Genomic DNA, 115,343 nt, shown 5'->3' with positions numbered 1-115,343 from the left:
ATCGCGGACGGAGGCCTGGCTGATGTTGCCGGACTCGCCGATGGCGCCCACGGCGGTGTCCACGTCCTTGATGCGCAGGGCGGGATTGAGGCATTTCCGGATCGTTGTGAACAACTCACTTTTGATGGTGTGATCCATCGGCAGCGCGTTGACCCAGGCGGGCAGATAAACGCCGAACTCATACAGCGGGAACTCATAGAGGACCGATTTGATGATGCCGGTGATATCATCCTTGTCCAGCGTCATGCAGTTCTTGACCAGGCAGGTGACCCCGTACTTCTCGGAGAGCTCCTGCCGCAGCCGGACGGCCCGTTCGGACGTGGGATTGGCGGAATTGACGATAACGAGAAACGGCTTGCCGATCTCCTTGAGCTCCTTGATGACGCGCGCTTCCGGCTCGATGTAGTTCTGGCGCTCGATGTCGGTGATGGAGCCGTCGGTGGTGATGACAAGGCCGATGGTGGAGTGCTCGGAGATGACCTTGCGCGTGCCGACCTCGGCGGCCTCGGTCAGGGGGATATCGTAATCAAACCACGGGGTCGTCACCATGCGCTCGGCGTCGCCCTCGAACTGGCCGATGGCGCCCGGAACCATGTAACCGACACAATCAATCAAACGCACGGAGACCGTCGCGCTGCCGTCCATCGTGATGTCCACAGCGTCTTCCGGTACAAATTTCGGCTCCGCCGTCATGATCGTGCGCCCGGAGCCGCTCTGGGGCAGCTCGTCGCGGGCGCGCTCCCGCATATACACATTGTCGATGTTCGGGATGACAAGCGTTTCCATGAAGCGTTTGATAAAGGTGGATTTTCCTGTCCTGACGGGCCCGACTACACCTAAATATATATCCCCGTCGGTGCGGAGAGCGATATCCTCATAAATGTTGTGATCGTTCACTCTTACTCCTCCTTAATAGGATTGTGTCTTCCGTAAATATGTATGAGGAGAAAGGGGGAAATATACTGCTTGTTTTATAAAATCCCATCGCGATAAAAAAATCCCGGGCGGCCGCCCGGGCGCGTGTTTTCAGGGCTGTTTGACGGCGGCGGCGATATCGTCAAAGCTCAGTTGGGGGTCGTAGACGGCAAAGCGGCCGCGGCCCTGCGCTTTTGCCCGGTACAGCGCGATATCGGCTTTTTTGTAAAGCTCGTCAAACGTCAGGCCGTCGTAGGGGAAGCCGGCGATGCCGAAGCTCGCCGAAACGGAAACGCCCCAGCTGCGCTCGTCACAGATCATGTGGCACAGATCGCTGACGCGCGTCTCCAGCGGTTTTCCGAGATTCATGCTTTTCAGGCAAATGACGAATTCGTCACCGCCGAGGCGGCCGCAGAGATCGTCTGTGCGCAGCGCGTACTTGAGCTTGCCGGCGATGCTCAGAAGCAGCGCGTCGCCGGCGCTGTGTCCCAGCGTGTCGTTGATGGTTTTGAAATTGTCGATATCGAGCATGATGAGGGCGTGCTGCGTCTCGGACTCGCTCTGCTGAAGAATCTCCGTGAATTTCTCGATAAAGGTGGCTCTGTTCAAAAGCCCTGTCAGCGAATCGAGCGTTGACCGCTCCTGGAGGCTCAGCTCGGCCTTTTTCCGCTCGTCGATGTCCTCAAGGAGGAAATAGCCCTTCACATCGGGAGAGTACGGGTCGGGGATCAGCTGGACGCTGATGGACGTCCACTTGGGCATGCCGTCCGCGAGGCGCCGGAATTCCGTCTTGTCGGTATGGTGGCCGGAGGCGTAGTTTTCAAGCAGGCGGTCCCGGGACATGAAGGTGAGAAAGATGTTTGCGTCCTCCTTATAGATATGCCGCCGGGCGATAAAGGATGTGACGTCGCGCAGCTTTCGGGAAATAACCCGGGGGAGCGGCGGGAACATGCCGCCCTCCTCGTGCTCGAACCTGTCGTCCGTCAAGTTGTACTCATAATAATTCGTGGCGCTTTTCGGGATGGCGTTGTAGGTCTGCTGCCAGCGCTGGAAGGCCAGCTCCTTCTGTCGCTGCAGCGTGACGTCATAAAAAGAAATGATGGCCTGGGCGGGCTTGCCGCCGTCGTCAAAGATCGAGGTGAAATCGAAGTGATACCATCTGTACTCCTCGGCGCCGCGGTCATAGGCGCTGACGACGACGCTGCCCTCGCGTTCGCCGCGATAAATAGTGTCGAAAAACCCTCTGAATGCGTCCGCGCTGTCCTGCGCGATCGCACCGGAGGAGATGATGCTTTCCGGCACGTTTTCCAGGACGGGCGGGACGTCAAAGACCGGGGGGAGGCTTGTCTGGTGATAGGAGATTCTGGTGCGGATGTCCAGGCGGAGGATGTGCTTGTTGCTGTGGAGCGTCGCGATGCGGTATTCCTCTTCGCTGATGCGCAGCTTTTCCTCCATCCGTTTTCTGTCGGTGATGTCGATCATGACGACAGTGACCGAGCCCGCCAGACTCCGGTCCCTGCTGTACCGGGAAAGCGTCCAGATGACCTCGCCGTCCTTCCGGACGTGGCGCACCTCTGTTTCGTACCAGTTGATGCTCAGCGTGAAGTTTTGACGGATGTTTTCCTTCAGCGCCGCCAGGTCTTCGGGCACGACAGTAAAGTCCGCCGTCGTAAAGCCGCCCAGGCGCGCCTCTTCCTCGGTGTATCCGAACATGCCGTAATAAAACTCGTTGGCAAAAATGATCCGGCCCGTCTCAAAATTCTCAATGCGGCAAATGCCGCTCGGAATCGACATCGTTAAAGGATAGACGTCCGCCGGGCGTCGTTTCGGGGCTTGTCCTCTGAAAACAATAACAAAGGCGGCGATCGTCACGGCCAGTACGGCAAGCAGGGAGAGCAGAATCGCGGCATGGATGCCCTGACCGGGCAGCCGCTCGGTTTGCTCGTAAGTATGCGCCGCGTAAAAAATCGCGGAAAGGGAGACTATGATCATCGCGAGGAAAAAGACAGGAAGACTTTTTCTGAACACGCTGACATACCTCCCCCTTCCGGTGAATACCATTTATTCTAAACAATGGTGAGAATTTTGTCAAATATTACAGTTTTTTCTTATTATTTTTCAGGTGCCCGTCGAGGAACGCGAAGGTCCGCCCGACGCTTTCTGGGTCTGCGTATCCCGGGTCGGCATGGGTATAGGTCTCGCTGATATCCAGCACCGCGTTCCCTTCGCCGGCGGTCCTGACGATTTTTTCATAGAGCTCCGTCGCCTGCTGATAGGGGATGCAGGGGTCGTACCGCCCATGCTGGATGAGCACAGGCGGGATGCCGGGGTGGACATTGTCCAGCGGGTTGACGAAGCACGCCAGATTGGGAACCGATTTCAGCGGAACGCCCAACAGCTCGTCCACAGATTCAGGCGACGTGTCGTCCGGCGCGCGCATGCGCGTATAGCCCGAGGCATCGTACTGTGCCGCCTGCCGGAGAAAATCGGTCGGCCCGTACTGATCGACGACGGCGCGGACGGTACATGTTTTAGACAGCGGCGCGCCCTCAAAAGCGGCCTGTCCCTGTGTAAAGGCGGCCATCATGGCCAGATGCGCTCCGGCAGAGGCCCCGGTCAGGGCGACGTGGTCCGGGTCGATGAGATATGACGCGGCGTTTTCAGCCACCCATCGGAGCGCCGCTTTGACGTCGAACAGGTTGTCCGGATAGCGGATATGCGGGACAAGCCTGTAGCCGAGACCGACGACGGCATAGCCCCGCTGAACGCCGCTCATGAACGGCAGAATCTGCGCGTCCTTTTTATTGCCGGCGGTCCAGCCGCCGCCGTGCAGGAAAAAGACGGCGGGGAAGGGCCCGTCGCCCTCGTCGGGGAGGTAGATATCGAGCGACTGCTTGTGGTCCTCGCCGTAGGGGCAGTCCAAAAATTTACGCCGGAGGGCCGAGGTGTCATTTTTCAGGGCGGCAAAGCGTCCAAACATTTTTTCGATCTCCTGAGGAGACATCAATTTGACTTCAGCCATCGCCACACATCAGTCCAGAAGCGCCGAGAGCTTGGCGATGGTGCCGGAAATTTCGATCTTCTGAGGGCAGTGCTCCTCGCAGGACCGGCAGGCCACGCAGTCCTTTGCCTTGGCGCCGTTGTTTGTAAAGATTTCGTAGACGTGGTCCACGTTAGCCGTCGTCTTATAGACGAGATAATCGCTGTACAGGTTCATCATCATCGGGATGTTGATCTTTGAGGGGCAGCCCTCCACGCAGTAACGGCAGCCGGTGCAGGGGATCCTCGGAGAGCTCCGGAGGAGCTCCGCGGCGTCGCCGACGGCTTGGACCTCGGCGTCGCTGAAGGGCTTCAGGTGTTGCACCGTGCGCAGGTTGTCCTGCATTTGCTCCAGGCGCCCCATGCCGCTTAAAACGGCGATGAGGCCGTCCAGGTTCATGGCAAACCGCAGCGCCCAGGAGGCGACGGAAGTGTCGGGATGGACGGCTTTGAGCACGGGGGCGATGGCCGAGGTCTCACTGGCCAGCATGCCGCCCTTGATAGGCTCCATAATGGTCACCGGCTTGTTGTGGCTTCTGGCGATCTCGTACAGGCGGCGGGACTGGACGTCCTTGCTGTCCCAGTCGAGATAGTTGATCTGGAGCTGAACGAACTCGGCGTCCGGGTGCTTTGCCAGTATCTCCTCCAGGTCCTCGGGCTTGCCGTGGAAGGAGAAGCCGTAGTGACGGACCCGCCCCTCCGCCTTCAGCCTTTGGACGAGCTCCCAGGCACCCAGGCTCTCCGCTTTTTCGTTGAGCTTTGCGTCCAGGCCGTGCAGCAGGTAGAAATCAATGTAATCGGTGCCCAGGCGCTCCAGCGACGTGTTGAAGAATCTGATAAGGTCTTCCGGCGCCGCGGCCATGCGGACCGGGAGCTTTGTGGCGATGGTATATGTGCCGCGGGGATGGCGCTCCACGAGCGTTTTGCGCATTGCTTCCTCCGAGCCCTGATAGACCCAGGCGGTATCGAAATACGTCATTCCGGCGCTGAGGAACGCGTCCACCATCCGGTTGATCGTTTCGAGATCGAATTCCTCGCCCTTTTTCGGCAGGCGCATATAGCCAAAGCCAAGCTTGCCGACGGGCTCTCCAAGATATTTGTCAGCCATTGTCGTAATCTCCTTCGTAGTTTTTATTGACAGCATTATATCTTTTCCGGGGACGATTTAAAAGTACCTTTTTGTTAAATTATGACACGCCGGTTTTCATGTCCATCATCGACCGGAGCCACTTGATATCGCTGCGTCCGACGCAGCGAAATACGGCGAGCAGCAGGAGGTAAATGAGGAGGGAGAGAATGATATGGACCGTCAGCGTGAGCCCGCCTGCCGCCAGAGGCAGGCCGACGACGCGGAGGAGGAGCACCGCGATATTGACGGCGCCGACGGCGCATACCGCCGCTTTGAGGATGTTCTTCACAGGCAGCCGGAATTTTGCCACGGCGCGGAGCCGGCGGATGCTGAGGGTGAAGTTAAAGATGTCGGTGAAGTAGATCATGATGATATAGCCGATGACCGCGAATTTCGGCAGCATGTAGTAGACGAGTATGACGCTGATAAAGGAATCCAGGATGTTATAGAACATGGAGTACATCTGCTGTCCAAGCCCGCGCAGCATGCCGTCCGTGACGCTGTCCATGAAAATCACCGGCATCAGAAGGGCGAGAAGGCGGATATAATGCCCGACGGCGTCGCTTTTATATACGGATATGCCGAGCACGTCGGAAAACCAGAACATGACGGCGGTGACGCCGAAGGAAAACAGGATGCACATATATAGAATCCTGCCGACGATATCCCTGATTTCCCGCGTCCGCCCGTTGACCTGCGCCTCGGTCAGCTCCGGGACGATCAGCTCGGCCAAAGAGTAAAAGAAGGCGGACGGGAAGGTGATGATGGGGAAGACCATGCCCTGGATCATCCCGTAATCGGCCAGCGCCTTTTCGTTGGAAGCGCCGGACTTTTTAAACCCGCGCGGCACAAGGAGGTTCTCCAGGGTCGACAACGCTGTCCTGGCGTAGGCCGAGAGCGCCAGCGGCAGGGCGATATTTAAAAGCCGCTTTGTGATGTCGGTTGTTTTCTGATGGTGGGATACATAGCGCCGCCTGTCGTGGAGATAGAGGACAAACAGCAGCAGGAAGGAGGCCATTTCCCCCGCCACGCCGCCGGCGACGATGATGGCACAGGCTGTTTCTACCGTGTAGTTGGTCGCCAGCGACAGCGCCGCCACGACGACGCCGATACGGACGAGCTGCTCGATGACCTGGACGGCGGCCGATTTGATAACGCGGGTGACGGCGGTGAAATAGCCCGACAGGACGGCGGACATCGAAAAGGCCGGGAGACTCAGCGCCAGAAGCTTCAGGGACAGCACCGTCCGCGCGTCCCTGATCCAGGTCAGGCCGATTAGGTTCGCGCCGAAGTACAGAAGAAACGCCGCCGCCATCCCAAAGCAGAAGGCGTATATCAGACAGCGCCGGACGGCGGCTTTGACGCCGTCGTTGTTTGACCGGCCGAGCTCCTCGGAAACGAGGCGCGTCGTGGCAAAGCGGGAGCCGGAGATCGAGAAGGTGGCGGCCAGCATACTGACGGACATGATGAGCTGAAACAGCCCGATGCCTGCGGCGCCGATCTTATTGGACAGATAGACCTGAAACGCCATGCCCACCGAGCGCATGACGAGCGCCGTACCCGTCAGGAGTATTGTATTCATCAGCATCTTTTTGCCGCGCTTCATGGGCCATCCTCCCGCTAGTGGAAAACAATTAGTACACTATATGCGGGCAGGACACGGCGTCATGTCCTAAAATACCGGGACATTTCGCCGGCGCCGGCGCGGCCGGAAGGGAGATACGTAATAAAAAGAAAGACCGAAATCAAGGGCGATCCGGTCTTTCAAATATTAGCAGAGTAAGGCACGGCGGGGGCTGAATATACGGCTATTTTAACCCAACCGCGTCAAGCGCCCGGCTTAAATCCCCAATCAGGTCCCGTGCGTCCTCAATGCCGACGCTGAGGCGGAAAAAGCCGCCGTGAAACTCCTCCGGATACAGATACTGGCGCTCGTCCTTTTCGCCGAGGAATACAATCAGGCTCTCGTCGTGACCCAGGGAGACGGCGGAGGTGATGATCCGTAAGGCGGCCACAAAACGGTTGTGCGTCTCGTGGTCGGCGTTCAGGCCAAACGCCAACACGCCACCGAAGCCGTTGATCATCTGCCGCTTGGCGGTCTCGTGACCCCGGTGGCTTTCCAGGCCGGGATAGGCGACAAAACGCACGCCCTTTTGGTCTTCGAGAAAACGGGCCACAGCTAGCGCGTTGTTGTTGTGCTCCCGCATCCGGAGCGGCAGCGTCACGGCGCCGCGCATGATCAGCCAGGCGTTGAACGGGCTGATGGCGCCGCCGAGGTTGACCATGGCGTCGGCGCGGATACGGTCAATCAGCGCCTTGGGGCCGATGACCGCGCCGCCCATCGCGTCGCCGTGCCCATTGATGTACTTCGTCAGGCTTTCCACGACAAGGTCCGCGCCCAGCTCCAAAGGCCGCTGGCTGTAAGGCGAGGCGAAAGTGTTGTCCACGGACAGCAGTATGCCGCGGTCGTGGGCCAGCTGCGCGATGGCGGCAATATCACTGATCTGCGTTGTGGGGTTCCCCGGCGTTTCGATGTGGATCAGCTTTGTGTTGGGACGGATGGCGGCACGGACGGCCTCCAGGTCCGATGTGTCGACGATCGTCGTCCCGACGCCGTATTTTCCCGGCAGCAGCTCGTTGAGCAGGCGATAGACAGCGATATACGTGATGTTTGAAAATACGGCGTGGTCCCCGGATGTCAGCAGGGTGAAGAAAAGCCCCGACAGCGCCGCTACGCCGCTGGCCAGAACGACGCAGTCGTCCCCGCCTTCCAGAGAGCGCAGCTTTTCCTGCAGGTAGTTTTGGTTGGCGCCGCCGTTGCGCGTATACAGCGGCTTTTCTCCGGCGCTGCTCCAGTTCATGTCCGTGGGGTCATACGGCAGCTCGTAGCTGTTGGCCATGACGATGGGACGCCGGATCGCGCCCGTCTCCCGGTCAACGTCGTTGCCGGTATGCACTGCCTTGGTCTGAAAACCGAGGGCGTCCTCATATGTACGTTTGCCCAAATAGATCGTCTCCCTGTCAAATAATATATCATAGTATACATATATGGATTGATGATGTAATTGTCTCATCCTTTATGAGGTTTGTCAAATAAAATTCAAAAAACGCCGACAGTACAGAGCTTTTTGATATTTATTTTTATGACAGGAAGGTATATTATTTTACAAAACAGGTAAGGAGGCGCTTATATGAATAAACAAACACTTTGGATCGTCCGGACGGCGATTTTCCTCGCGTTGCTGGTTGTGATCCAAATAGCGACCGCGCCGCTCGGCATTACCCTGATTACCGGCTCGCTGGTCAACCTGATTCTGATTATGACGGTCATGACGTGCGGGCTTTCGTCGGGGCTTGTCGTGGCCGTCATTTCCCCATTTCTGGCAAAGCTCGTCGGGATAGGCCCGCTGTGGGTCCTGATCCCGTTTATCGCTCTGGGGAACTGTGGACTGGTGCTGATCTGGCAGCTTGTGGCCAAGCGGGCTTTTAAGGAAAAGTTCATCGGCACTGTGGTTGCGCTCGTCGCCGGTGCCGCCGGCAAGTTCCTGATTTTATATCTCGTTATCGTCCGGCTGCTGATCCCCCTGTTTTTAAATCTGCCGGCAAAACAGGCCGCGACAGTATCGGCGACCTTTTCTCTGCCGCAGCTCGCCACCGCCCTGATCGGCGGTGCTGTCGCCGTGGCGGCTCTGCCTGCCGTAAAAAAAGCCAGGGCCTCCAGAGCAAGCTGAAGGAAGTCTCAAAGCGCACAAAGACGCCGCAAAAAATCTGCGGCGTCTTTGTTGAAGGACTCTATGGAAAGGGCTGCCTTTCTCAGTTGAAGCCTACGGGGCTTTAACTGACAAGCGTGACGGCCTTGACGGCGGCGGCGCCGGCGTCGGGCGTATAGGCGTCGGCGCCGATCTCGTCGGCAAACGCCTGGGTGATGGGCGCGCCGCCGACCATGATCTTCACCTGCTCCTTGCAGCCGGCGTCGATTATCGTCTGGACGGTGTTCTTGAGGGAATCCATCGTCGTCGTCAGAAGGGCGGACGCGCCGACGAGCTTGCAGTCGGGATTGGCCTTGACAGCCTGAACGAATTTGTCGGCCGGAACGTCGACGCCCAGGTCGATCACCTCAAAGCCGGCGCTTTCGATCATCAGCGCCACCAGGTTTTTGCCGATGTCATGCAGGTCGCCCGCCACGGTGCCGATGATGTACTTGCCGCGCTTGCCGACGCTGTCTCCGGCCAGGTGGGGCTTCAGGACCTCGACACCCTTTTTCATCGTCTTGGCCGCGACGAGCATCTCTGGAACAAAAATCTCATTGGCCTGAAATTTGGCGCCCACGACGCTCATTGCGCCGATCATGCCCTCATTCAGAATGGCGTTGGGGTCGTCACCGGCGTCCAGCGCCTCCTGTACGAGACCTTCGATCAGCTTGACCTTGCCGAGCTCCACCGCGTTGGCGACTTCCTTGATTTTTGACATGTCAACATGACCTCCTAATGTTAAATATGTAAGCCGCGCCTGCGAAAAACGGCGCGTTACAGCTTACAGCTTCCGGTGTCTTACCCATCGCTTCAAAATATGCTGTCCTTATAGTATCTTACTACAATGCGCGTATATAAAAAATACGAAAAGTTGTAAAAATTTACTAATACAAAACTATCTAAATGTGATAATACGGCTGAGATGCTGTCCCTTACGTATGCACATAAAAAAACGTGGACTCGCTTGTGATAAGCGAGTCCGCATTTTTTTAAGACGCATGACGGCCGGCGGACTGCGATGCCGGTTACTCCAGGCTGTCCAGGGCCTCCTGGCCGAGTGACGTCAAAGCGATGCTGCCGCATTCGAGCACAGACTGCCCGGGCGGCGGCCCATCCCGATGGTTGCCGTCCTGACCGGCGGCTTTGAAGTCTTTGAACAGGGGCGATTCTCCGTAAATTGAATAATCGAAATTGCTCAGCGGCTTATCGTAATCCAGCGTAATCAGGCGTTTGCTCTCCAGGGCGCGCAGAACAAGGCTCGTCGTCTGCACGGCGTCCATGGAATCGCCCGCGGAATTTATATAAACCGGCGCCAGCGCCACTGCGTCGGGCCCTTCCGGCGCAGCGCTTTTCCGGATAAACCGCGCCAGAGGAAGAAAGGGGATTTGCGCCAGGAGCAGCAGAAAGTCCCTTTCGGGCTCGGAAATGACGATCTCTCTGCTGCATCCGCCGCAGCAGCCGCTCCGGCCGCAGGCCTGGCGGCTTTGGGCACCGCAGCCGGCACAGCCGCCGCAGCTTCTTTTATCCGTAGGGGTCATGTTGCATATCCTCCGCAGCATATATGCTTCCCAGCGGTGACGAAACACACGCTGAAAAGTGAAAAGACCGAAGCTGTTCTTCGGTCTTCCTTTGCTATTGTTTTTTCGTATTTCAAACCGAGTGCTTTTAGTATACCACAACAGACGCGTCCTGACTACAGGGCGCGGAAACGGCCGCGGCGAAATGGTTCAGATGAAATACTCAATCGTTCTGGCGGGGGTTTTCTGCGTTTCAAGATTGAACAGAATGATGGCCTCCCGGACGTCCTTCGGACCCAGGTTATACATGCTGTTGCCCTCACCGCTCAGAATCTCATACGATACGCTGCGGTTTTTTGAAAACGGTTCGTCGGTGATCAGGGCGACGCCGTTCGTATTGAACGGCTTTTTGCGGTAATAGGGGTCGAACATGAAGACGTTTTCATTGTCCGCGCCGGTCAGCAAAACGTAATGCCAGCCCACGTGGCGCAGCCGGACGACAACGGCGCCGCCCTGCTGCAGGCAGGCGACGATTTTGCTGGTTTGACTGACGGACACATCCGCCCCGGTCAGGAACTCACAGTGAAGCGGAAATTTTTTCACCTTGGCGAACTGATTGAGCCAGTTGCACAAAAACATCATCGCCATCTGCGAGGTGCCGTTTTTCCCGAATTCTCCCTTGACATTATACGCGTCCAGGCTGTAGAGCATGATATGCTTCATAATATCGGGCGGGATATCTTCGCGCCGGAACAGGAAGCTCATGGCGTTCATCAGCGTTGTCGGGCCGCAGTCAAATTCCGTCGTCTGATAGTTCAGGGGGTTTTTCATGCCGTTCACTCATTTTTGATGGATTTCCTATCATCATAATATGAATTAACGAGCTTGTAAACCGCATCTTCGATAAACCCGCCGAATTCCATGGCGGAAATCCCCGACTGGGCCAGCAGCGCCGCCGCGACGGGGCCGATTCTGCTGACGAGAACGGCGTCGCAGTCCGCCATGAGCCGTATCGTATGCTGCAATTTCTGGTCGTCGTGCGCCCCCTGGCTGCACGGGGGCTCGCTCTCCCGCTTTTCGACGAAGCGGATGCCGGCGCCGTCAACGTCGAAGATCAGAAATTGTCGGGCGGCGCCGAAGTGGCGGTTGACGACCTTGCCGTCACTGCTGGCCGCGGCGATCCTGAGTGGCATTATCCATCCCTCCCGTATTTTCAGGTATTCGGCAGGGGTGAATTACAGGCCCGGCAGGGGACTGTAATTCGTCCTGACGAAATATTTAGCCAGCGCGCGCAGCGCCGCGCCAACATCGCCGGGCGCCTCGAAAACGGCGATCCTGTTGAGCTCGAGGCTTCTTCTGGCGCCCGGGCCGATCTGCACGACGAGAATCGCGCAGCAGTCGCGCAGGGCGGTGATCTTTTCAAGCATCGCGTCCTCCGTGTGTCCAAGTCCTTCGCCCGAGGGATGGACGGACCGCTTTTCAAGAAGTGAATAAGCCCCGTCCGGGCCGATATCGTAGATATAGAAATCCTCGGCTCGGCCGAAGTGTTCGTCAACGACGGTGCCGTCCGTGCTTGCCGTGGCGACACGCCAGTTTTTTCCCATAAGGACACCCCGCGTTTCATTAAAGATTTGTTGAATTGCCCAATGCGCCGCCCTCCGGCGGCGCATTGGGTATTTTTATTTGGCTTGGGGAGCCTGAAGCGCTGTACTTAGTTATAGAGCAGACCGTCCGGCTTGAAGAAGCTGTTCTTCTGCAGGGCGGTGACGTCGAGGTCGTCGGGCAGCAAGCCAACCGACTGCATCTGTGTTCCCAGAAGGGCGAACATATCGTAAGCCTGCTGGTATGAGGGCATGTAATTAAAGGTCTTGAGGACCTCGGCGTTCACCGCGGGATCGCCGGCAACGTACTTTTTGTCGACCTGAAGCTGTGCGACCTCGTCCTTGTTGTCCTGCGCCCAGGCGGCGGCTTCCTGCACCGCTCTTGTGTACTTGGCGGCGAGGGTGGGGTGGTCGGTGATGATATTGTCGCGGACGTAGGCGGAGCAGCAGTACTGGTCTTTATAGGGCTCCTGCATCGCGGAGTCGAAAATGATATTGAGGTTATCCTGATTGGCCGCGATCGTGGCCGTCGGATCGTTGAGCGCGATGCCATCGACGGCGCCCTTTGCGAGGGCTGCCGGGAGGTCGGCCTGTGAGTAGATGGCAAAGTTGACCTGGTTGCCCTTCACCGTCACGTCGACGCCGTTATCGGCCAGGACGCGCTTGGCGAAAATGTAGGGACTGGCCGTATAGCTCGTGACACCGATCGTCTTGCCGATGAAATCCTTGGGGGTTGTGATGCCGGAGCCCGCTTTGACGAGGACCTTGTCGCAGCCGGTATGGAGGCCGGTCGTAATCTTGACAGGCAGGCCGTTGGAGAGCGGCTGGATGAGGCTGGCGAGAAGGCCGAAGCTCGCGTCGATCTGATCGGCCGTAACAGCGTCGAACGTGGTTCCGGGCGCCAGCTTGACAAGCTCGTATTTTAATCCTTCTTTGTCAAAGAAGCCCTTTTCAGCCGCGATATGGATCGCCGCTTCGCAGAGGCTGCCGCCCCAGCCGATGCGCAGCACGTAATCGTCCTCCGGCGCGCTGGAGGGCGACGCGGCCGCCGGGGTGCCTGACGAGGATGCCGACGCGTCGGCGGACGCGGACGGCGAGGAACCGGGGGAAGAGGTTCCCGTCGAAGAAGAACAAGCGGAGATAATTCCGGCGAGTAATGTCAGTGCGAAGAGGATTGACAGAACCTTTTTTAACTTGTTCATATAATAACTCCTTTTCCTTATAAAATGGATGTGCTTACAGGTAGTATTGGATATCCTCGCGCTTGCCCGCAAAGTCGAGGATCTGAAGGATTTTGGCGCGAAGCCGCAGGAATTCGGGCAGATCCCGCTCCCGCGGGCGGCCGATCTCCACCTCAAGGATATTCTCGATCCTGGCCGGCCGGGGCGACATGACGAAAATCCTGTCGCTTAAATAGATGGCTTCGTCCACGTCGTGGGTGACCATGACCGTCGTCGTTCCGCGCTCCTGCCAGATTTTGATGAGCTCATCCTGCATGTTCATGCGGGTAAAGGCGTCCAGCGCGCCGAATGGTTCGTCCAGCAGCAGCACCTTTGGGTGGTTGACGAGGGCCCTGGCCAGCGCCGCGCGCTGGGCCATACCGCCCGAGAGCTGGTGCGGGTAGGCCTTCTCAAAGCCCTGAAGTCCCACGAGCCGGATAAAATCCAGAACGTCCTTTTTCTTTTCGTGATAGATGCTGCGGACCTTCAGGCCGAAGGCGACGTTGTCGTAGATGGTCAGCCAGGGGAAGAGGGTAGGGTCCTGGAAGACGAGGCCGCGCTCGTAGCTGGCGTCCGTGATTTTGACGCCGTCCAGGGTAAACGCGCCTTCGTCCGGCGTAGTGAGTCCCGCCAGCAGCCGCAGAAACGTCGATTTGCCGCAGCCGGAGGGGCCGATCAGAGAGATGAATTCTCCGGGCTTTATCTCCGCGTTCACATTGCTTAAGGCCACCACTGTCTGCCCATCCGGCTGGACAAACTCCTTCCGGAGGTTTTCGGCCCGGATATAGCCGGTCTCGGATTTTACCATTTGATGACCCCCTTCTGCCAGACGAGCACCTTGTCGCGCACCCGGAACAGGAGCGTGATGAGGAGCGAGAAGGTCACCGCGATGACGATGAGACCCGCGTAGACGTTGGCGTACGAGAGCATATCCTTCTGCCAGTTGATGTACCAGCCGACGCCGAACTTGACGCCCATCATTTCCGCCGTCATCAGCGTGATGAACGACGCGCCCGTGCCGTTGAACAGGCCGATGAAGATCATGGGCATCGAGGCCGGCAGCGCTACCTTGAAGATTTTGTGGAGCGCTTTGGCGCCCAATGTGCTGGAGACCTCGAAATAGGAGTTCTGCACGTTCGAGATGCCGGAGCTTGTCAGGACCGTCGTCGGGAACCAGACGGCCAGCGCGATCAGAAAGGTGCTCGCGGTGAAAGTCGTCGGGAACGTCACCAGCGCGATGGGGACCCAGGCCGTCGCGGGGATCGGCCCGATGATCTTGATAAGCGGGTTCACCCAATAGCTCCACTTCCGGCTCCAGCCGACGAGGATGCCGGTGGTGAGGCCCGCCAGGGCGCCGATGAAAAAGCCAGTGAAGAGGAGCCTGAGCGAATAGCCGAGGCATTTCAGGATGAACGCGCCGTCGTCCACGTACACCTTGAGAATCTTGTCGGGATTCGGGAAGTAGATCGGCTGCAGCAGCATCAGCTTGATCGTCGCGATATTCAGGATATTGAGCAGCAGGATAAACGCGGCGATGAACCAGCTCTTGAACGCCACCCGCTTTCGAAGATTTTCAAAAAACAGGGACAGCACGGCGAAAACCAGCGTGATGCCGATGATGGCGATAAGGGCGATCGTGAAATACGGCAACGGCTTCTGCACATACTTCGGGCTGTTCGGCACGAGGACGTTGATGAGGAGCGCCAAAAGCGCGCTTAGAGCCGGCAGGAGCGTCCTGACGTCGAAAACGGGTTTCTTTTTATGTTCGGGGTTTAACTCTGATTGTACGGCGATTTTTTCCACGGTAATACCTCCGCGCCGTTAAACTGCGTCTTGCTGTTTGATGTATGTAAAGGGGTCCTTGGCATACCAATCCGACCTGTAGGGGAGCTTTAAATTCTGCGCCAGCTTTTTGTTGAACTGGCCGTTTCTTGCCGTCTTGTTCAGGCGGCGCGCGACCTCAAAGACGCCGGAATATCCCAGATAGTTGTAGCTCGGCCCGAAGAGGGGCAGAATGGGAATCCCGTGCTTTGCCGAAATGTTGTTGCCGCCCGTGTGCGCGATAAAAATGTCGGGCTTTATCCGCTCGAGCAGGTTTGACTGCTCAAAGGGCTGATTTGTCGCCACGTCGACCAGGACGTCGTCGATATTCTCCAGAGCGTCAAACATCGGCTCTATAAACTGATCGAAATGGTGCGCCTTGAAGCCGACGACCGTGAGCCCGAGATCCTGTAAAATCTCCGCTGTGGCGATGATGCGCACTTCTCCGCCCGCCAGGAATACGCGCTTGCCGCGGAGGGCTTTGCGGTACGGCGCGAGGCTTGCGTCAAGCTGCTTGTTTTCAAGCGCGATGAGCTGCTGCGCCTCTTTTTCAAGACCGAAATGGGAGGCGATGCGCAAAAGCCAGCGGTCTGTGTTCTTGCGGCCGATGGGGATGGTATCGACGATAAACGGGATGTTGTACGTCTCTTTCAGATGCTCGACAAAATAGTCGTCGTGCGTGCCGCAGATGCTGACATTGAGCGAGGTCTCCAGCGCGTACTCAAAGTCCTCGGGCTCGGCGTAGCAGGGGATGAAGGTGACATTTAAGCCGATGGCGTTTAAAAGCCGCTGCAGCTCCAGCTCATCGGCCCGGCTCATGGAGCCGACGTTCAGAATATTGACGTTGCGGCTGATCCTGTACTGCTCCGTCAGCTTGTCGAGGTCCGTCTCAGCCAGCTGTGTCCGCCGGTCGGGCGTTTTCACGTACCTTTTCAGAATCCCGTGATAGACGGCGTCATAGGCCGTGGCCATGACCTTTGTCTTGAAGCCCTCGCAGTGGATCGGCACGATGTTGGCCGCCGTCTGGTTTTGCAGGTCAGAGAGGATGCTGTCAATATCGTCGCCGATGAGAGAGGGCACGCAGCCGTTGGCGACGATGATCGTTTCCGGGCGGAACTCCCGGTCCGCGTACAGGACGGCTTCACGAAGCTTCCGCTCGCCGCCGCTGATGACGTCGGCCTCGTCGAGATTGGTGTTGAGCCAGATGACGCCTTCCGCCTTCGGGTCGCGCAGCTGCTTAAAGCTCTTGTTGACGCCCACGTTGCCGATACTGCAGGAGCCGCAGCCGATCGGCGCGTGCATGATGATGACGGCGTTTCTCAGGGTGTTCAGGATCGCAAGGCTGAGGGTGAACTGGCAGCCGTGGGTCTGGGAGAACCGGCGCCCGGCCAGATTCAGGCAGCCGCCCGCCCCGAAGCAGCCGCTTTTCAGGCAGTCCTTGACGTCGGCGCAGGTCCCGCCGTAGGCGATGTTTGTTTTAAGCCGGTCTTCCCGGGCGGGCGCTGATTTTGCGTTCAGATAATTCATTGTGTTCCTCCTATCTGCCGGCGACCAGGAGCCCCAGGAGATCCTCGGTCAGGGTTAACGCGCCGCTGAAGCCCGCATAGGCGTGATTGAGAACGACCCGGTTCGTCACCGGATACGACGCCACCAAAAGCGGGAACCCAAATTCCGTGGCCAGGTCGCGCTCGAATACGCTGCCGACGACGACGGCGGGGGAGAAGGCGTCATAGTATTTTTCGTTATGATTTCTGGGCCAGGCCTGGGACAGGTACTTCCGGACGCTGGACGCGTCCGTGTCGAACCGGACCTCCGGCTGAAGACCCGATTCAAGGTTTTCAAACCGCCGCAGCAGGAGCTCCTTCTGTGCGTCGTTCACAAAATCCGTGATGACCACCAGCTCGGGCAGCCAGCCCAGCTCGTCGGAGAGAAACCGGGTGACGGCGGGGGCGTAATTGGCATCCGCAACCACCACGGCGTAGCGCTGCAGGTCGATATCGTTATAGATATCCGATACGCGTTCCAGATAGCTGTAGTAGACCGCTTTTTCCTCGCGGATTACTTTTTCCGTCACGGCGGCGTCAATGGAAAGGGCCTTGGCGATCTCTTTCAGGAACGCCTCCGTCGCGTCCGCGCCGACAGGGAAGCCCGTGGTGATAAACGGGATGCCGTGGACCTCCTCATAGACCTGCGCGGCGTCCAGCCCATAGGTGTCGGAGACGACGATGTTGAGCGCCGCCGCGCCGGAATCCTTGATGTTCCCGAGCCCCTCGCCCTCACCGAAAAGGGTGTTGACTTTGAGGCCCAGCTTCTCAAGCAGGCGCTTGATTTCCTTGAGGTTGCCCTCCCAGAAGACATCCTGGATTGGAACGATCCCGAGGATATTTACCGTGCGCGGCTCTTTCTGCTCCTGCTTCGCGACGTACTTTTTGATCAGCGCGCTCAGAACGAGCTCATAGCCGGTAAAGGAATTGCCGCGGAAGCTCGGGGTATGTACGGCGATCACCGGCCGATCCGTCCCGGCAAACTCGGTTACGATAGCGTCCAGGTCGTCGCCGATCATTTCGACCATGCAGCCGGTCAGGACGAAATAGACGTCCCCGTCCATAACCTCCAGCGTCGTCGTGATCTGCTCGCGCAGGCGGTCCTCACCGCCGAAGACGATGTCGCGCTCGACGACATTGCTGCTGGGCAGGCTGTTCCCCCCGCAGTATCCGCCGCCGGAATATCCGCCGCCGGGATTGTTCGCGTTGTACAGGTTCTGCCCGCAGCCGGCCGAGGCGTGTATGATCGGAATGGCCCGCGGTATCGCGCGCAGCGTGGCGAGCGCGCCGCCGAGCGCACAGGTATACCGGGGCCGGTCAACAAATTTACTCATAGGTCATCCTCCAATTATGAACTCTGCCATATCATCGCTCAAGGCTGTCGAACAGAGGCGTCGACAAGTACCGCTCTCCTGTGTCGGGAAGCAGGACAACGACGTTTTTTCCCCTGAATTCGGGGCGCTTGGCGATCTGGGTGGCGGCGAAAAGGGCCGCGCCGGACGAGATGCCCACAAGCAGTCCTTCCGTAAAGGCGGCCGCCTGCGCCGCCTCGTACGCTTCCTTGTCCCGAACACGGTAAATTTCATCGATCGTACCGGCGTTGAAGACACTGGGGACGAAGCCGGCGCCGATGCCCTGTATGCCGTGGGCGCCCGGAGCGCCGCCCGATAGGACGGGGGAGGTGTGCGGCTCGACGGCGATGATCTGCGTCTCCGGATTGTGGGCCTTCAGCACTTCGCCGACGCCGGTGACAGTGCCGCCGGTGCCGACGCCGGCCACAAACGCCGCGACGCTGCCGTCGGTATCCTCGAGGATCTCTTTCGCCGTCGTCCGGCGGTGGACCTCCGGGTTGACGGGATTGCCGAACTGGTCGGGGATATACGAATTTTCAATCTGGGCGGAGAGCTCCTCCGCCTTGCGGATCGCACCCGGCATGCGCAGAGCTCCCGGCGTCAGCACCAGCTCGGCCCCAAGGGCAGCCAGCAGCCGCCGCCGCTCGACGCTCATCGTTTCAGGCATCGTGAGGATGATCTTGTATCCTCTGGCCGCAGCGACAAAGGCGAGCCCGATGCCCGTATTGCCGCTTGTCGGCTCGATGATGGTGGTGTCCTTATTGATGAGGCCTTTCCGCTCCGCGTCCTCGATCATCGCCAGGGCGATCCTGTCCTTGACGCTGCCGGCGGGATTGAAGTACTCGAGCTTTGCGATCAAGCTGCCCGACAGGCTTTGATCCTCGGAGTATCTGTTCAGCCGCAAAAGCGGCGTTCTGCCGACAAGCTCTGTTAAACTGTCTGCGATCCTAGCCATGTATCAAACACTCCTTCTCAGATGGCCGCGCCCTGCGACGTGACCTTGCCCTGCTCAACAGCCAGGAGGTAATCTCCCCATTTTGCCGCCCACTCCCGGAGCTCGGTAACTTCCATCGGCGTGGGGGCTTTTGATTCGGTATGGTCGGCGATCTTACCCGCCAGCGCGCGGTAGACGCCGGCCTGGATGGAGTTCGGCGCGGCCTCGATCGTCGTTTTGCCCTGCAGCTCGCTCTGGGTCACGGTGACGGAACGGGGGATATATTCCACGACTTTTGTGTGGGTCTTTTCCACAAAATCGTCGATGATGTCCTTGGAATACGGTGTGCCCATCGAATTGGCGATGACGCCGCCCAGGAGCGCGCCGCCGGAATTGGAATACTTGCTGATGCCCTTGAACAGGTTGTTGGAAGCGTAGACGGACATGAAGTCGGAGGACGATACGGTAAACACGTGCTCGGCAATGCCTTCGCGGATGGGTACGGCAAAGCCGCCGCACACGACGTCGCCGAGAACGTCGTAGATGACGACGTCCAGGTCCAGCTCCTCAAAAATTTTCTGCTGCTTGAAGAGCTCGACCGCCGTGATGATGCCGCGCCCCGCGCAGCCAACGCCGGGCGCCGGGCCGCCGGCCTCCACACAGTAGATGCCGTTAAAGCCTTCAAAAATAACGTCGTGAGCCCGGACCGCGGACTTCTCCCGGAGCGTGTCGAGCACCGTGGGGATGTACTTGCCGTCCCGGAGCGTGTTCGTCGAGTCGCTTTTCGGGTCGCAGCCGAACTGCATGACCTTGAGTCCCAGCTCCGAGAGCGCGGCGCTCAGATTTGATGTTGTTGTGGATTTGCCGATGCCGCCTTTGCCATAGATGGCGATCTGCTTGATTTTCTTAGCCAAATTGCATTCTCCTTTAACGTGATTTTACTGCTGTTTAACTGCAAAGGGCCTTGGCCGACCCGATGCGCATGATAACAAATTTCATTATTAAACCTCCGTCATTTATCCGTGGGAGAAGGTTTGTTCCTGGCCGCCGAATTCATAAAGCAGGTGAGAGAGGTCTCCCTTTCCCGGGATGCCCACGGCGTCCGCCCGGCAGTGCTGGCAGTGGCGGAAAACAGGCAGATATTCTTCGGCGACGGCCCTGGCTTCGCTGAGCTCCTGACAGCCGGGCTCCTCGAAATCCGCCATCTCGTGCTGGGGGATGAGGGGGATGATGTTGATGATGGAGGCGCCAAGCTGTGAGACCGTCTCGGCGATGTCGGCGATGTGGTCGTCGTTGACGCCGGGGATCAGCACGATGTTGATTTTGACGACGGCGCCCAGCGCGGCCATTTTTCTGATGCCCCGCTTCTGCGCGTCGATCAGGAGCTGCGCGGCCTCGACGCCCTCGTAAACGCGGTCGCCGAGAAATATAAAGGAACAGATCTGCGCCTGTATGTACGGGTCCACGGCGTTGACCGTGACGGTGATCGTTTTAACGCCGGCCTCCCAAAGCTCGTCTGCGTACCGCTCCAGAAGCAGTCCGTTTGTGCTCAGGCAGTTGATGAGCTCCGGGTGCCGCTCCTTGATGAGGCGGAATGTCTCCAGGGCATAGGGGGTCGCCAGCGTGTCGCCGGGACCGGCGATGCCAGCAACGGTAATGTCGGGGCAGAGTTCCAGCGCCTTTTCCAGAATCTCCAATGCCTTTTCCGGCGTCAGTATCTGATTTGTAACGCCCGGCCGCTGTTCCGTCTTGTTGAGGCTCCTTTTACAGAACTTGCACTGTATATTGCATGTCGGACTGACCGGCAGATGGACGCGGCCTTTGTTCATGTTGGATTTTCCGGAAAAGCACGGATGCTGACCGGAAATTTTTTCGAGCTGTTTTATCCGAAGTTCTTCAGCCATAACGTCGCCTTCCTACTGAAATTATATAACATATATGTTTAATATGTTATATTGGTACTATTATACGCTTTAGACAAGAGTACTGTCAATCACAAAGTCATATAATTCATATAGTTTTACTATGGCAACAGTTTTCTGCTTTTTTGGGGTATGTAAGTTGGTCAGAAAAAACAATACAAACTTTTCGGTATTTTAAAAAATCGGATTTGCTTCTTAATGCCATAAGGCCCACAGCCGGATTTGCCACTGTACAGTCGCTTTAATCATTGCTATAATGTCGACGGCGTGCTTTTTGACATGCTTTGATTCAATGAATAAACGACGATTGAGATGAGCCGATGATATACCTTGATTATGCCGCCGACACGCCCGCCGCCCGGGAGGTGCTCGATGTTTTCAGCGATACCGCCCTGCGCTATGCGGCGAACCCGAATTCTCTCCATACCCCGGGCAGACAGGCCGGCGCGCGCCTTGCGGAATGCACCGAGCAGATAAAAACACTGCTGAACCTCAAAAACAGCGACGTGATCTATACCTCCGGCGCGACTGAAGCCAACAACCTGGCCCTGAAGGGCGTGGCGGAGAAGTACCGGAACTCCGGAAAGCATATCATCGCCACCTACCTGGAACATTCGTCGGTCAACGGGGCGCTGGCCGCGCTGCAGAACAGCGGCTTTGAAATCGATTATGTGGATTCCGGCAGCGACGGCCTCGTGGACCTTGAGCAACTGAAAGCTCTGCTGCGGAAGGATACGATCCTTGTCTCCGCCTGCTATGTGGACAGCGAAATGGGCGTTACCCAAAAAATACACGACATCGCGGCAATCCTGTCGGGCTATCCGGGCTGCCGGTTCCATGTGGACGCCACCCAGGCGGTGGGGAAGGTCCCACTCTCTTTGGATGGGGCCGACCTGTTCACGTTTTCGCCCCACAAGTTCTATGGCCTGAACGGCAGCGGGATATTAATTAAAAAGGAAGAGCTCCTCCTGGAGCCGCAGATACACGGCGGGCTCAGCGCAACGCCGTATCGCAGCGGCACGCCGGCGCTTGCCCTGGCGGCCGCGTGCGCCAAGGCGCTGGAACTGGCGCTGGCAGAGCTTGCGCCAAGATGTGAGCACGTGAGCGGCCTGAACAAAAAGCTCCGGGCCGCGCTGACCAAATACCCAAAGGTCAAAATCAACAGCACGGCATATTCCGTCCCGCACATCCTGAGCGTCAGCATGCCGGGTGTAAAGACGGAGGATTTCCGGGACGAGCTTGACGCGTACGGTGTTTGCGTTTCGACGCGGTCGGCCTGCTGCGCGCCCAATTCGGTCTCAAGGCCGGTGTACGCTGTCACCAAGGACAGAAAACGTGCCGTATCCACGCTGCGCGTCAGCTTGAGTCACCTGACGACAGAACAGGACGTTGACGAATTTCTGGCCTGTTTTGAAAAATGCTACGATAAATTCGCCGGTTAATGGGGCAGCTATGGAAAAGTATGAGGAAATAGAAAAAAGCATCACGAAGAAGTACCGCAAGGAGATATGGAAGCGGTTCACCTCGGCGGTCGTTGAGTACCAGATGATCAACGAAGGCGATAAAATCGCCGCCTGCATCTCCGGCGGCAAGGACTCCATGCTCATGGCCAAATGCCTGCAGGAGCTCCAAAAGCACAAGGTCAAGCAGTTTGATCTGGAGTTTCTCGTCATGGACCCGGGCTATAACAAAATAAACAGGCAGACCATCATCGACAATGCCGCGCTATTGAACATTCCCGTCACGATCTTCGAGACGAACATCTTCGACGTGGTGGCCAAGACGGACCGGTCGCCCTGCTATCTCTGCGCCAAAATGCGGCGCGGATACCTCTACAGCAAGGCGCGGGAGCTGGGCTGCAACAAAATCGCGCTGGGCCACCATTTCGACGACGTGATCGAGACCATCCTGATGAGCATGCTGTACGGCGCGGAGGTCAAGACGATGATGCCGAAGCTGCACAGCACGAATTTCGAGGGGATGGAGCTCATCCGGCCCATGTACATGGTGCGCGAGGCGGATATCCTCGCCTGGAAACGGTATAACAGCCTCAATTTTATCCAATGCGCCTGCCGCTTTACGGAAAACTGCGTGCTGGGCGACAACGGCGGCACGTCGAAGCGCCAGGAGATGAAAGACCTCATCAAGAAATTCCGGCAGATCAACCCGACCATCGACATCAGCATTTTCAACAGTGTCCGGAACGTCAACCTGAAAACGATCATCGGCTATCACGACGGGGACGAATATCACAGCTTTCTCGACAGGTATGACAGGCCGGCGGCGCCGGAGGATTAATGGCAGGAGTCACGGCGCCGCCCCCGCCCGGACAGAAGTCTCATAATAAACTAACGAAAAGCCCGCGCGGACTGACATCAGCCGCGCGGGCGTGTTTTTTTGCGGAAGGCGGCGCCGGGATGCGATTAAAACACGCGGAGGGGCCCGTCTACATACAATCTTCACATGACGCTGATAGCATGAAGAAAATATGTGAAGGAGCGCATGTCATGAGCAAAATGAACAAACGACCCGTGAAAAAGAAAACAGGCCAACAGAAGGGCATCTATATCTTCGCCGGCGCCCTGATCGTTGTGGCTGTCGTCATCGCAATCATTAAGGGGACGTCGGGCTCGGGCGGAAGCAGCAGTGCCGCGGCGGCGCAGAACGGCGGGGACATCAAAATCGCCAAGAGCGAGATTACGGAAACGGCCACCTTTATTCCATATAAATCGGGAAATACGCTCATGGAGCTCGTGGCGGTAAAAGCGCCCGACGGTACGATCAGGACGGCGTTCAACACCTGCCAGGTCTGCTATAATTCCGGCAGAGGCTATTATATACAGCAGGGCGACGAGCTGGTGTGCCAGAACTGCGGCAACCGCTTCAAAATCAGCCAGGTGGAAAAAGAGAAAAACGGATGCAACCCGGTGCCGATCCTGGACGACGGCAAAACCGACGACGGTCAGACGATCACGGTTTCCGAAAATTATATGACGCAGAATGTCGCCCTGTTCGCGCGCTGGAAGAAGTGACCCGAACCCGCAAAACCAAATGTGACGAATTTGTAAACTCAGCAATTCCTGGGATTTCTTCATCAAATCTTCAAATCAGGCATATAAAATCGGAGTATCGGGCGCTTAAACCGAGACCAACCGCGAAGGAGATGCATTATGGCGCAGCAGTGGATTTATGAAGAGCTGAAAGTGGGCGGCATGTCCTGCACGAGCTGTGAGATGAAAATCGAGAACAGCCTGAAAAAGAAGGCCGGTATCCGGGACGCCAAGGCCAGTTATGCCAGGGAGACAGTCAAGATTTATTATGACCCCGAGGTCATTTCCCTGGATGAGATAAAACAGGCTATCGAGAAGCTGGATTACACGGTGGAAGAGAGCCTGAAAAACATGGTTTTCTCCGGCAGCGCGGAGCAAAGCAAAGGCAATCGGCAGCAGTGGATTGACGAAGAGCTGAAGGTCGACGGCATGTCCTGCACCAGCTGCGAGATGAAAATTGAAAACAGCCTGACAAAGAAGGCCGGCATCCGGAACGTCAAAGCGATCTACGCCAAAGACACGGTGCGGTTTTCTTATGATCCGGCGGTCATTTCCCTTGACGAAATAAAGGCCGCCATCGAAAGACTGGACTACAAGGTCAGGAGAAGCGTCAAAAACAGCCTTGCCGTTGGAAAAACGCAGAAAAAGAACGACAAGCTGTCCGCGACGCAGCTTTTGGCTGTCGGCGTTATCATCTTTGCCGTCTATTTGATCATTAAAAATACGGTCGGCTTCAATTTCCTGCCGCAGATTTCGCAGAACATGGGCTACGGCCTCCTGTTCGTCGTTGGACTGATCACGTCGCTGCACTGCGTGGCCATGTGCGGCGGCATCAACCTCACGCAGTGCGTGTCCTATCAGCTCCCGGAAAACGCGTCCAAGGCGGCGAAGATGAAGCCCAGCCTCATGTACAACACGGGCCGCGTCATTTCCTACACGGTCATTGGCGGCATCGTGGGCGGGCTCGGCTCGGTGATCAGCTTTTCGGGGACAGCCAAGGGCATCGTCGCTATTCTCGCCGGGGTGTTCATGCTGATCATGGGCCTCAATATGCTCAACATCTTCCCCTGGCTGCGCAAATTTGTGCCGCACATGCCGAAGCGCTTTGCCAATAAATTTCGCGGCAGCGGGAAATACGGTCCGTTCGTTGTGGGCCTGTTCAACGGCCTGATGCCCTGCGGCCCGCTCCAGGCAATGCAGATTTACGCTTTGGGCACGGGCAGCGTTCTGGCAGGCGCCGCGTCGATGCTTTTCTTCAGCCTGGGCACTGTCCCTCTGATGTTCGGTTTCGGAGCGGTCAGCTCGCTGTTAAGCAGCAAATTCACCCATAAGATGATGAAGGTCAGCGCCATGCTGGTCATGGTCCTCGGCGTCATCATGCTCACCCGGGGCTTTGCCCTGTCGGGCTTCAGCCTGCCGAGCATCGGTACGACGGCGGCTGCAACCACCAGCAAGGCGACGGTCAACGGCTCGGAGCAGGACGTCACGACGACGCTCCAGCCCGGCAGCTACACGCCGATCACTGTCCAGAAGGGCATCCCCGTGAAATGGACCATTCAGGCGGACAGCAATTCGCTGAACGGCTGCAACGAAACGATTCAGATCCCGCAGTATAACATCACGCAGAAGCTGCGGCCCGGCGACAACGTCATCACCTTCACGCCCGACCAGGAAGGAACGATCACATATACCTGCTGGATGGGCATGATCCGGAGCACCATCACGGTGGTCAGCGACCTGTCCGCGGCGACGGTAGCAACGGTCAGCGCCGACGATTCGTCCTCCGGCTCTGCCGCCGCCATTGCCGGCGGGTGCTGCGCCACCCCTCCGCCCGGCTTTGAAAACGGAAGGATTCCAACCGACAATATCGCCGTGGCGACGATTAACGGCGACGAGCAGGACGTGACGATCGACGTGGGCGCTCAGGGCTATTCTCCGGCTGTCGTCGTGCTCCAGAAAGGGATACCGGCCAGAATCAAATTTACCACCAGCCAGCTGAACGCCTGCAACGGCACGGTCTATTTCCCGGAATACGGCGGCGGGCTGGATTTGACAACCGACAAGGAGACGCCGCTTCTGCCGGTTTCGGACGACTTCTCGTTCGAGTGTGGCATGGGCATGCTGCACGGCTACGTAAAGGTCGTCGACGATATCAAAAATGTCGACATGGACGCGGTCAAGCAGGCTGTCCAGAACTACACGCCGTCTGCCGGCGGCGGTGCCGGCTGCTGCAAACCACAGACATAACGACAAAGGACCAGGGAGGAAATTATGGCTCGTAAAGAAACAGTCAGGATATCGGGCATGTCCTGCGCGGCGTGCGCGGCCCGGATTGAAAAGGGTATCGGCGCGCTGCCCGGCATCGGCGCGGCGAACGTCAACTTCGCCATGGAGCGCGCGACCTTTGAAATTGACGATCAGGTGGCAAGCCTTTTGAAGGTTGAGGAGACGATCAAAAAGCTGGGTTACGGCGTTATTAAGGACGAGGACGCCGGAGAGAGCAAGGTCGTGCTGAGTCTCACGGGCATGTCCTGTGCCGCCTGCGCGGCAAAAATCGAAAAGAGGCTGAGTAAGCTGGGCGGCGTCAGCAAGGCCTCCGTCAACCTTGCCACCGAAAAGGCGACGGTAGAGTACGACCAGGCGGAAATCAAGGTTTCCGAGATGATAAAGGCTGTGGAAGCGCTGGGGTACGGGGCGGAAAAGCTGGAGGACGTCGTCGAGGACAGGGAAAAGGCGGCCAGGGAAAAGGAAATCAAAAAGCTCCGTCTCACGCTGATCGCCTCGATCATCCTGAGCGCCCCGCTGGTGCTGGCGATGCTTCTGTCGCTTGTGGGCGTGGACGTTCCGTTCCTGCACAACGCATATTTCCAGCTCATTATCGCCACGCCGATCCAGTTTATCATCGGCTTCCGGTTCTACAAGCACGCGTTTCTGGCGCTCCGTGCCAGAAGCTCCAATATGGACGTGCTGATCTCCATGGGCACGTCAGCGGCCTACTTCTTCAGCCTGTACAACGTGTTCTTTGAGCCGGCAAAGATGGGCGGCATGAAGGATTTGTACTTCGAGGCGGCCGCCGTGATCATCACGCTCATACTGCTGGGCAAATATCTCGAGGCCGTGGCCAAGGGCAAGACCTCCGAGGCCATCAAAAAGCTGATGGGCCTCCAGGCGAAAACGGCCCGCGTCATCCGCGGCGGCGTTGAGCAGGACGTGCCGATCGAAGAGGTCGCGGCGGGCGATGTCGTCGTCGTGCGGCCCGGCGAAAAGGTGCCGGTGGACGGAAAGATCATCGAGGGCAACTCGTCCATCGACGAATCCATGCTGACCGGAGAAAGCCTGCCGGTGGAGAAGAAGCCCGGCGACCTCTGCATTGGGGCGACCATCAACAAATTCGGCACGTTTAAGTTTGAGGCCACGAAGATCGGCAAGGATACCGTTTTGTCCCAGATCGTCAAAATGGTGGAGGACGCCCAGGGCTCAAAGGCGCCCATCCAGAAAATCGCCGATAAGGTGGCGGGCATTTTCGTCCCCGTCGTGGTGGGTATTGCGGTTTTGACCTTCCTTTTATGGTTCTTCATCACCGGTGACGTGACGAAAGCGATCATCAGCGCCGTGGCGGTGCTCGTCATTGCGTGTCCGTGCGCTTTGGGTCTCGCCACGCCGACGGCCATCATGGTCGGCACGGGCAAGGGTGCCGAAAGCGGCATTTTGATCAAAGGCGGCGAGCACCTGGAAACGGCGTATAAGCTCAACGCCGTCGTCCTGGATAAGACCGGCACCATCACAAAAGGGCAGCCGGAGGTCACGGACATCATCCCCTTCGGGGCGCTGGAGCCGGCTGAAATTCTCAGGCTTGCGTCCATTACGGAAAAGAATTCGGAGCATCCGTTGGGCTGCGCTATTTACGAGCACGGGAAAAAGGAGCTCGCCGCTGTGCCGGACCCCGATCGATTCGAGGCGATCCCCGGCAGAGGCGTCAAGGCCGTCACAGGAGGCAGGACAATCCTGATGGGCACCCGAAAGCTGATGCTGGAGCGAAGCATCGAAACGGGCGGAATAAACGCCACGCTGGAGTCGCTGGAGGATAACGGCAAAACGGCGATGATTATGGCCGTCGACGATAAAATAGAAGCGATTGTCGCCGTTGCCGACACGCTGAAGGAGAATTCCAAGGAAGCCATCGCCGATCTGCAGAAAATGGGCGTCGAGGTCTATATGATCACCGGCGACAATAAACGGACGGCCAACGCTATCGCCAGGCAGGTCGGCATCACCAACATCCTGGCGGAGGTCCTGCCGGAGAACAAGGCGGAAGAGGTGGAAAAGCTCAAAAAGGCCGGCAAGGTGGTGGCCATGGTCGGCGACGGCATCAACGACGCCCCGGCGCTGGCGACGGCCCACATCGGAATGGCCATCGGCACCGGTACGGACGTCGCCATCGAGGCGGCCGATATCACCCTGATGCGCGGCGACCTGCGGACGATCCCTGCCGCCATCCGGCTGTCCCGAAAGACGATGCGCAAGATCAAGCAAAACCTGTTCTGGGCCTTTTTCTACAACACGATCGGCATTCCCTTTGCCGCACTGGGCTTTTTGAATCCGATGATCGCCGGCGGCGCCATGGCGTTCTCGTCCGTCTCCGTCGTTTCAAACTCCCTGAGCCTGAAAAGCTATGATCCGACCGGCACCCGGACAGTGTCGCTCAATCCGGAGTGGATTCTGGAGCAGCCGAAAAACGGGAAAAAGGCGTCCGCCACGACGGAGAGCGGCAGGCTTGCCGAGCTCGAAAAGGCAAACGCCGAGCTGACGCGGCAGTTGAGCGAACTGACGCGCGGCGCCGCCGAGCTGACCCGCGCAAAGCTTGAGATCGCGGAAGTCATGATCAAAACCCACAGGGCGTCCGAAAGGCTCCTGGAGGAGACGACGCGGGAGGCCGAGGAAGAGAAGCTGCGGCTTCTTCTGCAGATCCGCGAGGAGGAGGCAAAGCTCGAGAGCCTCAAAAACAGTGCGGCCAGTCTGCAATCAGAGTTAAATGATAATGATAACGGAGGTATCCATATGTCAAAAGAAACGAAAGTCCTGAATGTCAACGGCATGTCGTGCAGCCACTGCGAAAAGACGGTTATCAAGCACGTGGGCGCGCTGGACGGCGTGAGCAGTGTTCTTGTCGATCTGGAGGGAAAGCAGGTCACCATCGAGTTTGAGCCCGAAAAAGTATCCCTGGAGCATATTAAGGAAACAATCGAGGAGCAGGGCTACAACGTCGCGTGAAATTCGGACACCCGCGCTCATAAACTGAAAGGCCGTCTCATCATGCGACAAGCGGGTCCGCGCGCATTTGAGGCGGCCTTCCCGCAAACGATATTCGGTGGCTCCAAATCTTCATAATATCTTCAAGACTTTTTTATATGATTGGGCCATCCGAGAAAACAACAGGAGGAAGATTACATGACCCATTATATGGAGCTCTTGGCGACAAACCAGCCCTGGCAGCTGCTCCTTTTTATGGCGATCCCTGTCATCTGTGCCGAAACGCTCGCCATCTCCGAACTGATCATTCTGTTCACGAGGAATCTGGCGGGCAGGGCGAAACGCGTCAGCAAAATTACGGGTATTTTCGCCGGCGTATATTTTACGGCTGTTTTCATTTATCTGCTGATTACCGCCGTCATACCGCTGACGGCCACGGGCGGCTGGAGAGGCCCGTTTGACGTGATCGCCGTCGGCTTCTACCTGATTGGCGTTATCCCGTTTGCAGGGATGTTCCTGCTGGATACCGGCATCCTCGGAAGGAAGAAGGACCAGGTCGAGAAGCTGAAGCTCCATGCAATCCTCGTTGGCATCTTTCTCGTTGTCGCGCATGTCGCCATGATTTTCGGCATGCTGGACCCGGCACTGCTCACCGGCGGCGGGATGAGCGGCGTCATGATCGGCGCATAAATTTTTAATTCCCATAATTCCTATAAAAGGAGCTGAAACCGATGAATTGCTGCAACAACGATAACGATCATAACAATAGCAATACCGATAGCGGACACAAACACCGCGGTCATATGGGGCACCTGTGGATGATGCTTTTATGCTGCGGCGCGCCCATGATCCTGCTGGCGGTTATATCGCTGCTGGGATCGAGCATTCCGGGCCTGAGGACGACGCTCGGCGCCGTTATTCCGTATCTCTGCCCGATCATGATGATCGCAATGATACCGATGATGTTCAAAAAAGATAAAGGAGACGATCAGGGCGCGGACGGACGCCGTCTGGAAGCTCCGGCGGATCAGAAGCAGGATTCCGGATATCCCAAATAAAAGCGGAATGACACTGAAACAGCGGGCCACGTTTTGCGGCCCGCTGTTGTTTGCTTTCCCACAGGTCCGATACGCGGAACGCCGTGGTCACAGAAACAGCCCGGTTCAACGTATTGAACGGGCTGTTTCCAAAAAGGGGAGGGATATGAAATAGGATGGATAAAAATCTATTTAAAAAGCAAAAGGCTTTTGCTGTCGCGTCTGTTCTATGAACTTAAGATAAACCATCGATATGGAAAATCTGTGAAGACAATGAAAATAATTTATGAACAAGCGTCCGCGCCGGCCCGGCGCCGCGTTTCATTCCCAATCTGGGATTTGCCTGTAGAAAATAACTATAATTTCCATAATGTTGACAGTAAAAAATGTCGATGATATGTTGTCACTGTAGAAAATCCCGTATTTACAGTGATGGAAGAGGTAAATGAGTGAAAGACCAGCCACAAACAGAGATGATGGATTCGTATATACTGGCGGATACGGAGAGGGTACTGGATGCCGATGACGCGTTTTTTGCCATGACGGGCTATACAAAAAATGAGGTCCTCGGCCTGCGCGTCGAGGATGCTTTTGTCAAATTGCTGAAGCTTCATCCGTCTGACTACACTAGGCTGCGGACCGAAAACGCCGTATCGGGCTATCTGTTCACAAAGGACTGCGTGGCGAAATATGCCTCGCTGACGATAAAGCCGCTGGCGAACCGCCGGATGGCGATCGAGTTCCGCCATGCGCCCTATGTCCTGCAGAATAATGAATTTGCGTTTATCGAACAGTTTTTCGCGGACGACCATATCAGCGCGGCGATTTACAGCGTTCCCGGCTACCGGCTGCTCAAGGCCAATAAAAGCTACCTGAAATATTTTGACGCTTCCCGCCGGGGATTCAGGCGCTATGCCGGCCGGGCCGCAGGGGAGCTGGGCGTATACGGCGGTCAGGCGGAGGCGCTGCTGGATCAGGTCCGTTCGGCAAGAAAAGTGCTGAATTTTGAGGAAAAGGAGATTTCTACGGTATATGGCCGTGCCTTTTTGAACTACACCATCATACCCGTCATTATCGACGGGACGCTGAAGTATATTTTTGAAACCTCAAAGGACGTTACGGACAGCGTCCTCCTCAGGAAAAGCAGGGAAGCGCAGGAAGGAGAGATCAGAAAGCAGAAGGAAAAGCTCGAAGCGATCCTGGATAACATGTCCGACCAGCTCATTGTTGTCAGCCGGGATGGCTTTTATGAGCTGTTCAACAAGGCGGCCAGAGAGAAGTTCGACCCGATCTACGGCCCGACGGAAAAGCTGTGGGACGCTAAAACCGACGTCAGATATTACGATATGAATAATAACAGGATATTTCGCGGCGATTTGCCCATCAGCAGGGTCCTTGAGGGAGAAAGGTTTTCAAGATTCCGTTTTAAAATAAGGCATCGGGAGACCACCGTACTGGAGGTCAACGCGGCGCCCATCCGCGACGACGAGGGCGAGGTTGTCAGCGGCGTTCTCTGCTGCCGGGATATCACGGAGCACATGGAACTGGAGCAGGAGCTCAGAGAGAGCGAGCTCCACCTGAGGATGGCGGCGCAGGCCGCCGCCCTAGGGACGTTTACGTACGACCTGATCACAAAGGAGGGCCGGTGGTCGCCCACCTTCAAGCGTATCTTCGGCATCGATAAGATTGACGGCAGCAAGATCGATTTCGAGTTCCTGCTGACCCTGACGCATCCCGACGACAGGCAAAAGCTCCTCCCGGCGATGAAAAAAGCCGGCGACCCCAGACACGGCCTGATTGATCTGGAAAGCCGGATTATTCTCCCGGACAAATCGGTACGATGGATTCGCCTGAAGGGCCAGACGTATTTTTCGGAGGAATCGATGCCGCGCCTGGCCGCGGGCGTGATTATCGACATGACGGACGAGGTGGAGGCCGCTGAGAACCTGCGGAAAATCACGCAGGAGCTGCAGAATATCATTGACAATACGGACGACCTGATATTCTCGGTCGACTCGGCGTATAAAATCGTCCTGTTCAATAAGGCCGCCGAGAACTATTTCCTGGCCAATTACGGAGAGGGCTTCTGGCGCGGCAAGAGACTTTGCGACATTTCGCATGCTGAGCTCCGGCAACGTCTGTCGGAAATGTGCGTCAGAGCCATGGAGCATGGTAAATATCAAATTGATCTCCGCGCTCTGAGCTGCGATCACGTCATCTGCTTCACACTGAATCCGGTATATCTCCATGGCGAGGCCGTTGAGGTGTCCGTCTACGGGAAGGATATTACCGAGCGCAACCGCACCGAACACGAGATAGTCCGCAAAAATACGACGCTGGAGCTGCTCGTCCAGGAGCGGACGCGGGAACTGCAAAATTCAATGAAGGACCTGCAGGACATCTCCATGGCCGTCTCCCACGAAATGAAAACGCCGCTGCGGGAGATCGAGTATTACGCCAAACAGATACTGGAGCACCGCGATGTTGAGCTGAACAGTCAAAAGATGATCCGCTTATGCCATGATAAACTGAATATGATCGATAAGCTGTTCCGGTATTCTGTCACAACGGGGGCCAATGTCAATAAGGAAACCTTCAATATCAAAAAGATGATCCAGGCGGTGCACGAGGAACTGAGGTCGAATATGCACCTGAAACGCGCGGTACTGGATTTTGAAACGGGGCTGCCCCCGGTCAGCGCCGACAAAGCGCTGATGCGGCAGGTCCTGAGCAACATCATTTCAAACGCGCTGAAATTTTCGTCGAAAAGAGAAGCGCCGCAGCTGTCCGTCGGCTGCAGGGAAGAAAACGGCGAATATGTTTTTTATTTCAGGGATAACGGCGCCGGCTTCTGCGGGGAATATGCCGATAAGCTGTTTTCCGTTTTTGAGCGCCTGCACACGGAAGAGGAGTTCGAGGGCAGCGGGATCGGGCTGGCCATCGTGAAAAATATCATCAAACGCCATGGAGGCAGAACATGGATAAAGGGCGAAGAGGACATCGGCGCGACAATGTACTTTACGCTGCCGGTGCCGGACAGGGGCTGAGATATGCTGAGCGCGATGATCGTGGATGATACCGAATTTACCCGGAACGAGCTCAGGGATCTGGATATCTGGGGGGAAAAGTCGGGCTTTTCGATATCGGCGGAGGCCTGCAACGGCCGGGACGCGCTGCGGGCTCTGCAAAAGCAGCCCGTCGATCTCGTGATCACCGATATCAGGATGCCCGTGGTCGACGGGATCAGCCTGACCAAAACGCTTCTGGATGAGAAGCTGTGCAAGTGCGTTATTTTGATGAGCCAATTCAGCGATTTTGAATATGCGCGCAAGGGTATACAATCCGGTGCCTTTGAGTATCTGCTCAAACCGATTGAACGGGATGCTTTGCTGGCGACGCTCCAAAAAGCGTCGGCGTATATCAGCGAGAGAAATAATGAGCTGCAGAAGATAAACTACGTCGATCAGGTCCTGAAGACCCAGGATCATTATCCGTATGAGCAGTTTAAAATCCTCGTTAAGAGCATCAAAGAGGACGGCGATTCCGCCGCCGTTGCCGCCGATATCTTCGAAGTTATCTGGCTGAAAACGGATTCCGACCTGATGAAATCCATCTATTATCTGAACAGGGTGCTTCAGGACGTGGCCAAAGCCGTCTGCGCCGAATTCCCGTGGGCCAAAAAGCTTGCAAGGCCGACCGCTGCGGGGAGTATAAACTTTTCATCCATCCGCGGCAGCGGCGATTTAAAAGCCGCCTTCATCGGCCATATCCGGGCAATAAAGGCGTTCATATTGAAATATGAATTGAGAGGCGGCGACAACGGCATTATTAAAACCGTCTGCAGATATGTCCTCGAAAATATCGACGCGCCCATGTCTTTGGGGTTCCTGTCGAGGAAGCTCTTTGTCTCCAGCTCCTATTTGAGTTTTCTTTTTAAAAAGAAAACCGGCATCAATCTCATCGAGTATATAACAACCGTAAAGCTGGAAAGGTCAAAGGTTTTGCTGGAGGAGGGCGTTTTGAAAAATTACGAAATCGCCGACATGGCAGGCTTCAGCATGGAGTACTATAGCAAGCTCTTTAAAAAGACTTATGCGGTATCTCCAAACCAGTATCGAAAAATCGCCGCCGGAAAAATTTGAATTTATCGGGAAACGAAAGTACGCCGCGAAGTCAGGGACAACCAAAGCGCAATACCAATAGGCCCCCATGAATTTTACCTCAATTGCATATTAAAGCGATGGTTTTGTGCTCTTATTATCTATAGAAATGGCTGGAAAATATGAACGCACAAAAAAATACATCTGAAAACTCAGATGTATTTTTTCGTACTAAATCATGGCCGACCGGTAGGTTCGGCGGTTACTCCACGGTGACGGATTTGGCGAGATTGCGGGGCTTGTCGATGCTGCAGCCGCGCATGAGCGCCACGTAATAGGCGAACAGCTGCATGGGGACGACGGCCAGGGAGGGGAGCAGCACCTCGTGAATATCCGGGATGGTGATGATATTGTCGGAGGTGTGGGTGACGTGGTTAAGGCCGCTCTCGGTCGTGAGGGTCAGAATTTCGGCCCCGCGGGACTTGACCTCGACGATGTTGCTGACAGTCTTGTCGACGAGCTTGATGTAAGAGGCCATGGCGATGACGAGCGTGCCCTCCTCAATAAGGGAGATCGTGCCGTGCTTGAGCTCGCCGGCGGCGTAAGCGTCGGAGTGGATGTAGGAGATCTCCTTGAGCTTTAAGGATGCCTCCAGCGTGAGGGCATAGTCGATGTTGCGGCCAATGAAGAAGATGTTTTCCTTATTGAAATAGATCGAGGCGAGATACTGGATGTGCTCCTTGAGCTTCAAAGCTTCCTCCAGTGCAGACGGCAGCGCCTGAAGGCCGTCTACCAGCGACGCGTACGCCGCGCTGGTGATCGTGCCGCGGGACTCGGCCAGAACCAGCGCGATCAGGTAGGTGACGGCCAGCTGCGTCGAATAGGCTTTCGTCGTCGCCACGGCGATCTCCGGCCCGGCCCAGGTATAAAGGCAGTAATCCGACTCGCTGGCGATGACGCTGCCGACGACGTTGACGATGGACAGCACGCGCGCGCCTAATTTTTTCGCCTCGCGCATGGCGGCGATCGTATCGGCCGTGGTGCCGGACTGGCTGATGCAGATGACGAGCGTCGACGCGTCCACCAACGGGGATGCGTACCGGAACTCCGAGGCCAGCACCGCTTCCACCGGGATGCGCACGAGCTTTTCCATATTATATTTGGCCACGACGCCCACATGATACGCCGAGCCGCAGCCGACGATGTAGATCCTGCTGAGGCCCTTGATGTAATCGGGTTCGAGCTCAATGTCGTCCAGAATGATCCTGCCGTCCTTGATGCGCGGCGACAGCGTTTTGCGGACGGCCTCGGGCTGCTCCATGATCTCCTTGAACATAAAGTGCTCGTAGCCGCCTTTTTCGGCCGCAGAGATATCCCAATCCACGCGGGACGGCTCTTTTTTGACCACTTCCAGGTCGCAGCTGTAGATTTTGATATCCTTGGGCGAGATGACGGCGATCTCGTCGTCGGCCAGGTAATAGATGTCCCGGGTGTATTTGAGCACGGCGGCCACGTCGGACGCCAGAAAATTCTCGTCCTGGCCGATGCCGAGGATCAGGGGGCTTTCCTTGCGCGTGGCCAGCAGCAGGTCGGGGAAGTCCTCGCAGATGATGCCGAGAGCGTAGGAGCCCTCCATACGCAGCGCCGCCTCCGATACGGCCTTGACGATATCGCCTTTATAGAAGTATTGGATGAGGTTGACAGCCACCTCGGTATCCGTCTCCGATTTGAACTCGATGCCCTTGGAGATGAGCATCTCGCGGAGCTTCTGGTAGTTTTCGATGATGCCGTTATGGACGAGGGCGATTTTGCCGTTGCAGCTGACATGGGGATGCGCGTTTTCGTCCGAGGGCTTGCCGTGGGTGGCCCAGCGGGTATGGCCGATGCCTGTGGTGCCAGGCGTCAGGCGGCCGCCGTCGATCTTTTTGCTCAGGTCGTCGACAAAGCCCTTCGCCTTGGTGAGACGAAGCTCTCCGTCAGCGCTGACGACGATGCCGGCGGAATCGTAGCCTCTGTATTCAAGTCTTTTAAGCCCCTCAAGCATGATCGGGGCCGCTTCCTGCTTTCCCGTGTATCCGACGATACCGCACATATGCAGAAAACCTCCTTTATGTCGGTAGGGCGCTCTGCTCAGAGCACCTCGATAATGCGTTTGACAGCGTCCTTTGTCGCCTCAGCGTCACCAAAGGCCGTCACCCGGATGTAGCCCTCCCCGGCCGGACCGAAGCCGGCGCCGGGCGTCGTGACGACGCAGGCCTTTTTCAGCAGCAGGTCGAAGAAGCCCCAGGAGGGGATGCCGCCCGGCGTTTTCGCCCAGATGTAAGGCGCATTGACGCCGCCATAGGCGGTGATGCCGGCCTTTGAAAAACCGTCCAGGATGACCTTGGCGTTGTTCAGGTAATAGGCGATGGTCGCCTTTGTCTGCTTTTGGCCCTCGGGGGAGTAGACGGCCTCCGCCGCCCGCTGGATCACATAGGGCGCGCCGTTATATTTTGTATTCTGGCGGCGTATCCAGAGGGACTTGAGCTGGACGCCGCCCCGGACAAGGGCACTCGGGATGACCGTATAGGCGCAGCGCGTCCCCGTAAAGCCCGCAGTCTTCGAAAAGCTGCGGAACTCGATAGCGCACGTCTCGGCGCCGGGTACCTCATAGATGCTGTGGGGGAGCGAGGAATCGGTGATAAAAGACTCATACGCGGAGTCAAAGAGGATGATGGCCCCATGGGCGTTGGCGTAATCCACCCAGACCTTCAGCTGCTCTTTCGTGGCGGTGGCGCCTGTGGGGTTGTTGGGCGAGCAGATATAGATGATATCGGGCACCTTTTTCGGCAGGGCCGGGAAGAAGCCGTTGGCCTCGGTGCAGGGGAGATAGATGAGATTGGACCATATCCCGTCGGCGCCCACCGTGCCGGCACGGCCGGCCATGGCGTTGGTGTCCACATAAACGGGGTAGACCGGGTCGCAGACGGCGACGACGTTGTCCACGGAGAAGATATCGCCGATGTTGCCGCAGTCGCTTTTGGCACCGTCGGAGACAAAAATCTCATCGGGCCCAATATTCACGCTACGGGCTTTGTAATCGTGCTCGGATATGGTGTTTCTGAGAAATTCATAGCCGCTGGAATCGTCCATGTAGCCTCTGAACGTCTCCTTGTTCGACATCTCGTCCGTCGCTTTATGCATGGCGTCGATGACGGCGGGGCAGAGGGGCTGCGTCACGTCGCCGATGCCGAGGCGGATGAGCGGTTTCGGCGGGTTTTCCGCGGAAAACGCCTTGACACGCCGGCTGATTTCAGGGAACAGATATCCGCCGGGAAGCTTCAGAAAGTTGTCGTTAATCTTGACCATATGTAGTTTCTCCTCCAAGCATGATTAAGAAATCGGTTTTATCGGCAGGGCAAATGCCCTGTATGGCGCTGGCCGCGCGGGTGGGGTTATATTTCTCCGTCGAAGACGAATTCGGCAGGGCCGGTTAAATAGACGCGGCCGCTTTGCTCGTTCCACTCGATATCCAGTTCCCCGCCGAGAAGGATCACTCTGGCGCGGCGCCGGCATTTGCCGTTGAAGACGGCGGCCACGAGCGACGCGCAGGCGCCGGTGCCACAGGCGAGGGTCTCCCCGCTGCCGCGTTCCCAGACGCGCATTTTAAGCGTTTGGTTATCGACAGGCTGGACGAACTCGATGTTGGCGCGCTGGGGGAACATCGGGTGGTTTTCCAGCGGCGGGCCGATGCGGGGCAGCTCGAGGGACGCTACGTCCTCCACAAACGTCACGGCGTGCGGGTTGCCCATGGAGACGCACGTCATCCTATACGTTTTATCGCCGGCCGTCACCGACTGATCGACGAATTCCGGCGTGTCACAGATCACGGGGATATCGGCGGCGCGGAGCACCGGCGCGCCCATATCGACGCGGACTGTTTTGACGGTGCCGTCTTCAACGCTCAGGCAGAGTGTTTTGATGCCCGAGAGGGTCTCCAGGGTGAGCTCCGTCTTGCCGGTCAGACGGCGGTCATAAACGTATTTGCCGATGCAGCGGGTGCCGTTGCCGCACATCCGGCCCTCGGAGCCGTCGGCGTTGAACATGCGCATTTTGAAATCGGCCACATCGGACGGGCAGATGAGGATGAGCCCGTCGCCGCCGATGCCAAAATGGCGGTCGGAGAGCTTTACCGCCAATGCGGCGGGGTCTTCGACCGTTTCCTCAAAGCAGTTGACGTAGATATAGTCGTTGCCGGTGCCCTGCATTTTTGTAAAATTCATCCGCAGCACTTCCCCTCGTCGTCGTCCACAACGGCAATCGGATAATTTTCGGTGAAGCAGGCGTCGCAGAAACCGCATTTGGCGTTGGGCGCGATCTTGTGCAGGCTCTCGACGCTCAGAAAGCCAAGGCTGTCGGCGCCGATGATTTGGCGCATTTCCTCCGTGGTGTGATTGCAGGCGAAAAGCTCTTTTCTGGACGGAATATCCGTGCCGAAATAGCAGGGGCTGATGAATTTGGGCGCGGAGGAGAGCATGTGCACCTCCGTGGCGCCGGCCTCCCGCAGCAGCCTGATGATCTGCCCCGACGTGGTGCCCCGGACGACAGAGTCGTCAATCATGACCACGCGCTTGCCGTTCACCGTGGCGCGGAGAGGATTGAGCTTGAGACGGACGGCCATTTCGCGGCTGGCCTGGTCGGGCTTGATAAAGGTCCGGCCCACGTAGCGGTTTTTGACGAACCCGTCGTTGAAGGGGATACCCGACGCCAGCGCGTAGCCTTTCGCGGCGACGAGGCCGGAGTCCGGCACGCCGATGACCACGTCGGCGTCGACGGGGTACTCCTCGGCCAGGCATGCCCCCGCCAGCATCCGCGAATCGTGGACGCTCTGCCCGTCGATAATGCTGTCGGGCCGGGCAAAATAGATATATTCAAAAATACACAGATTTGACTGGTTGCCGAAGCTGTCCTTCAGGCTTTTCAGCTCGCCGTTCTGAACATAGACGACCTCGCCGGGTTCCACGTCGCGGACGAAGGTGGCGCCGACGCTGTCCAGCGCGCAGCTTTCCGAGGCAAAAACAATCGCGTCGCCGCGCCTTCCGATGCAGAGGGGCCGGAAGCCCCACGGGTCGCGCGCGGCGATCAGCTTTCGGGAGGACATGACGACGAGAGAATATGCACCGTAGAGATGGCTCATCGCCCTCTTGACGGCCTGCTCGACGCTGCCGCTGTGCAGGCGCTCCTGGGCGATGATATAGGCGATGACCTCGGAATCCGTCGTGGTGTGGAAAATGGCGCCCTTATATTCGTATTCCCGCTTGAGGTCCTCGGTGTTGACGAGGTTGCCGTTGTGCGCCACGGCCAGGGAGCCCTTGACGTACTTGAGCGTCAGCGGCTGGGCGTTTTCCCGGCGGGAGCCGCCCGTTGTGGAGTAACGGACGTGGCCGATGGCCATGGTACCGTTCAAGTCGTTGAGGACCCGCTCCGAGAAGACGTCGCCCACCAGGCCGGAGTCCTTGTAGCACGTCAGCTCCAGATTGTTGACGGCGGCGATGCCGCACTGCTCCTGACCGCGGTGCTGCAGGGCGTAAAGACCGTAATACGTACTTTTTGCACAGTTCCCGGCAGCGTCATAGATGCCGAAGACCCCGCATTCTTCATGTATGGCCATACGTTTCTCCTTGAATGAATCTTTCCGGCCGCGCCGGACATAACATGCGCTGTCGAGGTTATACTACTATCTGCGTAAAACTCAGACAGGTGTGATATTGTTGGCAATAGCGATTATCAGAACTCTCATATTGTACGCGGCCATCGTCGTCTCGCTCCGGATCATGGGCAAACGGCAACTGGGCGAGCTGGAGCCGGCGGAGCTTGTCGTGGCCGTTTTGATCTCCGACCTGGCCGCGCACCCTTTGCAGGACATCGGAACGCCGCTTTTGTACGGGTTGATCCCCGTCCTGACGCTTTTATGCTGCGAGGTGCTGATCACGGCGGGCGTCGTCAAAAGCATCCGGTTCCGCGCGTTCATCTGCGGCAAGCCGAACGTGATCATCCATCAGGGCAAGATCATCCAAAAGGAAATGAAAAAGAACCGGATGACGCCGGACGAGCTTTCGGAGCAGCTGCGGAAAAAAAATATCGTCGACATCAGCACCGTCAAGTACGGTATTCTCGAAACGGACGGCACGCTGTCGACGGTGCTCTATACGGATCAGGCGCCGCTGACGCCGAAGCAGATGAACCTGCCCACGAACGACGTGGGCTATCCTGTCATCGTCATCAATAACGGCAGGGTGATCAGCGATAACCTGCAGAAGATGGGCTTTAACGAGGTCTGGCTGAAAAAGCAGCTGAAAAACAGGAATATCGCCGCGCCCCGGGACGTCTACCTGATGACCGTGGACGAATCCAGCCGCATCTATTTTGCTGTAAAGGATAATTGTCAATGAAAAAGGAAATCTTCATCGGCTGTTTCCTGGTCCTCATGCTGGCGGCGGCCATCGTCAACATCCATTTCCTGACGAAGCTGACGGACAACGTGGTAAACCTGATCGAGGATTCGGAAAAATACGCCGGGCAGGGCGACTGGGAGACGGCCGAAAAAAAAGCGGAAGAAGCGGCCCGGCTGTGGTCCGACAGCGACACATACACGCATCTGGTGCTCCGGCACCCGGAGGTGGAAACGGCAATGGACGCCATCTACGGCTTCATGGAGGAGATATACGCCAAAGAGGAGGGCGCCGCGAAAGGCGCCGCCGAAGCGGCCATTTCTCGGATGCAGAGCATATCCGCCATCGAGCAGATCAAAATCGGCAGTATCTTCTGACCGGCGCTATTTGTCGATCAGGAGCTTGTTGAGCTCCTCCATAAACGTGTTGAGATCCTTGAACTGCCGGTAAACAGACGCGAAGCGGACGTAGGCGACCTCGTCCAGCGTCTTCAGCTTTTTCATGACGAGCTCGCCGATGGCGGCGGACTCGATCTCGCGCTCCAGCGAGTTCTGCAGCTCCTGCTCGATCTCGTCTACTGCGCGCTGCAGATCGGCCAGGGCTACGGGCCGCTTTTCACAGGCCCGGAGCATGCCGTTTAAGATTTTCATTTTATCGAAGGTCTGCCGGCTTCCGTCTTTTTTAATGACGATCAGCGGCACGCGCTCCATGATTTCATACGTGGTGAACCGCTTCTGACAGGAGAGGCACTCGCGGCGGCGCCGGATCGTGGCGCCTTCCTCGGCAGGTCTCGAATCTATGACGCGGCTTTCAGAATAACCGCAATATGGACATTTCATGTTGTGGCCTCCGATCTGTATTTATAAGCGCGCGAGCTTGCAAGTCCGGCTGAATGAAATAATATTTATTATAACACAAAACCTGGTGCTGTGTACATAAAAAAAGCAGGGGTATGCCACAAAAAACGAGGCATACCCCTGCTCATTTTAGATAACTTGTCAGATGCCGGCGCTACTGGCACAGCCAGTCGCTGACCACGTCGCTGACGGCCACGGGGGTCACCAAATGATCGGATAAAAGCTTGATCAGGGAGAAGATTTCGTTTTTGCTGAACGTTACGTCCGACACGATTTCCGTTTCGCCGGTTTCAACGATCGTCACTCCGGCGCCGTAAATCTCGCACGCAAAGTCATTGGCAAAATCTTTAAGGTCATTGACGACGATGTAATACACAAGTGTGTTGTTCTGCCCGGGGTGAAGCATCGCGTTTTTTCTGCAAATCTCCATATGACGCATCGTATACAACTCCTGATTGTTTTTGATGACCATATGAAAATTATGGCATAACAAAACGCGGATGACTACGTAAACATTTCGTAAAAAATCGACGGTGTACGACGGATGCACAAAATATTGTGGAACACGGCGCGCTGCATATCAACAGATTGATGCCGTACAAAAAAAGGCAGCGATTTTTAATGATTATGCTGCAGCTCCGCGGCGAACATCAGGAACTCCTCTTTCGTATAAAGCGCGTTGAGGACGTCCAGCAGGCCGCCCGCCGACAGATGCTCCGGCAGATCGAGCTTTTTCAGAAGAGCCAACCGCCGCTCCGCGCTGCCGTCCGTCCCGGACAGGCCGGCAAAATACAGGTCCGTCTTAGTAATGGACGGCGATTTCTCCGGACTTTCTCCATTGTCGACCGTGGCGCCGGCCCTGAGGAGCGCGCCGATAATGACGTCCCGGCGCATGCCCTCGACGCCGAGCTTGCCCTCCTTTGAGGCGGTGCGCTTGCGTTTTTCCCGGCCGTAGACGTCCGGGATATAGGCGTGCTTGACGTTCAGGCCGTTCAGCTGTCCTTTCAGATGGCCGCGGATCAGAAAACCGGCGCTGTCGCTGTCCGTCAGGATGATGAGGCCGCGCTTTTCTGCCAGCTTGCGCAGAAGATTCATTTTTTCCGTATCCGAAAAAATACCGTAGCCGGACGTTTCGATAATGGTGCCGTCCACGGCCTGGCTGACGGTGTTCTTGTCGTAGCGGCCCTCCACGACGATGATCTCACGCACCTTCATCATGCGCGTGCCCGCCGCCTGTTTTCGGCCAGCTGGATGAGCAGTTCCGTCAGGCGGGCCTCCGCGTCCCCGACGGTGATCATCCGGTGCGCCGTTTCCGCACTCAAAAGAACGGCCCTGCGGCACTCCGGCACCGTCGTCTTCCGCGCGCTGGACAGGAGGTTCCGCGCCTGAAACTCGAACCGGATCGCGCACAGCTTCATCAAATCCTTTTCCCCGAGACCGCGCTCATAACACAGGCGCGCGGCCAGGAGCTGACGCAGCTTGAGCGTGATCGAATAGATCAGCAGCTGCGGCGGCTCGTGCATACAGAAAAGCTCGTACAGGACGCCGGCGGCCGCGCTGAAGCTGCCGGCGGCAATGTGGTCCGTCAGCTTGTAGACGACAGCGTCCAGCACCGGCGTGACGACGGCGTCCAGATGCGCGCGGGTGATGACGCGCTCGCCGGTGTAATCGCAGACCTTTTCGATCTCCTGATTCAGTGCTGTCATCAGGCCGCCCGTGAGAACGGCGAGATGCTCCGCCGTTGGCGTGTCGATGGTCCTGCCGTTGGAGGCAAAGTGCTTTTTGATCCAGCTGATGACCTTTGACTGCTCCTGAACGGGGAATTCTACGACTCTGGCGTTCTTTTTGATCACTTCCGCCAGCTTCTGCCGGCCGTCCGGCTTCCATTCGATCGTATCGCAGACGAAAATGAGGCAGGCGTAATCGGGCAGGTCGGACAGGAGCGCGATAAGCTTCTGCTTGGCGTCCTCGCCGCCCTTGAACAGGTCGAAGTCGTGCACCTCGATCAGCGTGCGCTCGGCAAAGGCGGGCAGCGTGTCGCAGGCGGCGGCCAGTGTGTCGGCCGTCAGGCCCTGCCCCTCGTAGCGCCTGTAATTGAATTCGGAAAAGGTGCCGGTCAGGCACTTTCTGATCTGTTCAAGATAATTTTCCAGCAGGTAGCGTTCCTCTCCGTGGAAAACGTAGAGCCTGTCCGGCTGCCCGGCGGCAACGGCCGTCTTCAGCGCTTCAAATTCGAGATTGTCATTCTTTCTTGGTGCCATGCTGTACCTCGTATTGTTCATAATGGCCGCGGCCGGTTCACGGCGCGTTTACCGTGACGGTGCCGTCCCGGTCCGTCCTGTATGTGGCGATGCCGGCCAGCGCCAGCTTTTGGAGCGTTTCGGGGGCGGGGTGGCCGTAGGAATTGTAGCCCACGGAGATGAGGGCGACCTCCGGTGTGACGGCGCTCAGCAGCGTGTCGGAGGTGGAGGTCTTCGAGCCATGGTGGCCGGCAATCAGAACCTCGATGTCGGGCAGCCGCTCGGCGGCGACAAGGCGGCGCTCGATGCCGGCGCTCATATCCCCGGTGATGAGTGCGTCAAAGCCGCCTTCCGAACAAAGGATCGCCAGGCCGCGCTCATTTTCATCGGAGCCGCCGATGGGCGCGTAGAGGGTGACGGTCTCGCCGCCGCAGTTAACGCGCGTATCTTGCGTCACCGTCAGAATCCGCACGCCCTTATCGGCGGCCAGCTCCAGGATTTCCCCGGGCAGGGCGCCGGTGTCGATGGACGGGTCCGGCACGGCAAGGGCGGCGACCTTGTTGCGTTCCAAAACCTCCTGGACGCCGCCGGCATGGTCCTCGTGATAATGCGTCAGGACCAGCAGGTCGATTGTTGTCCGGCCATGGCTCTGGAGGTATTTTGTGAGGATATCGCCGGCGTCCTTGCCGCTGGTGCTGCCGCAGTCCACGACCTCGGTGTAGCTGCCGGAGGTGACGACGATGCACTGACCTTGGCCCACATCCAGGGCCGTGACGGAAAGTCCACGCCTGTCCGAGAAGGAGGCTGTGAGGATCAGAACGAGGCAAAGCGTTGCTAAGGACAGGCAGGCCGGCAGCAGAAGCTGCCGTGCCCGGGCCCTGAGCATCACGAAGACGACCAGCATCAGATAGGCGGTGACAAGCCAGGCGGCAATGGCGGGGTTCGAGGTGAACACGGCGGCAAAGGGGACCCGCCCCAGGCCGATAATAGCATTGACGATAAACCGGGCCGGCAGCGCGACGATAAAAGCGGCGGCGGCGCCGGCGGGCGCGAACAGAAAGGCCGCCGCGACGGCGACGATCCCGCCGATAAAGGTCAGCTCCACCGCCCACAGGACGGCGATATTGGACAGCGGCGCGATCAGGGAGACGGTGCCGAAGTGCAGCGCGATGAGCGGCAGGGAGAAGACGAGCGCGCCGGCCGTCGTCGCCAGCGTGCCGAGGACAAAGCGTACGGGCTTTCTGAAGAGCGGATGCCCATAGATCTTCCTGTCGCGCAGGGGCCTTTCCAGCCAGTCGTACAGCTTTCCCGTCAAAAGAAGGATGCCCAGCGTGGCGGAAAATGAGAGCTGGAGCCCGGCGCTGCCGACGGCAAAGGGGTTGAAGAGCAGAATGATCAGCAGCGATGCGGAAAGCGAGGTGACGCCGTCCGTCTCGCGCTTCAAAAGCGGGGCGGCCAGGAGAAAAAGCTGCATGATACCGGCCCGCGTCACCGGCGCCATGAAGCCCACAACAGCCATGAACAGGAAAACGACCGGGATCCCGACGGCGGCCAGCAGCCGTTTGTTTTTGATTAGTACGCCCAGAACGCCCATCAGGAAGGCCACGTTCATGCCCGAGACGGCGATGATGTGCGCGGTGCCCGTGGTCGAGAGCGCACCGGACAAGGCCGTGTCCTGGGAAAGGCCGGACGTGTCCCCGATGATGAGCGCCCGCATGAAACCGGAGACGTCGGCGGGGAAAATTTCCTTCAGCTTTTCCGTGACGGCGTGGGCGAGCACGGCAGGGATATAGCGCGGGGACGCGCCGGCGCCTGTGACTGTGATATCGCCTTTCAACGACGCAGAGAGAAAGACGCCCTTGGACAGGAACGTGTCCGTATTCTCGCCGTAGACCGTGTCCGCCAGACGAAATTTCCCGGTAAATTCGATTGTGTTTCCCGGCGTTAAGTCCGGCGCGGCGTCGTAGACGTAAAGCTGCGTTTTGAGGGACGGGCGGCCGGGGACGCGGACGCTCACGGTGACCTTTGACCCGTAATCAGTTTCGCCGGGATAGCCGGTCACGACGGCCGTGACGCTTTCGGTTTTCCCATTGAGGGCTTTCGCCGGGGCGAAGAAAAGGGCCGTGTACGCGTCAGTCCACAAAAAGCCGGCGGCGAGGCCGAGGCAGACGAGAAAAATGCGCAGCCGCGTGTCGGACCTGAATAGAAGCCCGGCAAGGGACAACACCGCGCAAACGGCGGCGCTGATGAGCAGCGCGTGGTCAGGCAGGAGATAGTGCGCCATAAACAGCGCGCCGGAAAACGAAACAGCCGCGGTGGCGAGCTTGCGCATCTCTATGCTCCTTTGCCATGTCCTGCCGGTTTTAATATTTGAATGTTATCATCAAGCCGGAATTTTGTAAAGTGGCCGGGGGGAGCGGCGGGCGATTCCTGAAGCGCCAGCCCAAGTTTCTTGCCTATTGACAAACGTGTGGTTCTTTGCTAAAGTTTCTTCAACGATTTAAATCCTAGGGAATTTAAAGAACTAAAGTTTTACAATATTAATAAATGATTATTGTGATAGACGATGGGAGAAATCGCGATGCCGATTACGGAAATCCTTGAGAAGAACTGCGCGCTGTACGGGAACGACGTGTGCCTTGTGGAGATCAATCCCGAGCGCCATGAAAAGCGCCATACGTGGAAGGAGTACGAGCTGATCGAGCCGTCCCACGCGCCGTATTACCGCCGGGAGATCACCTGGAACATTTTTAACGAGAAGGCCAACAGGTTCGCCAACTTTCTTCTGGGCAGCGGCATCAAAAAGGGAAACAAGGTCGCCATTCTCATGATGAACGGCCTGGAGTGGCTGCCGATCTATTTCGGCGTTTTAAAAACCGGCGCGCTGGCCGTGCCGATGAATTTCAGATATACCTCCGAGGAGATCAAATATTGTCTCACGCTGGCGGAGGCGGATGCGCTCGTCTTCGGGCCGGAGTTTATCGGGCGTATCGAGGAGATTGCCGAGGAGATCAACCACAAGCGCATGCTGTTGTACACCGGCGGCGGCGAATGCCCGCCCTTTGCCGAGGATTACAGCCTCTTGACGGCCGACTGCTCCAGCGCCTCGCCGGATATAAGGCTTACCGACGAGGACGACGCGGCCATCTACTTCTCCTCGGGTACCACCGGCTTCCCGAAGGCGATACTGCACAAGCACCGCAGTCTGATGCACGCCTGCGCCTGCGAGCAGGCCCATCACGGCCAGACGAAGGACGACATTTTCCTCTGCATTCCGCCCCTGTACCACACGGGCGCAAAAATGCACTGGTTCGGCAGCTTTCTCGTAGGCGGAAAGGGCATCCTCCTGAAGGGAACGGACCCGAAATACATATTTGAAGCGGTCTCCAGCGAAAAGTGCACTATTGTCTGGCTTTTGGTGCCCTGGGCGCAGGATATTCTCAACGCGCTGGACAGGGGGGACTTGAAAATTGAAGACTACCAGCTGAGCCAGTGGCGGCTTATGCACATCGGCGCGCAGCCCGTGCCCCAGAGCCTCGTAAAGCGCTGGAAGCAGTATTTCCCCAACCATCAGTATGACACGAATTACGGCTTGTCCGAGTCCATTGGCCCCGGCTGCGTCCATCTGGGCGTGGAGAACATCCACAAGGTGGGCGCCATCGGCGTGCCCGGTTACGGCTGGGAAGTGAAGATCGTGGACGAAAACGGCAGTATCGTCAAAAAGGGCGGCGTGGGCGAGCTGTGCGTCAGGGGCCCCGGCGTCATGGAGTGCTACTTTAACGATCCGAAGGCGACCGCCGAGACGCTGAAGGACGGCTGGCTTTACACGGGCGATATGGCACAGGAGGACGAGGACGGCTTTATCTTTCTCGTGGACCGCAAGAAGGACGTTATCATCACGGGCGGCGAGAACATCTACCCCGTGCAGATCGAAAACTTTTTAAGCGCGCATCCCGATATCAAGGACGTGGCCGTTATTGGGCTGCCGGACAAGAGGCTGGGCGAGATCTCGGCGGCCATTATCGAAGTAAAGCAGGACCACACCTGCACCGAGGAGAGCGTCATGGCGTTCTGCCATGAGCTGCCCCGCTACAAGCGCCCGCACAGGATCATCTTTGCAAAGGTCCCGCGCAATCCCACGGGCAAGATCGAAAAACCAAAACTCCGGGTGACCTACGGTGCCGATAGCATCGTTGCAACACAAAACAAAGGCTGACCGCATATAAAATTTGGGGGAGAAAGTATGGAAAAAAAGGTCAACATCAATGTCAGATGGGTACAGCTCGTCGTCGGTGTCATCGTCCTGCTGTTTGCGGGCATCATCTACGCCTGGTCGATCCTGAACGCGCCGCTGAAAAACGAATTCGGCTGGAATGCCGCACAGCTCGGACTGAACTTTACGATCACGGTGAGCCTGTTCTGCATCGGCGGTTTTATCTCGGGGCTTATTTCAAAAAAGACGACGCCGATGCTCCGGCTGCTCATCGGCGCGGTCCTCTTCTTCGCGGGCTTTCTCATCGCCTCGCAGATGGGCAACAGCATCGCGGTGCTGTATCTGTCCTACGGCGTGCTCGCGGGCCTTGGCATCGGCTTTGTATACAATACGATCATTGGCGTCGTGAGCGCCTGGTTCCCTGACAAGAGGGGCCTGGCGTCCGGCCTTATGCTCATGGGCTTCGGCCTCAACTCCATCCTCATCGGCAAGATTGCCGACGCGTATATCAAAATGGAAAATGTCGGCTGGCGGACGACGTATATCGTGTTGGCGATCATCACCACCGTTATCTTCATCATCGCGGCCTTCATCATCAAAAACCCGCCGGCCGGCGCTGTATTTCCGGCGCCGAAGGGCGCCGCCAGCAAGGATCAGGGCGACGTCAAGGCGCTGGAGATCCCGCCCCTTCAGATGATCAAGAGAGCGTCCTTCTGGCAGCTTTTCATCTTCTTCATCCTGCTGGCCTCTGTCGGCAGCGCGTCCATCAGCTTTGCAAAGAACATCATAACGGACGCCGGCGCCGCCGACACCTTTGCCGTCACCATGGTGGGCCTCATCTCCATCGGCAACGGCCTGGGCCGGCTCGTGTCCGGCTGGCTCTTCGACAATATCGGCCGCAGGAAGACACAGTTTGTGACGAGCGCCGTCGCCATCGTGGCGCCTCTTGTCGTTGTTCTGGCGCTGGTGACGCACTCTCTCGGCATTGCCATCACGGGCCTTATCCTGTGCTATATCAGCTACGGCTTTGCGCCCACCGGTTCCACGGCTTTTATCGGCGCGTTTTTCGGGCAGAAAAATTTCTCCATGAATCTCGGCATCCTGAATCTGCAGCTGATCCTTACGTCGTTTGCCGCAACGCTGGCCGGCAGCCTGAAGGTTGCAACAGGCAGCTTTGTCTCGATGTATATCATCCTCGCGGCCTTCTCCGTCGTGGGGCTTGTGCTGAATATCTTTATCAAAAAGCCATAACGTCCCACCGATCAGGAGCGATATTAGCGGCGTAGGGGCAGACCTTGTGTCTGCCCTGTGCCGTTGCTGCACTGCACGCCGAGAGGGCAGACACAAGGTTTGCCCCTACGTGGTGCCGCCGTGCATATTTTTCTCTTGGACAACAACGATTTAAAGTGCTATAATACCGACGTATCTGTTAACTGTAGCAAGGGGGCATTTTTTTGAAGACGTTGATGCTTGGAAATGAAGCTGTCGCGCGGGGCCTTTTTGAGGCCGGCTGCAGCGTTGTTTCCAGCTACCCCGGGACGCCCAGTACCGAGATTACGGAGTATGCTTCGGAATACGACGAAATTTACTCGGAGTGGGCTCCCAACGAGAAGGTGGCTATGGAGGTAGCCTTTGGCGCGGCATTCGGCGGGAAACGGAGCTTCTGCGGTATGAAGCACGTTGGACTGAATGTGGCTGCCGACCCTCTGTTTACCGCCTCTTACACAGGAATTAACGCCGGCATGGTCATCGCTGTAGCGGATGACCCCGGCATGCACTCCTCCCAGAACGAGCAGGATTCCCGGCACTACGCCAAGGCGGCGAAGCTGCCGATGCTGGAGCCGGCCGATTCGGCGGAGTGCCTTGATTTTACAAAGTACGCCTATGTGCTGTCGGAGAAATTCGACACGCCGGTCCTGCTGCGTATGTGCACCCGCGTGGCCCATTCCCAGAGCATCGTGGTGACGGGCGAGCGTGTCCTGCCGCCCGCGGTGCCTTACGAAAAGAAGGTCGCGAAATATGTCATGATGCCGGGCAACGCCAAGCGCCGCCACCCGGTGGTGGAGCAAAAGCTCCTGGATCTGGCGGCCCTGGGTGAGGATACATATTTGAACCGCGCTGAAATGGGCGGCACCGAGCTCGGCATTATCACCTCGGGCACGGCCTATCAGTACGTGAAGGAAGTCTTCGGCGACAGCGTCAGCGTATTGAAGCTCGGGCTCGTCTGGCCGCTGCCGGTGAAGCTTATCAAGGATTTTGCCGCCAAGGTCAAAAAGCTCGTGGTCGTCGAGGAGCTGGACAGCTTCATCGAGGACCACTGCAGGCAATTGGGCCTTAACGTCTCCGGCAAGGACCTCTTCCCGCAGATCGACGAATTTTCGCAGAATCTCGTCCGCGAGAAGCTGGGCCAGCCGGTGCCGCAGGGGAGAACGCTGGACGCGGAGGTTCCGCCGCGCCCGCCCGTCATGTGCGCGGGCTGCCCGCATCGGGGCATGTTCTATTCGCTGGCGAAGGCCAAGACGAATGTCATCGGCGATATCGGCTGCTACACGCTGGGCGCCACGGCGCCCCTTAACGCGATGGATTCCACCATCTGCATGGGCGCGTCCGTCTCCGGCCTGCACGGCTTTAACAAGGCGCTGGGCGAGGAGGGCGAAAAGCACTCCGTCGCCGTCATCGGCGACTCCACGTTTATGCACTCCGGCGTCACGGGCCTTGTGAACATCGCCTACAACGGCTCTAACTCCACGGTGGTCATCCTGGATAACTCCATCACCGGCATGACGGGCCATCAGCAGAACCCGACGACCGGCTACAACATCAAGGGCGACCCGGCGGGCAAGATCGATCTGGAGGCGCTCTGCAGGGCCGTCGGCATCAATCGCGTCCGCGTTGTGGACCCGTATAATATCAAAGAATGCGACGAGGCCGTTAAGGAAGAGCTCAAGGCGCCTGAACCGTCCGTCATCATTTCGCGCCGCCCGTGCGCGCTGTTAAAAACGGTCAAGGCAAAGCCGCCGCTGGAGGTCGTGAGCGACAGGTGCAGGGGCTGCCGTTCCTGCATGAAGATCGGCTGCCCGGCGCTCAGCTTTGAGGACGGCAGGGCCAAGGTGGACCCCACCCTGTGCGTGGGCTGCGGCGTCTGCACCCAGCTGTGCTCTTTCGAGGCCTTTGAAGACACGTCAAAGGAGGCAAAGTGATGAGGACGAAGAACATCATGATCGTCGGCGTCGGCGGGCAGGGCTCGCTTTTAGCCAGCAAGCTCTTGGGGCGCCTGTTGATGAACGAGGGCTATGACGTCAAGGTCAGCGAGGTGCACGGCATGAGTCAGCGCGGCGGGTCCGTCGTCACCTATGTCCGGTACGGCGACAATGTTGCCTCTCCCGTCATCGACACGGGCGAAGCTGATTATATCGTGTCGTTCGAGCTTTTAGAGGCGGCGCGCATGGTGAAATATCTTGCCCCGGACGGGCAGATCGTCACCAATACCCAGCAGATCGACCCGATGCCTGTCATCACGGGCGCGGCGTCGTACCCTGAAAACCTCGTGGACAAAATGAAGGCCGCCGATGTGAAGGTGGATGCGTTTGACGCACTGGCGCTGGCCGAAAAGGCCGGCTCGTCCAAAGCTGTCAATCTCGTCCTCATGGGCAGGCTGTCGAAATATTTCCCGCTCCCGGTATCGGTCTGGAACAAGGCCGTGGAGGAGAGCGTCCCGGCAAAATTCCTGGAGCTCAACAGAAAGGCGTTCGAGCTGGGAAGGAGCGCCGGATAGGAAGCCTTTAAGAAAGGAATGATTCTTTTGCAGAATTACCATCAGCCGGAGATCGAATGCGCATCTCCGGAGGAAATAAGAAAGATTCAGGATGAGCGGCTTGCGGCCACGGTAAAGCGCGTGTACGACAACGTGCCGTACTATAAAAAGCTGATGGACGACAAGGGTGTGACGCCCGGCGACGTCAAATCCGTGGACGATCTTTACAAGCTGCCCTTTGTTTCAAAGTCGGACCTGCGCGACGCATATCCCTACGGCCTTTTGGCCGCGCCGCTCAGCGACTGTGTCCGCATCCATTCCACCAGCGGCACGACGGGCAAGCGTGTCGTGGCCTTTTATACACAGAATGATATAAACCTCTGGGACGACTGCTGCGCCCGCGCCATCGTCGCGGCCGGCGGCACGACGGACGACGTGGTGCACGTCAGCTACGGCTATGGCCTGTTCACGGGCGGCATGGGTCTCCACGGCGGCGCCCAGAGGGCAGGGTGCCTGACGCTGCCGATGTCCTCGGGCAACACGGAGCGGCAAATCCAGTTCATGACCGATCTGGGCTCCACCATCCTCTGCTGCACGCCGTCCTACGCGGAGTATCTGGCGGAGACGATACAGGAGATGGGCCTCCGTGACCAGATCAGGCTGAAGGCCGGTATCTTCGGCGCGGAAGCCTGGAGCGAGGAAATGCGCGAGCGGCTGGAGGCGAACCTCGGCATCAAGGCGTATGATATTTACGGCCTGACGGAGATCATCGGCCCCGGCGTTTCCTTCGAGTGCTCCGAGCAGACGGGCATGCATGTCAATGAGGATCATTTCATTCCCGAGATCATTAATCCCGAGACAGGGGAGGTGCTGCCCGAAGGGGAAAAGGGAGAGCTCGTCTTCACCTGCATCTCCAAGGAGGCGTTCCCGCTCCTCCGGTACAGGACCCGCGATATCTGCATCCTGAGCCGGAAAAAATGCGCCTGCGGCAGAACGCTTATCAAGATGGCAAAGCCCATGGGCCGCAGCGACGACATGCTCATTATCCGCGGCGTCAACGTGTTCCCGTCCCAGATCGAAACGGTGCTTTTGGCCTATGGACTTTCCGCCAACTACCAGATCATCGTCGACCGGATCAATCATTCCGATACGCTGGAGGTCTGCGTCGAGATGAATCCCGAGATGTTCTCCGACTCCGTCAAGGTCATCGAGAGCAGGGAGAAGGAACTGATGGAAAAGCTGAAGAACATGCTGGGCATTGCCGCCAAGGTGACGCTGAAAGCGCCCAAGAGCATGTCCCGCAGCGAGGGCAAGGCCGTCCGGGTCATCGACAAGCGCAAGATCTAGCCCGGAAATGCCGCACACATTCTATTTATGATCGGGGGTAAATTCATGACGATTGATCAGATTTCCGTTTTTGTGGAAAACAAGCCCGGCAGGCTGGTCGAGGTGATCGAAGCGCTGGGCGCCAAGGGCATCGATATGCGCGCCATGTCGATCGCGGACACGTCGGATTTCGGTATACTCCGGCTGATCGTCGACAAGCCGCAGGAGGCGCTGGCGGTCCTGCGCGACGCGGACTGCGTCACGTCGGTCACGCAGGTCATTGCGGTGGCCGTCTCGGATACGCCGGGCAGCCTCGCCAAAATCCTGAGGCTTCTGTCGGACGCCGGCATCAGCATTGAGTATGTCTACGCCTTTATCACCCATGAAAAGGGCGGCGCCTATGTCATCGTCCGTGTGGAGGACAACGACAAGGCCATCGGCGTCCTTACGAAGAGCGGCGTCAGGCTCCTTTCAAGCGGCGAGCTGTACGACATGTAAACGGGCCGGAGACTTGCCAACACAATATTGCTCCGTGACAGCACCGAGAAAAACTCCGGTGCTGTCATTGTTATCCAAGGGCGCCTTATTATGACGCTTATATGAATGGCGGAAAAGCGCATGATGCAAAATTTCTCTTTTTCACCTTGCTATGCTTGCATTTTTGCAGGATTTGAAATATAATAATTTAAAATCGCCATCCACGTCATAGTAAACAAAAACCGGCGGCAATACCGGCGTTTGAATAAGGAGAATGATGAATGAAGGAACTATCTAAGGTCGCGTCGCAGGTGCAGGCGTCGACGACGCTGGCCGTCGACGCCCTGGCCAAGCAAATGAAAGCCGACGGGCTGGACGTCATCGGTTTCGGCACCGGGGAGCCTGATTTCGATACGCCGGAGAATATCAAAGAGGCGGCCATCAAGGCCATCCGATCGGGGGAGACAAAGTATACGCCGGCGGCGGGCTTGGTGCCGCTCCGAAAAGCCGCCGCCCAGCGCCTGAAGGCCGACTGCGGCGTTGACTACGCCGAGAACCAGATCGTCATTGCCAGCGGCGCCAAGCACAATATCTTTGCCGCGCTGATGGCGCTCATCAATCCCGGAGACGAGGTCATTGTCCCGGCGCCCTACTGGGTCACCTACACGGAAGCCATCAAAATGGCCGGCGGCGTCCCCGTCGTCGTTTACGCCGACGAAAAGGCGGGCTTCAAGATCACGGCCGCCCAGCTGGAGAAGGCGGTCACCGATAAAACGAAGCTCTTTATCCTCAACAATCCCTCCAACCCGACAGGCATGCTGTACAACAGGGAGGAGCTCAGGTCGCTGGCGGACGTCTGTGTCAGGCATGACTTATACATAATTTCGGATGAAATCTACTACAGGCTCGTATACGACAACGGAGAGTTTGTCAGCGTAGCGGCTCTCGGCGAGGCGGTGAAGGAACGCACGATTATTGTCAACGGCGTCTCCAAGTCTTACGCCATGACGGGCTGGCGCATCGGCTTTACAGCCTCGAGCAAGGAAATCGCTACGGTAATGGCCAACTACCTCAGCCATTCCACCAGCGCGCCCAGCACCATTTCCCAGTACGCCGCGCTGGAGGCTTTAAACGGGCCGCAGGACACCGTGGACCATATGCGCGACGTCTTTCAGGAGCGGCGCGACTATATCGTGGGGCGCGTGAACGCCATGGAGGGCGTCAGCTGTCTGAGCCCGGAGGGCGCGTTTTACATCATGCTGAACATCTCAAAGCTGAAGGGGAAAACGCTGGGCGGCCGCGTCATCAATAACGGGGACGATTTCTCGCTGGCTTTCCTGGAAAAGGGGCTGGTGGCCGCCGTATCCTGTGTCGGCTTCGGCGCGCCGGACTTTGTCCGCTTTACCTACGCCACATCCATGGAGAACATCAAGGAAGGCATGGACCGGCTGGAGAAATTCCTGAAGAGCTGAATTGTATATCAGACGATGGGCGATCACAGATCGCCCCTACGATGGTATGTCCCGTAGGGGCGAACTACGTTCGCCCTTCGATACTTGAATCGAAATCAGGGAGATTTATATGGCCGAAAGAAGAATCTATGCCGACAACGCCGCGACGACGGCCGTTTCCGACGCGGCGCTGAGCGCGATGCTGCCCTATTTCAAAGAGTGCTATGGCAATCCGTCGGCCACACACAGCTTCGGGACGGAGGCCAAGCGCGGCCTGGAGGAAGCCAGAAGCACCGTTGCCCGCGCCCTCGGCGCCAGGGTCAACGAGATATACTTTACCTCCGGCGGTACGGAATCGGACAACTGGGCGCTTTATGCCGCCGCAGAGCTGCGTAAAAAGAAGGGCAGCCACATCGTTATCACAGAAATCGAGCATAGCGCCGTGTACAGGACGGCCAAGGAAATGGAGAAAAAGGGGTTCGACATCACGTTCCTGCCGGTGGACAGGGAAGGGCATGTCACGCCCGAGCAGCTGGAAGACGCCATCCGTGACAATACGGTTCTTGTGAGCATCATGATGGCCAACAATGAGATCGGGACAATTCTTCCCATCCGGGAGCTCTGCGCCGTCGCCAGAAAGCGCGGGGTATTGTTTCACACCGACGCCGTCCAGGCCGCCGGGCATATACCGGTGGACGCCGTCGGGCTGGGCGTGGATATGCTGTCGGTCTCGGGCCATAAATTCGGCGGGCCGAAGGGCGTGGGCGCGCTGTATGTCAACCTGAGGACCGTCGTCCCGCCGATGATCATCGGCGGCGGTCAGGAAAAGGGGAGGCGCTCCGGGACCTCTAATGTGCCCGGCGCCGTCGGTATGGCGGCCGCCCTGGAGGACGCAGTGCTCCACATGGGCGAAAACGCCCAAAAGATCGCGATACTGAGGGACCGGCTGATCAGCGGTGTGCTGCAGCTGCCGCAGGCAGAGCTGACGGGCGATCCGGTGCACAGGCTGCCGGGCCTGGCGTCTTTCGTCTTTAGCGGTGTAGAGGGCGAGGTGCTCGTCTCGCTGCTGAATGAGGCCGGTATTTGCGTAAGCTCCGGCAGTGCCTGCAGCGCCGGTTCCGGCGAGCCCTCCCGCGTTTTGAAAGCGGCCGGCTATGACGGTACCTCGGCCTCGGCGGCCATCCGGTTTTCACTCAGCGAAAATAACACGTCGGACGACGTGACCTATATTCTGGCGCAGCTGCCCTTTATACTCGAAAAGGCGAAGACCATCAAGTTTACCGCGCGGGATCTGGATTTTGACGGCGACTGAAAATCGTGTATAATAGAAGCGAAATATTGCAGATTGTTTCGGCGTGAGTATTTCACGCCGAATGCTTTGAAAGGACTGTGCATATGCCGACCAACACCTATGAAAGCCCGCTTTCATCCCGTTATGCCAGCGACGAGATGCTGTATCTCTTCTCGGCCGACAAAAAATTTTCCACCTGGCGCAAGCTGTGGGTGGCGCTGGCGCGGGCCGAGAAGGAGCTGGGCCTCAATATCACCGACGCGCAGATTTCCGAGATGGAAGCGCATCTTTACGATATCGACTATGCGTACGCCGCCAGGATGGAAAAGGAGCTGCGGCATGACGTGATGGCACATGTCCATGCCTTCGGCAAGGTCTGCCCGCTGTCGTTCCCGATCATTCATCTGGGCGCCACCAGCTGCTACGTGGGCGACAACACGGACGTTATCCTCATGCGCGAGGGGCTGCAGCTTATCCGGACAAAGCTTTTGCGCGTCATCGCGCGGCTGTCGGACTTCGCGGATAAATACAAGGCGCTGCCAACGCTGGGGTTCACGCATTTCCAGCCGGCACAGCTGACGACGGTGGGCAAACGCGCCGCCCTTTGGCTCAATGAGCTCATAATGGACCTGGACGAGCTCGAGTTTCGCATTACCTCTTTGAAGCTGCTGGGCTCCAAGGGGACCACGGGGACGCAGGCCAGCTTTATGGAGCTCTTTGACGGCGATCATGAAAAAATAAAGAAGATGGAGGCGCGCATCGCCCGCGAGATGGGCTTTGACGGCGTCGTGCCCGTTTCCGGCCAGACGTATTCCCGCAAAATGGACGCGGGCGTGCTGAATACCCTGTCCGGCATCGCCCAGAGCGCCGCCAAGTTTGCCACCGACATGCGCCTTTTGAGCCATTTGAAGGAGCTGGAGGAGCCGTTTGAGGGCAAACAGATCGGCTCGTCCGCCATGCCGTACAAGAGAAACCCCATGCGCTGCGAGCGGATATGCTCTCTGGCCCGGTATGTCATCACCGACGCGCAGAACGCGGCGCTGACCACCTATAACCAGTGGTTCGAGCGAACGCTGGACGACTCGGCCAACAAGCGCATCTCGGTGCCGGAAGCATTTCTGGCCGTCGACGCGATTTTGAACATCTACCTGAACGTGGCCGCCGGCATCAAGGTCTACCCGAAGGTCATAGACAGGCATATCCAGGACGAGCTGCCGTTTATGGCCACGGAGAATATCATGATGAAGGCCGTCAAAAAGGGCGGGAACAGGCAGGAGCTCCACGAGGCCATCCGCGTCCATTCCGTGGCTGCAGGCAACGCCGTCAAGGAATTGGGCTTGCCGAATGACCTGATTGCCCGCATTGCCGGCGATCCGCTGTTCGGCCTGACGGAGTCGGAGATCAGATCAGAGCTCGATCCGGCCGGCTATATCGGCCGGGCGCCGGAGCAGGTGGACGAATTCCTCCGGGACGTCGTCAGGCCCCGCCTGAGCGCGCTGGACAGCGCGGAATTGGGCACCGGAGCAGAGCTGAAGGTCTAGCCGGCGGACATAGAAAAATCCCTGTATAAATGCCATATTATGGCAGAAAAACGCTTGACGGCGTCGAATTTATGCTGTATTATCACGGTATGGTATCCGGTCTTTTTTAGGAACAAAACAATCAATGTAAGAAAGGGGATATTAAAATGACTTTTAATATCAAGATTCCAACGTCTGAAGATGCTCAGAAGCTGAATAAAATCGCTGAAAAATACCCCTTTGACATCTGGGTGCACGGGAAATCCGGCTATGCCGACGCGAAATCCCTGCTCGGCCTCATGCTCCTAACTATTGAAACAGACCTGAAGCTCGTCATCGACGATGACCAAGACACGAAGCATTTCGAGAAGGATATCGAACAGTTCCTGGTCTAATAACATAAACCAAACGGCTGTGGAAATTTCTCCGCAGCCGTTTTTATATCCGTTCAGTTTAATCCTGGTCCTGCTCAGACTCGATTTCCTTGAGTATTTTCGCATCTTTTTTATCGGAAAGCTCCAGCTTGCCGAACATATCGGGGCGGCGGCGTTTTGTCCGCAATATGGACTGCTTGCGCCGCCAGCGTTTGATATTCTCGTGGTGGCCTGATAGGAGGATTTCGGGGACGCGGCGGTCGTTCCAGACCTCCGGCCGTGTGTACTGCGGGTATTCCAGCAGCCCGTCCCAGTGGCTCTCGTTTTGAAAGCATTCCTCGTCGGGGAGGACGCCGGGAACGAGGCGGCATACCGCGTCGGCGACGGCGAGAGCCGGGATTTCGCCGCCGGTCAGGACAAAATCACCCAGTGAGATTTCCTCGTCGACGCACGCGTCGAGAAAGCGTTCGTCCACGCCCTCGTAATGGCCGCAGACAAGAATGAGCCGGTCGTAGTCGTTTTTCAACCGCACGGCGTCCGACTGCCGGAAGACCTTGCCGCAGGGCGACATGTAAATCGTGTGGACGCGGTGCCCCGCCTCATCGCAGATATGCTTCCAACAGTCAAAAAGCGGCTGCGCCATCATCACACAGCCGCGGCCGCCGCCATAGGGGTAGTCATCGACCTGGTTCTGTTTGTTTGTCGTATAATCGCGGATCTGGTGACATTCGATCCGGATATAGCCGCGCTCCTGCCCGCGGCCCAGGATGCTCTCCGAGAGCATGTCCCCGACCGTGTCGGGAAAGAGCGTCATGATATCGATCCTCATTACATGCCCTCGATCAGTCTGAACGTTACGCGGCCCGCGCCGGTGTCGATGTGCTTTACAAACTCCGGGACGGCCGGGACGAGAATTTCCCGCGTACCCGTGATGACATAGACATTGTTCGGCGTCAGCGGAAGGATGTCCGTGATCGTGCCGAGCGTCCGGCCGGTGTCCTCATCCACGGCGGCAAGCCCGATGAGATCGGTGATAAAATGCGCGCCGTCCTCAAGAGCCGCGTCATCCCTGTTGATGGAGACGGTCTTGTTCTTGAGGCGAATGGCGTCGTCCACACCGACGACGCCCTCCAGCAGCGCGATAACATTTGTCTTGTGAGCCTTCGCGGACAGAATCTTTACCGGCCTGTCGTCGATATACAGCGTTTTGAAGCCGCACAGGAATTCCGGCGAATCGGCCCAAGGCTGTATTTTAACCTCGCCGCGCACGCCGTGGGTGTTCACGATTTTCCCGGCTTCAATAAACTGCTTCATGATATGATCCTTTACATGGGGGCGGATTCATCCGCCTTTTTCAGTCGACGATATCGATGCTGATGCGCTTGCCCTGCTTCATGGCCACGGCGCGCATGAGCGCCCTGATTTCCTTGGCGACCTTTCCCTGACGGCCGATGATCTTTCCCATATCGCTCGGAGAAACGCGGAGCTCGAAAACCGTTTCGGAATCCGTCTCTTTTTCCGTCACCGTCACTTCATCGGGGTTGTCCACCAGATTTTGCGCGATATAGATGAGCAAATCTTTCATCGGCGTACCCTCGATCAAACAGCGCCGGCTTTTTTCAGAAGAGCCTTCACTGTATCTGTCGGCTGCGCGCCGTTCTTGATCCAATACTGCGCGCGCTCGGCGTTGACCTTGAGGACGACGGGCTCTGCCAGAGGGTCATAAGCGCCGATCTCCTCGATGCAACGGCCGTCGCGGGGGGAAAGAGAATCGGCGACGACGATCCTGTAGTAGGGATTTTTCTTTGCGCCCATTCGGCGAAGTCTGATTTTAACCATGATAACTGCCTCCGTAAATTTTAGTTTCTATATCAGTAAATACGCACTTGTATTCGACTGCCTGAGCTGATTGCGTCATTTTGAGGGAGCAAAGCGACCGAAGAAGCTTTTCACCTCGCGGGCATAAGTTAAAAGCCGAACAGGCCTTTTTTGCCCTTTGGATTTTTCATGCCGCCGAGATTCCTGCCCATTTTGCCCCCGCCGAGCATGGCCGGCATTTTGCCTTTCGACATCTGCTTTGTCAGTGCCTGCATCGTTTCAAACTGCTTTAGGAGCCGGTTGATATCGACCACCTGCGTCCCGCTGCCGGCGGCAATGCGCTTTTTGCGGCTGGAGTTCAGAACCGTCGGGTTCTCGCGCTCCTGCCTCGTCATGGACAGAATGATGGCCTCCGTCTTGCCGATGGCCTTTTCGTCCACGGATGCGCCGGCCAAAGCCTTGGCGTCGACGCCGGGAAGCATGCCCGCGATATCGGACAGGCTGCCCATGGATTTAAGTTGCGTGAGCTGCTCATAGTAATCGGTGAGGGTGAACCTGTTTTTGGAGAGCTTTTCGGCCATCTCCCGGGCTTTCTTCTCGTCAAAGTTCTGCTCGGCCTTTTCAATGAGCGTCAGTACGTCGCCCATGCCGAGGATGCGGGAGGCCATCCGGTCGGGGTGGAAGACCTCGATCTGGTCGAGCTTTTCGCCGGTACCGGCGAATTTGACAGGCTTACCCGTGATGGCCCGGACGGAGAGGGCTGCGCCGCCTCTGGCGTCGCCGTCCAGCTTTGTGAGCATGATGCCGTCGATCCCCAAAGCGTCGTTAAAGGCGGTGGCCGCGTTCACGGCGTCCTGGCCCGTCATCGCGTCGACGACGAGGAGGATTTCGGCGGGGTCCACCGCGGCCTTAATATTTTTCAGTTCCTCCATAAGCGCCTCGTCGATATGGAGGCGCCCGGCGGTATCAAGAAACACCATGTCGTTGCCGTGCTTATTGGCGTGGGCGATGGCGGCCTTGGCGATATCGACGGGATTTGCCGTGCCCATCTGGAAGACGGGAATGTCCAGCTGCGCGCCTACTGTTTCAAGCTGTTTGATCGCGGCGGGACGGTAGATATCGCACGCCACCAGAAGCGGCCGCTTGCCCTGGGTTTTGCGCATGAGGGCGGCCAGCTTTGCGCCGTTGGTCGTCTTGCCGGCGCCCTGCAGACCCACGAGCATGACGACCGTGGGCGGCTTCGACGAAATCTGGAGCTTGGCGTTGGTACTGCCCATCAGGCGCACGAGCTCCTCGTTGACGATCTTGATGACCATCTGGGCGGGGGAAAGGCTCTCCAGCACGTCCGCGCCGACGGCGCGCGCGCTGATGGTATTGATAAAATCCTTGACGACCTTATAGCTGACGTCCGCCTCCAGAAGCGCCAGGCGCACCTCCCGCATGGCTTCCTTGACGTCGGCCTCGTGCAGCCGGCCCTTACCGCGGAGCTTTTTGAACGCGGCGTTCAGTTTTTCGGATAAGCTCTCAAATGCCATGGTTCCTAACCTTTCAGCGCTGTCAGCACTTCGGCGAGCTGCGCCGCCATCGCCGCCGTGTGTTCGTTTTCCGTCTGCCTTTTGATGTCCTCGGCCAGAATGAGCGCCCTGGCAATCTCGGCCTGCATCTCTGAAAACCGTTTGATGAGACCCGTTTTCCGCTCCGTTTCCAAAAGCGTGTTCTCGGCCCGGACGATGATATCGTGGACGCCCTGACGCGTGATGCCGACGTTCTCGGCGATCTCGGACAGGGAGAGGTCCTCGTTATGATAGAGATCATAGTATTCGCGCTGCTTATCCGTGAGCAGGTCGCCGTAAAAGTCCAGCAGCATCGTCATTTGCAGCTTGTCGCCCGTCACAGATATCGCCTCCGCGTGTTAACGTGTTAAGTAGTATTGCTTTACAGATTCCTATGATACAGGATGCCCGCCCAAAAGTCAAGAATAAATATAAAGTATTATTACTTGTCAGGTACCGCTTTTTGCTTGACAACAGGGCGGCGGTTCCGTATCATTAAATGTAAATATATAAATGCCGCTACAGGAATTGGAAGTTGGCGGCACGCGAATTTATCTGGAGGAAAGGGCATGTATTCAAAGTCCGAAAGTTATTACGACGCGGAGGGCCGATTGCGACTGCCCGGCGAAGCGTTTATCGATTACCAGGGGCACGTCAGGCAGCCGGGCGAAAACTATTACGATTTTGAAGGGGTATTGCGTGCCGACGGCGATAATTTTATCGACGGCAAAGGCATACTGCGTCTGGCCGGCGACGCCTTTTACGACGGCGAGGGCAACCTCAGACAGGGATAACCCGTGATTTTGGGACAAAATAAAAGGAAAGCGTCTGCCGGATGGCAGGCGCTTTCAATATGTTCATGCTCAGAATAAACGCCTTCTGAGCAAAAGAAACGACGTAATGGCCGACAGGAGCACGGAGCCCCCCACGATGATTGGAAACGCCAAGTGGCTGTTTTCCCAGAAATTCGGGACATTCATCCCGAAAAAACCGGAGATCGCCGTCGGCACGGACAGGGCGATCGTGATGATCGTCAGCGATTTCATCACGATGTTCAGGTTGTTGGAGATGATGGAAGCAAAGGCGTCCATTGTGCCGCTCAGAATACTGCTGTAAATGTTCGTCATCTCAATGGCCTGCTTGTTTTCGATAATGACGTCTTCCAGCAGGTCCTGATCCTCCTCGAATTTTTTGATGGCCTCCAGCTTGAGCATTTTTTCAAGCACCGATTCGTTTGACTTGAGCGACGTGGAAAAGTAAACAAGGCTTTTTTCAAGCTTCAGGAGCTGGGCAAGCTCCTTGTTTTTCATGGATTTCTGCAAGTCATTTTCGATCTTATTGCTGATTTTTTCAATACTGCGGAGATAGCTGAGGTAAAGTGTCGCGCTTTTGAACAGGATTTGCAGGATAAAGCGGCTTTTGAAATATGTGTAGAACGATTTGACGCGCTTGTTGATAAAATCGTTTAAAATCGGCGTTTCCTTGAGACAAACGGTGACGATGGCTTCTTTTGTAAAAGCAATACCGAGCGGTATGGTGGAAAATACGTTTGTCGCCCCGTCGTTTTCCAGAGTGGGGATGTCGACCAGGATCAGCGTCTGCCCATTGTCCGTTTCGATGCGGGGACGCTCCTCCTCGTCGAGGGCCGGCCTGACAAAATCGGCCTCGATGGATGTGGCTTTGCAGACGAGGCTGACCTCGTCTTCCGTGGGATTGGTCATATGCACCCAGGCGCCCTCTTCAAAAGACGGACAGGCGACAAGCTCGTCATTCACGGATTTGTAGAAATTAATCATAATATCACCCTCATTATATTGTCTGAGTCGAGGGTTTATATGCCCAGTCAAAAAGACCGCGTGCGCGGCATGGCAGACAAACCCCGTTTGTGCTGAAATAGTCGTATGTTGCCGTTACCGCCAGCGTCTCCGTCCATGCCGTTCACCTCCGTGATTCAGAATAAAAAAACCGTCATATCGAATGACGGCCAAAAGCCTCATCTGACGATGATTTGGCTGCGAATAGATTATAATACAAGAAACGCAGAATTACAACCTATTCCGTGAAATTTTGATTTTATTGTCCATAATCCCGCGCTATGCCGCCATTTTATCTCGATATCTCGCCGTTACAACCCCGGACGCCGCCAATCGGCCGCAATGACCGGCATGGGAGAAGAGCAAGTGCCGCCGCTGTTTTGATTGAGGCCGTGTCATTTATATATATATAAAAGAATAGAATTGAAGGGAAGCGAACAAACCGTCTCGATTCAGACAGGAGGTATTTCGGTGCAATGCAGGATTGCGGATCTCCGGTGCAAGGAGGTCATTAACATATGCAACGGCTTTCGACTGGGCTTTGTCTGCGACGTGCTTCTTGACACGCTCACGGGCAATATCCTGGCGCTGGTGGTACCGGGCCCATGCCGCTTTTTTGGGTTGTTCTGGCATGAGGACGATTTCGTCATTCCCTGGGAGTGCATCCGCCGCATCGGCGACGACATCATTCTGATCGAGGTGGACGGGACGTTCAGGCGCGAAAAGCGCCGCAAAGGCGCCTGGGTATGACCGGGAACGGCCGGAAAAACAATGATAAAGCGTTTAACCTGTGCGTCGATCCGGCGTGCAGGTTATTTTTATTCGGCGATTTGCCGCCGCAGCTTTGCCGGCGCGCGAACTTTTTAAAATGCCCTGCTGAATCGAAGAAATCTGTATATAATAATACCACTTGATTTTCCAGGCAGTATCTGTTAAAATACTACCTGCTGTAAAAAACGCACAGTCACCGGATTTCGCGTCATGTGCCGCAAGGTTGGCGCGGGAGTAGATGGGACTGGAGGAAAAACAAAAATTGGAGGAAAACAAATGTCAGTAATCTCAATGAAACAGCTTCTGGAGGCCGGTGTGCACTTCGGCCATCAGACGCGGCGCTGGAACCCCAAAATGGCTCCCTATATTTATATGGAGCGCAACGGCATCTACATCATCGACCTGCAGAAGACGGTCAAAAAGCTGGAGGAAGCCTACAATTTCGTCAGAACGCTGAGCGAAAACGGCGGCTCGATCCTTTTTGTCGGCACGAAGAAGCAGGCTCAGGACGCCGTGAAGGAAGAAGCCGAGCGCGTCGGGCAGTTCTACGTCAACGCCAGATGGCTTGGCGGCATGCTCACAAACTTCAAGACGATGCGTACCCGTATTGACCGTCTGGCCCAGCTGCGCAAGATGCAGGAGGACGGCACGTTTGACATGCTCCCGAAGAAGGAAGTTATCAAGCTCACCAATGAGATCGAAAAGCTCGAAAAATATCTCGGCGGCGTCAAGGACATGAAAAAGCTCCCCGGAGCGCTCTTCATCATCGACCCGCGCAAGGAGCGCAACGCCATCGCCGAGGCCCGCAAGCTGAAGATCCCCATCGTCGCGATCGTTGACACCAACTGCGATCCCGATGAGATCGACTATATCATCCCCGGGAACGACGACGCTATCCGCGCCATCCGCCTCATTTCCCAGGCTATGGCCAGCGCCGTTCAGGAAGGCCGCCAGGGCGCCGACACCGCTTCCGAGGAAGCCGCGGCGCCGAAGGAAGAAACGACAGATAAAGACGCAGCAGTTGAGGAGGCACAATAACTATGGCATTTACAGCTCAGGACGTCAAGGATCTCCGCGAGATGACGGGCGTCGGTATGATGGACTGCAAAAAAGCGCTGACAGAGTCCGACGGGGACATGCAGAAGGCCATCGACTGGCTGCGTGAAAAAGGTCTTGCCGCCGCCCAGAAAAAGGCCGGCAGGGTCGCCGCTGAGGGCATCGCCTATGCTGCCGTTATCGATAATGTGGGCATCGTCGTCGAGGTCAATGCCGAGACGGACTTTGTGGCCCAGAACGAGAAATTCGTCGACTTCGTCAAGAATGTCGCCGCCGCCGCCGCGAAAAACGCGCCCGCGGACCTTGAGGCGCTGCTTGACAGCAAATATCCCGGCTCGGACAAGACCGTCCGCGAGATGCAGCAGGAAATGGTCCTCGTTATCGGCGAGAACATCAGTGTTCGCCGTTTCGCGCGTTACACCACGGGCCTGAATGTGCCGTATGTCCACGCCGGCGGCAAAATCGGTGTTCTGGTCAATATGGAGGTTGCCAATATCTCCAATACGGACGCCGTGGTCACCCTCGGCAAGGACATTGCGATGCAGATTGCCGCGATGCGCCCCCTGTACCTCGATCCCGCGTCTGTCGACACCGGCGATCTGGAGAAGGAAAGAGAAATCCAGCTCCACAAAGCCATCGAGGAAAACAAGGCCAAGAATCTGCCGGACGACAAAGCCCGTCAGATCGCGGAGAACATGGTAAAGGGCCGTATCAACAAGTATTATGAGGATATCTGCCTTTTAAACCAGCCTTATGTCAAGGAGAACAAGGTCACGGTCGAACAGCATGTCAAGCAGGTGGCCAAGGAGCTCGGCGGCACGATCGCCGTCAAAGCGTTTACGCGTTTTGAAAAAGGCGAGGGCATCGAAAAGAAGCAGGAAAACTTCGCCGAAGAAATCTCCAAGCTTGTCAAGTAAAATAACAAAGTCATGATAAACAGATTCCGTGCCTTATCGGGCACGGAATCTGTTTATCTCGGGGAAAAATTTTCGTTTATGAATTTTTGGATGTATTAACTTGCAAAAAAGCACGATATATGTTATAAAAGATAAAAAAATTATTGAAACTTGACCAGAGACGGTTATGTCTCTGGCTTTTTGTTTAAATACAGTGTGTCGGAAGGAGCAAGGTTATGAAGTGGTTCAGCGATTTGAGCATTTCCAGAAAGTTTACGGTCAGCTTTGTTGTTATTGCCATCCTGGCGATAGTGACGGGCGCCGTCGGCTTGTTTATCATCGGCGATAATCTGTCAAAAAGCAAACACACCTATGAAACGAATACCTCCCAGTCAAAGTATCTTGTGACGCTGGTTAAGGATTATCAGACGGAGCGCGCGATCATCGAGGAATACTCCCTGGACAAAAAGGAGCAGCGGGAAAAGCTGATCAGCGAGGTTAGGGAAGCCGACGCGCGGATCGCCGACAGCATCGCCAATCTGAAAAAAGGTATTGATGCCCAGTCGGAGGCGGCCGCCGCCATCGACGCGGTCGAAAAGTCCGTGGGCAAATTTCAGGCTTTCCGCGAGGATGAGTTTGGTCTCATCGACCGGGGCAGTACATCGATGGCGCTGAGTCTGATCAACGAGGATGGAAACCAGGGCGACATGATCGCGACCGATACGGAAAAAACCATTGACGACCTGGTGGCTTTGAAGCAGAGAGAGGCCGACCAGAGCTACAGCCAGATGCAGGTGATGGGGAATACCTTTCGGATCGTCATGTTCGCGACGATGGCCGCAAGCATCGTCATCTCCGTGCTGCTGGGAATATTCCTGTCCAGGAACATCGGCTATCCCATAACGGTCATGACCGCGATCGCGCAGCTTCTGGCGGCCGGCGACGTCGATATCGACGCGGTTCTCCAGCCGGGGGACCACAATATCAAAAAGCGCAGGGATGAGATAGGGAAGCTTGCCCTGTCGTTCAACAAGCTCGTAGAGAGCATCCGGGAGCAGGCGCAGCTGGCCGGGCGAATCGCCGGAGGGGAACTGACGGTCAGCGTCCCGGTCCGGTCCGAAAACGATCTGCTCGGCAGAAGCCTTTTAAACCTCGTCCGGCAGTTCGGCGCGCTGGCCGATTCCATCAGCCTGGCCGCCGACCATGTGCTTTCCGGGGCGCAGATGGTTTCCGACTCCAGCTTCACGCTGTCCCAGGGCGCTGCCGAGCAGGCTAGCTCGATTCAGCAGCTGACGGCGTCCATGGAGGAAATTTCGTCGCAGACAACCATCAACGCCAAAAACGCGGAGACGGCCAGCGCATTGTCCGCCAGTGCCAGAAATCTCGCGGAATCAGGGAATACGCGCATGCGGGAGCTGCTGGATTCCATGGAGAAAATCAACGTCTCCTCGAAAAATATCAACAAGATCATCAAGGTCATCGACGACATCGCCTTCCAGACGAATATCCTGGCGCTCAACGCCGCCGTCGAAGCCGCGCGGGCGGGTACCGCGGGGAAGGGCTTTTCCGTCGTCGCCGACGAGGTCAGGCTGCTGGCCCAGCGTTCCGCCGGCGCTGCCAGTGAGACGGCGGCCATCATTCAAGGGTCTATCAAAACGGTGGAAGCGGCCGCGCGCCTGGCCAATGAAACGGCGGAAGCCCTCGGCCATATCGTGGCGGAGGTCGAGAAAGCGTCGCAGCTCGTCCGTGCCATCGCCGGCTCGTCGGCGGAGCAGGCGGCGGCCATCGGGCAGATCAACGAGGGCATCACCATGGTGTCGAGGGTCGTCCAGACGAACGCCGCCACCTCCGGGGAGAGCGCCGCAGCCAGTGAGGAGCTTTCGGAACAAGCCGTCCGGCTGAAGGAAATCCTGAGCGTGTTCAAAACGTCGGCCGGGGAAAATCCCGCGCCTGAATTCGGAGACGCCGGAGCGATATACGCGCTGCCGGTTCCGGCGGTTCTCCGGCATGAGCCGGTTGATTAAAGCGCCGCCGGGACAGCTTATGCTTTTCGAGTGACGATCACTGATCGCCCCTCGGCGTGTATGTGAAAACAGCGTGCGGTTAAACTGTATTCGCGGGCCGCTGCTTTGCCGCCGCGGCCCGCGCGGGACAAGAAAAATATACAAATATATCGAATAAATGTGCTAAACACAGTATGGACATGCTCGTATCATCGTGATAAAATAATGAAAACTAGGCTGCGGCGGAGAAAAAGCCGCAGTCCGGCAGAGTAGGATACCTTGCGTAAAGTGCCGACTGGACGGGGAGTTGTCAGTTGGACGAAGGATTTATCCACGGTTTGGTGTCCGCATCCCGCTGCTACATACCGGAGAACACCTCCTATATGTGGCGCACAGCAGGTGCTTGCTGTATAGCTTTACGGCTATACAGTTCGTGCACACATTTTTAAGGAGGTATTATTGTGTCCAAAAAGAAATTGTTAACGACGAAAACGGTTGTCACCCTCGGCCTGCTGATTGCACTGAGTATTATCCTGACGCGTTTTTTGGCGATCATGCCGACTCCCAATATCCGCATCAGCTTCGGCAGCTTGCCGATCATCATCGCCGGGCTCCTGTTCGGGCCGATTGCCGGCGGTTTGGCGGGACTCGCCGCCGACTTTCTTGGCACAACGCTCTTTTCGTCCTATGGATGGTTTCCGCCCCTGGCGTTGACGCCGGTCATCATGGGCGTTGTCCCGCCGCTTATCGGCATGCTGCTCAAAAAGAGAACGAACCTGCCGACGTTTATCGCCATGATCCTTCCGGCAGAAATCCTTGGCCCGATGGTCTGGACGACCCTGAGCCTGCAATGGCTGAATCATGTGCCGTTCCTGGTCAACCTGCCTCTCAGACTACCTGTATCAGCCGGAATCGCCGTTGTCGATATTTTAATGATTTTCCTGCTGTATAAAAGCGGAGTTTTCCGCACTTTTGATTCGACGTTGTCGAGATTATCTGGAGGCAAAAACAATGGGCTACGAGGAGACGCTGAAATACATTCATAACGTCAAATGGCAGGGCAGCAAGCCCGGCCTTGAGAGAACAAAAGAGCTGCTGGCGAAGCTGGGCAATCCGGAGAGAGCCCTGAAATTCGTCCATGTCGCCGGCACAAACGGCAAGGGCTCCACGGCGGCGATGATTGCCTCAGTGCTTCAAAAAGCCGGATACAGGACGGGGCTTTACACCTCGCCGTATATCCTGCGCTTCAACGAGCGCATGCAGGTAAACGGGGAGCATATCCCCGACAGCGACCTTGAAAAGCTCACGGATGAGATCCGTCCCTTTGCCGATGCCATGCAGGACCCGCCCACGGAATTCGAGCTGATCACGGCGCTGGCGATGAAGTATTTCCTTTATCAAAAATGCGATATCGTCGTTTTGGAGGTCGGCATGGGCGGCGAGCTCGACTCCACCAACGTCATCGATACCCCGGAGGTTGCGGTGATCACAGCCATCGGCCTGGACCATATGGCCGAGCTGGGATCAACTCTCGCCGCGATCGCCTCGGCGAAAGCCGGTATCATCAAAGCCGGCGGCGACGTCGTTATCTACGGCGGCGAAAAGGATGTGGAGGACGTCTTTGAGAAAAAATGCGCCGCGAGCCATGCCAGGCTGTACCGCACCGATTATGGGCGTCTGACGATTCACGGGTTTGACCTGGACGCCGTCAATTTCGACTTCTTGCCGTACAAAAGCATCCGGCTGCCGCTCGTGGGCACATATCAGCCGAACAATGCGGCGCTGGCCGTCACGGCGCTGGAGGTCCTGCGGAATAAGGGCTACAGGATCACCGACGGCAACATTATAGACGGCCTGAATCACGTCTACTGGCCCGGCCGCTTTGAGGTGCTGCGGCGTTCTCCTGTGTTCATCCTGGACGGCGCCCACAACCCCCACGGCATCGCGGCGACGTCCGAGAGCTTAAAGCGCCATTTCGGCGGCAGAAAGCTTGTGTTCCTCATCGGCGTCATGGCGGACAAGGACGTGGGCAGCATGGTGACCTTTATCACGCCGCTGGCAAAAGCGTTCGTCACGGTTACGCCTCATAATCCCCGGGCCATGCAGGCTGAAAAGCTTGCCGAGCTCCTCACGGCGTACGGCCTGCCTGTCAAAGCCTGTTCCACCATCGAGGACGGCGTTGCCGAGGCGATAAGCGCGGCGGGGGAGGACGGCGTTGTCGTCGCGCTCGGCTCGCTCTACTTCTCCGGAGACATCCGCGAGGCGGTCAATGCGCTGAAAAAATAAGAGCTGCCCGAATAAAAAACCGGCACAATTTCAGGTTGTGCCGGTTTTGCTTTTCCGATATAATGACGTTTAATGCAAACCTATACCTATATAGAAACCGGTGGTCATCATCCTACAAATACAGATCGAAATCATCATCCTTGTGGCAGTCGGCTTTTTCGCTACGAAAAAGGGCTGGTTTGGCCCCGAGGCGCGGCGGGACATGACAAACGTGGTCATCTATATCGTCCTGCCCTGCAACATCTTCCACGCTTTTGAAACGGAGCTGTCACAGGACCTGCTGCGCCAATGCGCCGTCGTATTTCTCATTGCGCTCGGCGCGCAGATTTTTTATATGATCCTCAACCGCATCCTGTACAACAGGTTCCCGGCAGGGCGGCGCGTTGTCATGCAATACGCCACGATCTGCAATAACGCCAGCTTTATGGGACTGCCCGTTATCGAGTCTGTTTTCGGTTCCACGGGCATCCTGTACGGCTCCATCGTTCTGGTGCCGCTGCGCGTCTTTATGTGGACGTCGGGCCTGTCACTGTTTACGAGCACCAATAAAAAGGAGCAGTTGAGGAGCCTCGCCGTGCACCCGTGCATCTGGGCCGTCATCCTGGGGTTTGCGTATCTCTTTTCCCCAGTCAGGCTCCCGGCTTTCGCCAGCAGCACCATCGACGTCATCGGCTCCTGCACGACGGCGCTGTCCATGATCATCGTGGGGTCCATCCTGAGCGAGGTGAGCCTGAAAACGGTTTTTGAAAAGGCCACCTTGTACTATTCCGCTATCCGGCTTGTCGCCATTCCCGCCGTCACCCTCGCCGTTTTGCGGCTTATCGGCGTCGACCCCATCGTCACGGGTGTCGCCGTTCTGTCCTCTGCCATGCCGGCCGCGACGCTGACCGCCATGCTGTCGGCCAAATACGGCCAGGACTCGGCGTTTGCCTCAAAGCTCATCTTCGTCTCCACGCTGTTCTCGCTCGTCACGCTGCCCCTCGTCGCCGCGGTGCTGACGTCGGGCTGGTTTTAAGATCCTATTGCAATGTTCGCTGTATGGCGCGTCTTTCAGACGCGCCTTTTCCTGTTGACCGCGCATATTTCTGCCGTTAGTATCCCATATCCTCCAAAATCTCCACGGCGCTTTTTATGAGGCCGACGCAGACCGTATTGAAAAGGTTCAGCTCCTTGGCCTTCATTCTATTGTCGCCGACGGAGATATCCATGCCGAGGAGATCGCGGCAGACGCAGCTGCCGTTTTTTTCACGGAATTTGCAGACAAATTCCGTGGTTTCCTGATTGCACTGTTCCTTTGCCTGGATATCGCCCGGCTTATCCTGGCCGCTGTGCAGCCCGACGACGAGCGCGCCGCCCGACACCGCCCCGCAGAGCTCGCCGCAGCGGACGCCCCCGCCCAGGCCGCCGGCAATTTTCAGGGCCGTTTCTCTTGGCAGCCCATAATCCTCGCTGAACGCCGAAAAAACGGATTGGGCACAGTTGAAGCCGCTTGCTAAGGTATCGGCGGCCTCCTGGATTTTGTCCATAAAAACATCCCCCGTGATATACAGTTATAAAAAGACGACAGAGCATCATACGCATGTTACAAGACACCGTAAGCTCTCTAGAAAAATATACCATCGTTCCGCGCCTGTGTAAAGCTGCCCAATATGCCGCGCGTCTGAGCCAGTGACAGGATTTAGGCACTTGACATACATCATTTCCCGGGGTACGTTGGAGTGGAATTCTAATAACAGGGGTGAAGTGCGCTTTAGCTTGAAAACAGACAAAATCGTTGTTTTATAGGGCTTTCTTTCTCACAGGTTCTCGAATACGTATGATGAATGGAGTGGTGCCATATCATGAATACCTCGCAGATCAATTGTTTCCTTGCCGCGGCAGAATACCTGAATTTTACCAAGGCGGCAGAACAGCTGTTTTTATCTCAGCCAGGACTCAGCAGGCAGATAGCCTCAATTGAACGCGAGCTCGGTATCGAGCTTTTTGAACGCGGCCGGAATTCAGTCCGTCTCACCGAAGCGGGAGCGATATGCGTGGCCTATTTGACCAAGGTGAAGCATGACCTGCAGAAGATGATGGAGGATGCCACCAGGGCGCTGCGCGGCAAACAGGAGTCATTTATCATTGGCGGCCTGCAGGGGCGGCTCGTCGGAGAATTTTATGAGGACGCGCTGATATACTTTTGGAGCAACCATCCGAATACAAAAATAAAAATGTGCTATTATAATGCGTCCGAATTATATAATGCGCTGGTGGACGGCAATGTGGATATTGGTATCATGCCTGAAACCGATGCCATGCGTCTCCCGGGAATCCTGTATAAACGGAGCAGAATGTCAAAGCAAGCGGAAAATGAGCAACCAACGGATGCAGAAGCCGTGATCGAAGCGGTTGCCTGGCATAAGGACAACAAAAATCCAAATATCCCGATTTTTCTCGACCGGGTTGGCTGCCAAACTCAGCCGGCCGGGGAGGAGATATAGGCTGCATATGCTCAATTTTATGGCCGGGGTTACAATACCCTGGTCGTAATTTTTTTGCGCGTCGTTATCGGTGACGAAAGACGCCGTATTTTTCGGGGCTATCCGGATTATTCGGACGAATGAGACAAATAAAATCGCATGGGCCGATACCAAAACTGTAGTGTACAAATTCTATAACCTTTAGTACACTGTAAACACGTAACTAAAAAACGCTACATAAAATATTGAAAATTGTGGAATGTGCACAAAATCTGCGTACGACTTAAAAAGAGATACCGGTAAGGGTTCAAAAATAAGGAGGATTTTATGAAAAAGGTTCTTACGGTTCTTCTCGCACTGCTGATGATTCTCGCGCTTTTCGCATGCAACAGTCAACAACCAGGTTCCACAGGCACAGGGTCCCCGTCGCCATCTGTCTCGGCGGCTACACCGGACGCATCGCCGTCCGCATCGGCAACGCCGCTGGATGTGACGGAGAACGCCGACGAGCTCGGCTTCTTTACCGACGGCGTCGATCCGGGGTCGAGAAAGACCTATAACATTCTTTTCGCCTATCCCTATACGCTGCTGCTTTTCACAAACCTGATGGGCACGCTGCAGGAGCTGGCCCCGCGGCTCAATATCAACGTCACATCAACGACAGGGGAGCACGACGTGGATAAATATCTCGAAAATATTCAAACCCTGGCGGACCAGAGGGCGATCGACGGCATTATTATTATTTTTGATTCCTCCGCCATACAGCGCATCCACGAGGTTTGCACCGAAACGGGCCTGCCCTTTGTCGTTGTGCTGAACGCGGACAGGGACCCTGCCACGCAAAGCGAGCTTGCGCCGTGCGTCGGCAGCGACGACGTCATCGTCGGCGAAACCGAAACGCAGTGGCTGTATGACAACTATAAAACGTATTGGGGCGACATCGACAAATCAGAGATTGCCCTTGTCAGCACAAACGCTTCCGTGCGCCCGAACCTGAACGACCGCGCTGTCGGCGCGGAATCAAAGTTCAAGGAGCTGCTCCCCGGCAACACGATCTTTCCCCTGGATATGACGCAGGATGTGACCCAGGACACCGCGTATAACCAGGCCAGCGCCCTCTTCTCCGCGCACCCGGAAATCAAGTACTGGTGGGTCACGAATGCGATTGAGACGCACGCCCAGGGCGTGGCCCGCGCCATAGAGACCGTGGGCCTTCAGGATAAGGTTTTGATGATCGACGTCGGCAGCGATATCATGGTGTCGGAGTGGAACAACGACTATGACGGCGCCTGGAAAGCGTGCGTGGCCACCTCCAACTATCAATACATGTCGTCCGCCGCCTGCGCCGTTGTCGCCATGATTGACGGCAAGGCCACGCCGGAAAGCCTCTGGGCCTCCCAGCGAGCTCCCGGTGACAAATGTACGTTCCTCAACCTGCCCAACGAGGTACTGACGAAGGAAACATACAAAGAGTCTTTCAACAAATACGCGAAGCTTGCCGGCGTATCGACACTTCCGTACCCGGAGCAATAGCAAGATTACAAGGAAGCCCGAAGACAGGAGTTCTTCGGGCTTTTCTTTTGTCAAAATGCATAGATAAAAATAAGCGATCAAAAGGCATAAGTTGACATGACGTGATGAAAACCGGTATTATATAAAAAACATCGAATATCTCTGATGTTTTGAAGGAGAACAAGTGAAACAAAATAAATATGACGATGTAACGTTCTTTGAAAAATACAGCCAGATGACACGGTCTGTCGTAGGGCTTGAAGGCGCCGGTGAATGGAAGGCTCTTGAAAGGCTGCTGCCTGAATTTAAGGACAAACGCGTTTTGGACCTGGGCTGCGGTTTTGGCTGGCATTGCCAGTACGCGGTGGAGCACGGCGCGAAATCAGTTGTCGGCGTGGACATTTCTGAAAAGATGCTGGCTGTGGCAAAAGAAAAGACTGCAAAAAAAATTGAATACCTGCACAAGCCTATTGAGGAAGCAGAATTTTCTCCTGGCCTCTTTGATGTGGTGATCAGCTCGCTGGCTTTTCATTATATAAAATCATTTGAAGACATCGTCAGGAAGGTCGGGTGCTGGCTCGTCTCCGGCGGAAGGTTTATATTTTCCGTTGAACATCCTGTCTTTACCGCGTACGGGACCCAGGATTGGATTTACGATAAAGCAGGCACAATCAAGCATTTTCCTGTTGATAACTACTTTTATGAAGGCGTGCGGGAAGCGAATTTTCTTGGAGAGAAGGTTATAAAATATCATAGAACCATCACGACTTACCTCAACGGCTTGCTGCAAGGCGGCTTTGAGATAACCGACATTGTAGAGCCTCAGCCCACTCCGCAGATGCTTGACACAGTTGACGGCATGAAAGACGAGCTCCGCCGTCCGATGATGCTGATTGTATCAGCGACAAAAAAGCTGTTAAAGTAAAGTGACGGTCCGCGACGCCTATGTATTGCCCGTAAGCTTTAGCCCTATAATTCCTGTGACGATAAAGCCGATGCAAATCAACCTGATTATATCAATAGGTTCTTTAAATAATACGATTCCCAAGATCACAGTACCAATTGTACCGATTCCGGTCCAAATTGCATATGCAGTGCCTAATGGGAGTTCTTTTAAGGCTATTGATAAAAAATAGAAGCTTGCAATCATACCCGATACGGTAAGTACGCTCGGTACAAGTTTCGTAAATCCTTGCGAGTACTTCAAACCGATAGCCCACCCCACTTCACAAATCCCTGCTATAATTAAAAACAACCACTTCATAATGTTACTCCTTCTTAAAAATAAAATAAAAAGCCTGGGAGGATATTTTTCAATATCTCCCAGGCTTTTGTCCTTCCGTGAACACAGCAAGCTGTGCGTTTTATCTCGGACCTGACCAGTTTACAACATTAAACTGCGGAACCCTATAAAACTGAATATTAAATTTTCGATCTCCAGATAATAATAATTGTAACAAAAGATAATAAAATAGTCAATATAAATTCAGCTTTGGGCTATGATTTCCGGCTGAAGGTAAAAACAAAAGCAGACGGGATTCATTCCCGCCGAGGACGTCCAATCAAATCGGTGGAGCCGCCAGAGGCGGCGGAACCCAGAAAGAAGAGGCAAAAAAGATTTTTATCTTTTTTGCCTCTTCTTTCTGGTCGGAGTGGGGAGACTCGAACTCCCGGCCTCATGGTCCCGAACCATGCGCGCTACCAAGCTGCGCTACACCCCGGCATAATTGACGAGTCTTGTTTCAGACTCGTAGAATGTAGCATAAAACACTTTTGCCCGACTGTCAAGAGTTTTTTGCATCTTTCCTTGAAACTTTAGAGAGAAAATCCCGCTCCGAATTGGCTGAGTTTTCGACGCCGGTAAATATTGATAAGGAAAACTAAGAATGATAGAATATGGCATCACGAATACGCAATACGAATAAAAGGCAGGTTGTTTGTAATGAGCAAGATTTATAAGACTCTGAAAAAAAGCCTGAAGGATATCCAGGAAGAGACGGCGTTCAAGCCAAAGGTCGCCCTTGTGCTGGGCTCGGGCCTCGGCGACTTCGCCGAAGGGATTCGGGTCGAGGCGAGCATCGATTACGCAGACATCGAGGGGTTCCCGGTCAGCACGGTGCCGGGCCATCGCGGCCGCTATGTTTTCGGCTATGTGGGGGATGTGCCGGTGGTCGCCATGCAGGGCCGGGTGCATTATTATGAAGGGTATGACGTTTCCGACGTTGTCATGCCGATACGACTGATGGGCATGATGGGGGCGGAGGTTTTGTTTCTGACAAACGCGTCCGGGGCTATTAACACGTCGTTTTCGGCGGGGGATTTCATGCTCATCCGCGATCATATCCTGCTGGGAGTGCCGTCGCCGCTCATCGGGACGAATATCGACGAGCTGGGTACGCGGTTCCCTGATATGAGCGAAGTATACGACGCCGGCATCAGGGAGACGATCCGCGGGGCGGCGGAGGATCTCCAGATGGGGTTCCGAGAGGGCGTTTATATCCAGGTCTCAGGGCCGAATTTCGAGACGCCCGCGGAGATCCGCGCTTATGGAGTGCTGGGCGCCGACGTGGTCGGCATGAGCACGGCGGTGGAGGCGGTCGCGGCAAATCATATGGGCCTGAAAGTGTGCGGTATTTCGTGTATCGCGAATATGGCCGCCGGCATCTCTCAAAACAAGCTGGCCCATGAGGAAGTGCAGGAGACGGCAAACCGCCGCGCCCCGGACTTCAAAAAGCTGATCACGGAGTCCATCGTCCGGATCGGGAAAATATGAAGCGGGACGAGTGAACAGCCGCGGTGCATCCTAATAGAATATAATTCGCAGGGACGGCCATCGGCCGTCCTTTTTGCGGCCAGGTTTGCCGGTTCCTGCATACGCCTGTACAAATTGGAATATAATTGTTTTACAGAGCGAGGTGACATTATTTGGATAAGTACAGGCCATACCGCGGGCGCGGGAGCACGCCGCGCCGGCATCGTTCCTCCGGCGCGGGTACGGGTGCGGATAAATCGGCACGGCGCGCCATAAAGCTCATCATCTGCGTGGCGCTCTTCGGGATCGCCGCTTTCATGAAGCTTGTTTTTCCCTCGACGCTCCAGAGCGTCGGAGACAAGCTCAACTCGGTGGTCAATTACAAGGCGGCGCTGGCAACGCTGGGCGAGGGCATCAGCGGGGAAAAGAAATTCACCGCCGCGCTCGGCGAGGCGATCACGTACGCCTTTACAGGGACGCCCCCGGACGCGGGCGGCGACGCGGTCCAGACCTCCGGCGCCGGCACAACGGATGCGCCGTCCGCCGGACCGGATTCGGCAGGAAGCGGCAATGCCGCCAGCGACTCGTCGGCCGTTGGCGATCAGGCGGCGGCAAGTCCGTCCGACGGGGCTTCTGTCGAAACCTTTGCCCAGGATACGCCGCCGACCGCGTCGCCGGGCAAAGCGGACAGCGGCTCAGGCGACAGCGACGCCGCCGCGACCTCGGATGATGAAAAGACATTTGCCGACGCGGTCATCGCCGCGTTCCAGCAGGATCAGGAGCAATATTCCGATTATTCGATTCCGGCCGGCGTCAGCTACGCCATGCCCAGAATCGGCATATCTTATGTAACGCCCGTCAAGGGCGTTGTCTCTTCTTCCTTTGGCTACAGGACCGACCCCGCCGATAAGACCGTCAAATTCCATTACGGCACCGATATCGACGCCAAGAGCGGTACGTCGATCGCCGCCTTTGCCGACGGCAAGGTTCTTGCCGCCGGCGAGAGCGCGACGCTGGGCAACTATGTCCTTCTCGGCCACGGCAGCGTGGAAACCGAATACGCCCACTGCGACAAGCTCTACGTCGAGAAGGGACAAGCCGTCAAAAAGGGCACAAAAATCGCCACAGTGGGGAACACGGGCAATGCCACCGGGACTTACCTGCACTTTGAGCTGCACGTCAGCGGTGTCTACGTCAATCCGGAGTTTTATATCCAATGGACGTAACGATCGGAAAATTCAGAATCAGCGGCGCGGCGCTTGTGGCGCTTTCCGCCGTCTATTTTTTTGATTTCACCGGCCTTTTTTTCCCCGTTCTGGCCGCCGTGGCCATCCATGAGCTCGGCCACCTGATCGCCCTGTATTTTTTGAGGTACAAGATCGCGGAATTCAGGATCGACCTGTGGGGACTGACGATCCGATATAATAAAACGATGTCCTATGCGCATGAGCTTATCTCTGCGGCGGCGGGGCCGGCGGCCAGCTTTGCTCTTGCCGTCGCCGCGTCGTTTTACGGCAGGGCGGCGGCGAGCGACAGCGCCTATATTCTGGCCGGTATCAGCCTGGTCTGCGGCGCTTTCAACCTGCTGCCCGTCCTGAAGCTGGACGGCGGACGGATGCTGTACGATGTTGCGGCACTGATGTTCAGCCTGGACGCCGCGGAGAAGCTCATCACCGTCACTAGCTGCGCCGTCATCGGTGCGCTGCTTACGGCCGGGGCCGCGGTACTGATCTGGACCAGGGTAAACTTCACACTGCTGCTGGCGGCCGCGTGGCTGTTAATCAGCTATTGTAAAAAGAGCGGTCTTCGTATAAAATCAAGGGGAAAAAAAGTCGGATGTGTGTGAATGGATAAACGTTTGGAAAGAATTTTACCGAAGGTTCAGAAGCCGGCGCGGTACACGGGCGGCGAATACGGCCAGACCGTCAAGGACCTGAGCACGGTCGATACGCGTGTGGCGCTGTGCTTTCCCGATACGTACGAGATCGGCATGTCGAACCTTGGCATGCGGATACTGTATGGCCTGGCGAACAGAATGTCCGGTGTCTGGTGCGAGCGCGTCTTCGCCCCGTGGGGGGATATGGAGGAGGCGCTGCGCTGCGCGTCCATCGGCCTTTATGGGCTGGAGAGCGGCGACCCTGTCAGAAACTTCGACATCGTGGCGTTTTCCTTGGGCTATGAGATGGCCTATACGAACGTGCTCAACATGCTGGACCTCATGGGTCTGCCCATGCGCGCAAGCGAGAGGAAGGACCTGACGCCGCTCGTCATTGCAGGCGGGACATGCGCGTACAACCCGGAGCCGATGGCGGATTTCATCGATCTGTTCATCATTGGCGAGGGGGAGGAGGTCAACGGCGAGGTCATCGGGGCATACAGGGCCGCAAAGAAGAGCGGCCTGTCAAAGAATGAATTTTTAGAGCAGGCGTCCCGTATCGGCGGCGTCTATGTGCCTTCTTTATATGACGTGGCCTACAACGGCGACGGGACGGTCGCCGATATTGTTCCGAGGGAGGGCGCGCCTTTTCCCGTCGTCAAGCGCATTGCGGAGGATTTTGACGCCGCGTATTTCCCGGAGGAGACGATCGTGCCGTCAACGGAGATCGTACACGACCGCGTCGTCCTGGAGCTGTTCCGGGGCTGCATCCGCGCCTGCCGGTTCTGCCAGGCCGGGTATACCTACCGCCCCGTCCGGGCGCGGGGCGCGGACAGGCTTGTCGGCTGCGGCGTCAAGGCCCTTGAAAGCGCGGGATACGAGGAGATTACGCTTTCATCCCTGAGCACCAGTGACTATAAGGAACTGCTCCCGCTGTGCGACGGGCTTCTGGACTGGTGTGAGCCACGGAATATCAGCCTGTCGCTGCCATCCCTGCGGGCGGACAACTTTTCTATGGATCTCATGTCGCGGGTCCAAAAGGTCCGGAAAACCGGCCTGACCTTCGCGCCGGAGGCTGGCAGCCAGCGCCTCAGGGATGCCATCAATAAAAACGTCACCGAGGATGACCTCATTGAGACCTGCCGTGTCGCCTTTGAGGGCGGCTGGAGCAGCGTCAAGCTCTATTTTATGCTCGGCCTGCCAACGGAGACGGACGAGGACGTGCTGGCGATTGCCGCCCTGGCCGGGAAGGTTTTGCATACGTGGAAGCAGTACGCCTCAAACAAGGCGCGGGGCGTCCGCATCACGGTGAGCACCTCCTGTTTCGTGCCGAAGCCGGACACACCCTTCCAGTGGGAAGCGCAGGTGACGCCGGAGGAATACCAGCGGCGGGTGGAGCTGCTGCGCGGCGCCATGCGTACGAGGGCAATCACCTACAACTGGCATTCGCCCGAGACAAGCCTCATCGAAGCTGTTTTGGCCCGGGGAGACAGGCGCATAGGCGCCGTGTTGGAGCGCGTGGTGAAGGACGGCGGGCGCCTCGATGCCTGGGAGGAGTATTTTTCATTTGAACGCTGGATGAACGCGTTTCAGGCATGCGGACTGAACCCGGCTTTTTACGCCCACCGGGAGCGGCCCTGCGGCGAGTGTTTTCCGTGGCGCGCCGTGTCGGCCGGCGTCGATGAGGCGTACCTGTGGGGTGAGAGAAACGCCGCGTATAAAAATGAGATCACGCCCGACTGCCGCGCCGGATGTACCGGCTGCGGCGCTTCGGCGCTCCTGAAGGGAGGGGCATGCGATGCTTAGGACACGGCTGCTGTTTGAAAAAACAGGCCGGGCGCAGTACATTTCGCACCTGGACCTCCTGCGGACCTTCCAGCGCGTGTTCCTGCGGGCCGGGATAAGGCTCCGCCATACGGAGGGGTTTAATCCGCACCCGTACCTCTCGTTTGCCCTGCCGCTTCCGGTGGGGAGCGAAAGCCTCTGCGAGCTGCTGGACTTCGACCTGGCGGAGGATATCGATCTGGGCGCCCTGCCGGCGCGCCTGAACGCGAAGATGCCGGAGGGCATCCGGGCCGTCAAGGCATACAGGCCGGAGACGAAATTCGCAGACCTTGCCTATATCCGTGTCGAAGGGGCGTTCTTTTACGATGCGGGCGTTCCCGGCGGAACGGTGGACAAGCTGGCCGCGCTGTTCCGGGAAAAGACGCTCGTCATCTCCAAAAAATCAAAAAAGGGCTTCGTGGATTTTGATATTGCGCCCTGCGTTCAAAGCATCCTGTTTACGCCGGAGGGCTTCGACAGGCTTGCTGTGCGCGCCGTGATCACGGCGCAGAATCCGGCGCTCAATCCTGAAAACCTCGTCGCCGCGGTGCGGACGCATCTGCCGTCCTGCACCCCGGATTTCGCATCGTTCAAGCGCCTTGAGGTGTTGAGACGCGATAACAACGTGTTCAGATAGAAAGAAATGAGGTGCCTTTATGTCAAACAGCGTCAAAAGAATCGGCGTTCTGACCTCGGGCGGCGACGCGCCGGGGATGAACGCGGCAATCAGGGCGGTCGTGCTGACGTCGATCCATCTCGGTATCGACTGTGTCGGGATACGGCGAGGCTACACCGGCCTGATCAGCGGTGACATCGTCCCGATGACCGCGGAGGACGTTAATGGGATCGAACGCTGCGGCGGCACGATCCTGTATACTGCCCGCAGCGCGGAATTCCAGACCGAGAAAGGGCTGCAGCGCGCCGTGGACAACTGTAAGTTCATGGACATCGAAGGACTTGTCGTCATCGGCGGCGACGGTTCCTACAGGGGCGCACTGGAGCTGTCAAGGCACGGTGTGCCCGTCGTGGGACTGCCGGGGACGATCGACAACGACATCGGCTGCACGTCATATACGATCGGCTTTGATACGGCCTGCAATACGGCCATTGACGCCGTGGACAAGCTGGACGACACGATGCAGGCCCACGAGCGCTGCTCCGTGGTGGAGGTGATGGGCCACCGGGCGGGACATCTGGCCCTGAACGTCGGCATCGCCACCGGCGCCACCGTCACGCTCATCCCGGAGATGGGCGTCGATTTCGAGGCGGACGTCAGTGGCCGCATCCGCAGCGCGCGGCTGAAGGGCCAGACGCATTTCACGGTGATCGTCGCCGAGGGCGCGGCGTCGGCCCACGAAGTCGCTGAAAAGATCAAAGCCGCGACGGGGATCGATACGCGGGTGACGACGCTCGGTCACATACAGCGCGGCGGTTCGCCGCTGATCCGAGACCGGGTGACGGCGGCCAGAATGGGCTATAAAGCCGTCCGGCTTCTGGCCGACGGCGTGTTCAACAGGATCATCTGCATGAACGGCGAAAAATGCGTGGATTACGACATCGAGGAAGCCCTCAACATGACAAAAGGCCTCGACGAGGACGCCTGCCTGATGCAGGATGCACTCATGAGCTGAGGCCGGACATCAAGCTGTCATTCTGACGCCGCGCTCAGGATGACAGCCTTTGACTGCCCGGCGAAGAGGCGGTACTGTGATGAGGTCCGCCGGCTAGGGAATTATTTCCGTCTGATATTCAAATACGGGCGTCCCCTCAAAGCCGGGGGCGATGGCGTATTGGTCGTAGAATATGACGACGTTGTCAGGCTCTATATAGAATTTCGTCGGACTGTAATACTTCTTGATAAGCTTGGGATAGTTCTCGAAATACTGGTGCGTGCCCTCGGCGATCTGCCGGGCGGCGGTTTTTATGGCGTTCTCGATCAGAAGGCGCTTATAGTTCACGCCCCGGGAGAAAAAGTCGCCAAGCTCGATAAACCAGCCGGTGGAGGCGCGCCACGTGTCGCCGAACCGCTTCGTCACGCCGTGGGCGCCGCCGGTGTACTCATAGTTGTCGTAATAAAGACTCAGAATATCGCCGTCGTTCATGGTGACGGTATATTTCATGACGGCTTCAAACGGCCGGAACGGATAGCTGTTTTCCACGGAATATTTCCATTCGTCCACAGCATCCGGCAAAAGCTCGTTCCGCGCCTTTTTCATGAGGGTCTTGGCGATATGCCTGTAGTAGCTGTTGATGCGCTTGTCGGCCTTGCTGTTGCCGCTGGAAACGATGGGGTAGCGGAAATCGGCCGTAACCATCGTGATTCCCTCGTATGTAAGCTCATCCGCAAGGCGGCCTTCGGTAATGTTCATCATCAAATACTCACGCCCCTTCGTCATACAATATGATGGATGCCGGAAAAGGGTTAAAGAAAAATTTCTCTTTACTTTAATGCTTTAATACTGTAAAATTAGAATGTAAAATGTTGATTTATGCGCCTTTCGGCGCATAGGAGGCACTTATGAACAAAAATCTTAAGAACAGTAAAAAAGACAGAAATACAGAGATGTACGAGGCTATTCTGACGCTGGAAACCGTGGAGGAATGTATGCGCTTTTTTGACGACCTCTGCTCCGTGACGGAGCTCAGGGCCATGGAGCAGCGCTATCAGGTCGCGGTGCTTTTGAATCAGGGCCATATCTATAACAGCATCCTCGAGCAGACGGGCGCCTCCAGCGCCACCATCAGCCGCGTCAACAGGAGCCTGATGTACGGCGCCGACGGGTACGATATCGCTTTCAAAAGGCTGGCGGAAAAGAAGAAATGAGCTCATACACCGCGCTGGCGCGGTTTTACGACAGCCTGACGGGCGATGTGCCTTACGCCGCCATGGCGGATTATTATGAGCGTGTTTTTGCCCGGCGCGGCGTCCCGGTAAAAACGGTGCTGGACCTGGCCTGCGGCACCGGCACGATGACGCGGCTCCTGGCGGAGCGCGGCTACGATATGATCGGCGCGGATGCCTCGGGCGAGATGCTGTCCGTGGCGGCGGAGAAGACGTTTGATTTGCCGGTTCGGCCGCTGCTCCTCTGTCAGCCTATGGAGCGCCTCGATTTGTATGGCACGGTGGACGCCGTGATCTGCGCCCTGGACGGCATCAATTACGCGCCCCCGGACAAGCTGCCGGAGATTTTCAGGCGCGTGCGCCTGTTTCTGGAGCCCGGCGGCGTATTCATATTTGACATTCATACCCCGTCAAAGCTCCGCGGGCTTGACGGGGAAGTTTTTATCGACGAGACGGAGGATGTCTTTTGCGTCTGGCGGGCCGAATTTGACATTGAGGAGAACGCCTGTTGCTACGGTATGGACATCTTCGCCCGCGACGGCCGGAAATGGACACGGAGCAGGGAAGAGCATACGGAATACGCATATGAGTCGTCGATGGTGGAAAAGCTGCTTTTGGAGGCCGGCTTTGAGCAGGCGGAGGTATGTGGAGACATGACCCACGCATCGCCGACGGAAGCGGATCAAAGACTGTTTATATCCGCGGTAAAACCAAAATAAGCAGACAGATGGGCCGATGTGGGCATCGGCCCCTACGGGAAGACGGAGAGCCCCGTTGTCACTCCCGCGCAGAAACGTGGATTCCCGCCTTCGCGGGAATGACACGAGTAGGGGACATCTAAGCAGTCACGGAGGATAGAATGGACGAAGTTATTCGCGCCGTCTCAGAGGACGGCAATATAATGATATTGGCGGTTACAACAAAGGACATTGCGGAGCGCGCGCGTCAGGTTCACAAAACGACGCCGGTCATCACGGCGGCGCTGGGGCGGACGCTGGCGGCCGCGTCGATGATCGGCCACACGCTCAAAGACCCGAAGGCCTCCGTGACCATACGTATTAACGGCGGCGGACCGGCAGGGACCATTATCGCCGTATCCGACAGCGGCGGGAATGTCCGCGGCTATGTGCAGAACCCGCAGGTGGAGCTGCCGAAAAAGCCCAACGGGAAGCTGGACGTGGGCGGCGCCGTCGGCACGGACGGCATGCTCACGGTCATCCGGGATCTCAACATGAAGGAGCCCTACGTTGGCAGTGTCCAGCTGGTGAGCGGTGAGATCGCCGAGGACCTGACGGCTTACTTTTATGAGAGCGAGCAGACGGCGGCGGCGGTGGCGCTGGGCGTGCTGGTGGACAGGGACCAGTCCGTGCTCGCCGCGGGCGGCTATATCGTCCAGCTGATGCCCGGCGCGCCGGAAACCGTCCTTGAGGCCCTGGAGAGGAACGTCGCCGCCACAGGCGCCGTGACGGGCGTGTTAAAGGATGCCGGCGCTGAGGAGCTCATCCGGCGCATACTGGATGGCTTCGGGCCGAAAATCCTCGAGCGCAGCCCCGTGGAATACAGATGCTACTGCAGCCGCGAGCGCGTCCTGGAGGCCGTCTCCGGCATCGACCAGGCAGAGCTGGACGATATCGAAGAAAAGGGCGAGCCGATTGAGGTGACGTGCCAGTTTTGCGACATCGTTTATAAGATAGAGACGCGTGAAATACTCGAATTCAGACAAAATGGGTGATTTTACCCGTGTTTTCGATAAAAAAATGTGGCTACAAAATAGCCGATAAAAAGTGATATTTTGTGTTGACAACACCCGGGGGTTTATGTATAATAACAAACGTCGCTAAGAACGGCAGCGCTCGGGAGCATAGCTCAGCTGGGAGAGCACATGCCTTACAAGCATGGGGTCACAGGTTCGAGCCCTGTTGTTCCCACCACAATAAGGCCCAGTAGTTCAGTTGGTTAGAACGCCAGCCTGTCACGCTGGAGGTCGACGGTTCGAGCCCGTTCTGGGTCGCCACTCCGGGCACTTAACAGTGCCCAATATGCCTCTGTAGCTCAGTTGGTAGAGCAGAGGACTGAAAATCCTCGTGTCGTTGGTTCGATTCCGACCGGAGGCACCACGCGCAGTTTAATTTAATATTATTTGCGCGATATGCGGGCGTAGCTCATCTGGTAGAGCGCCACCTTGCCAAGGTGGAGGTAGCGAGTTCGAGCCTCGTCGCCCGCTCCAATTTTAAGAGGCGTTTAACGCCTCTTAACTCCATCTGGCGACATAGCCAAGTGGTAAGGCATGGGTCTGCAAAACCCTGATTCCCCAGTTCAAATCTGGGTGTCGCCTCCAAAATCGAAAACCCGAAGATATTCTTCGGGTTTTCGATTCCAACATCAGGCATCTATACGCGGGCGTAGCTCATCTGGTAGAGCGCCACCTTGCCAAGGTGGAGGTAGCGAGTTCGAGCCTCGTCGCCCGCTTTTTTCCAAAAAGAGAACAGGCATAGCCTGTTCTCTTTTTTGGTTTTTCCCGCCTTTGGCGCCGCAAGATATCCGATGGCTGAAAAGCTTTGCGAAGCCTGATTGCTTTTATACGTACCGACAGGCGGCAAAAAATGTCAAAAATACAGAAAATTTCGGCGGGAAATAAAATATACGGCAATGTATTTATTGATTATGATATATTGCATTGCAATTTGAAAATGTCTAGAATAGTAAGGGGGGGATATATAATGAACATCACTTTTGTTGTTCTGGTTTTAAATGAGGAAGATAAGATCGTTGACGCCTATTGCAGAAGGGAAAAGCTGCCCTTCGCTCCTGCAATCGGCATGAAGCTCAGCGTCAATTCCAGAATGCCGCTGTGGCAGACGGCCGACGGCATGGTATTGGACCCGCCGATCAAGGAGATCGTCTATAATCTGGATGACGACGAGGTTTACTGTTTGTTTGAAGTGGATAAAGAGCTTGCCTCGGGCTATTGGTCGAAAATAAAAAATATGGACAGTAATCATGAGCTCCGGCAGTTTAAGCTACATAATGAAATCGCCGGGAGGGCGGACGGGGAAGCCCGGGAACCGGCGGAGGCCAGGGGCACGCATCAGGGTATGGGGACCACAATGCTGCTGCTCATCAACCTTATCGTGCCGTTTGGTCTGCTGTGCTATAATACAATTCAAAATATTGAAAGCATATTCTAATGTGTAAAAGAGACATTTCGGAGCAATGAAGAATTTCGATACGGTGATTTTTGATCTGGACGGGACGCTGCTTGACACGCTGGACGACCTGGCCGGCAGCGTCAACAACGCGCTGGAAAAATACGGTTTTCCGTGCCGGACCCGCGACGAGGTCCGGCGCTTTGTCGGCAACGGCGTGGAACGGCTGGTGACGCTCTGCGTCCCCGGCGGGGCGGCAAACGAAAAATATCAGGACTGCCTTGCTGATTTTAAGCGGCATTATTCCGAAAATATGCGCAACCGGACGGCGCCTTACGACGGCATTCCCGCGCTGCTGCGGCGCCTGAAGGCCGAGGGATTCAAACGCGCCGTCGTCTCCAATAAATTTGACGCGGCGGTCAAGGCGCTGTGCCGTGATTACTTCGGGGAGGATATCGAGCTGGCGATCGGCGAGTCGAAGGAGACAGCCAGAAAGCCGGCGCCGGATACGGCCCTGAAGGCGCTCCGGGAGTTGGGAAGCGTGCCGGCGCGGACTGTCTACGTCGGCGACTCGGAGGTCGACGCCGAGACGGCGAGAAACGCCGGGCTCGTTTTTATCGGCGTCACCTGGGGCTTCCGGGACAGGGAACTGCTGGAGCAGAAGGGCGCGGACTTTGTCATCGACAGGCCGGAGGAGCTTTTTCAGATTCTGCGGCTGCCGTGACGGCCGATCAGAACCGGATCGGGACGTTGCTGGTCACGATCTCATAATTATAATTATAGTTTGTCTTGATCGTCTGCAGGGTTCGGATGGAGATTTCCTTCTCCAGCAGGGGTCCGACGGTGATGCGGTGCAACAGCTCTTTTTTATAGACCAGGTCGACGTAGGGGACAAGATAGCCGTTTTGAGAGGTATATTTGATCCTCAGCCGGTCTGTCTCCCTGAAGTCCTCCGGGATTTCGACGGGGACATACAGGACAAGCCGAATCTCCTGCTCGTGGGCGAAAAACTGTGATTTGAAGCGAAACATGCGCTTTTTGAGCTCATCCTTGATGAGCAGCTGGCAATTCTGATAGCCGGGGTCGCTGGCGGATCTTTTGTAAACCGTGTCGATGATGCGCTTGATATCGCAGAGCTTTTCGTTGTCGTCGTAGATGACGGAGACCATCTCCATGTGGACCGACTCGTTGAGCAGCGTGACGTTCTCGCGCTCCGTCAGGCCAAAGTCAAACCCCACGTTGTAGCCCTGGCTGACGCCTTTTTTCGAGTAATAATTCCACATGGGCAGAGAGTCGCCGTCCCGCGAGAAGCAGCAGATGTATGCCTCGCACAACAGCGGCACATATTCCCTGCCGATATCGATCTCCCGGTCGTCCAGGGTGAGGTGCTTGTCGATGCTGAAGGACATGACGGCGGACACATCGAGCTCGATGTCCTTGATGGCGTTGTAAAAATCGACGCCGATCTGTCCGTCCTTTAAAAGCTCCCGGCATGCCAAGTCGTAGCAGCGGACCACGTCCCGGCCCTCGGAAAAGTCGTTGACGCAGTCGTAACGCGTAAAACGGAGATTGACGCCCTTATCCTTGACGATGCCTAAAAGGCCGTCGGGCGACGTGTAGTGGTACACCCGCTGATCGTGAGGGATATCGAAATACTGCCACTCAAATTCATCGGCCAGCTTTTCAAGCGCGCTCATATCGGCGTCTCCGCTCTCGGCGTGCATGAGGCTGGCCGGGGTTTGCCCGTTGTCGTCCATGCCGTTCATCCTTTCCTGTTTTTCGATACCATATCAAATCAACATAAGATTTCTGTTGAATCTTTGTTAAAAGTAGAAGCGATTGTATAAAGCTCCGGAGATATTGTGCCCGCAAGCCCGACGGTTTGCGGGCTTTTTTAATTTTTATCTCCCGGACATTACGCATTGGCCGCCTTTGCGGAATATGCTGTATATAGCTGAAAAAAATAATGAGCTTCCGGCTCAAAAAGGAGAACTGATAATGAATCAGGATAATGAAACCGGACTGCCGGGCGGGGCGGTGGGCGCCTGGGAACACGACAGCATATTGAACACCAGAAACTCCCAGACAGTCGGCGAACGGGGGCCGGTCCTTATGCAGGACAGTATCCTGCACGAGGCGCTGGAAATTTTTGTGAATAAGAAGATTCCCGAAAGACCCGTCCATGTGAAGGGGTTCGGCGCCTTCGGGACATTTCAGACGGTGAACTCCATGGCGGCGTATACGACCCTGAGCTTCCTGCAGACGCCGGGGCATCAGGTGCCGGTGCTGGTGCGTTTCTCTCTGGCGGGCGGCAATAAAGGGACGCCTGACACGTCGCGGAATGTGCGCGGCTTCTCTACAAAATTCTATACGGACGACGGTGTTTTTGACCTCCTGTGCAATCATTTGCCGGTGCTGTTCGTCCGCGACGGACTCCGTTTTCCCGAGGCTTTCACGGCCCTGGACCCGTCGCCGGTGAATAACCTGACGTATCCCGAGCGCTTTTGGAGCTTTGTGGCCCGGGCGCCGGAAGCCACCCACTTCGTTACCTGGTTATACTCCGATGCCGGCACGGTCGCAAGCTTCCGGCACATACGGGGTTACGGCGTCAATACATACGTCTGGCGGGATCACCAGGGCGCGCGGCGTTATGTGAAATATCACTGGCTCCCCACCGTCGGAGAGGCGACCATCGACAGGCATCAGGCCGGTATGCTGGCCGGGATGAATCCCGATATCGCAGGGCAGGACCTTTATGACACGATCGCCGGAGGCACGCCCGTACAGTACGGGCTGTGGGTGCAGCTGATGGAGGAGCAGGATGAGAGCACGCTGCCGTATGACCCGCTGGACTGTACGAAGGTCTGGGACGAACAGGCATATCCACTGGTACCCGTCGGCCTTATGACGCTGGACAGAAACCCGGACAATTATATGGAGCAGGTCGAGAAGGCGGCGTTTTCACCCACAAACCTGCTGCCGGGCGCAGAATTTTCAGATGACAAGCTCCTGCAGGCCCGGGCGAATATTTATGGGGATTCGCAGCGGCGCCGGTTGGGACAGGATTTCAGAAGTCTCCCGGTGAATCATCAGCAAAACTGGACGCCGGACCACATCGTCACCGGTGGTGTCGGCACTTATGTCCAAGGGCCGCTTGTCAGGGAAGGCATCCGGAAGGCGGATGATTTCACCCAGGCGGGACAGAGATATCGGTCCCTGTCCGCTGAGGGACAAAATCATCTGGCGGATAACATCGCCTCGGAGCTTGCCGCCGTCTCCGCGGAGACGCGGCGCACCGTGCTGGGATATCTGAGCCGCGCGTCGGCGGAGCTGGGGGAGCGCGTGGCGGCGCAGGCTGCTGTTTACTCCGGCGGCGGGGCGGACTGACTGTACGTGACATAATCAAAACCGCCGGCTCAGTGCAGCCGGCGGTTTTGACTTGGAGACGTTTTATTTGACGTAGTTCAGCGGGTTCACGGGGGTGGAGTCCGCGTTGGCGATGCAGTCGGCGCTGGAATTGCGGAGGCGGACCTCAAAATGGAGGTGGGCCCCGGTGGATTCGCCCGTATTGCCCATGTAGCCGATGCGCTGCCCGACGCCGACATAGGCGCCGGCCGAGACCAGCGGTGCGCTCATGAGATGGGCGTAGCGCGTCTGGATCGGCTGGCCGTTGTAATAGGAATTGATGTAGACAACGTAGCCGTAGCCGTCGAGCGTGCCGGCGTAAACCACCTTGCCGGCCATCGCGGCGGTAACGCTGTCGCCGGCAACACCGTGCACGGACGAGCCGATATCGACGCCGTTGTGCGCGCTGCTGAAATACTGGTTGATTTTGTGGCTGGCCGGCGCCGGCCAGGCCATCAGCGACTTTAAATATGATGTGCTGACGTACCCTGTTGCCGTCCCGTTGTACAAAACCCTGTCCCAGCCGCCGCTTTCCGAGAGGACGAGTACGGTGCGGCCGCTCGGTATGGTGCCGATGACGCCGTAGGAGGTGCCCGCGCCGCTCCTGACATTGAGATTGCCGGACGAGGCGGCCACCTGGACCGCGTACGTGCCGTAAACATATTTGATATAATCGGCGCTGACGTAGCCGTAGGCCGACGGCGCGTACTCCACGTACCACCAGCTGCCCGTCTTTGTTATCAGCGTGACGTATGTACCGGCATAGAGCTTCGTCAGTATCGCGCCAGAGGTGCCGGCGCTGCTCCGGACGTTGAGGGCGCCCGAGGAGGTGGAGACGAGCCCCGCCGCCGACGTGACGCCGGCCGCTGCCGCCTTTGGCATAAAGCCCGCGAGAACAAGTGTGACGGCTATCAGCAGGAATGCAGCGGCTTTCCGTAATTTCTTGACGTGAACCATTTCCCTGTCATCCTTTCTTACTTCCCATACTTGCCTGTGTGCCTGGAAGCATAATAAAAGGGTAACAAATAGTTACAATACCGTCAAACTGTATATCTTGCCAATGGCAAAAAGGGTATTTTTTATAAAACGGAGCCGCAATTTGCCAATGCGCCTAAGCCTTGCCGCCTCAAGGTAAATCTCGGCTGCGCCGGTCGATATATCCCGATGCGGAGTTACAGGAATTTACAGGGACTTTCGCGTTATTTTCTTTTTCTCGAGAGGTTGAGCAGCGACAGGGCGAAAAACAAAACCGCGGTACCGGCGAGTATGAGGAGGCTGACGATGGGGGATGCCACCGCGTCTCCGAACCTCAGGTTCACGCCCATCAGCTCCTTAAAGCTTTCGGCGGCTTCGGCAGGCGCGCCGTTAAAGGCCTGCGACAGGGGGGACGCCATCATCGTCTGCCGCAGCAGCGCGGCGGCGTGCGACACGGGAAAGACCTTGACGATCCACTGCACCGCGTCCGGCAGCTGCCCGACGGGCAGATAAATACCGGTCAAAAACCCGATCAGCGTGCCGATAATGGTGCTGGCCGTGGCAAAGGCGCTGGCGCTGTTAAAAAACGACACGATGAACAGGACCATGGAGGTGCTCGCCAGCGTCGATATCAAAATGAGCCCAACGACCTGCAGCGCCGCGGAAAGGCTCAGCAGCGCGCCGCCGTAGGCGACGATGTAGATCTCGGCCAGTACCAGCGTGACGAGCGTCATGATCACGCCGATGATATATGATGAGATAATGTACCCGGCGGTCAGGCTGCCTCGGCCGATGGGGGAGGAATAAAAGTCCTTGGATATCTTTTTGGCTCTGTCGTCCACCATCGTGCCAAAAGCGCCCATGGTTGTCGTCACGGAGGTAACCGCCAGGAGCCCGGCCATGATCCAGCTGTCCATCAGGAACCGGACGCCGGTGAGGTCCCCGATGCTGCTCGTCCAGACATCGCCGAGAAAGAGGACGTAAAGTCCGATAATGATGAAAACGGCCAGCAGGGAGAAAAAAACGGAGGTCCTGTCTCTGAAAAAGACTTTCAGATTGCGCGCTGCAAAAGCGATCATTCGCGGATCTCCTTTCCGGTAACGGCGATGAAGGCGTCGTCCATCGTGCCCTTGGTGACCTCAAAGCCGGTAATCAGCCCGGTAAACTGATTGACGATCGGCAGGGCGGCGAGGGTGGACGGGACGGGGATAACGACCTGATCGGCCACGGCCTCGTACCTGAGCTGCTGCGCATCCAGCCGGCTGCGCACCGCGGCGGCATCACGGCAGACGAGAGAGAGCTTGTCGCTGGTATATCGCTCTTTCAGCTCCGAAGGCGTCCCCTTGGCGGCGATGGCACCGTCGTCGATGATAATGACGTAATCTGCCCCGGCGGCTTCTTCCATGTAATGCGTCGTCAGGAAGACCGTCATGCCGGTCTCCTTCTGCAGCGCCGTGATGGTCTCCCAGACGTTTTTGCGCGTTTGCGGATCGAGCCCCGTTGTGGGCTCGTCGAGGAAAAGAATCTTCGGCATATGCACCAGCGCGCGCGAAATGTCGCACCGGCGGCGCTGCCCGCCGGAGAGCTTCCCATAAGGCCGGCGGAGGATATCCGTAATGCCGGTGATCCTCGCCGCCCGCGCCGCGGCGTCGTCCAGGGCACGGCCGCGCAGCCCGTAAAAGCCGCCCCGCGTTTTCAGGTTTTCTTCCACAGTCAGAAGGCCGTCCAGCAGGTTATCCTGAAAAACGGCGCCAATGGCCGCGCGGATGGCGCCGTCGTCCCTGCCGAGGATGTGGCCGTCGACCATAACGTGCCCGGCATCCTGCCTGAGAAAGGTGCAGATGATATCGATGGTCGTCGATTTCCCGGCGCCGTTAGGGCCCAGAAAGGCGAAGATTTTGCCGCTCTCCACGTAAAAATCGATGCCCTTGACGGCGGCAACACTGCCGTAGGATTTTTTGAGACCGGTGACCTCAATAATATTGCTCAAATATTTCACCCCTTCGGTACAATACCAGGTATTGTCAAATATTAGCATACAGTTCATAATAAAACAATGAGACGGATATTAAAAGAAGATTAAAAAGGAGTTAACATGAACATCAGGGTCAACGGGATCGACTTGTGGTATGAGAAAACGGGGGACGGCCCGCCGATTGTGCTGCTGCACGGAAACGGCGAGAGCCACAGGATTTTTAGCGTCCTGACGGGACAGCTCTCCGAAAATTTTACCGTGTACGCCCTCGACAGCAGAGACCACGGACAGAGCGGCAAGAGCCGGGAGCTTACTTATGGCCTGATGACGGAGGATACGGCGCGATTTATTGAGGCGCTGGGCCTTGACAGGCCGGCGGTGTGCGGCTTCAGCGACGGCGGCATCATCGGGCTGATGCTGGCCTCGTGGTATCCCGGCCTGCTGTCAAGGCTCGTCGTCTGCGGGGCCAGCACCAGTCCGGAGGGGACGAAAAGGGGCTGGCTGCGGCTGTTCCGGCTTTTATATCTCATCACGAGGGACAAGAAGTACCGGCTTATGCTCACCGAGCCGCATATCACGAAGGAGGACCTGAAAAGCATCGATATCCCCGTCCTGGTGCTGGCAGGCGAAAAGGACATGATCCGCGCCGAGGATACGCGCTTTATCGCCGGGAGCATCCCCGGCGCCGCGCTGAGGATACTCCGCAAAGAAAACCACATGAGCTATGTTATCAACAGCCCCAAGCTATACGGGGCGATGGAAACGTTCCTGCGAAGCTCTGACGGTTGACAAGACTCGGCCGTGCCTATAAACTGAAATGGAAAAAATCACGACAGATAAGGATGTACCCCATGAATATTTGGCACGATATCGCCCCGGAGAGAATCACGTCCGAGAAATATTTCGGTGTTATAGAAATATCAAAAGGCTCGAAAACGAAGTATGAGATCGACAAGGAGACGGGGCTTTTAATGGTTGACCGCGTTCTCTACACGTCCACCATATACCCGGCCAACTACGGCTTTATCCCGCGTACCTATGCCGACGACAACGACCCCCTGGATATCCTCGTCCTGTGCACGGAGCCCATCATCCCGATGACGCTCATCCAATGTTACCCGATCGGCGTCATACGAATGCTGGACAGCGGCCATCTGGACGAGAAGATCATCTCGATCCCCTTCGGAGACCCGAACTATGCCGGTATCCGGGATATCGGCGACCTGCCCGAGCATGTTTTCAACGAAATGAAGCACTTTTTCTCCGTTTACAAGGCGCTGGAGAACAAGGAAACCGTCGTCAACGACGTGGCCGGCCGGGACGAGGCCGTCCGGATTGTGGCCGGCGCCATAGAAAATTACAAAAAGAAGTTTGCGGGGAGAGCTTAACGGCATATCTATAAAAATATAATAATTATTTGCAGGATGAAGAAGGTATCGTGACTGTGAAAAGAGGCAGCGCCGCCATTACCGTCAGCAACCCCTTCGCCGCGCTCAGACACAGGAATTACAGACTGTACTGGATCGGCATGGCAATATCCACGACAGGCACCTGGATGCAGAACGTCGCGCAGCCGTGGCTGGCGTACGAGCTGACAAGGTCGCCGTTTTTGCTGAGTCTCATCGGGGCGCTCCAGTTTACGCCGGTGCTGCTGTTTTCGCTTTTTGCCGGCGTTTTGATCGACAGGTTCGAAAAGCGGCGGATACTCTTCGTCACGCAGACCGCGGCCATGCTTATTTCGCTGACAGTCGCGATACTTACCGCTGCCGGATATATTCAATACTGGCATCTGATCATCACGTCGACCCTCATGGGCTTTGTCAACACGGTCGATATGCCCACGCGCCAGTCCTTCGTCATTGAGCTGGTGGGCAGGGAGGACCTGACGAACGGCATCGCCCTCAACTCCGCGCAGTTTAACCTGGCGCGCATCCTGGGCCCGGCCCTGGCCGGCGTTATTATGGGCCAGTGGGGCGTGGCCGTCTGTTTTTTTATCGACGCGGCAAGCTTTGGCGCCGTTCTGATCAGTCTCTTCTTTGTCCGGCCTTATCCGACGGAAAAAACGCCGATGCCGCAGGTCAATATTTTCGCCAGCATCGGGGAAGGCCTGAAATTTATATTCCATCGGGAAGTGCTTTTCCTGCCCCTGATTTTTCTGGCCGTCGGCGCGACGTTCGCCATGAACTTCAACGTGCTTGTGCCCGTCTTTTCCATCGAGGTGCTCGGGCAGGAGGAAACGGGCTTTGGCCTTCTGATGTCGATGGCCGGCGTGGGCGCGCTGGCGGGAGCCCTGACGATGGCCATCGTCGCCCGGGGCGGGCCAAGAAAGGTTTTTTTGTTTGTCTTTCCGATCGTTGCCGGAGCGCTCATCGTGGCACTCGGGTTGACGCGCGTATATATCATGGCGGGCCTCGCGCTCATGTTCGCCAGCTTTTTCTACATGATCTTCATGGCCAGCGTCAACACGACGATGCAGATGAACGCGACGCAGGAGTTCCGGGGCAGAGTGATGAGCGTCTATTCACTTATCGTCGCCGGCTCAACGCCGCTGGGGAACCTGTTTGCCGGTACGATCGCGGACCGTGCCGGCGCCGGCGTCAGTTTTATCGTCTGCGGCGGCGTTATCCTCGTCCTGCTCATACCGCTTTCTCTGTACCGGCGTGCCAGAGAGCGCTCCCGGATGGCCTGCGAATAGAACGTTCTTTGCGATAGCTATAAAAATATCACAAAATACATGGAATTCGTTTATAAATTTTGTATAAATAATTCTATTGACTTTAGATAAAATTAGACTATATTCATCGTATACACGCGTTCTACTATTCGGGATGAAAAGAGGGGCATTTCCATAAAACCAAGTAATGTAAAGCGCTTTTTCTTAGGCAGGCCACTGCACAGCGACGCGCTGAACGACGAAAAGTACGCTGTCACCTGGGGACTTCCGATACTCTCGAGCGATGCGATTTCGTCCGTTGCTTACGCGGGCCAGCAGATACTGGCGGTCCTGCTGCCGGTGGTCGGTATTCTTGCCTACAGGCAGCTCACAATTTTATCCGGCGTCATCATTCTTCTGCTGATTATACTGACATTGTCGTACCGGCAGACCATCGACAGTTACCCGAACGGCGGCGGCGCGTATACCGTTTCCAAAGAAAACATCGGGACCGTTTGGGGGATCATCGCGGGCGCGGCCCTGTCGGTGGGGTATATATTGACGGTTGCCGTCAGTGTTTCCTCCGGCGTGGAGCAGATCGCTTCGGCTTTTGAAGTGCTCAAGCCCTACAGCGTTCCCATTTGCGTTCTACTTATCGCTTTGATCGCCGTCATCAACCTCCGAGGCATCAGAGAGGCGGCCCGGGTTTTCGGCCTACCGACATATGCGTTCATGCTCGGCCTCATCGTGATGGTGGTTGTCGGTTTTATTAAGATCGGGAACGGTTACGTCCCGCCGAAGCCGACGTTTTCCGGCATCGTCCAGCCCATCACGGCGATTTTGCTGCTCAACGCTTTTTCAAGCGGCTGCTCGGCTTTGACAGGCGTCGAGGCGATCAGCAACTCCGTGCCCAACTTTAAGGAGCCCTCACAGAAAAACGCGAAAACGGTGCTCCTCCTGCTGGCTGTGATCATTCTGGTCCTATTCGGCAGCACCGCGCTGCTGACAGATCTGTACCTGGTTCAGCCGAACGGGAAAGCGCTGCTGATCGTGCTGGCGTCGCAGATTTTCGGCCAGGGTTTCATGTTCTATTACGTCACGGTGACAACGTTCATCATTCTGATTTTTGCCGCGAACACGGCCTATTCCGGATTCCCTGTGCTGATATCCGTGATGTCCAGGGACAAGTACATGCCGCGGCAGCTCAGCATGCGGGGCAACCGCCTCAGTTACGACAGCGGCATTATCGTCCTGTCGGTCGTGGCGATCCTGCTTGTCATCATTTTCAACGCCAAGGTTGAAAGGCTGATCGGCCTGTACGCCATCGGCGTATTCATTTCCTTTACGCTGTCGCAAACCGGCATGTTCCTGCACTGGATGCGCCGGCCGGGCAAGAAGATGTACGGCAGGGCCGCCATCAACGGCATCGGCGCCCTGACCACGGCCGTCGTCGTCGTGATTATCGCGTTTACAAAATTCAGCCAGGGCGCATGGATCGTCGTCGTTTTGATCCCGATCCTGGTGTACATGATGCTCATGATCAACAAGCATTACACGCGCATCCACGACCAGCTCCGGCTGGAGCCGGAAGAGTACGCCGCGGCGCTTCACGACAACTGTACGTATAAAAACCGCGTCATCGTCCCCGTTGAGAGCGTCAACCGCGCCAGCATCCGGGCCCTGCGTTACGCCAAGACCATCTCCGACAACGTGACGGCGTTCAACGTCGTCATCGACAACGAGACGGGAGAGAAAAACAGGCAGAAGTTCGACATGCTCAAAACAGACATCCCTCTCGTTATCAAATACTCGCCCTACCGGGAGATCGTCGGGCCGCTCGTGGAATTCATCGAGTCGGCTGAGTACGACCTGACAGACTGCGACATCGTTTCCGTCATCCTGCCGCAGTTCGTGGTCCAGAAATTCTGGCAGCGGATTCTGCACAACAACACCCGCGTTCATATCGAACACCAGCTCCTGAGGCACAAGCAGATCGTCATCTGTACAATGCCGCTCCAGCTTCACGACGAGGCGGAGAAGGAGATAGACAAAGCGGTACGGGCGATTGACGAAATGGACAGGGAAGAGACAAAGAAGTAAGCACGATGAGATGCGTTTCCGATGAGGGAACGCATCTGTCATATCATACCGTCATATATTTTTTATCTATTACTTGATTAAAGAACTAAATTGTTTTAGAATAATATAAAATACATAAATACATGTATCGCTATTTATTTACTTTTTAGGGGAAACGAGATGAAGAAGACTTTTATCACCTTGGAGCAGCTGCAAAAAATCGCGGTGACGTATCCCACGCCGTATCATCTTTACGATGAAAAGGGCATTCGGGAAAATGCTCGGCGTTTGAAAAAGGCCTTTTCCTGGAATCCGGGATTTAAAGAATTTTTCGCCGTCAAAGCCACGCCCACGCCGGCGATTTTGAAAATACTTCACGAAGAGGGCTGCGGCACGGACTGCTCGTCCATGACGGAGCTGATGCTCAGCGAGCGGTGCGGCATCACGGGGCAGGACATCATGTTCTCGTCCAACGCCACGCCGCCCGAGGAATTCCTGAAAGCGCTGGAGCTGGGCGCCATCATCAATCTGGACGACTATACCCATATCGATTTTCTGAGCAAGCTTGCGCCGATTCCGGAAACGGTTTGCTGCCGCTACAATCCCGGCGGCGTCTTCTCTGTGGCAAACCACATCATGGATAATCCGAACGACGCCAAGTATGGTATGACCAGGGAACAGATGATCGCGGCGTTTAAAAAGCTCCAGGAGCTGGGCGCGAAAAAGTTCGGCATCCATGCGTTTTTGGCCAGCAATACGATCTCCAATGAGTACTACCCCCAGCTTGCCGCGCAGCTGTTTGAGCTGGCCGTCGACCTGAAGCGCGAGACGGGGGCGGATATCGCCTTCATCAACCTCTCCGGCGGGGTCGGCATCCCCTACGAGCCGGAGCAGCCGGCAAACGACATTATGCTCATCGGCGAGGGCGTCCGCCGCGCCTTTGAGTCGATCCTCACCCCGGCGGGGATGAACAACGTGGCCATCTATACCGAGCTCGGCCGCTTTATGCTGGCGCCGTACGGATGCCTGGTGGCCCGGGCGATCCACGAAAAGCATATCTACAAGGAGTATATCGGCCTGGATGCCTGTGCCGTCAATCTGATGCGGCCGGCCATGTACGGGGCGTACCATCACATCACCGTCATGGGCAAGGAAAACGCGCCCAACGACCACAAGTACGACATCACCGGCTCGCTTTGCGAGAACAACGACAAGTTCGCCATCGACAGGATGCTGCCGAAGATCGACATCGGGGATTTTATCGTCATCCACGACACGGGCGCCCACGGGCATTCCATGGGCTATAACTATAACGGCAAGCTGCGTTCGGCGGAGCTCCTGCTGCGGGAGGATGGCAGCATTCAGCTCATTCGTCGCGCCGAAACGCCGGAGGATTATTTCGCCACGGCTATATTTTGATCACCAAAGGGAGACGTTCTTCAATGGAGAAGAAACGCATTGTTGTCAAGGTCGGCACCTCCACGCTCTGCCATGGCGGGAAGGGCCTGAACTTTCGGAATATTGATCTGCTGGCGCGCACGCTTGCCGATATCAAGAACGGGGGCAATGAGGTTATCCTTGTATCCTCCGGCGCTATCGGCGCCGGCTGCGGCAAGCTGCACCTGCGGGAGAGGCCCGTCGACCTACGGCTCAAGCAGGCCGTAGCCGCCGTCGGGCAGTGCGAGCTGATGCACATCTATGACAAGTTTTTCGGCGAGTACGGCGTTACGGTCGGGCAGATACTACTTACAAGGGACGACGTCGACATGCCGAACGTCAAGCAGAACCTGCTGGGGACGTTCGAGAGCCTTTTGGAGCTCGGCGTTATCCCCGTCGTCAACGAAAATGACTCGGTCTGCATCGAAGAGATCGAGTCGGAGCACAAGATTTTCGGCGACAATGACACGCTGTCGGCCGTTGTGGCCGCCCTCGTCTCGGCCGACCTGCTGGTGCTGCTGTCGGACATCGACGGCCTTTATGACTGCGATCCCCGGAAAAACGGCGGCGCAAGGCTCATCCCCGTCGTTGGCGAGATCGACGCGTCGATCATCGCCCTGGCCGGCGGCGCCGGCACGGATTTCGGTACCGGCGGCATGGCGACAAAGCTGTCGGCGGCGGCCATCGCCAATGAAAACGGCATCGATATGGTCATCACAAACGGCGATAATCCGCAAAATCTTTATGATATCATCAAGGGCAACAGCATCGGGACATTATTCAAGCGTAAAGCTTTATAGCGAAAGGGGAGACGGACCCGTGACAGCCATCGAAAAACAGGGCGCGGCGGCGAAGGCGGCGGCGCTCAAGCTCATGACCTGCGGCACCGGCGCGAAGAACAGGGCGCTTTTGGCCATCGCCCGGGCGCTTGCCGACAATAAGGAAAAGATCATCGCGGCCAACGGCGCCGATATGGCCAAAGCCAGGGAGAGCGGCATGAGCGCCGCGCTCATGGACCGCCTGGCCCTGAACGACAAACGCATCGACGGTATCGCCGACAGCGTCCGCCAGGTCGCCGCGCTCGACGACCCCATTGGGCAGGTCGACAAGATGTCGACGCGCCCAAATGGCCTCATCATCGGGCGGCGGAAGGTGCCCCTGGGCGTCATCGCCATCATTTATGAGTCGCGGCCCAACGTGACGGTGGACGCGGCGGTTCTGTGCCTGAAGGCCGGCAATGCCGTTATCCTCCGCGGCGGCAAGGAGGCGTTCAACTCCAACAACGCCCTCACCGACATCATGCGCGCGGCGATCAAAGAGGCCGGGCTGCCGGAAGATGCCGTCTCCCTGGTGCAGGACACCACCCGCGGCAGCGTCGACGAGGTCATGGCGCTGACGGGCTATATCGACGTGCTGATTCCGCGGGGCGGGGCGGGCCTCATCCGGCACGTGGTCGAAAACTCGAAGGTTCCCGTGATCGAAACGGGCGTGGGCAACTGCCACATCTATGTGGAAAGCACCGCGGACCTCAATATGGGCGCGGAGATCATCTATAACGCCAAATGCTCGCGCCCGTCCGTCTGCAACGCCGCGGAAACGCTGCTGGTGGACCGGAGCATTGCCGCCGCGTTCCTGCCGATGGCGAAAAAGCTGCTGGACCAGAAGAACACCCAATTGAGAGGCTGTCCTGAAACCATTGAAATCCTCGGCGGCGGCGTCCTGCCGGCCACGGACGAGGACTACTGGACCGAGTTCGGCGACTATATCCTGGCCGTCAAGGTCGTCTCGGACCTTGACGAGGCTATCGCCCACGTCAACAAATACACCACCCATCATTCCGAAGCCATTGTCACGAACGATTACGCGGCCTCCCAGCGCTTCCTCGACGAAGTGGACGCCGCTGCCGTCTACGTCAACGCCTCCACCCGCTTTACCGACGGCGGCGAGTTCGGCCTCGGCGCGGAGATCGGCATTTCGACGCAAAAAATGCACGCCCGCGGCCCCATGGGGTTAGAGCAGCTGACAAGCGTGAAATATATCATCTACGGCAGCGGACAGGTGCGGTAAGCACCGGCTAGAATAACAGGCGAACGCAGTTCGCCCCTACGGTATGCAGTGAAACCGTAGGGGCGAACTGCGTTCGCCTCAGGCTGCCGAAAAACCTGTCTGCTTCTAATCGCCGCTATTCAATTCATACGACGGGTGATACAGGCCCGTCGGCTCATAATACTCGTCTCCGAGGTAACGAAAACCCAGGCGGACAAGCTGTTTTTTTGAGTTTAAATTTTGTGGATGATGGCCCGCGTAAATCTTATCTGCCCTCAGCGCGGAAAAGCCATATTTGACGACGGCGGCGGCCGCCTCAAAGGCATAGCCTCGGCCCCAGAATTTTTTCCGGAGATGAAAACCGAGCTCGTATGTATTTTTCTCCGCTGAAAAAGGCCGCAGGCCGCAGCAGCCGATCAGCTCGCCTGCCGGCAGCTCGAATATCGGCCAGTATTGGACATGAAATCGTTGCAGATTGCTTATTTCGAGCCTCAGACGGTTGTCTATAAACTGGCCTCTGGCGCAAATATACCGTGTGACGTTCGCGTCGCCCCACAGCAGACAGGCCTGCGGCAAATCCGCATCCGTCCATTCGGAGAAGCCGATACGTTCGGTTTTTAAAAAATATTCTCTCACTTGGCTTTGCCTCGCGTTATTTATTTATCAAAGCCGTTCGGATGGCTTTTGTGCCAGTTCCACGCGGTGCCGACGATCTTGTCAAGCTCATAGAAGCGGGGCTTCCAGCCCAGCGTGCGTTTTGCCTTTTCGCTTGAAGCGACGAGCTGCGCCGGGTCGCCCGCCCGTCTTTCGGAGAGGACGGCGGGGATCGGGTGCCCCGTGACGCTGCGGGCCGTGTCGATGACTTCCTTAACGGTATATCCCACCCCGTTTCCGAGATTGAAGATATCGCTGGCGCCGCCCTGCAGAAGATAGTCGACGGCCAGGATGTGCGCGTCGGCGAGATCGGAGACGTGGATATAGTCCCTGACGCACGTGCCGTCCCGCGTGGCATAATCGTCGCCGAAAATGCCGATGGCCGGCCTTTGGCCGTTCGGGACTTGTAAAATAAGCGGGATAAGATGCGTCTCGGGGCTGTGCGCCTCGCCGATGCTTCCCCCGATATGCGCGCCGCAGGCGTTGAAATACCGGAGCGACACGAATCTCAGACCATGAGCGTTCCCGACCCATTTAAACATTTTTTCCATGGACAGCTTTGTCTCGCCGTAGGTGTTGGTGGGGCGCGTCACGTCGTCCTCCGTGATGGGCACGTGTTCCGGCTCGCCGTATACAGCGGCGGTTGAGGAAAAAACGATCTTGTCAATCCCGTTTTCCACCATGCTTTTTAAAAGCACCATTGTGCCGTATATGTTGTTGTCATAATATTTCAGGGGCTCGGACATGCTCTCGCCCACAAGGGAGCTGGCCGCGAAATGAATGACGGCCTCGATACGCTCCTTCTTAAAAAGCTCGTCGAGGAAAGCTTTGTCCCTGATATCGCCTTTATAAAACCGCGCCTCCGGATGCACCGCTTCAAGGTGACCGGTCTGCAGGTTATCCGCGATAACGACGTCGCGTTTTTTTTCGATCAGCGCGTAAACGGTGTGGGAACCGATATAGCCGGCCCCGCCGAGGACTAAAACAGCCATTTTAACTACTCCTTTTCCATTTCCGCCATCTGCCGGTTTACGCTTTCCTCGCAGGAGCGCATGGCCTGGATCGTCAGGTCAAAGAGCTTCGCAAGCTCCCAGCTGAGCATATCGGCGCCCTGCTGGATGACATCGCGGGAGCAGCCGGCGGCGAATTTTTTGTCCTTGAATTTCTTCATGAGGCTCGATACCTCCAGATCAGCGGCGCTTTTCGACGGCCGCATGCGCACGGCGGCACCGATGAGGCCGGTGAGCTCGTCGGCGGCGAAGAGGACCTTTTCCATCTCGTGCTCCGGCTTCACGTCACAGCAGATACCGTAGCCGTGGCTGCAGATCGCGCGGGTCATGTCGTCGCCGACACCGCCCTCTCTGAGGAGCTCCGGCGCTTTGACGCAGTGCTGCTCGGGGTAAAGCTCAAAGTCAATGTCGTGCAGAAGCCCCGCCAGGGACCAGTAGGTCTTGTCTGCGCCATATCCGAGGTGATCGGCATACCATGCCATCACGCCCTCAACGGTGAGCGCGTGCAGGATATGAAAGGGCTCCTTATTGTATTTTTTCAGAAGGTCCAGCGCGTCGTTCCTGGTGATCGAGGCAGTCATTTGTATATCTCCTTTTTGCAGTTCCTGTTTCCATTTTATATCCTGCGGGCAAAAGAGTAAAGCGCAAAACGAAAGGGCATGCCGAATTTTGACGGCATGCCCTGAATATTTAAAATTTCGCGGAGGTTAGCTTTCGTAAATACAGCCGCAAATAAGAGCTACTTCAGCCAGCTCAGGAGCGAGCCGCCGCTGTCACGGGCGTTCACGACCTCCATTGAGGCCACAAGCATGTCGGCCGCCTGCGCACGGGTCAGGACCTGGGGCACCGCCTGTACCGCCGCGGGCTGCAGAATATTGCAGGCCGACAGGTTGACCTCCGCCTGATACGCCCAGGCGGGGCAGACGTCCTGCGATATGGCGTCGACGGCTTCCACGTCTGAGACCTTCAGGACATTATTCAGGACAACGGCCGCCTCGGACATGGTGATCGGTTCCTGCGGCGCGAAGATAAGCTGCCCGTCGCCGTCCCTGAAGCCGGTGATGATGCCGGACATCAGTGCCGTGGAGACATAGGGCTTGACCCACATTGGGATACTCGCGTCGTCGGAGAAGCCGGTCCGCGTGATGCCCGGCAGCGTCTTTGTGTCATCCATTGCCAGGCACATCGCCAAAAACTCTCCGCGGGTCACCGTCGCGTCCGGACGGAAAAAGTATTCGCTGCCAAGCTTTTCGCCGGTCAGAATACCTTTTTCGGCCAGTACGAGTGCGGAGTAATAAGAACCGTTGTCCGCCATGTCGGCATAGGTGAGCTTCGTTGATTGCTTGTTGATGCTTATGGTGACGATACCCTTGTCCGAGAGGTTCCCCGCGGTGTCGACGGCGATATAGGAGAAGCTGTCCTGTCCCTTTTTGCCGGCCTCCGGCGTGTAGACAAAGCTGCCGTCGCCCTCCGTCTGAACGATGCCCTTTTTCGGCAGGTCGGCAATTTCAAAGGTCAGCGCGTCTCCCTCGGGGTCACTGGCCGAGAGCTGACCTTTGACGGGGATATCCCTGAATGTGTTATAGCTGAGATTTTCCGCGACCGGGCTTGAGTTTTGCGCGGCGTCCGCCGCCAGGACCGGCACCCCGGCCCACAGGAGACCGCCTGCCAGTACCGCGAGAAGTGCGGTGACGGCGGCCCGGAAAGATATCCTGCTGGACAATTTCACTTGTAAAACCTCCTGATTGATTCATAAGTATCCGTCTGACGAGCCGGATTGCTGTTAGTATTTACTATTAAATGGTAAATATACCATGAAATACAATTATTTTGACCGATCCTTTTGACACTTTGATAATTATGCAATTTCAGGTACAACATCTTTCATTTTTATTGACAAGGGGCGGCGCAGGCTGTATTATAAAGTCAATAATAATAGGCAAAAAAGGGGAGAATCCAGCGATGCAATCAGCGAGATCACTTAATGCAATTGAATTTTTAAATAAACAAGCTGCTGAAATTCAGCAGAGCATTGTTATTGATAAATCCTGCTACAACGACTCTGTCAAGCGCGGTCTGAGAAATGCCGACGGTTCCGGCGTGATGGCCGGCGTGACGCGCATCGGCAATGTCAACGGCTATTTCATGAAGGACGGCAAAAAGATGCCGATGCCCGGACAGCTTATTTACCGCGGGATCAATGTTGAGGAGCTTGTGGACGGCTTCATGAGCGAAGGCCGCCTGGGCTTTGAGGAGACCGCCTACCTGCTGCTGTTCGGCGCGCTCCCGAACCGGCCGTCTCTGGAATCCTTTACGAGAATATTGGACGAGTACAGGACTTTGCCGGAGCGTTTTTTCGAGGATATGATCCTCTGCGCGCCCAGCAACGACATCATGAACAAGCTCGCCAGAAGCGTGCTGGCGCTGTATTCCTACGACCCCGATCCGGAGACGGATTTGAATAACATTGAGAAGGAGCTCGACCAGGTGCTGCACCTCGTCGCGCGCACGCCGGTGATTGTCGCCAACGCCTTCGCGGTCAAGAAGCATTATTACGACAACGAGAGCCTTTTCATCCATCGGCCGAAGGACGGTCTGTCCACCGCGGAAAACTTCCTCTACAGCGTCCGGCATGACAATAACTTTACAAGCGACGAGGCGCAGCTTTTAGACCTGTGTCTTGTCCTGCACGCCGAGCACGGCGGCGGAAACAATTCCGCCTTTGCCTGCCGCGTCCTCTCCTCGTCGGGGACGGACATCTATTCGTCCATTTCAGCGGCCGTCGGTTCGCTGAAAGGCCCCAAGCACGGCGGGGCCAACAAGAAGGTCATGGAGATGTTCTCTTATATCGAAAAGGACGTAAAAAACTGGAAGGACGAGACGGAGCTCCTTTCGTACCTGCGCAAGATCCTGCGGAAGGAAGCGGCCGGGGGAGACGGACTTATTTACGGCATGGGCCATGCCGTTTACACGCTCAGCGACCCGCGGGCCGTCACGCTGAAGGCCATGGCGAAGGTCCTGGCTGAGAAAAAGGGCATGCTGGACGAGTTCGAGCTTTTCGAAACGGTCGAGCGTCTGGCGCCGACGGCGTTTGCCGAGGAGCGCAACGAGGAAAAGGTGATGTGCGCCAACGTCGACATGTATTCCGGCCTCGTCTATAAAATGCTGGGTATTCCGGAGGAGCTTTATACGCCGCTGTTTGCCATCGCGCGGATGGTCGGCTGGTGCGCCCACAGGATCGAGGAGGTCTTCAACAGCAACAAGATCATCAGGCCCGCCTATAAGGCGGTCGCGCCCAAGGGGGAATTTGTGCCTTTGGACAGGCGCTGACCTCAGGCAGCCGGTGCGCTTACATACGTCAATATTTATGGGCGGCCGGCGGCCGCCCATTTTTTACCGGCTTTATGAAAAGTATGTATCAACACATAATTATTTTATACTTTATGTTAGCATCGGCGTGTGGTATAATGCCATAAAACAGCATAAAAACTTCTATTATAAGGAGATAAAATAATGTCGAATAGAATCTTCACATCGGAATCGGTCACCGAAGGGCATCCCGACAAAATCTGCGACCAGATTTCGGACGCGGTGCTCGACAATCTCATCGCGCGCGACAAGGGCGCCCGCGTGGCTTGCGAGACGATCGTTTCGACGGGCATGGTCGTCATTATGGGCGAAATCTCGACGAATACCTATGCCGACATCCCGGGCATCGCCAGAGAGACGATCAGAGAGATCGGCTATGTCGACCCGGAGCTCGGCTTTGATTATAAGGGCTGCGCGATCCTGACCTCGATCAAGGAGCAGAGCCCGGACATCGCCATGGGCGTCAACAGCGCCTTTGACGACGCCAACGAAGAGGGCGCCGGCGATCAGGGCATGATGTTCGGCTTCGCCTGCGACGAGACGCCGGAGTATATGCCCGCGCCCATCTCCATGGCGCACGCGCTGTCGCGGCGGCTGTCACAGGTCAGAAAGTCCGGCGAGCTCAATTTCCTGCGGCCGGACGGCAAGAGCCAGGTCACCGTGGAATACGACGGCAGCGGCAATATTGTCAGCGTTCCGGCCGTCGTCGTCTCGGCGCAGCACAACCCCGATGTCGATATCAAGAACCTGCGGGAGAGCATCATCGAGTGCGTTATCAAGCCGACGATACCGGCGCAGCTGATCACCAAGGATACGCAGATCTTCGTCAATCCGACCGGGCGCTTTGTCACCGGCGGGCCTGTCGGCGACTCCGGTCTGACGGGCCGCAAGATCATCGTCGACACCTACGGCGGCTACGCCAGCCACGGCGGCGGCGCGTTCTCGGGCAAGGACCCGACAAAAGTGGACCGCAGCGCCGCTTACATGGCCAGATATGTCGCCAAGAACATTGTCGCGGCGGGGCTGGCGAAGGCGTGCCAGATCGAGGTTGCCTATGCCATCGGCGTGGCTTGCCCCGTCTCTGTCCTTGTGGACACCCGTGGGACGGGCGTTATTCCCGACGAGAGGATCGAGGAGATTGTCGGCAAGCTGTTCGACTTGCGTCCCAGCAAGATCATTTCCTACCTGGGGCTTTTGAACCCGCTGTACCGCCAGGTCGCAGCTTACGGTCACTTCGGGCGCAACGACCTGGACCTGCCGTGGGAGCGGCTGGATATGGTGGACAAGATCAAGGCCAGCGTGTAAATCCCACCTCCTGTGACCCGTTGATGGGGCTGCGCGCCGTCCCTGTGCGTTGAATTGGGTTGGCAAGGGCAGGGCCCTTGCCGTACCAGACGGGGGACCTGGGGCGAAGGGCCGCCCAGCAGGCCATAAGAGGCGTGGGGGTCCGTGACGGACGCTCTTATGGCGCTGCTTGTCGTCCGAGATAGGGACCGACGGCGGGCCGGGTCGTCCCGCCCTACGAAATGCCGCAACGCGGAGTGGGGGCTTGCTCTCGCTGTTCTTGTGCGGTGGGGCGCCGACAGGAGTTCCCTCCTTCAGTCGCCTGCGGGCGACAGCTCCCTCGTCTGAGGGAGCCTTGGAATTGGGAACGGCGGGCAATTCGTGAATCGCCCTTACAGGGGCTGATACACAGCGGCGCGGCACAGGAGACAATCCTCAGTCGGCTCCGCCGACATAGCCTTTGCTAAAGGAGCCTTACGGGGACGGCGGCCATCGGCCGTCCGGGTTTGTTGGCGCGGCGGTGATCTGTGGGGAAGGACCGACGGGGCGATGTGGGCATCGCCCCCTACGAGGGATTCGACAGGAAAACAGGCTTGTATTTGATGAAAAAGGGCTTCTATTGGATGGTTTGGGGCTGACTTTGAACGAAAACAGCCTTGTAAAGCTTTGATAAGAGGCTGGAGTGACGCGGTATTTGCCTTGATATGTTACGAGAGTATTAAGCGTTTTGTGCTTGAAAAGCTGTCAAAGTGTTGCGGTTACTGGATAATCGGTTTTTAAAAATCTCGATTGGGACTATATTTATATTTTAAAAAACGCCGATCGGGGTTGTTTGTCGCTTTTTGTCGAATGAGTATGCGGGCGGGCACGCGGCTTTCTTATAACGGGAAAAGCACGCTCAGTATGCTATACTGAGCGTGCCGGACGAGGGGAGCATACTGCTGCCGACGCCGCGGCTGAGGGCGCGGAGAGCGCCGGGGATGACCAGAAACTTCCTGAGAATTTGGAAATCCGTTGGTACCGGCGGGTATTGTTTTCGACAGTTTAATATCGTATAATACATGAAGGGCGGTTCTTGGATCGCCCCTATGGATTTTTGGTTAAATCCAGGTCACAACAAATTACAAATGAGGTAAAACGATATATGAATGACGGCACGTTCAATCGCCGGAAGCCGCCCGCGCGTCATATGGACCCTTATCACAGGCGGGAGGAGCCCGCGGTGCAGGACGACCCCGTGGCGGAGGGCGTCATCGAAGGGCGCAACGCCGTCATTGAGGCGCTCCGCGCGGGGCGGCCGATCGACAAGGTGTTTATCGCCAGGGGAGAGACGGACGCCACGCTGGGACACATCGCCGCAAAGGCGCGGGACGCCGGCGCCGTCGTTGTCGAAGCGGATAAAAGAAAGCTGGACGCCATGAGCGCGACCCATGCCCACCAGGGCGTTATCGCGCTGGCCTCCGTCAAATCTTACGTAAGCATCGAGGAGATATTGCAGCTGGCGAAGGACAGGGGCGAAGCGCCGCTGGTCGTCGTCTGCGATGAGATTTCTGACCCGCACAACCTGGGCGCCGTGATCAGGACCGCCGAATGCGTCGGCGCGCACGGCATCGTTATCCCCAAACGGCGCAGCGCCGGAATGACGGCCATCGTCTCGAAGACGTCGGCCGGCGCCGTCGAGCACATGGCTATTGCCCGCGTGGCGAACATTACAGCGGCGCTGCAGGAGCTCAAAAAGGCCGGGGTGTGGATCTACGGCGCGACGAGCGCCGGCAACAACGGGCTGTGGGATACCGATCTCACCGGGCCCGCCGCCATTGTCATCGGCTCGGAGGGCGGGGGGATGAGCCGCCTCGTCGAGGAGAGCTGTGATTTCAGGCTCAGAATTCCCATGGTGGGGAAAATTTCGTCGCTCAATGCCTCGGTTTCGGCGTCCGTCATACTGTACGAGGCGCTGCGGCAGAGAAGCGCAAAGAAATAGTGAGCAAGACTGAGGAGAGGAGTGGATGTCCATGGCGCCTGACGAGCTGAACACCGAATCCGGCAGGGAATACGACGCATACCCCGCATCGGAAAATGACGGCACGTATACCGACGACGACGGACAAGCCGTTGATTTTACAGACGACGACTTCACTCTTGAATCGATTCTGGCGGAATACAAGGGGACGGCCTATATCGACGGCGACAAGAAAACGCCGGCCGCCGTCCTCCAGGAAAGGACGAACCGGATCGTCTCGGAGGTCACGGGGAAAACCGGACGGCTGCCGGAACCGGCCGAGGTGCAGGCAGCGCCTGTTCAGGTAAAGGAAAAGACGACTGAGATACCCGAGCCTCAGAGAATCGTCAATGCCATGAGCGCCGCCTACGAGGCGCAGAAGGAGAAGAACGCGCAGCCGCCCAAGGCGCCCTCCGGCGACGTTATCGCTTTCGACAAGTACAGGTACTCCTCCGCCGACACGGAGGCGGAGATCGCCGCGGAGGTCGAAAAATCGATCGAGGCGCAGACGCAGCTGGAACAGGAGACGAAAAAATCCACCAGGAGATTTTTCGGCCTGTTCGGCAGAAGCACCAACCGGTATGACGATGACGCTGACGAGGAGTTTGAAGAATACTTTGACGAACCGGAACCCGAACCGGAGCCTGAGCCCGAACCCGAGGAGGAAATCATCGAGGAGCCGGACTTCCGCCAGGCGATCAAAACCTTTGCCGAGGGGTGCAACAGGTATTCACTGCGAAGCTTTGTGAGCATGGTGCTCTCCGTCGTCATGGCGATATTGACGCTCGTTTTCCAGGCCGGCGTCAATTTCCCGTTCGGCGTGGGCGACAATAAGCTCGTCTTTACGGGCATTCTGCTGATCTTCCTGTTTATTGTGATGATGCTGAGTATCGACAAGCTGCTCAAGGGCATCACCGACTTTTTCACCAAGGGCCCCGGTCTTGAGTCCCTCAACCTCATGTCGTGCCTGGCCACAGCGGCGGCCGCCATCTACAGTATTGCCGCAAGGGACGATTCGGCGGGTATGCCGTACTGCGTCGTCTCGGCCTTTTCGCTGACATTTATGCTGTGGGGAGAGAAGATCTATTACAGAGCGCTCACCGAGACAATGAAAACAGTGACGTCGGTAGCCTCTCCATACGGCGTCGTCGCCGAGATGCTCCCGGAGATGGACAAGACGGTCATTAAAAAGGCCACGAACAGAACAGCCGGGTTTTACAACAATCTGATTCAGGCGGACATCGGCGAAACAGCCTATAAATATGCCTCGCCTATTCTGATGGTCGCTTCGATAGCGCTCGGCTTCTACGCCTCTGTGGGTCATGGGCTGCCACAGCACATCCTGCACAATATCGCCGCCGTTATGGCGGCCGCCGCCCCGTTTTCCGCCATGATGACCTTTGCCGTGCCTTTTAATTCGGTAGCGCGGCGGGCGCGGAAGTCCGGCGCCGCCGTGGCCGGCTGGGGCGGCGCGGACGAGCTGTACTATTCCGACGGTGCCAGTATCACGGACGAGGACCTTTTTCCAGCCGGAACGGTCACACTCGGCGGCATCAAGATTTTTGAAGAGGTTGCGCCGGAAAAGGCGCTCCGGTATACGGCCAGCCTGATTATCGCGTCCAATTCCGGTTTGTCGAAGCTCTTCGGCGAGCAGCTGTCCAGAAACGGTATGACGCTCATGCGCGTCGAGGACTTCGACTGCTACGAGGGCGGCATCGGCGGGACGATCCGACAGGAGCGCGTTATCGCCGGCTCGGCGGCGTTCATGAACCTGATGGGTATCCGTATCCCGGCCAGCCTCAATATGAAAAACGCCATCTTCACCGCCGTCAACAAAAAGCTGATTGCCGTTTTTGCCATCAACTACGTACCTGTTAAATCCGTGCAGAACGCGCTCCTCGCCATTCTCCGCTACCGCGTCAAGCTGTTCTTCGCCGTGCGGGACTTCAATATCACGCCCGTCATGCTCGAGCAGAAATACAAGGTCCCGGTGGACGACGTGGAATACATACCGATCCGGGAGTCCTATGACATCTCCGACGCCACAAAGCACGAGGCCAAGCGTGTGTCCGCTGTGCTGACGCGCGAAGGGCTCGGGCCCTTTTCGGAAGCAATCACCGGCGGCCGGCGTCTCCGGACCACGTCGCTGATCGCTACCATTTTCTCTCTTGTATCCGCTGTCTTCGGCATGCTCTTAATGTTCACAATTTGCTGGACCGGAGCGTACGCGTCGGCCAGTGCCGGCAATCTGCTGCTGTATATGATGTCGATGCTGCTGGCTGTTTTAGTCGTCGCGGGGTTTGCAAAATACAGGCAATAAACGTTAACTCCCTGTTAAAGCTGTATGAAAATTGTGTTGTGTTTTCCCTGTTATTAGTATATAATTTTGAAGATAAGTTTATATAAGGGAGAGTGTAACAACAGCTATGACCTATGCCACCGAGAAAATTCGCAATATAGCCCTTTTGGGACATGGGAGCAATGGCAAGACCAGTCTTGCCGAGAGCATGCTCTTTTTAACAGGCGGAACAGACAGACTCGGTAAAATCGCAGATGGCAATACCGTGGGCGATTCCGAGGCAGAGGAGATCAAGCGCCAGATTTCGATTTCACTGGCAACGATGTATGCTGAATATAAAGATTGCAAAATCAACATTCTCGACACGCCGGGCTATTTCGATTTCGCCGGCGAAGTGGCTGAGGCGCTCCGTGTCGCCGATGCCGGCGTCGTTGTCTGCGGCGCAAAGGACGGGTTGACTGTCGGCGCGGAAAAAGCTTGGCGCTATTTAGCGGAGCGCAAGCTGCCAAGAGCCATATACGTTTCAAAAATTGACGAAGAAAACGGCAACTATAAAGATGTTTACACCGCGTTTCGTGAAAAATACGGAACTTCCGTTTGCCCGATGATTGCGCCAATCGTCAATGATGCCGGTAAGGTAGAAGGTATTGTTGACCTTATTTACAAAAAAGCGTTTACAATAGAAAATGGCAAAAGTAAAGAAATAGAAATTCCTGCCTCAATGACAAGCAGGCTTGAAGTATTATATACGGCCGTCAACGAGAGTGTCGCCGAAACGAGCGAAGCCCTCATGGAAAAGTATTTCTCCGGCGAAGAGTTTACGACAGAAGAGATCATCAGCGGATTGAAAACAGGCGTCAAAGAGCTGACGCTGTTCCCGGTGTTCGGCGGCTGCGCCTTGAGCGGTCTTGGCACGCGCACGCTGCTTGACACCGTCGTTGATCTGTTCCCTTCGCCGCTGGAAGGACGAAAAGAGGAATCCGCTGAGGGCACGGCCATTGAAGCAAACCCTAATGGACCTACTTGCGCGATCGTCTATAAGACATTATCGGATCAATACGGAAAATTCAGCATTTTCAAAGTACTCTCCGGCAGGCTGGCCGTGGATATGACGCTGGTGAATACACGCACCGGCTCTCAGGAGAAAATAGGACATATCTACAAGCTGCAGGGCAAAAAGAGCGTCGAGGTCAAGGAAGTGGTCTGCGGCGACATTGGCGCGGTATCGAAGCTGTCCGACACAAAGACGGGCGATACCCTCTGCGACCCCAAAAATCTCGTGACGGCAGCGGGCATTGATTTCGATCCGCCGTGCTACTCCATGGCAATTGCGCCGAAGACGAAAGGGCAGGAGGATAAAATTGCCTCCGGTCTCACAAGGCTTGCGGAAGAAGACCTGACATTTACGGTCATCAACAACGCGGAAACGAAGCAGATGGTTCTGTCCGGGGCCGGAGATATCCAGCTGGATGTGCTCTGCGCCAAGCTGAAGGACAAGTTCGGCGTCGAGGTCGTTCTGGCCCCCGCCCGCGTGGCCTACCGCGAAAAAATCCGCAAAAAGGTGCAGGTCAGGGGCCGGCACAAAAAGCAATCCGGCGGCCACGGCCAGTTCGGCGACGTCGTTATCGATTTCGAGCCGGGCACGGAAGAGGAGCTGGTCTTTGCCGAGAATGTCTTCGGCGGCAGCGTGCCGAAGAACTTTTTCCCGGCGGTGGAAAAGGGACTGCGCGACAGCATCCAGAAAGGTATCCTCGCCGGTTACCCGATGGTGTACCTGAAGGCCACTCTGGTCGACGGCTCCTATCATCCCGTCGATTCGTCGGAAATGGCGTTCAAAACGGCGGCGCAGCTGGCTTATAAGGAGGGCATCCCTCAGGCCAATCCCGTCATTCTCGAGCCGATCGGTTATCTGAGCGTGACCATTCCAGACACCTACATGGGCGATATTATGTCCGACCTGTCCAAGCGCCGCGGCAGCCCGATGGGCATGAACCTCAACGCCGACGGCATGCAGGTCGTGGAGGCCGAGGTGCCCATGGGCGAGATGTCGAGCTATGCCATCGATCTGCGCTCCATGACGCAGGGGAGAGGCTCGTTTACACTCCGCTTTGAGCGCTACGAGGAAGCGCCGGCCGTTGTCCAGCAGAAGATCATCGAAGAGGCCAAGGCTTTGAATGAAGCGGAGTAAAAGTATCCATACATGAAAACGACGCGGGCGGGCAGGAAAAATCATTGCCGGAGGAAATCCGGCAAATGATCTTTACCCTGACCGCCCGTTGAAGTTCATCGGCAAAACCACAGTGAGAGGAGTGACGCGTCATCGGCTGGCTGAACGATATCTGGGCAAAGCTCAATGAAAGCATCGCCGGAAATCCCGCCGGATTTTTCTCATATTTTACGCTGGTCATCCGGTTTGTGCTGCCGGTGCTTGCCGTGATCATCGTCTGGCGCACGGTGAAGTCCCTCCTGATGGATGATTACGACTATGAAGCGTGGGGCTATCTCAGCCTGCCCAACGGCGCCAGAATCACCCTCAATCACTGGGAGAACATCATCGGCCGGTCGAAGGCCTCGGACGTCTATATGGAATATCCGACGCTGTCGAGAAGCCACGCGGCGCTCATCCGGGACAATAAAGGCCGGTGGCAGCTTTACGATCTGGGCTCAAAAAGCGGCGTTTTGTTAAACGGCGTTCCGGTAAGGAACCGCGCGCCCGTCAAAAACGGCGATATCCTCACGATGGGCGGCGTCGAGCTCGTCTTTTTCACCATCAGCCATCCGGAGCAGGCGGCTATAGAACACGAGAGAAAACGGCCGGGGAAAGTCGTCAGGCCGTTTGGGACGCTGCTGTTCCTGATGCTGTTCCAGGTCGCGCTGGGCCTCCAGCTCTGTATTTCCATGGATGCGGCACTGCCGCCGGCGGTGCCGGTATCCTTTGTCGCGCTCATCGCGCTCACCTGGCTGTGTTATATCCTGACGCGGACGCTGCGCCGGGTGGCCTTTGAGGTGGAGACGCTGGCCTTCTTCCTCTGCTCGGTGGGGCTGGCGGTCACGGCGTCCGCCGCGCCGGGCGACCTGTACAAACAGATCGGGTTCATACTTGCCGGCATTTGCCTCTATTTTTTGATCGGCTGGTTTCTCCGGGACCTGGGCAGGGCCGTGAAGCTCCGGTGGCCCATCGCGGTGGCGGGGCTCGTCCTGCTGGCGGTCAACCTGCTGCTGAGCCGGTCGATTTTCGGGGCAAAAAACTGGCTGACCATCGGCGGCGTGACGTTTCAGCCGTCGGAGTTTGTCAAGCTCGCGTTTGTCTTTGCCGGCGCCGCCACTCTGGACAGGCTCTTTGCTAGGCGCAATCTCATACTTTTCATCGCCTATTCCGGCATTTGCGTCATGGCCCTGGCCGTGATGGGAGACTTTGGTACGGCGCTTG

Annotated in this window: 105 protein-coding genes, 7 tRNA genes, 1 pseudogene and 2 riboswitches (2 of these 115 running past the window's edge); of the genes and pseudogenes, 65 read left to right on the top strand and 48 right to left on the bottom strand. The window is 56.8% G+C overall.

From position 1 onward, the window contains the following. The 6 genes from spoIVA to BUB60_RS01230 all read right to left on the bottom strand — a co-directional run. A protein-coding gene (gene spoIVA / locus BUB60_RS01255; protein ID WP_143162237.1) for a stage IV sporulation protein A crosses the window boundary here: on the bottom strand, positions 1-897 show its 5' portion. Its footprint begins 582 nt before the window's first position; the window shows 897 of its 1,479 coding nt (coding positions 1-897); its start codon is at positions 895-897; its stop codon lies off the left edge, out of view. Between the two features lie 129 nt (positions 898-1,026). Further along, complete coding sequence (locus BUB60_RS01250; RefSeq protein WP_073075821.1) at positions 1,027-2,943, bottom strand: GGDEF domain-containing protein; 1,917 nt, start codon at positions 2,941-2,943, stop codon at positions 1,027-1,029. Between the two features lie 67 nt (positions 2,944-3,010). Beyond that, the gene (locus BUB60_RS01245) at positions 3,011-3,895 is read right to left on the bottom strand and encodes an alpha/beta hydrolase (RefSeq protein WP_073075820.1); all 885 of its coding nucleotides are present in this window, start codon (positions 3,893-3,895) and stop codon (positions 3,011-3,013) included. Positions 3,896-3,946: 51 nt separating this feature from the next. Continuing rightward, entirely contained in the window at positions 3,947-5,062 is a 1,116-nt protein-coding gene (locus BUB60_RS01240) for an aldo/keto reductase (protein ID WP_073075819.1), read from the bottom strand. Positions 5,063-5,141: 79 nt separating this feature from the next. After that, on the bottom strand, positions 5,142-6,689 hold the full coding sequence (locus BUB60_RS01235) for an oligosaccharide flippase family protein (protein WP_073075818.1): 1,548 nt from the start codon (positions 6,687-6,689) through the stop codon (positions 5,142-5,144). Positions 6,690-6,891: 202 nt separating this feature from the next. Then, on the bottom strand, positions 6,892-8,088 hold the full coding sequence (locus tag BUB60_RS01230; protein WP_073075817.1) for a trans-sulfuration enzyme family protein: 1,197 nt from the start codon (positions 8,086-8,088) through the stop codon (positions 6,892-6,894). A 186-nt stretch (positions 8,089-8,274) separates the two neighbouring features. On the opposite strand from BUB60_RS01230, the gene BUB60_RS01225 reads away from it, so the two are divergent. Continuing rightward, positions 8,275-8,814, top strand: coding sequence for an ECF transporter S component (locus BUB60_RS01225; RefSeq protein ID WP_073075816.1), 540 nt, complete (start codon positions 8,275-8,277; stop codon positions 8,812-8,814). Between the two features lie 103 nt (positions 8,815-8,917). Here the strand turns inward: BUB60_RS01225 and BUB60_RS01220 are convergent, their stop codons facing one another. The 13 genes from BUB60_RS01220 to BUB60_RS01160 all read right to left on the bottom strand — a co-directional run bounded on the left by BUB60_RS01220 (position 8,918) and on the right by BUB60_RS01160 (position 20,728). Then, on the bottom strand, positions 8,918-9,553 hold the full coding sequence (locus BUB60_RS01220) for a corrinoid protein (RefSeq protein ID WP_073075815.1): 636 nt from the start codon (positions 9,551-9,553) through the stop codon (positions 8,918-8,920). A 307-nt stretch (positions 9,554-9,860) separates the two neighbouring features. After that, the gene (locus BUB60_RS01215) at positions 9,861-10,373 is read right to left on the bottom strand and encodes a hypothetical protein (RefSeq protein ID WP_084726151.1); all 513 of its coding nucleotides are present in this window, start codon (positions 10,371-10,373) and stop codon (positions 9,861-9,863) included. Positions 10,374-10,562: 189 nt separating this feature from the next. Further along, positions 10,563-11,183, bottom strand: coding sequence for a peptidase C39 (locus BUB60_RS01210; RefSeq protein ID WP_073075814.1), 621 nt, complete (start codon positions 11,181-11,183; stop codon positions 10,563-10,565). Between the two features lie 5 nt (positions 11,184-11,188). Beyond that, positions 11,189-11,545, bottom strand: a complete 357-nt coding sequence (locus BUB60_RS01205; RefSeq protein ID WP_073075813.1) for a NifB/NifX family molybdenum-iron cluster-binding protein — start codon at positions 11,543-11,545, stop codon at positions 11,189-11,191. Positions 11,546-11,587: 42 nt separating this feature from the next. Continuing rightward, positions 11,588-11,956 carry a NifB/NifX family molybdenum-iron cluster-binding protein gene (locus BUB60_RS01200; RefSeq protein ID WP_073075812.1) on the bottom strand — a complete coding sequence of 123 codons (369 nt, stop codon included), beginning with the start codon at positions 11,954-11,956 and terminating at the stop codon, positions 11,588-11,590. A 107-nt stretch (positions 11,957-12,063) separates the two neighbouring features. Further along, complete coding sequence (locus BUB60_RS01195) at positions 12,064-13,155, bottom strand: ABC transporter substrate-binding protein (protein ID WP_073075811.1); 1,092 nt, start codon at positions 13,153-13,155, stop codon at positions 12,064-12,066. 34 nt (positions 13,156-13,189) lie between these two features. Beyond that, on the bottom strand, positions 13,190-13,981 hold the full coding sequence (locus tag BUB60_RS01190) for an ABC transporter ATP-binding protein (RefSeq protein ID WP_073075810.1): 792 nt from the start codon (positions 13,979-13,981) through the stop codon (positions 13,190-13,192). After that, on the bottom strand, positions 13,975-14,976 hold the full coding sequence (locus BUB60_RS01185; RefSeq protein ID WP_242941109.1) for an ABC transporter permease: 1,002 nt from the start codon (positions 14,974-14,976) through the stop codon (positions 13,975-13,977). Before BUB60_RS01185 ends, BUB60_RS01190 begins: the two co-directional genes overlap by 7 nt. Positions 14,977-14,994: 18 nt before the next feature. After that, positions 14,995-16,521, bottom strand: coding sequence for a nitrogenase component 1 (locus tag BUB60_RS01180; protein ID WP_073075809.1), 1,527 nt, complete (start codon positions 16,519-16,521; stop codon positions 14,995-14,997). Between the two features lie 10 nt (positions 16,522-16,531). Then, positions 16,532-17,872 (bottom strand): nitrogenase component 1, encoded by a 1,341-nt coding sequence (locus BUB60_RS01175; protein ID WP_073075808.1) that lies wholly within the window; start codon positions 17,870-17,872, stop codon positions 16,532-16,534. Positions 17,873-17,903: 31 nt separating this feature from the next. After that, on the bottom strand, positions 17,904-18,845 hold the full coding sequence (cysK, locus tag BUB60_RS01170) for a cysteine synthase A (RefSeq protein WP_073075807.1): 942 nt from the start codon (positions 18,843-18,845) through the stop codon (positions 17,904-17,906). Positions 18,846-18,862: 17 nt separating this feature from the next. Continuing rightward, complete coding sequence (nifH, locus tag BUB60_RS01165) at positions 18,863-19,738, bottom strand: nitrogenase iron protein (protein ID WP_073075806.1); 876 nt, start codon at positions 19,736-19,738, stop codon at positions 18,863-18,865. Between the two features lie 102 nt (positions 19,739-19,840). After that, positions 19,841-20,728 carry a radical SAM protein gene (locus tag BUB60_RS01160; RefSeq protein ID WP_073075805.1) on the bottom strand — a complete coding sequence of 296 codons (888 nt, stop codon included), beginning with the start codon at positions 20,726-20,728 and terminating at the stop codon, positions 19,841-19,843. A 338-nt stretch (positions 20,729-21,066) separates the two neighbouring features. On the opposite strand from BUB60_RS01160, the gene BUB60_RS19620 reads away from it, so the two are divergent. From BUB60_RS19620 to BUB60_RS01105, 10 genes and pseudogenes are all read left to right on the top strand, one after another. After that, positions 21,067-22,188, top strand: a complete 1,122-nt coding sequence (locus BUB60_RS19620; protein ID WP_073075804.1) for a cysteine desulfurase family protein — start codon at positions 21,067-21,069, stop codon at positions 22,186-22,188. Between the two features lie 10 nt (positions 22,189-22,198). Next, the gene (locus BUB60_RS19615; RefSeq protein WP_073075803.1) at positions 22,199-23,044 is read left to right on the top strand and encodes a tRNA 2-thiocytidine biosynthesis TtcA family protein; all 846 of its coding nucleotides are present in this window, start codon (positions 22,199-22,201) and stop codon (positions 23,042-23,044) included. Between the two features lie 209 nt (positions 23,045-23,253). Further along, on the top strand, positions 23,254-23,778 hold the full coding sequence (locus BUB60_RS01145; RefSeq protein ID WP_242941108.1) for a DUF2318 domain-containing protein: 525 nt from the start codon (positions 23,254-23,256) through the stop codon (positions 23,776-23,778). A gap of 138 nt (positions 23,779-23,916) precedes the next feature. After that, positions 23,917-26,043: a copper ion binding protein gene (locus BUB60_RS01135; protein ID WP_084726150.1), complete on the top strand. Its 2,127-nt coding sequence runs from the start codon at positions 23,917-23,919 to the stop codon at positions 26,041-26,043. Between the two features lie 24 nt (positions 26,044-26,067). After that, positions 26,068-28,476: pseudogene (locus BUB60_RS01130) on the top strand (heavy metal translocating P-type ATPase); the annotation flags it as partial. A gap of 198 nt (positions 28,477-28,674) precedes the next feature. After that, complete coding sequence (locus tag BUB60_RS20785) at positions 28,675-29,067, top strand: copper ion binding protein (RefSeq protein WP_341444119.1); 393 nt, start codon at positions 28,675-28,677, stop codon at positions 29,065-29,067. A gap of 177 nt (positions 29,068-29,244) precedes the next feature. Continuing rightward, on the top strand, positions 29,245-29,736 hold the full coding sequence (locus BUB60_RS01120) for a DUF6803 family protein (RefSeq protein WP_073075802.1): 492 nt from the start codon (positions 29,245-29,247) through the stop codon (positions 29,734-29,736). 41 nt (positions 29,737-29,777) lie between these two features. Then, the gene (locus tag BUB60_RS01115; RefSeq protein WP_073075801.1) at positions 29,778-30,104 is read left to right on the top strand and encodes a hypothetical protein; all 327 of its coding nucleotides are present in this window, start codon (positions 29,778-29,780) and stop codon (positions 30,102-30,104) included. Positions 30,105-30,532: 428 nt separating this feature from the next. Beyond that, positions 30,533-33,130 (top strand): PAS domain S-box protein, encoded by a 2,598-nt coding sequence (locus BUB60_RS01110; RefSeq protein ID WP_143162236.1) that lies wholly within the window; start codon positions 30,533-30,535, stop codon positions 33,128-33,130. A gap of 3 nt (positions 33,131-33,133) precedes the next feature. Next, on the top strand, positions 33,134-34,225 hold the full coding sequence (locus BUB60_RS01105) for a response regulator transcription factor (RefSeq protein ID WP_073075799.1): 1,092 nt from the start codon (positions 33,134-33,136) through the stop codon (positions 34,223-34,225). A 220-nt stretch (positions 34,226-34,445) separates the two neighbouring features. Here BUB60_RS01105 and glmS read toward each other — a convergent pair whose 3' ends face one another. The 4 genes from glmS to purF all read right to left on the bottom strand — a co-directional run bounded on the left by glmS (position 34,446) and on the right by purF (position 39,833). Continuing rightward, positions 34,446-36,275, bottom strand: coding sequence for a glutamine--fructose-6-phosphate transaminase (isomerizing) (gene glmS / locus BUB60_RS01100; RefSeq protein ID WP_073075798.1), 1,830 nt, complete (start codon positions 36,273-36,275; stop codon positions 34,446-34,448). 38 nt (positions 36,276-36,313) lie between these two features. After that, a complete protein-coding gene (locus BUB60_RS01095; protein ID WP_073075797.1) occupies positions 36,314-37,531 on the bottom strand; it encodes an LL-diaminopimelate aminotransferase in 1,218 nt (405 codons plus the stop codon). A gap of 86 nt (positions 37,532-37,617) precedes the next feature. After that, positions 37,618-38,445, bottom strand: a complete 828-nt coding sequence (dapF, locus tag BUB60_RS01090; protein ID WP_073075796.1) for a diaminopimelate epimerase — start codon at positions 38,443-38,445, stop codon at positions 37,618-37,620. After that, positions 38,442-39,833, bottom strand: coding sequence for an amidophosphoribosyltransferase (gene purF / locus BUB60_RS01085; protein ID WP_073075795.1), 1,392 nt, complete (start codon positions 39,831-39,833; stop codon positions 38,442-38,444). The genes dapF and purF overlap by 4 nt, the downstream gene beginning before the upstream one ends. 100 nt (positions 39,834-39,933) lie before the next feature. Here purF and BUB60_RS01080 point away from each other — a divergent pair, with 100 nt between their 5' ends. Together BUB60_RS01080 and BUB60_RS01075 are read left to right on the top strand one after the other, a co-directional pair. Next, positions 39,934-40,614, top strand: coding sequence for a DUF421 domain-containing protein (locus BUB60_RS01080; protein WP_073075794.1), 681 nt, complete (start codon positions 39,934-39,936; stop codon positions 40,612-40,614). After that, the gene (locus BUB60_RS01075; protein ID WP_073075793.1) at positions 40,611-40,991 is read left to right on the top strand and encodes a DUF4363 family protein; all 381 of its coding nucleotides are present in this window, start codon (positions 40,611-40,613) and stop codon (positions 40,989-40,991) included. The genes BUB60_RS01080 and BUB60_RS01075 overlap by 4 nt, the downstream gene beginning before the upstream one ends. A 6-nt stretch (positions 40,992-40,997) precedes the next feature. Here the strand turns inward: BUB60_RS01075 and nrdR are convergent, their stop codons facing one another. From nrdR to BUB60_RS01050, 5 genes are all read right to left on the bottom strand, one after another. Further along, a complete protein-coding gene (nrdR, locus tag BUB60_RS01070) occupies positions 40,998-41,453 on the bottom strand; it encodes a transcriptional regulator NrdR (RefSeq protein WP_073075792.1) in 456 nt (151 codons plus the stop codon). Positions 41,454-41,625: 172 nt separating this feature from the next. Continuing rightward, positions 41,626-41,901, bottom strand: a complete 276-nt coding sequence (locus BUB60_RS01065; RefSeq protein WP_143162235.1) for a DUF6514 family protein — start codon at positions 41,899-41,901, stop codon at positions 41,626-41,628. A gap of 188 nt (positions 41,902-42,089) precedes the next feature. Next, a complete protein-coding gene (locus tag BUB60_RS01060) occupies positions 42,090-42,689 on the bottom strand; it encodes a ribonuclease M5 (protein ID WP_073075790.1) in 600 nt (199 codons plus the stop codon). After that, on the bottom strand, positions 42,686-43,732 hold the full coding sequence (gene holA / locus BUB60_RS01055) for a DNA polymerase III subunit delta (RefSeq protein WP_073075789.1): 1,047 nt from the start codon (positions 43,730-43,732) through the stop codon (positions 42,686-42,688). The genes BUB60_RS01060 and holA overlap by 4 nt, the downstream gene beginning before the upstream one ends. Positions 43,733-43,769: 37 nt before the next feature. Next, positions 43,770-46,043, bottom strand: a complete 2,274-nt coding sequence (locus BUB60_RS01050) for a DNA internalization-related competence protein ComEC/Rec2 (RefSeq protein WP_073075788.1) — start codon at positions 46,041-46,043, stop codon at positions 43,770-43,772. A gap of 249 nt (positions 46,044-46,292) precedes the next feature. Here BUB60_RS01050 and BUB60_RS01045 point away from each other — a divergent pair, with 249 nt between their 5' ends. The 10 genes from BUB60_RS01045 to BUB60_RS01000 all read left to right on the top strand — a co-directional run bounded on the left by BUB60_RS01045 (position 46,293) and on the right by BUB60_RS01000 (position 58,138). After that, positions 46,293-47,927: a class I adenylate-forming enzyme family protein gene (locus BUB60_RS01045; protein ID WP_073075787.1), complete on the top strand. Its 1,635-nt coding sequence runs from the start codon at positions 46,293-46,295 to the stop codon at positions 47,925-47,927. 27 nt (positions 47,928-47,954) lie between these two features. After that, the gene (locus BUB60_RS01040) at positions 47,955-49,175 is read left to right on the top strand and encodes an MFS transporter (protein ID WP_073075786.1); all 1,221 of its coding nucleotides are present in this window, start codon (positions 47,955-47,957) and stop codon (positions 49,173-49,175) included. Positions 49,176-49,378: 203 nt separating this feature from the next. Continuing rightward, positions 49,379-51,124, top strand: coding sequence for an indolepyruvate ferredoxin oxidoreductase subunit alpha (iorA, locus tag BUB60_RS01035; protein ID WP_073075785.1), 1,746 nt, complete (start codon positions 49,379-49,381; stop codon positions 51,122-51,124). Further along, a complete protein-coding gene (locus tag BUB60_RS01030) occupies positions 51,124-51,699 on the top strand; it encodes an indolepyruvate oxidoreductase subunit beta (RefSeq protein WP_073075784.1) in 576 nt (191 codons plus the stop codon). Before iorA ends, BUB60_RS01030 begins: the two co-directional genes overlap by 1 nt. 18 nt (positions 51,700-51,717) lie before the next feature. Then, a complete protein-coding gene (locus BUB60_RS01025) occupies positions 51,718-53,025 on the top strand; it encodes a phenylacetate--CoA ligase family protein (RefSeq protein ID WP_341444090.1) in 1,308 nt (435 codons plus the stop codon). A gap of 45 nt (positions 53,026-53,070) precedes the next feature. Continuing rightward, positions 53,071-53,502, top strand: a complete 432-nt coding sequence (locus BUB60_RS01020; RefSeq protein WP_073075783.1) for an ACT domain-containing protein — start codon at positions 53,071-53,073, stop codon at positions 53,500-53,502. A 260-nt stretch (positions 53,503-53,762) separates the two neighbouring features. Then, the gene (locus BUB60_RS01015) at positions 53,763-54,953 is read left to right on the top strand and encodes a pyridoxal phosphate-dependent aminotransferase (RefSeq protein ID WP_073075782.1); all 1,191 of its coding nucleotides are present in this window, start codon (positions 53,763-53,765) and stop codon (positions 54,951-54,953) included. A gap of 109 nt (positions 54,954-55,062) precedes the next feature. After that, a complete protein-coding gene (locus BUB60_RS01010) occupies positions 55,063-56,244 on the top strand; it encodes a cysteine desulfurase family protein (RefSeq protein ID WP_073075781.1) in 1,182 nt (393 codons plus the stop codon). Positions 56,245-56,327: 83 nt separating this feature from the next. Then, positions 56,328-57,764, top strand: coding sequence for an adenylosuccinate lyase (purB, locus tag BUB60_RS01005; RefSeq protein ID WP_073075780.1), 1,437 nt, complete (start codon positions 56,328-56,330; stop codon positions 57,762-57,764). Positions 57,765-57,910: 146 nt separating this feature from the next. Further along, positions 57,911-58,138, top strand: coding sequence for an HPr family phosphocarrier protein (locus tag BUB60_RS01000; RefSeq protein ID WP_073075779.1), 228 nt, complete (start codon positions 57,911-57,913; stop codon positions 58,136-58,138). A 58-nt stretch (positions 58,139-58,196) separates the two neighbouring features. Here the strand turns inward: BUB60_RS01000 and trmD are convergent, their stop codons facing one another. The 6 genes from trmD to ylxM form a co-directional block, all read right to left on the bottom strand. Further along, on the bottom strand, positions 58,197-58,946 hold the full coding sequence (gene trmD / locus BUB60_RS00995) for a tRNA (guanosine(37)-N1)-methyltransferase TrmD (RefSeq protein WP_073075778.1): 750 nt from the start codon (positions 58,944-58,946) through the stop codon (positions 58,197-58,199). Further along, positions 58,946-59,431 (bottom strand): ribosome maturation factor RimM, encoded by a 486-nt coding sequence (rimM, locus tag BUB60_RS00990; protein WP_084726147.1) that lies wholly within the window; start codon positions 59,429-59,431, stop codon positions 58,946-58,948. The genes trmD and rimM overlap by 1 nt, the downstream gene beginning before the upstream one ends. A gap of 40 nt (positions 59,432-59,471) precedes the next feature. After that, the gene (locus tag BUB60_RS00985; RefSeq protein WP_073075776.1) at positions 59,472-59,702 is read right to left on the bottom strand and encodes a KH domain-containing protein; all 231 of its coding nucleotides are present in this window, start codon (positions 59,700-59,702) and stop codon (positions 59,472-59,474) included. A gap of 14 nt (positions 59,703-59,716) precedes the next feature. Beyond that, the gene (rpsP, locus tag BUB60_RS00980; protein WP_479725493.1) at positions 59,717-59,956 is read right to left on the bottom strand and encodes a 30S ribosomal protein S16; all 240 of its coding nucleotides are present in this window, start codon (positions 59,954-59,956) and stop codon (positions 59,717-59,719) included. A gap of 128 nt (positions 59,957-60,084) precedes the next feature. After that, a complete protein-coding gene (gene ffh, locus BUB60_RS00975) occupies positions 60,085-61,470 on the bottom strand; it encodes a signal recognition particle protein (protein ID WP_073075774.1) in 1,386 nt (461 codons plus the stop codon). Between the two features lie 5 nt (positions 61,471-61,475). Then, entirely contained in the window at positions 61,476-61,829 is a 354-nt protein-coding gene (gene ylxM / locus BUB60_RS00970) for a YlxM family DNA-binding protein (protein WP_423242337.1), read from the bottom strand. Positions 61,830-62,057: 228 nt separating this feature from the next. Here ylxM and BUB60_RS00965 point away from each other — a divergent pair, with 228 nt between their 5' ends. Next, positions 62,058-62,282: a hypothetical protein gene (locus BUB60_RS00965; protein WP_073075773.1), complete on the top strand. Its 225-nt coding sequence runs from the start codon at positions 62,058-62,060 to the stop codon at positions 62,280-62,282. Between the two features lie 69 nt (positions 62,283-62,351). Here the strand turns inward: BUB60_RS00965 and BUB60_RS00960 are convergent, their stop codons facing one another. Next, positions 62,352-63,284, bottom strand: coding sequence for a magnesium transporter CorA family protein (locus tag BUB60_RS00960; protein WP_073075772.1), 933 nt, complete (start codon positions 63,282-63,284; stop codon positions 62,352-62,354). A 489-nt stretch (positions 63,285-63,773) separates the two neighbouring features. On the opposite strand from BUB60_RS00960, the gene BUB60_RS00955 reads away from it, so the two are divergent. The 7 genes from BUB60_RS00955 (at position 63,774) to BUB60_RS00925 (ending at position 71,329) form a co-directional block, all read left to right on the top strand. Then, positions 63,774-64,052 carry a YlmC/YmxH family sporulation protein gene (locus tag BUB60_RS00955; protein ID WP_073075771.1) on the top strand — a complete coding sequence of 93 codons (279 nt, stop codon included), beginning with the start codon at positions 63,774-63,776 and terminating at the stop codon, positions 64,050-64,052. A gap of 297 nt (positions 64,053-64,349) precedes the next feature. After that, positions 64,350-65,111 (top strand): 30S ribosomal protein S2, encoded by a 762-nt coding sequence (gene rpsB, locus BUB60_RS00950; RefSeq protein WP_073075770.1) that lies wholly within the window; start codon positions 64,350-64,352, stop codon positions 65,109-65,111. A 2-nt stretch (positions 65,112-65,113) separates the two neighbouring features. Further along, positions 65,114-66,046 (top strand): translation elongation factor Ts, encoded by a 933-nt coding sequence (tsf, locus tag BUB60_RS00945; RefSeq protein ID WP_073075769.1) that lies wholly within the window; start codon positions 65,114-65,116, stop codon positions 66,044-66,046. Positions 66,047-66,261: 215 nt separating this feature from the next. Further along, complete coding sequence (locus BUB60_RS00940) at positions 66,262-68,049, top strand: methyl-accepting chemotaxis protein (RefSeq protein WP_073075768.1); 1,788 nt, start codon at positions 66,262-66,264, stop codon at positions 68,047-68,049. 242 nt (positions 68,050-68,291) lie between these two features. Next, positions 68,292-68,388: riboswitch (THF riboswitch) on the top strand. A gap of 101 nt (positions 68,389-68,489) precedes the next feature. After that, a complete protein-coding gene (locus tag BUB60_RS00935; protein ID WP_073075767.1) occupies positions 68,490-69,074 on the top strand; it encodes a folate family ECF transporter S component in 585 nt (194 codons plus the stop codon). After that, on the top strand, positions 69,040-70,314 hold the full coding sequence (locus BUB60_RS00930) for a bifunctional folylpolyglutamate synthase/dihydrofolate synthase (RefSeq protein ID WP_073075766.1): 1,275 nt from the start codon (positions 69,040-69,042) through the stop codon (positions 70,312-70,314). The genes BUB60_RS00935 and BUB60_RS00930 overlap by 35 nt, the downstream gene beginning before the upstream one ends. Before the next feature lie 100 nt (positions 70,315-70,414). Further along, complete coding sequence (locus tag BUB60_RS00925) at positions 70,415-71,329, top strand: AEC family transporter (RefSeq protein ID WP_073075765.1); 915 nt, start codon at positions 70,415-70,417, stop codon at positions 71,327-71,329. Between the two features lie 76 nt (positions 71,330-71,405). Here the strand turns inward: BUB60_RS00925 and BUB60_RS00920 are convergent, their stop codons facing one another. Continuing rightward, positions 71,406-71,840 (bottom strand): C-GCAxxG-C-C family protein, encoded by a 435-nt coding sequence (locus BUB60_RS00920; RefSeq protein WP_073075764.1) that lies wholly within the window; start codon positions 71,838-71,840, stop codon positions 71,406-71,408. 315 nt (positions 71,841-72,155) lie between these two features. Here BUB60_RS00920 and BUB60_RS00915 point away from each other — a divergent pair, with 315 nt between their 5' ends. From BUB60_RS00915 to BUB60_RS00905, 3 genes are all read left to right on the top strand, one after another. Further along, positions 72,156-72,797, top strand: coding sequence for a LysR family transcriptional regulator (locus BUB60_RS00915; RefSeq protein WP_073075763.1), 642 nt, complete (start codon positions 72,156-72,158; stop codon positions 72,795-72,797). A 306-nt stretch (positions 72,798-73,103) separates the two neighbouring features. Next, on the top strand, positions 73,104-74,309 hold the full coding sequence (locus tag BUB60_RS00910) for a sugar ABC transporter substrate-binding protein (RefSeq protein WP_084726144.1): 1,206 nt from the start codon (positions 73,104-73,106) through the stop codon (positions 74,307-74,309). A 163-nt stretch (positions 74,310-74,472) separates the two neighbouring features. Beyond that, entirely contained in the window at positions 74,473-75,213 is a 741-nt protein-coding gene (locus tag BUB60_RS00905) for a class I SAM-dependent methyltransferase (RefSeq protein WP_073075761.1), read from the top strand. Positions 75,214-75,231: 18 nt separating this feature from the next. On the opposite strand, the gene sugE is transcribed toward BUB60_RS00905, so the two are convergent. Both sugE and BUB60_RS00895 read right to left on the bottom strand, forming a co-directional pair. Next, entirely contained in the window at positions 75,232-75,552 is a 321-nt protein-coding gene (sugE, locus tag BUB60_RS00900) for a quaternary ammonium compound efflux SMR transporter SugE (RefSeq protein WP_073075760.1), read from the bottom strand. Between the two features lie 54 nt (positions 75,553-75,606). Then, positions 75,607-75,710: riboswitch (guanidine-I (ykkC/yxkD leader) on the bottom strand. A gap of 222 nt (positions 75,711-75,932) precedes the next feature. Beyond that, positions 75,933-76,009, bottom strand: a tRNA-Pro gene (locus BUB60_RS00895). 221 nt (positions 76,010-76,230) lie between these two features. Between BUB60_RS00895 and BUB60_RS00890 the strand changes: the two genes are divergently transcribed. The 6 genes from BUB60_RS00890 (at position 76,231) to pfkA (ending at position 82,371) form a co-directional block, all read left to right on the top strand. Then, positions 76,231-77,061: a purine-nucleoside phosphorylase gene (locus tag BUB60_RS00890; RefSeq protein WP_073075759.1), complete on the top strand. Its 831-nt coding sequence runs from the start codon at positions 76,231-76,233 to the stop codon at positions 77,059-77,061. 152 nt (positions 77,062-77,213) lie between these two features. Then, positions 77,214-78,266 carry a M23 family metallopeptidase gene (locus BUB60_RS00885; RefSeq protein WP_073075758.1) on the top strand — a complete coding sequence of 351 codons (1,053 nt, stop codon included), beginning with the start codon at positions 77,214-77,216 and terminating at the stop codon, positions 78,264-78,266. Next, entirely contained in the window at positions 78,257-78,886 is a 630-nt protein-coding gene (locus BUB60_RS00880; protein ID WP_073075757.1) for a site-2 protease family protein, read from the top strand. Before BUB60_RS00885 ends, BUB60_RS00880 begins: the two co-directional genes overlap by 10 nt. Further along, positions 78,887-80,722 carry a TIGR03960 family B12-binding radical SAM protein gene (locus BUB60_RS00875; protein WP_073075756.1) on the top strand — a complete coding sequence of 612 codons (1,836 nt, stop codon included), beginning with the start codon at positions 78,887-78,889 and terminating at the stop codon, positions 80,720-80,722. It begins immediately after the preceding gene. After that, a complete protein-coding gene (locus tag BUB60_RS00870; RefSeq protein ID WP_073075755.1) occupies positions 80,715-81,377 on the top strand; it encodes a TIGR03936 family radical SAM-associated protein in 663 nt (220 codons plus the stop codon). Before BUB60_RS00875 ends, BUB60_RS00870 begins: the two co-directional genes overlap by 8 nt. A 19-nt stretch (positions 81,378-81,396) precedes the next feature. Then, the gene (gene pfkA / locus BUB60_RS00865) at positions 81,397-82,371 is read left to right on the top strand and encodes a 6-phosphofructokinase (RefSeq protein ID WP_073075754.1); all 975 of its coding nucleotides are present in this window, start codon (positions 81,397-81,399) and stop codon (positions 82,369-82,371) included. 93 nt (positions 82,372-82,464) lie between these two features. Here the strand turns inward: pfkA and BUB60_RS00860 are convergent, their stop codons facing one another. Continuing rightward, a complete protein-coding gene (locus BUB60_RS00860; RefSeq protein WP_073075753.1) occupies positions 82,465-83,112 on the bottom strand; it encodes a DUF3298 and DUF4163 domain-containing protein in 648 nt (215 codons plus the stop codon). A gap of 146 nt (positions 83,113-83,258) precedes the next feature. Here BUB60_RS00860 and BUB60_RS00855 point away from each other — a divergent pair, with 146 nt between their 5' ends. The 11 genes from BUB60_RS00855 (at position 83,259) to BUB60_RS00805 (ending at position 87,452) form a co-directional block, all read left to right on the top strand. Continuing rightward, positions 83,259-83,564, top strand: a complete 306-nt coding sequence (locus BUB60_RS00855) for a YerC/YecD family TrpR-related protein (protein WP_073075752.1) — start codon at positions 83,259-83,261, stop codon at positions 83,562-83,564. Next, positions 83,561-84,301 (top strand): class I SAM-dependent DNA methyltransferase, encoded by a 741-nt coding sequence (locus tag BUB60_RS00850; RefSeq protein WP_073075751.1) that lies wholly within the window; start codon positions 83,561-83,563, stop codon positions 84,299-84,301. Before BUB60_RS00855 ends, BUB60_RS00850 begins: the two co-directional genes overlap by 4 nt. A 140-nt stretch (positions 84,302-84,441) precedes the next feature. Beyond that, complete coding sequence (hslO, locus tag BUB60_RS00845; protein ID WP_073075750.1) at positions 84,442-85,314, top strand: Hsp33 family molecular chaperone HslO; 873 nt, start codon at positions 84,442-84,444, stop codon at positions 85,312-85,314. A gap of 123 nt (positions 85,315-85,437) precedes the next feature. Further along, positions 85,438-85,513: transfer RNA gene (locus tag BUB60_RS00840), tRNA-Val, on the top strand. Between the two features lie 6 nt (positions 85,514-85,519). Then, positions 85,520-85,596: transfer RNA gene (locus BUB60_RS00835), tRNA-Asp, on the top strand. Positions 85,597-85,623: 27 nt separating this feature from the next. Further along, a tRNA-Phe gene (locus BUB60_RS00830) sits at positions 85,624-85,699 on the top strand. Between the two features lie 34 nt (positions 85,700-85,733). Next, positions 85,734-85,809: transfer RNA gene (locus BUB60_RS00825), tRNA-Gly, on the top strand. Positions 85,810-85,845: 36 nt separating this feature from the next. Further along, positions 85,846-85,920 (top strand) — tRNA-Cys (locus BUB60_RS00820). Positions 85,921-85,978: 58 nt separating this feature from the next. Then, positions 85,979-86,051, top strand: a tRNA-Gly gene (locus BUB60_RS00815). Positions 86,052-86,302: 251 nt separating this feature from the next. Continuing rightward, a complete protein-coding gene (locus BUB60_RS00810; RefSeq protein WP_073075749.1) occupies positions 86,303-86,770 on the top strand; it encodes a hypothetical protein in 468 nt (155 codons plus the stop codon). A gap of 25 nt (positions 86,771-86,795) precedes the next feature. Then, positions 86,796-87,452, top strand: a complete 657-nt coding sequence (locus tag BUB60_RS00805) for an HAD family hydrolase (protein ID WP_073075748.1) — start codon at positions 86,796-86,798, stop codon at positions 87,450-87,452. A 7-nt stretch (positions 87,453-87,459) separates the two neighbouring features. On the opposite strand, the gene BUB60_RS00800 is transcribed toward BUB60_RS00805, so the two are convergent. Continuing rightward, positions 87,460-88,485 carry a DUF2971 domain-containing protein gene (locus BUB60_RS00800; protein ID WP_073075747.1) on the bottom strand — a complete coding sequence of 342 codons (1,026 nt, stop codon included), beginning with the start codon at positions 88,483-88,485 and terminating at the stop codon, positions 87,460-87,462. Between the two features lie 241 nt (positions 88,486-88,726). Here BUB60_RS00800 and BUB60_RS00795 point away from each other — a divergent pair, with 241 nt between their 5' ends. Then, positions 88,727-90,115 carry a catalase gene (locus tag BUB60_RS00795; RefSeq protein WP_073075746.1) on the top strand — a complete coding sequence of 463 codons (1,389 nt, stop codon included), beginning with the start codon at positions 88,727-88,729 and terminating at the stop codon, positions 90,113-90,115. 63 nt (positions 90,116-90,178) lie between these two features. On the opposite strand, the gene BUB60_RS20715 is transcribed toward BUB60_RS00795, so the two are convergent. The 3 genes from BUB60_RS20715 to BUB60_RS00780 form a co-directional block, all read right to left on the bottom strand. Next, entirely contained in the window at positions 90,179-91,090 is a 912-nt protein-coding gene (locus BUB60_RS20715; RefSeq protein WP_073075745.1) for an SH3 domain-containing protein, read from the bottom strand. A 242-nt stretch (positions 91,091-91,332) separates the two neighbouring features. Next, positions 91,333-92,187, bottom strand: a complete 855-nt coding sequence (locus BUB60_RS00785; protein ID WP_073075744.1) for an ABC transporter permease — start codon at positions 92,185-92,187, stop codon at positions 91,333-91,335. Further along, on the bottom strand, positions 92,184-93,098 hold the full coding sequence (locus BUB60_RS00780) for an ABC transporter ATP-binding protein (protein ID WP_143162234.1): 915 nt from the start codon (positions 93,096-93,098) through the stop codon (positions 92,184-92,186). Before BUB60_RS00780 ends, BUB60_RS00785 begins: the two co-directional genes overlap by 4 nt. Before the next feature lie 105 nt (positions 93,099-93,203). Between BUB60_RS00780 and BUB60_RS00775 the strand changes: the two genes are divergently transcribed. The 7 genes from BUB60_RS00775 to BUB60_RS00745 all read left to right on the top strand — a co-directional run bounded on the left by BUB60_RS00775 (position 93,204) and on the right by BUB60_RS00745 (position 101,319). Further along, a complete protein-coding gene (locus BUB60_RS00775; protein ID WP_073075742.1) occupies positions 93,204-93,872 on the top strand; it encodes an alpha/beta fold hydrolase in 669 nt (222 codons plus the stop codon). Positions 93,873-93,934: 62 nt separating this feature from the next. Next, positions 93,935-94,471, top strand: a complete 537-nt coding sequence (locus BUB60_RS00770) for an inorganic diphosphatase (RefSeq protein WP_073075741.1) — start codon at positions 93,935-93,937, stop codon at positions 94,469-94,471. A gap of 50 nt (positions 94,472-94,521) precedes the next feature. Then, a complete protein-coding gene (locus BUB60_RS00765) occupies positions 94,522-95,778 on the top strand; it encodes an MFS transporter (RefSeq protein ID WP_242941107.1) in 1,257 nt (418 codons plus the stop codon). A gap of 318 nt (positions 95,779-96,096) precedes the next feature. Further along, positions 96,097-97,836 (top strand): APC family permease, encoded by a 1,740-nt coding sequence (locus BUB60_RS00760; protein WP_479725492.1) that lies wholly within the window; start codon positions 96,097-96,099, stop codon positions 97,834-97,836. Between the two features lie 159 nt (positions 97,837-97,995). Next, entirely contained in the window at positions 97,996-99,234 is a 1,239-nt protein-coding gene (locus BUB60_RS00755) for a diaminopimelate decarboxylase (protein WP_084726141.1), read from the top strand. 23 nt (positions 99,235-99,257) lie between these two features. Beyond that, positions 99,258-100,052 (top strand): glutamate 5-kinase, encoded by a 795-nt coding sequence (gene proB / locus BUB60_RS00750; RefSeq protein ID WP_073075737.1) that lies wholly within the window; start codon positions 99,258-99,260, stop codon positions 100,050-100,052. 19 nt (positions 100,053-100,071) lie between these two features. Continuing rightward, the gene (locus tag BUB60_RS00745; protein ID WP_073075736.1) at positions 100,072-101,319 is read left to right on the top strand and encodes a glutamate-5-semialdehyde dehydrogenase; all 1,248 of its coding nucleotides are present in this window, start codon (positions 100,072-100,074) and stop codon (positions 101,317-101,319) included. Positions 101,320-101,424: 105 nt separating this feature from the next. On the opposite strand, the gene BUB60_RS00740 is transcribed toward BUB60_RS00745, so the two are convergent. The 4 genes from BUB60_RS00740 to BUB60_RS00725 all read right to left on the bottom strand — a co-directional run bounded on the left by BUB60_RS00740 (position 101,425) and on the right by BUB60_RS00725 (position 104,691). After that, positions 101,425-101,934, bottom strand: coding sequence for a GNAT family N-acetyltransferase (locus BUB60_RS00740; RefSeq protein WP_073075735.1), 510 nt, complete (start codon positions 101,932-101,934; stop codon positions 101,425-101,427). A 20-nt stretch (positions 101,935-101,954) separates the two neighbouring features. Beyond that, on the bottom strand, positions 101,955-102,944 hold the full coding sequence (gene galE, locus BUB60_RS00735) for a UDP-glucose 4-epimerase GalE (protein ID WP_073075734.1): 990 nt from the start codon (positions 102,942-102,944) through the stop codon (positions 101,955-101,957). Between the two features lie 5 nt (positions 102,945-102,949). Next, on the bottom strand, positions 102,950-103,543 hold the full coding sequence (locus BUB60_RS00730) for a hydrolase (protein ID WP_073075733.1): 594 nt from the start codon (positions 103,541-103,543) through the stop codon (positions 102,950-102,952). A gap of 158 nt (positions 103,544-103,701) precedes the next feature. Beyond that, positions 103,702-104,691, bottom strand: coding sequence for an Ig-like domain-containing protein (locus BUB60_RS00725; RefSeq protein ID WP_073075732.1), 990 nt, complete (start codon positions 104,689-104,691; stop codon positions 103,702-103,704). A 233-nt stretch (positions 104,692-104,924) separates the two neighbouring features. Between BUB60_RS00725 and BUB60_RS00720 the strand changes: the two genes are divergently transcribed. The 5 genes from BUB60_RS00720 to BUB60_RS00700 all read left to right on the top strand — a co-directional run bounded on the left by BUB60_RS00720 (position 104,925) and on the right by BUB60_RS00700 (position 114,101). After that, positions 104,925-106,292 (top strand): citrate synthase, encoded by a 1,368-nt coding sequence (locus BUB60_RS00720; protein WP_073075731.1) that lies wholly within the window; start codon positions 104,925-104,927, stop codon positions 106,290-106,292. Positions 106,293-106,475: 183 nt separating this feature from the next. Further along, positions 106,476-107,636, top strand: coding sequence for a methionine adenosyltransferase (gene metK / locus BUB60_RS00715; RefSeq protein WP_073075730.1), 1,161 nt, complete (start codon positions 106,476-106,478; stop codon positions 107,634-107,636). A 1,123-nt stretch (positions 107,637-108,759) separates the two neighbouring features. Beyond that, a complete protein-coding gene (gene rlmB / locus BUB60_RS00710; protein ID WP_341444086.1) occupies positions 108,760-109,596 on the top strand; it encodes a 23S rRNA (guanosine(2251)-2'-O)-methyltransferase RlmB in 837 nt (278 codons plus the stop codon). Between the two features lie 25 nt (positions 109,597-109,621). Beyond that, positions 109,622-111,934, top strand: a complete 2,313-nt coding sequence (locus BUB60_RS00705; protein ID WP_073075729.1) for a hypothetical protein — start codon at positions 109,622-109,624, stop codon at positions 111,932-111,934. 106 nt (positions 111,935-112,040) lie between these two features. Further along, positions 112,041-114,101: an elongation factor G gene (locus BUB60_RS00700; RefSeq protein ID WP_073075728.1), complete on the top strand. Its 2,061-nt coding sequence runs from the start codon at positions 112,041-112,043 to the stop codon at positions 114,099-114,101. On the opposite strand, the gene BUB60_RS20485 is transcribed toward BUB60_RS00700, so the two are convergent. Continuing rightward, positions 114,064-114,366 carry a hypothetical protein gene (locus BUB60_RS20485; RefSeq protein WP_242941106.1) on the bottom strand — a complete coding sequence of 101 codons (303 nt, stop codon included), beginning with the start codon at positions 114,364-114,366 and terminating at the stop codon, positions 114,064-114,066. The two genes, BUB60_RS00700 and BUB60_RS20485, sit on opposite strands and share 38 nt — an antisense overlap. Here BUB60_RS20485 and BUB60_RS00695 point away from each other — a divergent pair. Beyond that, on the top strand, positions 114,347-115,343 hold the 5' portion of the coding sequence (locus BUB60_RS00695) for an FtsW/RodA/SpoVE family cell cycle protein (RefSeq protein ID WP_242941105.1). It continues 773 nt past the right edge of the window; only the first 997 of its 1,770 coding nucleotides appear in the window; its start codon is at positions 114,347-114,349; its stop codon lies off the right edge, out of view. The genes BUB60_RS20485 and BUB60_RS00695 overlap by 20 nt on opposite strands.

This window comes from Sporobacter termitidis DSM 10068 (assembly GCF_900130065.1).
GTDB classification, from domain to species: Bacteria; Bacillota; Clostridia; order Oscillospirales; family Oscillospiraceae; genus Sporobacter; species Sporobacter termitidis.
The sequence above is the reverse complement of the archived record's forward strand: the minus strand, read 5'-3'. Positions and strand labels throughout refer to the sequence as shown.

Coding starts and splice junctions, on each gene's coding strand:
- BUB60_RS01245 (WP_073075820.1), bottom strand. CDS start 3,895: ATGTTTGGACGCTTTGCCGCCCTGAAAAATGACACCTCGGCCCTCCGG.
- BUB60_RS01240 (WP_073075819.1), bottom strand. CDS start 5,062: ATGGCTGACAAATATCTTGGAGAGCCCGTCGGCAAGCTTGGCTTTGGC.
- BUB60_RS01235 (WP_073075818.1), bottom strand. CDS start 6,689: ATGAAGCGCGGCAAAAAGATGCTGATGAATACAATACTCCTGACGGGT.
- BUB60_RS01225 (WP_073075816.1), top strand. CDS start 8,275: ATGAATAAACAAACACTTTGGATCGTCCGGACGGCGATTTTCCTCGCG.
- BUB60_RS01220 (WP_073075815.1), bottom strand. CDS start 9,553: ATGTCAAAAATCAAGGAAGTCGCCAACGCGGTGGAGCTCGGCAAGGTC.
- BUB60_RS01215 (WP_084726151.1), bottom strand. CDS start 10,373: ATGACCCCTACGGATAAAAGAAGCTGCGGCGGCTGTGCCGGCTGCGGT.
- BUB60_RS01210 (WP_073075814.1), bottom strand. CDS start 11,183: ATGAAAAACCCCCTGAACTATCAGACGACGGAATTTGACTGCGGCCCG.
- BUB60_RS01205 (WP_073075813.1), bottom strand. CDS start 11,545: ATGCCACTCAGGATCGCCGCGGCCAGCAGTGACGGCAAGGTCGTCAAC.
- BUB60_RS01200 (WP_073075812.1), bottom strand. CDS start 11,956: ATGGGAAAAAACTGGCGTGTCGCCACGGCAAGCACGGACGGCACCGTC.
- BUB60_RS01195 (WP_073075811.1), bottom strand. CDS start 13,155: ATGAACAAGTTAAAAAAGGTTCTGTCAATCCTCTTCGCACTGACATTA.
- BUB60_RS01190 (WP_073075810.1), bottom strand. CDS start 13,981: ATGGTAAAATCCGAGACCGGCTATATCCGGGCCGAAAACCTCCGGAAG.
- BUB60_RS01180 (WP_073075809.1), bottom strand. CDS start 16,521: ATGAATTATCTGAACGCAAAATCAGCGCCCGCCCGGGAAGACCGGCTT.
- BUB60_RS01175 (WP_073075808.1), bottom strand. CDS start 17,872: ATGAGTAAATTTGTTGACCGGCCCCGGTATACCTGTGCGCTCGGCGGC.
- cysK (WP_073075807.1), bottom strand. CDS start 18,845: ATGGCTAGGATCGCAGACAGTTTAACAGAGCTTGTCGGCAGAACGCCG.
- BUB60_RS01160 (WP_073075805.1), bottom strand. CDS start 20,728: ATGGCTGAAGAACTTCGGATAAAACAGCTCGAAAAAATTTCCGGTCAG.
- BUB60_RS19620 (WP_073075804.1), top strand. CDS start 21,067: ATGATATACCTTGATTATGCCGCCGACACGCCCGCCGCCCGGGAGGTG.
- BUB60_RS19615 (WP_073075803.1), top strand. CDS start 22,199: ATGGAAAAGTATGAGGAAATAGAAAAAAGCATCACGAAGAAGTACCGC.
- BUB60_RS01145 (WP_242941108.1), top strand. CDS start 23,254: ATGAGCAAAATGAACAAACGACCCGTGAAAAAGAAAACAGGCCAACAG.
- BUB60_RS01135 (WP_084726150.1), top strand. CDS start 23,917: ATGGCGCAGCAGTGGATTTATGAAGAGCTGAAAGTGGGCGGCATGTCC.
- BUB60_RS20785 (WP_341444119.1), top strand. CDS start 28,675: ATGATCAAAACCCACAGGGCGTCCGAAAGGCTCCTGGAGGAGACGACG.
- BUB60_RS01120 (WP_073075802.1), top strand. CDS start 29,245: ATGACCCATTATATGGAGCTCTTGGCGACAAACCAGCCCTGGCAGCTG.
- BUB60_RS01115 (WP_073075801.1), top strand. CDS start 29,778: ATGAATTGCTGCAACAACGATAACGATCATAACAATAGCAATACCGAT.
- BUB60_RS01105 (WP_073075799.1), top strand. CDS start 33,134: ATGCTGAGCGCGATGATCGTGGATGATACCGAATTTACCCGGAACGAG.
- glmS (WP_073075798.1), bottom strand. CDS start 36,275: ATGTGCGGTATCGTCGGATACACGGGAAAGCAGGAAGCGGCCCCGATC.
- BUB60_RS01095 (WP_073075797.1), bottom strand. CDS start 37,531: ATGGTCAAGATTAACGACAACTTTCTGAAGCTTCCCGGCGGATATCTG.
- dapF (WP_073075796.1), bottom strand. CDS start 38,445: ATGAATTTTACAAAAATGCAGGGCACCGGCAACGACTATATCTACGTC.
- purF (WP_073075795.1), bottom strand. CDS start 39,833: ATGGCCATACATGAAGAATGCGGGGTCTTCGGCATCTATGACGCTGCC.
- BUB60_RS01075 (WP_073075793.1), top strand. CDS start 40,611: ATGAAAAAGGAAATCTTCATCGGCTGTTTCCTGGTCCTCATGCTGGCG.
- nrdR (WP_073075792.1), bottom strand. CDS start 41,453: ATGAAATGTCCATATTGCGGTTATTCTGAAAGCCGCGTCATAGATTCG.
- BUB60_RS01065 (WP_143162235.1), bottom strand. CDS start 41,901: ATGGAGATTTGCAGAAAAAACGCGATGCTTCACCCCGGGCAGAACAAC.
- BUB60_RS01060 (WP_073075790.1), bottom strand. CDS start 42,689: ATGATGAAGGTGCGTGAGATCATCGTCGTGGAGGGCCGCTACGACAAG.
- holA (WP_073075789.1), bottom strand. CDS start 43,732: ATGGCACCAAGAAAGAATGACAATCTCGAATTTGAAGCGCTGAAGACG.
- BUB60_RS01050 (WP_073075788.1), bottom strand. CDS start 46,043: ATGCGCAAGCTCGCCACCGCGGCTGTTTCGTTTTCCGGCGCGCTGTTT.
- BUB60_RS01045 (WP_073075787.1), top strand. CDS start 46,293: ATGCCGATTACGGAAATCCTTGAGAAGAACTGCGCGCTGTACGGGAAC.
- BUB60_RS01040 (WP_073075786.1), top strand. CDS start 47,955: ATGGAAAAAAAGGTCAACATCAATGTCAGATGGGTACAGCTCGTCGTC.
- BUB60_RS01030 (WP_073075784.1), top strand. CDS start 51,124: ATGAGGACGAAGAACATCATGATCGTCGGCGTCGGCGGGCAGGGCTCG.
- BUB60_RS01025 (WP_341444090.1), top strand. CDS start 51,718: ATGATTCTTTTGCAGAATTACCATCAGCCGGAGATCGAATGCGCATCT.
- BUB60_RS01020 (WP_073075783.1), top strand. CDS start 53,071: ATGACGATTGATCAGATTTCCGTTTTTGTGGAAAACAAGCCCGGCAGG.
- BUB60_RS01015 (WP_073075782.1), top strand. CDS start 53,763: ATGAAGGAACTATCTAAGGTCGCGTCGCAGGTGCAGGCGTCGACGACG.
- BUB60_RS01010 (WP_073075781.1), top strand. CDS start 55,063: ATGGCCGAAAGAAGAATCTATGCCGACAACGCCGCGACGACGGCCGTT.
- purB (WP_073075780.1), top strand. CDS start 56,328: ATGCCGACCAACACCTATGAAAGCCCGCTTTCATCCCGTTATGCCAGC.
- BUB60_RS01000 (WP_073075779.1), top strand. CDS start 57,911: ATGACTTTTAATATCAAGATTCCAACGTCTGAAGATGCTCAGAAGCTG.
- trmD (WP_073075778.1), bottom strand. CDS start 58,946: ATGAGGATCGATATCATGACGCTCTTTCCCGACACGGTCGGGGACATG.
- rimM (WP_084726147.1), bottom strand. CDS start 59,431: ATGAAGCAGTTTATTGAAGCCGGGAAAATCGTGAACACCCACGGCGTG.
- BUB60_RS00985 (WP_073075776.1), bottom strand. CDS start 59,702: ATGAAAGATTTGCTCATCTATATCGCGCAAAATCTGGTGGACAACCCC.
- rpsP (WP_479725493.1), bottom strand. CDS start 59,956: ATGGTTAAAATCAGACTTCGCCGAATGGGCGCAAAGAAAAATCCCTAC.
- ffh (WP_073075774.1), bottom strand. CDS start 61,470: ATGGCATTTGAGAGCTTATCCGAAAAACTGAACGCCGCGTTCAAAAAG.
- BUB60_RS00965 (WP_073075773.1), top strand. CDS start 62,058: ATGTATTCAAAGTCCGAAAGTTATTACGACGCGGAGGGCCGATTGCGA.
- BUB60_RS00960 (WP_073075772.1), bottom strand. CDS start 63,284: ATGATTAATTTCTACAAATCCGTGAATGACGAGCTTGTCGCCTGTCCG.
- rpsB (WP_073075770.1), top strand. CDS start 64,350: ATGTCAGTAATCTCAATGAAACAGCTTCTGGAGGCCGGTGTGCACTTC.
- tsf (WP_073075769.1), top strand. CDS start 65,114: ATGGCATTTACAGCTCAGGACGTCAAGGATCTCCGCGAGATGACGGGC.
- BUB60_RS00940 (WP_073075768.1), top strand. CDS start 66,262: ATGAAGTGGTTCAGCGATTTGAGCATTTCCAGAAAGTTTACGGTCAGC.
- BUB60_RS00930 (WP_073075766.1), top strand. CDS start 69,040: ATGGGCTACGAGGAGACGCTGAAATACATTCATAACGTCAAATGGCAG.
- BUB60_RS00920 (WP_073075764.1), bottom strand. CDS start 71,840: ATGGACAAAATCCAGGAGGCCGCCGATACCTTAGCAAGCGGCTTCAAC.
- BUB60_RS00915 (WP_073075763.1), top strand. CDS start 72,156: ATGAATACCTCGCAGATCAATTGTTTCCTTGCCGCGGCAGAATACCTG.
- BUB60_RS00910 (WP_084726144.1), top strand. CDS start 73,104: ATGAAAAAGGTTCTTACGGTTCTTCTCGCACTGCTGATGATTCTCGCG.
- sugE (WP_073075760.1), bottom strand. CDS start 75,552: ATGAAGTGGTTGTTTTTAATTATAGCAGGGATTTGTGAAGTGGGGTGG.
- BUB60_RS00890 (WP_073075759.1), top strand. CDS start 76,231: ATGAGCAAGATTTATAAGACTCTGAAAAAAAGCCTGAAGGATATCCAG.
- BUB60_RS00880 (WP_073075757.1), top strand. CDS start 78,257: ATGGACGTAACGATCGGAAAATTCAGAATCAGCGGCGCGGCGCTTGTG.
- BUB60_RS00875 (WP_073075756.1), top strand. CDS start 78,887: ATGGATAAACGTTTGGAAAGAATTTTACCGAAGGTTCAGAAGCCGGCG.
- BUB60_RS00870 (WP_073075755.1), top strand. CDS start 80,715: ATGCTTAGGACACGGCTGCTGTTTGAAAAAACAGGCCGGGCGCAGTAC.
- pfkA (WP_073075754.1), top strand. CDS start 81,397: ATGTCAAACAGCGTCAAAAGAATCGGCGTTCTGACCTCGGGCGGCGAC.
- BUB60_RS00860 (WP_073075753.1), bottom strand. CDS start 83,112: ATGATGAACATTACCGAAGGCCGCCTTGCGGATGAGCTTACATACGAG.
- BUB60_RS00855 (WP_073075752.1), top strand. CDS start 83,259: ATGAACAAAAATCTTAAGAACAGTAAAAAAGACAGAAATACAGAGATG.
- BUB60_RS00850 (WP_073075751.1), top strand. CDS start 83,561: ATGAGCTCATACACCGCGCTGGCGCGGTTTTACGACAGCCTGACGGGC.
- hslO (WP_073075750.1), top strand. CDS start 84,442: ATGGACGAAGTTATTCGCGCCGTCTCAGAGGACGGCAATATAATGATA.
- BUB60_RS00810 (WP_073075749.1), top strand. CDS start 86,303: ATGAACATCACTTTTGTTGTTCTGGTTTTAAATGAGGAAGATAAGATC.
- BUB60_RS00805 (WP_073075748.1), top strand. CDS start 86,796: ATGAAGAATTTCGATACGGTGATTTTTGATCTGGACGGGACGCTGCTT.
- BUB60_RS00800 (WP_073075747.1), bottom strand. CDS start 88,485: ATGGACGACAACGGGCAAACCCCGGCCAGCCTCATGCACGCCGAGAGC.
- BUB60_RS00795 (WP_073075746.1), top strand. CDS start 88,727: ATGAATCAGGATAATGAAACCGGACTGCCGGGCGGGGCGGTGGGCGCC.
- BUB60_RS20715 (WP_073075745.1), bottom strand. CDS start 91,090: ATGGTTCACGTCAAGAAATTACGGAAAGCCGCTGCATTCCTGCTGATA.
- BUB60_RS00785 (WP_073075744.1), bottom strand. CDS start 92,187: ATGATCGCTTTTGCAGCGCGCAATCTGAAAGTCTTTTTCAGAGACAGG.
- BUB60_RS00775 (WP_073075742.1), top strand. CDS start 93,204: ATGAACATCAGGGTCAACGGGATCGACTTGTGGTATGAGAAAACGGGG.
- BUB60_RS00770 (WP_073075741.1), top strand. CDS start 93,935: ATGAATATTTGGCACGATATCGCCCCGGAGAGAATCACGTCCGAGAAA.
- BUB60_RS00755 (WP_084726141.1), top strand. CDS start 97,996: ATGAAGAAGACTTTTATCACCTTGGAGCAGCTGCAAAAAATCGCGGTG.
- proB (WP_073075737.1), top strand. CDS start 99,258: ATGGAGAAGAAACGCATTGTTGTCAAGGTCGGCACCTCCACGCTCTGC.
- galE (WP_073075734.1), bottom strand. CDS start 102,944: ATGGCTGTTTTAGTCCTCGGCGGGGCCGGCTATATCGGTTCCCACACC.
- BUB60_RS00730 (WP_073075733.1), bottom strand. CDS start 103,543: ATGACTGCCTCGATCACCAGGAACGACGCGCTGGACCTTCTGAAAAAA.
- BUB60_RS00720 (WP_073075731.1), top strand. CDS start 104,925: ATGCAATCAGCGAGATCACTTAATGCAATTGAATTTTTAAATAAACAA.
- metK (WP_073075730.1), top strand. CDS start 106,476: ATGTCGAATAGAATCTTCACATCGGAATCGGTCACCGAAGGGCATCCC.
- rlmB (WP_341444086.1), top strand. CDS start 108,760: ATGAATGACGGCACGTTCAATCGCCGGAAGCCGCCCGCGCGTCATATG.
- BUB60_RS00705 (WP_073075729.1), top strand. CDS start 109,622: ATGTCCATGGCGCCTGACGAGCTGAACACCGAATCCGGCAGGGAATAC.
- BUB60_RS00700 (WP_073075728.1), top strand. CDS start 112,041: ATGACCTATGCCACCGAGAAAATTCGCAATATAGCCCTTTTGGGACAT.